Source organism: Sphingosinicella sp. (genome assembly GCF_041916975.1).
Lineage (GTDB): Bacteria > Pseudomonadota > Alphaproteobacteria > Sphingomonadales > Sphingomonadaceae > Sphingosinicella.
Genome location: NZ_JAYRYK010000001.1, coordinates 1 through 110,935 on the forward strand (window position 1 = coordinate 1; position 110,935 = coordinate 110,935).

Sequence of the window (110,935 nt, forward strand, 5' to 3'; positions counted from 1 at the left end):
GGGAAGCCGCGCCGCAGTGATGGGCGGGGTGACGGGCGTGTTCGAAATGCCGAACACCAATCCCAATACAGACAGCGCCGAAGCGCTCGCCCACAAGCTCGCCCGTGCCAAGGGCCGCATGTGGTGCGAACACGCCTTTTACGTGGGCGCGACCGATGCCAACGCGGAAGCGCTCCGCGACCTTGAAATGCTGCCCGGCGCGTGCGGCGTGAAGGTGTTCATGGGCGCCTCCACCGGCAGCCTTCTGGTGGAAGACGACGCGACGCTGCTCCGGGTGCTGCGCTCGGGTCGCCGCCGCGTCGCCATTCATGCCGAGGACGAACCCCGGATGCAGGCGCGCAAGGATCTGCGCGTCGAGGGCGACCCGTCCAGCCATCCCGTGTGGCGCGATGACGAATCGGCGATCCTCGCGACGCGCCGCGTGCTCGGCCTCGCGCGCGAGGCGAAGCGGCGCATTCACGTGCTCCACGTCACCACGCCCGCCGAGCTTGAACTGCTTGCGCAGCACAAGGACATCGCGAGCTGCGAGGTGACGCCGCAGCACCTGACGCTGGCGGGGGAGGAGGCCTATCCGCGCCTCGGCACCTATGCGCAGATGAACCCGCCGATCCGCTCCGGCGCGCACCGCGACGGCCTTTGGCACTGGCTCCGGCAGGGTGTGCCCGACGTGTGGGGGTCGGACCATGCGCCGCACACGAAGGACGAGAAGGCGAAGCCCTATCCGGCGAGTCCGAGCGGCATGCCCGGCGTGCAGACGCTGCTGCCCCTGCTGCTCGATCACATGGCGGCGGGCCGCGTGACTCTCGAGCGCGTCGTCGATCTCACGTCGGCGGGCGCCGTGCGTCTTTTCGGGCTCACTGCCAAGGGCCGCATCGCGCCGGGCTTCGACGCCGATTTCAGCATCGTCGACCTCAAATCGCGCTGGACGATCGAAAACGACTGGCTGCAATCGAAATGCGGCTGGTCGCCGTTCGAGGGGATGACGCTCACCGGGCGTCCCGTGGGCACGATCATCCGCGGCCGCCGCGTGATGTGGGATGCGGGCCTCATCGGCACCGCCATCGGCGAACCCTTCCGCTTCGACGAGACGCTGCGCACTTAAAAAAGCATATTGGGGGGGCAATGACGGACGACCGCGCCGAAGGGGAATTCGACGTCAAACGCGACCGGATGGTGATCCTCGCCTCGTCGCTCGGCACCATCTTCGAATGGTATGATTTCTTCATCTACGGCACGCTCGCCGCGCTGCTCGGGCGCATGTTCTTCCAGGTGGAAAGCGAAACGCTCGCCTTCCTGCTCAGCCTTGCGACCTTTGCCGTGGGCTTCCTCGTCCGCCCGCTCGGCGCAATCCTGTTTGGCTATCTCGGCGACAAGGTGGGCCGCAAATACACGTTTCTCGTTACCATCACCGTCATGGGTCTCGCGACGGCTGCGATCGGCCTGCTGCCGACCTACGCGCAGATCGGCGTCGCCGCGCCGCTGATCCTCATCGGGCTTCGTTTCGCGCAGGGCCTCGCGCTTGGCGGCGAATATGGCGGCGCGGCGGTTTACGTTGCCGAGCACGCGCCCGCGCACCGGCGCGGCTTCTACACGAGCTGGATCCAGATCGCCGTGGTCGGCGGTTTCCTGCTCTCGATCATCGTCGTCGTCTCCACGACCGCGATCATCGGCAAGGAGGCGTTCGAGGCGTGGGGCTGGCGCATTCCGTTCCTCGCCTCACTGATCCTGCTCGCGATTTCGCTCTGGATTCGCATGAAGCTGAACGAAAGTCCCGTGTTCCGCGCCATGAAAGCGGCGGGCAAGACATCGGCGAACCCGTTCATGGAGAGCATTCGCGAGAAGGGCAACCTTGGCCGCATCCTCATCGCGCTCTGCATCGCCGCGGGTTTCACGGTGATCTGGTACAACGCGCAGTTCTACACGCTCTATTTCCTGCAAGGCGCATCGCGTGTTGCAGAGGCCGACGCCCGGCTCCTCGTCGGCGCGGCGGTCATCGTCGGTGCGCCAAGCTTCATCTTCTTCGGCTGGCTCTCCGATCGGATCGGGCGCAAGCCCGTGATCCTCACCGGCTTCGCGCTCACGCTCGTGCTGCTGTTCCCGCTCTACTGGCTGATCTCTGCGGCGGCGAACCCGGCGCTGGAGCGCGCGATGAGCGCGCACCCGGTCACCATCGTCACGCCCGAAGCCTGCCGCTACGATCCTTTCGCGGACGGGCAGCAGGACGCCTGCGCCGAAACGCTCGAATGGTTCGCGGCGAACGGCCTCAACTACACGCGCACGCCTGCGGACGTGGCGGAGGTCGAGGTCCGCGTCGCCGACGCGCGCATCACGGGTTTCCAGCCGGAGGCGTTCCGCGCTGCGCTCGGCGATGCGGGCTATCCCGAAAGCTCGGACGGCGGTGAGCGGCAGGGGTGGCTCGTCGTCCTCGCCGCTTCCGTGCTGACGCTGCTCACCGGCATGACCTACGGTCCCGCCGCCGCCATGCTCGTCGAGCTGTTCCCGGCGCGCATCCGCTACACCTCGATGTCGGTGCCGTACCACATCGGCACCGGCGTCTTCGGCGGGCTGTTGCCGCTCGTCTCGCAATATATCGTCGTGTCCTCGGGCGCCGTGTTCGGCGGCCTCTGGTACACGTTCGTCATCGTCACCGTGGCGATGCTGGTGACGTATTTCTACCTGCCCGAAACGCGCGGGCGCGACATCGGCGCCTGAGCTATTTGAGCTTTGCCTTGAACCAGCCGAGCGCCTCGTCCCACGCCGCCTTCGCCGCCGCCAGGTCGTAGCTCGGGCGATAGTCGGCGAGGAAGCCGTGGTCGGCTTCAGGGTAGAGGATGATCTTCGAGGGTGACTTCGCCTTTTCGAGCGCGGCCTTCATCGCATCCACGTCGACCACCGGAATGCCCTTGTCCTTGCCGCCGTAAAGCCCGAGCACCGGCGCCTTCAGCCGCGCGGCGACCTCGATCGGCTGGCTCGTCGTGATCGGCGGCTTGTTCTCGCCGGTAAGCCGCCCGTACCAAGCGACGCCCGCATCCACGCGCGGGCTGTAGGCGGCGTAGAGCCATGTGATGCGCCCGCCCCAGCAGAAGCCGGTGATGCCGAGCTTCGAAGGATCGCCGCCGTCCGCCGCTGCGAATGCCGCCGCCCTGTCGAGATCGTCCATCACGATCGCGTCGGGCACCTTCGAAACGATCGTCGAAACCAGTTTCTGGATATCGGTTTCATTCGTCGCATCGCCCCAGCGCGCGTAGAGATCGGGCGCGATCGCATAATAGCCCGCGTGGGCAAGGCGGCGGCAGATGTCCTTGATCCATTCGTGGACGCCGAAGATCTCGTGCACCACCAGGATCACCGGCGCACGCGCACTGCCTGCGGGTTTCACGCGGTAGGCGGGCATCTGGCCCTGCTGTACGGAGATCGAGAGCGTACGCTCGTCGAGACCCTTGAGATCGGTCTTGAGCGTGCTGGCGGCAACGGGCTGTACGGCGGCGGCGAAACCCGCGGCGAACGTACCGCCGACGAGCACGCCCCGGCGCGAAAGACTCGTGGGGTCGATCCAGCTCTGGTCTTCGGGCAAACGGTCGGTTGTCATGGCGATGGCTCCCTCTTTTCAAATGCGAACGAAGACGAGGGCGCTCTCGGCGTAAGGGGGATGGGCGCCCGCGGCGACAATGCACCACCGACACTTTTGTTGCCACCCCTACGCTGGAAGCCGAAGGTTATAGGGCGGCCCCGGTATGATACCGAGGCCGCCCGTTTTGGCAGCGTGACCCGTTTTTCAAGCACCGTTCTTTTCGCGGTCGGCACGTCGGCGGGTGATCGCCGGTCGGAGCGGGTGAGATGGTCGTTGTTCTCGTTGTCGTATGCCGCAGTTCCGAATGCCGCCGAGGGTGGCCCCAGGGTCGCCGAAGATAAAGCATGGACCATGCCAGATGATGGAAACGGCGCATTCCGGCGGCGAGGTCTCCCGCCTACTTTCAAGGCTGTAAAGAAGATCGACAGCCGCTATTCCTGATCCTGCAACGCAGCAGCGGAGACGGGCAATGGCGGACTCGCGTTCGGTCACGATTTCAACCGCGAAGGCGGGCATCGGCTTTGGCACGGCGCTCGCGATCACGATTTCGTGGAGCCTCCACAAATCGATTCTGTGGGCGATCGTCCACGGCTTCTTCTCGTGGTTCTATGTCCTCTATTATGTCCTGAAGCGCTGACCCGCGAATTCCGCTATTATCGCTGCGCCCGGTGGGAGGGGGCGTGGGATGGTGCGCAAGATATTCGGAACATTCGCAGGGATCGTCGTCGCCATGCTGGTGGTCGGCGCGATGGATTACGTCAGTCGCATGGTGGTGCCGGGGGTCGCAAGCGCGGGAGATTTCGCCGAGGTGCCGACCAAGGCAAAGATGATCATGGCGCTGGGCTGGTTTCTGGCGACGCTCATCGGCGGGCTTCTTGCCGTGCGCATCACGCGCTGGGCCACGGCGGGCTGGATCGTCGCCGGGCTGATCCTCGCGGCGTGCCTTTACAACGGCTTCACGATTCCGGGCGTGCCGCTTTGGATGCAGATCGCAGGCGTTGCCGCGCCGCTTCTTGCCGGGCTGATCGTGCGGGCCGTTTCGAAACCCGCCTGATCGATCAGGACACGCTCTAAAGCTGGCAGGTGCCTTCGCGCGTCTCGGGCGCGGCGCCCGCGCGATACCAGCGGGTCTTGCCGGGCAACGCGGCGGCATCCTGATAGCAGACCTCGGCGGCCTTTCCGGCGGGGTCGATCAGCACGGTCCACTGGTGGTCGCCGCAATTGTGCTGCTCGCACGCCCACGAAGCGACCTTGCCGTTCTTCACCTCGATCGGCGCCGAAGGGCCGCCGTTCGCACCCATCACCCAGCCGAGCACGGCCTTTTCCGGGATAGCGGCGGCGATCGCAGCCTTGACGACGGGCTGATCGAAGAAGGCGACATCGTTCACCTTGTCGAACGGGTACTTGCCGGCATAGGCGGCGAGGTCGATCCCGGCGGCGCCAATGCCTACGTCGGTCTCCGCCGACGCCGGCGCTGCGGTTTCGACATCGGCTTCCGGCGTCGTGCCGCCTGCCGCCGCATCCACGCTGTTCGGGTCCGTGGAATCCACCTTGGGCTGGTCCGCCGGGGCAGCATTGTCGCACGCGACGGCCATGCATCCGGCGAGCAGAATCACCAGTGTCCGCATTTCTCGCTCCCTCCCGTTCAAATCTCGTGCGCCATTATGGCATCGGGCGCGCCGTCTTGTCATCCGCGCGGTCGAGAAGATCGTCGGTCACGTCCATCAGCAACAGCGGCACGTCCGCGGCGTCCTCGATCGCGTCCACGAACGCCGCGCGCGTTTCGGGCTCGTCGTAGGTCATCTTCGCGTCATAGGCGCGCCGCCAGGTCGCCTCGTCCGGCCACTCCGCCACGCCGATGAAGCGGCCTTCCGCGTCTCGGTGCAGGCGCGAGCCGAGGCTGCCGTAGTGTTCGCGGATCAGTTCGGTGCCGCGCCGCCACGCCGCGCGGAACTGCGCTTCCTTGCCGGGTTTCACCTTCCACCAATAGGCTGCGACGAACATGGTCCCTGCCTCCGTTTTTCAGCCTCGTGCCGAATGAACGCACGATACCCCGAAAAGCGCCTTGGAGCCGGGCCGATTCAGGCATAGCCTGCGCGCAAAAGCCCCCGAGGAGGATTGTTTCATGCGCCTGTTCAGCTTGGCCGCCACCACCGTCATCGCCGCTGCCGTCACCTTCGCCAGCCCCGCGCTCGCCGCGCTCGCCGTGGGTGCGAAGGTGCCTATGTTCGCGACGAAGGCGTCGCTTGCCGGAAAGCCCTTCGATTTCTCGCTCGCCGCGGCCCTGAAAAAGGGCCCGGTCGTGCTATATTTCTTCCCCGCCGCGTTCACGCCCGGCTGCACGGTCGAGGCCAATGCCTTCGCCGATGCGACCGACGATTTCGCCAGGATGGGCGCGACCGTCATCGGCATGTCCAACGACCCGATCGAGAAGCTCAACGAATTCTCGGTGAAGGAATGCCGCAATAAGTTCGCCGTCGGCGTCGCCGACAAGGCGCTCATCGACAAATACGATGTGCCGCTCGCGATGATGCCCAGCCGTTCGAACCGCACGTCCTACGTGATCGCGCCCGACGGCAAGATCCTCTTCGTGCATTCGGAAATGGCGCCCAAGGGCCACATCACCGGCACGATGGCCGCCGTGAAGGCATGGCACGCCGCATACGCGGGCAAGAAGGGCGCAAAGTAGGCCTTAGAAGCTCAGGAACGTCTTGAAGCCGCCATAGATCATGCGCTTGCCGTCGAACGGCGTATTTTCGTGGTCGTGCTTCAAGCGTTCGTCGGCCATCACCTTGCTATTGATCGCATCGCGCGCTTCGCGTGACGGATAGGTGATCCACGAGAAGACCACGACCTCGCCGTCCTTCGCCTGCACCGCACGCGGAAACGACGTCAGTTCGCCGTACGGCACATCGTCGGCGACGCACTCCACATAGGAAAGCGCGCCATGCTCCATCCACACCTCGCCCGCAAGCGTGGCCAGCGCCCGATATTCATCCAGCCGATCCTGCGGCACCGCGAGCACGAAACCATCGACGTAGGTCATGCAAAGTCTCCCTAGCGCGCGTTTTTCTCATGAGTCGCACCAGCCATGGGTGAAGTAAGCAATAAGCAAGAAGTGCGTGCAAGACTTGTGCGATGATTGATGCACTTCTTCAGTTTGCTTCGCTCGATACGCTGGTGTTCGCGCTTGTTCTTGGCGGCGTTGCTGCGGGAATTGGGCTGGAACGCCTGCTTCCCAGAAGCGGTCGCAGGCAAACGCGAAAGAGTGGGCGGAGCCGGCCTTGGCAAGCGCCTGCTGTGCCGCAGATCAGCATCGCTGATCCCGCCGAGCAACTTCGTGTTGTCACGGCGGCTGAGTTTACGAAGCAGACCCTGCTCAACAAGCAGGAGGCGCGCGTCCTTTATGCCGCGGAGCGTGCCGTTGCCGAAAGCGGGCTGAAATGGCGCGTGATGGCGCAGGTTAGTCTTGGCGAAATCCTGCGTTCGGAGAACGCTCGCGCCTTTGCCGCGATCAACTCAAAGCGCGTCGACCTTCTGGTAATCTCGCAATCGGGTGAACCCCTTGCTGCGATCGAGTATCAGGGCAGTGGCCACTATCAGAATACCGCGGCCATTCGGGACGCCGTGAAGAAGGAAGCGCTACGCAAAGCTGGCGTTCGCTACATCGAAGTAATGGGCAGGCATACCGCAGACGATGTCCGCCGCGAGATCGGACGGCTCGCTTTTGCTGAAACGAAGAAGCTCTCGCCGGCCTGAGCTATCAACTTGCACCGTCACCCGCCCGCGCCTTATGGGTCCGGCTTAGCAGCAGGAGCGGGCGATGGCCGACGAAGAGTATGTTTACGACGACGAGACCGGCGAGTGGATCAGCGCCGCAGACGCGGCCGCGCGATCCGTCGTCGAGGTACGCGACGCGGCGGGGAACCTGCTGGCGGATGGCGATAGCGTCACGCTCATCAAGGATCTGAAGGTGAAGGGCGCGGGGCAGACGCTCAAGGTCGGCACCGTCATCAAGTCGATCCGCCTGACCGGCGATCCGCAGGAAATCGATTGCCGCTTCGATGGCATCAAGGGCCTCGTCCTGCGCGCGGAGTTTGTGAAAAAGCGTTAGAGCCGCGTCATCAGCGCCTGCGCCGCCGCTGGCGCGCGGACCTTAGCGCCGTTGATCATGAAGACGAACGTGTCGCGGCCGCCCTTGGCCCAGCCGTGCGCCTTCGCGGCCCAGTCATCGAGCGCGGCGGGTGTGTAGCCCGTCGGTACATCCTCCTCGGCGCGCTGGAGGCGGGCGTAGGTGAAATCGGCGGTGGCCTCGTCGATGGTGGGGTAACCGGGCTTGTCGGCGTAGACGATCGCTGCGCCGGCATCCTTCGCAAGCTTCACGAAGGCGGCGTCCTCGAAGCTGACGTGGCGGACCTCCAGCGCGTGGCGCAAGCGATGCCTGCCAAGCTTTTCGGGAAGGAGTTTCAGGAAGCCACCGAAGTCTTCCGGGTCGAACGCCTTGGTGTGCGGGAACTGCCAGAGGATGGGGCCGAGCTTGTCTTCCAGTGCCTCAAGACCTTGCCCCAGAAACTTCTCGATCGACTCTGCACCGTCCGCGAGTTTCTTGCGGACCGTCGTGAAGCGCGAGGCCTTCACGGTGAACACGAACCCCTCGGGCGCGGCATCCGCCCACTTGGCGAAGCTCGCGGGCTTGAAGCTGCTGTAGAAGGTGCCGTTGATCTCGATCGCGCCGAGCCGCGCTGCGGCATATTCAAGCTCCCGCGCCTGCGCGAGTCCCTTCGGGTAGAAGGTGCCGCGCCAGGGTTCGTAGGTCCAGCCGCCAATCCCGACGCGTATCTTCCCCCCGCTCATGAGCTACGCAGCCATCTTTTCGGGAAGGGCGAGCGGCAGCGGCAACTGCACCTTCTCCGTAACCTCGCCGAGCGCCCACGATCCACGCGCGATGTGGCGGCCTGCACCGACATGGCTCTCGATGAGCACCAGCTCGTCCGCGCGCCAGCTGATCGGATCGATGCTTTCCGTCCCCGTGCGCCACTGGTGGCCGTGCGCAAGTGTCATGTGCGGGGGTGAGGCGGGGACATCCGCCGAGATGCCCGCACTCGAAAGGCGCTCCACGAGTTCATGCCGGAAGCTCTCGATGAAGGTCAGCGGCTCTGACGCCGTGAGGAGCGCGCGGTCGTTCGCGCGCACAAGCTGATCAAACACCGGGCGCTGAGCGGGGAGGGCGATGTCGTGCAGCGCCTCGCCAACGCGCTCCACAAGGCGCGGCTGCGGCGCCTCATACGTGCCGCCGAGCATCGCGAGCGTGATGTGCAGCCGGTCGGCGGGAAGCCGCGACCCGGCGAGATGATAGACCGAGCCCATCATGCCTAGCGTGGTCGCCAGCAGCGACGGTGGGCGCAGCGCGAGGAAGTAGCGATGGAAAACGACGTTCTGCATGTGCACGCCTCTTTCGTTCCCTGTTCGTTCATATAGAACAAACGCGGAACATCTTGCAAGCCCCATCAACGCTCACAAGGTAAACGCACGAAGCCGCATCCAGTTCTCCCGCTTCACATCGGCGGGCACGGCGCAGGCGCCGCTGCTGGAAAGAAGCGTGAGAATGCGCCAGCGCGCCGCGTCCTCGCCGAGCTGCCGCAGCCCGATCCGCTCGGCGGTGCGGCCGTTGAAGGCGATGGCCTCCAGCGCGGGGAGCGCGTCCGCCATCGCGGCGAGGTCGCGCGCGGCGGGCGAGCGAATGGCGCTGTCGAGGCTCCCCGCGCGCTCGGCATGGGCGATCACGTCCCACAGGCCGATGCCGCGTGCGAGCAGCGCCTCCAGCCGCGCCGCATAGGGAAGCGCGGGCAGATCAATGCCCGTCACCGCGCCCATCAACCGCCAGAACCCGTTCCCCGGATTGGCATAATACTCCCGTGCCGCGAGCGACGCCCGCCCCGGCAGGCTGCCGAGCACAAGCACCCGCGTCCGCGCATCCGCCACGGGCGGGAAGGCGTGATCGCGGGTGCGCGCGGGAGCGGCGGGTGTGGTCATCAAATGGGCTTCCGGCAGGCAAAGGTGAGGAAAGTTACACCAAGGCGAGCGATTCCCGGGCGGGTATCAGTCGTCTCGGTTGTTGAAGATCAGGTTTTCCAGATCCTCCGGGTGCATCCGTTTGTGCGGATCGGGCGGGCAGACGGGCATGAGCGTATCGAGCGCGCGGGCGATATCCGGGATGATGGCGGAGGGTGCGGGCAGGGTGGCGGGGATGGCGCCGGATACGGCCACATTTGTGGCCGCCGTTTCGGTGGCCGGGACCGCGCGGCGGCGATGGTCTGGCGCGCGGTATCGCTCCGGATGGTGCGCGCGGAGGAGGAACATGAGCAGGCGATCATTATAGCGGGTGCGGATGTGGATGACGTTGCCGTCCCTGTCGAGCACCGCATCCTCGACGCCGTTCACCGCGCGATCGAAGGCGATATCAACGAGGCGGCGCGAGGCATTGGCAATGGCGGCCTCCCACGCTGCCGCAAACCCCTCCGCGCCCGGCGCGCGGCGGAGGCGGTAGCAGGAGTTCGCCGACATGTTGACGGCACGCGCCGCCTCCACGACCGATCCGGTATCGGCAAGCGCCTCTATGAACTCGCGCTGCCGCTGAGGCGTCCAGCCGTCCGACCGGCGCTGGCGGGCGACGGGAATCCATTCGTAATCATCGGGATTGAAGCCGTGGGCGTCGCGCACGGCGGGCGTCGTGGTCGGGGCGGGGGCGGGGGTCTGATCGGCCATCTGTAAGGATTAACCGATTTGGTACGCTGTAGGACAATAGAATTTTCAGTGGCGCAGGGCGCTGCTCAGTATGACGTTGCCCGCATGTCGAGGGCGGCCATGATCGTTTCGCGTTGGTATGCCAGCGAAGCGGTGGGCGATCTGCGCCTGAACTCTCGGCGCCAGCTTTTCAATTATGGTGAGGGGGGGGCGAGTGAGCATGTGTGGGAGATTAGCATGGTGAGGGAGTGGGGACGACTAGCGGCCAGTCCATGGGGCTGGAATTTGAGGGATAGTAAATTGTTACTGTAATCCATGCAGATGGGCGTCGCCGTTTGTCCTGTTAGACCCAGCCCTACACTTTCCAAATGTGGTTTCTTGCAAGCTCCGATATTCGGGCCGTATTCGCTAGAACAACCTCTTCGGTGAGGCTGTCCGCCTGCAACAATACTTCAGGGAGCTTGTACCCTCTTGAGATTAGAATATCTTTCTTATCTTTAAAATCATTATTTGCGAGCATTTCATTCGTCTTTGAGTCGACAAGGATCAAATTTCCCAACTGCCCTATTATCGAGTCTTTTAAACCAGACTTTCCAGAGGACTGAGATAGAAGATGTTCAATAGTTAAATCGTCTGATTCTCCGACAAAGGGCTGGCTTTCATAAAGGGATACCTTCTTGAGAATGTACTGTACGAGGGATTTTTGAGATGAGTGGACTTTCGTAAAAATCACTTGTTCAAACCCAACATCGAATTCTGATGGAGACACCTCTCGATCATGAAGCTTTTCAATCAAATCAACTACGCATAATCCGATAGCATTACTATCATTGCAAGAAAACACTTGACGTCCAAAAGAAGAGTACATGCCAGAAATGCCGCCAGAGGAGCGAGACGACGTTATTGCGTTAAACGAGAAATGGAATTTTTCAATTTTTTCTATGGCGTCTCTCAAAATCTTCAATTTTATAATATTATCTTTGTACGCCCTAATTAGAGATAGAATGCCCGGAGTGGGTTGAACTACTTTGAATATTCTCAAAGCTGCCAACGATCGGGCGACAGAGCGTTCTGTTTTCGACCATCCATAATCTGTATCAAATATTGATCGCCAATTTTGAGAATCAGTTACGAACCTATCAAGGTGAGATTTGGCATTTTTCTTGGTAACTTTTAACTTAATCCGGGGAAATGCTTTTGCTTTTGTAACAAAATCATATCGACTTTGCCACGAATGGACAATAAAGGTGTCTGGGTCGAGCGGCATGGGGGCGCTGTCAATGGTGTCAAGCACCTTTGCCCATTTCAACGTGGATTGATCGACTCCGCTCTCTGGTTTGATAAATTTCGCGAAGTGATTTCTAAGTAGATCCGAAAGGGCAAGGTCCTTGCCTCGGGTATTTAACGTTTCGAATATTAAATAGGCGTCATCTTCGTTATCGAGGGTGACTAGTATTATATTGAGATCAAATACAGTGTCTCTGAGCTTAGAAAGCCAGTCGCTAGCATCTTTTTCGTTGTCCTCTTTGGACTGCTCCTTGTTGCTCAGGAATTCGGCTAAATGATCTGTGATGTGAGATTTGAAAATCGTAAACGCTTTATCGATTGACTCTTCTTCCCTTCCGATTTCGTAGGGGGCCTCTGCGGGGCCATTCTTTAGAACTTCCTCTTGAAGATAGGGAAAAGACGTCTCTGTCTGGAGAACATACTCTGTCTTATTTTCTCTATTTCTCTGTTCGATATAGGCTTGAAGACCCGAAGCGAGGTCGTCTCGCTTGAGAGCCTTGAAGCCTTCGCGGATGGCGCAGAGGAGGATGGTAATAGTCGTGATTCGCTGTTGTCCATCGACAACGGCTACAGAAGAGCGGCCGATTTTGTATACTACCATCGACCCGATAAAGTAGGACTCTGACATATTGTCCAATATGTCATTCCAAAACTGATTTACTTGATCTGGCTCCCAAGAATACGGGCGCTGAAAGCGTGGAATGACAAATGTGCTCCCCTTAAGAAGCTCATCAACGCGCCTGTCTTGTGATTCAATCTTCATATTCTCGCCCAAACCGAAAATATCGTAGATAATGCAGTTTAGGCGACGACGAGTATTTTCGCAATGTCATCCCGGCCAAGCTCAATCATGCTCCCGATCACCCGCGCCCATATACAACTCGCGCCCTGTATCCTCATAGACTTGGCTCATTTCCGCCATGCCCTTCTCGGCGTCTTCTGCTGCGATGAAGCCTGCGCTGTCCTGATTTTGCAGCTTCGCGAAGTCGCGGACTTCCTGGCTGATCTTCATCGAGCAGAACTTCGGCCCGCACATGCTGCAGAAATGCGCCGTCTTCGCGCCTTCCGCGGGGAGGGTTTGGTCGTGGTACTGCTCGGCGGTGTCGGGATCGAGTGACAGGTTGAACTGGTCGCGCCAGCGGAATTCGAAGCGGGCTTTGCTGAGCGCGTCGTCGCGGACCTGCGCGGCGGGGTGGCCTTTGGCAAGGTCGGCGGCGTGGGCGGCGAGCTTGTAGGTGACGACGCCGACCTTCACGTCGTCGCGGTCGGGGAGGCCGAGGTGCTCCTTCGGCGTCACGTAGCAAAGCATCGCGGTACCGTACCAGCCGATCTGCGCGGCGCCGATGGCGCTCGTGATGTGGTCGTAGCCGGGCGCGATGTCGGTGGTGAGCGGCCCGAGTGTGTAGAAGGGGGCTTCGCCGCAGGCTTCGAGCTGCTTTTCCATATTCTCCTTGATCTTGTGCATGGGCACGTGGCCCGGCCCTTCGATCATCACCTGCACATCCTGCGCCCAGGCGCGCTTGGTGAGCTCGCCGAGCGTGTAGAGCTCGGCGAACTGCGCCTCGTCGTTCGCGTCGTAGATGCTGCCGGGGCGGAGGCCGTCGCCGAGGGAGTAGGCGACGTCATACGCCTTCATGATCTCGGTAATCTCGTCGAAGCGTTCGTAGAGGAAGCTTTCCTTGTGATGCGCGAGGCACCATTTCGCCATGATGCTGCCGCCGCGCGACACGATGCCGGTCATGCGCTTTGCGGCGAGCGGCACATAGGGCAGGCGCACGCCCGCGTGGATGGTGAAATAGTCGACGCCCTGTTCGGCCTGCTCGATCAGCGTGTCGCGGAAGATCTCCCACGTCAGGTCCTCGGCGATGCCGCCGACCTTTTCGAGCGCCTGATAGATCGGCACGGTGCCGATGGGCACGGGGCTGTTGCGGAGGATCCATTCGCGCGTGTCGTGGATGTTGCGGCCCGTCGAAAGGTCCATCACCGTGTCCGCGCCCCAGCGGATGGCCCACACCATCTTGTCGACCTCGCTCGCGACGTTGCTGGCGACGGCCGAGTTGCCGATGTTGGCGTTGATCTTCACCAGGAAGTTGCGGCCAATCACCATCGGCTCTGATTCCGGGTGGTTGATGTTGTTCGGGATGATGGCGCGGCCGCGCGCGACCTCGTCTCGCACGAACTCGGGCGTTACGTAATCGGGGATGGCGGCGCCGAAGTCCTGCCCGTCGCGGACATATTCTTTCAGGCGCGCGCGTCCGAGGTTCTCGCGCTCCGCGACATATTCCATCTCGGGCGTGATGATGCCGCGGCGGGCATAGTGCATCTGGCTGACGTTCATGCCGGGCTTTGCCCGCAAAGGCCGCTTCACGACATTGGGGAAGGGCTGGACGCCGCCGGAGCGGTCCGGGCCGAGCTGGCCGTTGTCCTCCGGGCGGATTTCGCGGGCGTCGTAGGCCTCCACGTCGCCGCGGCCGAGAACCCAGTCGCGGCGGAGCGCGGGGAGGCCGGCCATGATGTCGATGCGGGCGTTCGGGTCCGTGTAGGGGCCGGAGGTGTCGTAGACGCGCACCGGCGGCTCGCCCGATGAGGGCTCGAGGTCGATCTCGCGCATCGCGACCTTGTGCGGGCCGACATAAATCTTTCGGCTGCCGCGGATGGGCCCGGTGGTGACGCCGATTTCGGTGCGGGCGGGGATGTCGGCCATGTGTCGTGCTCCGTCATGGGGCGCACAGGCGAGGGGATATGGCAGTGGCAGCGCGCCCGGTTTCCTGGAGGACGCTGCGGTTCCGATCCCTACGCCGGCACGACCCGGGTCAGGTTCGAAGGGTTCCCCCGCTCGTGCGGCGATCTCAGCCCGGCGTCACACCGGGTACCCCTTGGAACGAATGCTGCGGCGGACTCTGGTGGCTTCCGCGTCGCCTGTCAATTCGCCGTGCGGCGAAAGCGGCGGAGCTTGCCGAGCGCGATGCCGGAAACCTCCAGCATCTTCGTCTCGAACCCGTCGGGACGGCCCGCGAGCCGCCACAGGACGAAGTGGGCGAGGACGTAAACCGCGGCGCCGAGGATAACGCGCGGCATCATCTCAAGGAGCACCACATATTCCGCGTCGCCCGGCGCGAATGGCGCGGCGACGGCAAGCACGGCGCCGGCCATCGCGGCGGCGGCAAGGAGGCTGCGCCAGCTTGCGGTGAACGGCGAGAAGAACGAATCGCCGATCAGTGTCTTGGCGAAATACATGTTCACGGCGGTCTGCAGCAGCAGGCGGAAAACGAGCGCATAGATCACCGTGATGAAGTCGCCCTTCCAGATCGCGAGGCCATAGACGGGCATGGCGATCACCGCGACGAAGACGGCGCGGTTGAACATGGCGCGCGTCGCCTGTTTCGCCATCGCGAGCCCATCCGTGGCGGAGGTGATCATCGTGAAGGCGAGCGTGGGGGCGAGCACGATGACGACCTCGGCAGAAGGCAGCCATTTGGTCCCGACGAGGATGGCGATCATCTCGTTCGCCATCAGCGCGGTGCCGACGCCGATGGGGAGCGCGATGCCCAGGATCACGGACTGCGCCTTGCGGTATGCACCCCGCAGGCGCTTGTTGTTGTGCGCTATGGCCGACAAGCCGGGCGTGATCGCCTGGCTGATCGGTGTCGCCAGCTCGCGCGTCGCTACTTGCGAAACGTCGCGGCCGATCGTGAAATAGCCGAGCTGTGCGGCGCCGAGATACTTGCCGATCAGGAACTGCGGCGCGATCTGCGTGAAGTACGAGATGATGCCCGACATCGTCAGCCAGCCGCCGAAGCCGAGGAAGGTGCGCCATTCGCGGAAGCTGACGCGCGGCTGATAGGGGATGCGCCAGTAGCTGAGCGCCATTTCCGTGAAGCGCCCCGCGATTGTGCCCGCAACGATCGCCCAATAGCTTTCGGTGAGGATCGCCACGACGATGGCGGCGAGCGAGCCCAGAACCGTGGAGGCGACGCGGCGGTTGAACTCCTTCGAAAAATCGATGTTCCGCTGGTACATCATGAACGCGGGGTTGCGCGCGCCGTCGAAGATCAGCACCACGCAGATCACGCGCAGCACGTCCCCCAGCTTGGGTTCGTTCATGTAGTTGGCGATCGGCCCGGCGAAGACGAACAGGACCGCGGCGATCAGTAGGCCGCGCAGGAAGTTCATGGTGAAGCCGGTGTCGATATGGTGCTTGTCGATATCGCGCAGGGCGATGAGCGCGCTGTTGACGCGCATGTCGGAGAGCACCTGCACGAAGCCGATAACGACGATCGCGAGGCTGGCGACGCCGTAGTCGGCGGGCGCGAGCAGGCGGCCGAGCACCACGAGGTTCACCATCGAGAACAGGCGGAGCACGAAACGGGCGCCGGCCAGGAACAATGCGCCCTTGAAGACGCGGTTGCCGACGTTCTCTTCGCTGCGTTCGAACTTCATGCGCGTCCGTTAAAGCGTATGGGTTTCAAAGGAAATAACGCATACGCATCGTCTGCGTCGTCTCGCCGTCTACATGGAAGCGGACCTTCTCGAACTTCGGCGGGCCGAAGGCGATCTTCGCGTTGTTCGAGAACGCGACCCCCTCCGTCGGCATCCCGATGAAGCTCTTGTCGAGTTTTTTGTTGTCGTTCTCGTCGTGGATCGCGGAGACGGCATAGTCGCCCGGCGGAAGCCCGGTGATGTCGAGCACGGGATTCGCGGCGGGCACGCTTTCCTTCGTTGCGCCGGTGCCGCGCGTGCAATCCGGATAGCCTGCGGGATCGCGCCAGAGGCAGAGACGGATGCTGCCCTTCTGCGAGCGCAGACCTTCAAACGTCAGGTGCAGCGAGGCCTGCTGTGGCGCCGCCGCCGCGCCGAGAAGCGGCAGGCACACCGCCGAGATGAGCACGCGTTTCTGCATCGAAATCTCCAAGGCCCTTATCCGTCCGGCAAAGCCTGTCCCAGTGCCGGAAATAAAGCCCGTAGTTGCAGCGATAATCCTGATGGTGCCGGTGATGGTGCGAGGCGGTTATCACCAGCTTCCCGAACGGCCCGTTAACCAGCGCGCGCGGAAACAGCTCCCAGCCCATGTGGTTGGTGACGCCGAAAAAGGTCATCACCGTCAGCACCAGCGCCAGCGCCGCGACATGAATCGGGATGATGAACGTAAGCGCCGGGATCAGCGCCGCGCCGATCAACGATTCCCATGGATGAAAACTCATGGCCGCCCACGCCGTCGGCGGCCGGCTGTCGTGGTGTACCTTGTGGATACGCGCGAACAGGCGGGGCGCGTGCATCCAGCGGTGCGTCCAATAGAAATACGTGTCGTGGACGAGGAGGTAGGCGAGCACGCTCCCCGGCAGCCACCACCAGCCATAAGCGACCGGATCGGTGTAGATGCGCGTCCAACCGCGCGTCTGCCACAGATGAACGGCAAGGCCTGCGGGCACCGCATAGATCGCCGCGGCGGTCAGCGACCAGGCGATTTCGCCGCGGATCTGCCGCGCCATGCGTGCGCCCGCATAGATGCCTGGCCGCACCCGCCCCGAAAGCCAAGCAAACGCGCCCGAAACCGCCAGATAGCGGACGGCGACGATCAGGATCATCGCGGCGATTGTGATCAAGGCTTCGGCCACGCGCGCCTTCTATCAGCCGCACGGGCGGCGGTCATGCAAATCCGGTGGCATTTGTGCGCCGACCCGCTACACCTGTCGGAGCATGGATTTCGACCTGATCCTGGTGGGCGGGGGCCTGGCATCGGGGCTTGCGGGGCTGAGGCTGGCCACGCGGCGGCCGGAGCTTCGCGTCGCGATCGTCGAGGCTGAAAGCCGGATCGGCGGCGACCACGTCTGGTCTTCCTTCGACAGCGACATGACCCCGGCGCAGCGCGAATGGACCGCGCCGCTCTATGCTGCGCGCTGGCCGCGCTACGACGTTCGCTTCCCGGCGTTCAGCCGCACGCTGCACCACGGCTATGCGAGCGCGCGATCGGCGAACCTCGACGCTGCCGTGCGCGCCGCCATGCCCGGAGATTGCCTGCTGCTCAATCGCAAGGTCCGTAGCCTCGATGCGACTGGCGTGACGCTGGAATCGGGGGAGCGGATCGGCGGACACGTCGTCATAGACGGGCGCGGCCATGCGCCGACGACGGCGCTGGAGCTTGCGTGGCAGAAATTCGTCGGCCTCGAGATCGAAACGCTGCGCCCGCACGGCATGGAAGCCCCGCTCATCATGGACGCCACGGTCGATCAGGCGGAAGGCTACCGCTTCGTCTACGTGCTGCCGTGGGACGAGCGCCGCCTGCTGATCGAAGATACGTATTACAGCGACAGCCCCGACCTTGATGTAGAGGCGGTGAAGGCACGCATCGGGGACTGGGCGCTCAGCGCCGGGCTCGGCCCGCACGGTGTAGTGAGGAGCGAGCGCGGCGTGCTGCCGCTGGCGCTCGGCGGAAATATCGAAGCGCTTTGGGACGCGGGGACGCCGGGGGTCGCCCGTCTCGGGATGCGGGCGGGGCTTTTCCATCCGCTGACCGGCTACAGCTTTCCCGATGCCGTGCGCACCGCCGATCTCCTCGCCGATCTGCCCCGCTTCGATCCCGACCTCGTCTACAATGCCGTGCGTTCGCACGCGACACGCACGTGGCACGGGCGCCGCTATTACCGGATGCTTGCGCGCATGTTGTTCCGCGCGGCCGATCCGCCCGCGCGCTATCGGGTGCTTCAGCATTTCTACCGGCTGCCGGACGCGCTCGTCGCGCGTTTCTACGCGGGCAGCTCGACGCGCGCCGACAAGTTGCGCATCCTCGCGGGCCGCCCGCCTGTTCCGATCGGACGGGCGCTTGCGGTGATGCTTGGAGTGGATTAGGCGCGGGCATGGCAAAAATTGCGGTCATTGGTAGCGGCTTCGGCGGCCTCGCGCTTGCGGTGCGTCTGCAATCCGGCGGGCATGACGTCACGCTGTTCGAAGCGCGCGAGAAGCCGGGCGGGCGGGCCTATGTGTACGAGGAGGCGGGCTACACGTTCGATGCCGGGCCGACCGTCGTTACCGATCCCACCTGTCTTGAAGAGCTGTTCGCGCTCTCTGGGCGGCGGCTTGCCGATTATGTTGATCTGATGCCGGTGGAGCCGTTCTACCGCCTGCATTGGCCGGACGGCACGACGTTCGACTACACGGGAGATGAGACACGCCTCTCCGCTGAAATCGCTGCGCTTTCGCCTGAAGATGTCGAGGGCTACCAGCGCTTCTTCGCTTACTCCGAAGGTGTGTTCCGCGAAGGCTACGAGAAGCTCGGCCACGAGGCGTTTCTCGACTTCCGGTCGATGCTCGCCGCCGCGCCGCAGCTGATGCGTTACGGCGCGTGGCGTTCGGTCTATTCGGTCGTCGCGAGCCATATCCGTCATCCCAAGTTGCGGGAGGCGTTCAGCTTCCACACGCTTCTTGTCGGTGGAAATCCCTTCAATACCAGCTCGATATATGCGCTTATTCACGCACTTGAGAAAAAGTGGGGCGTGTGGTTCCCACGCGGCGGCACGCACGCACTGGTGCGCGGCCTCGTCCGTCTGTTCGAGGATCTGGGCGGGACGGTGAAGCTGGGGACGCCGGTGACGGCGATCGAAACCAACGGAAACCAGGCGACGGGCCTTGTGGCGGGCGAAGCGCGCTACGCTTTCGATGCCGTCGCCTCGAACGGTGACATCGTACACACCTATGCCGATCTGCTGGGCGAGACGCCGCGCGGACAGACGGCTGCAAGGGCATTGAAACGCAAGCGGTTTTCGCCGTCTCTGTTCGTTATTTACTTCGGCGCAAAGGGGACGTGGCCGGAGGTTCCGCACCACAACATTCTGTTCGGGCCGCGCTACAAGGCACTGCTCGACGAGATTTACGGCGGGGGCAAACTCGCTGACGATTTCTCGCTCTACCTCCATCACCCGACCGCCTCCGATCCCGGCCTTTCACCGCCCGAAAGCAGCAGCTTCTATGTGCTGTCGCCGGTGCCGCATCTCGGCAAATATGACGGCGATTGGGAGAGCATTGCCCCGCAGTATGCGGAGCGCATCCTGAAAGCGCTCGATGCGCATCTGCTTCCCGGCCTTCTTGAGAATATTGAAGTGAAACGGTGGTTTACACCGCAAGACTTCAAAGCCGAATTGAACGCGCATCTTGGCTCGGCGTTCAGTTTGGAGCCGGTGCTGTGGCAGAGCGCGTGGTTCCGCGTCCACAACCGCGACGATGTCATCTCCAACCTCTATTTCGTGGGCGCGGGCACGCATCCCGGCGCCGGGATTCCAGGCGTTGTCGGCTCCGCGAAGGCGACGGCGCGGCTGGTGCTGGCCGATCTTCCCGATGGATGAGCTGGCCCGCTGGGCCGCGCTTAGTATCGCGCGCGGATCGCGCAGCTTCGCGCTTGCTTCCCGACTGTTCGACCCGGCAACCCGGCGCCGCGCCTGGCTGCTTTACGCGTGGTGCCGCCACTGCGACGATGTGATCGACGGGCAGGAAGGCGGGCAGGGCCGCGTGGCGGAGAATGCACCTGCAGCGCTGTGCCTTGCTGAGCTGACGGAGCGCACGCGCGCGGCAGTCACAGCAGAACAAAGCGATATCAATGCGTTCGCTGCGCTTTCTGCGGCCGTACGCGAAACGGGGATGCCGGTAGCCTACCCGCTCGCACACCTCACGGGCTATGCGATGGACGTCCACGAGCGCCGCTTCCGCCATATCGATGATACGCTCGATTATTGCCACCACGTCGCGGGCGTCGTGGGTGAGATGATGGCTGTCGTGATGAACGTCGCGCCGGAAAACCGCGACCTCCTGCTCCGCGCCGCCGACCTCGGCATCGCTTTCCAGCTCACCAACATCGCGCGCGACGTGTTCGATGATGCGGCGATCGGGCGCTGTTACCTGCCGGAGGATTGGCTCGCCGAAGCGGGTATTCCGCCGGGCGATCATGTGCGACCCGAACATCGCGGCGCGCTCGTCGGCATCGTTCGTCGGCTGCTTGATCTTGCCGATGCCTATTACGCGTCGGCTCGCGCGGGCGCGCAGCGTTTGCCCCGGCGTGCGGGCCGCGCGGTGCTCTCCGCAGCCGACATTTATGCCGCGATCGGTACGAAGGTCAGCGCGGCGGGGCCTGCCGCATGGGATCATCGGCAGGGTACGTCGATCGCCGAAAAGCTGCGTTTCGTTGTCAGGGCCTTTCTGACGCCGCGCCTGACGTCACCGCTGCCGCCGCGTCCGCCGCTGTGGAAGAAGGGCGATACGCCGGACTGGACGCCGCCAGCGCTGACGTCACCGCCTCCCGCGTAAGGCCGAAATCGGCGAGCTTGTAGCGGTGCCCGACGTGGCGGCGTTCGTGCGCCATGTAGCCGTCCATTCGTGCCAGCAGCGCCTCGCCAATGGGCAGGTCGAGCCAGTCGTAAAGGCTGCGGATGCTCCCGCGCCAGTCCTGCTCCATGTCGGCGAAGTCGAGCGAAAAGGCGCACGCATCCGGCAGGGTCAGCCGGAAAGCGTCGGCACGGGTCTGCCGGAGCGCCGTTTTGTGCAGCCATTCACGCCCGATCCATGCCGGATCGACAGTGTCCGACTGTACGACCATCTGGTTCCACACCAGCGAGCAGCCAGAGGCGACAAGCGCTTCCGGCGCGCGCGTCATGAAGATGAAGCGGGCATTCGGAAAAATACCGGAAAGTGCAGGCAGATCTTGGAGATACTGTGGAGATTTCAGAAGCCACGGCAGCTTCGGATCATCACCCCGGAACGACCCGGTAAGGCGCAGCAGGTCAGCGAAGCGACGATAGACGGGGAGGGGATCGGCGGTTTCGCAGTGGCGCGCGAAGGCTGGGATACGGCGCTGTGCTTCGATCTGTGCGCCCCAGAAGCTATGCTCCAGCAGACCCGTTTCCTCATCGGGCTCCATCGGTCCCGTGGGGTGCGCGGCCGCATTGCCGGGGTTCGCCCAATTGAGGAACCGCACACCGAAGCCCGCCCAGCGGATGCGCGGATCGCGCCCTGTGTGCGGATTCGGCACCGGGCTCAGCGCTTCAAAAAGGCGGAGGTGTACGAAGCGGTCGTCGCAGGCGAGAAGGCGCTGCAGCCGCGTGGTGCCGGAGCGCATCTGGCCGCAGATGACAAGCGGCGGCGCGAGCGGCCGTGCGCGGATCTCGGGATGCGCGGCGAACAGCGCCTCGGCGCGCAAGCGGTCCACCAGCACTTTGAGGATGCTGCCGTGCGCGATGGTGCGGCCGATCGCGTTCATCGGCGCATCGCGAAGCGCTCCGAGCAGTACGGAGAGATTGCCCCGCCAGCCGTCGTCCGGTCCGAAATCGTCCAGTTTCGCCGCGCGCCGCGCCTGCCGGAACAGCCGGTCTTCGTCGAGATCGGGCGGGGGCAGAACGCCTGCCGACCAGAGTTTCGGCAACAGGCGCTCGGCGATGCGGAGCGCGGCGGGCCGAGGCGGCGGGGTCACGCGCCCGTCGGCATCCGAATGTCGCCGCCGGCACGCTCCAATTCGGCCTTCAGCACGCGCACGGGCGGCGCCCACAGGAAGCCGAACGATACGGTGCCGTGCTTGCTGTTCACCACGTGGTGCAGCCGGTGCGCCTGCACGATGCGCTTCATGTACGCGCTTTTCGGCACATATCCGTGCGCGATGCGGTGGTGGACGATGACGTCATGGAAGCCGAAATAGATCGCGCCATAGCCCGCGATGCCGATGCCGACCCACATCCATGCCGGATGCCAGCCCGCCTCGACGCCGAGGTAGATGCACGCGATCGAGGGCAGGGCGAACATGAAGGCGAACCAGTCGTTCTTCTCGAAAAGCCCCGTTCGCGGCTCGTGGTGCGATTTGTGCAGCGACCACAGGAAGCCGTGCATCACCCAGCGGTGCGCCACATAGGCGACGCCCTCCATGGCGAGTGTTGCGGCGAGCGCGACGAGAATGCCGGTCCAGATATTCATGGTGCCGAGCTATAGCACCGGGGTCAGCTTGGGTTAAGGCGGATCGGGCGATGAAGACCGCGTACACCGGAGATCGAATTCATGAAGCCAGTGCTGATTGCCGTTACCGCCGCCGCGCTCCTCGCGGGGTGCGCCAGCTATGAAAGCCGCATCGAAAGCAGCCTGACGAGTGTCGGCGTGGCGAGGCCCGTGGCAGGCTGCATGGCGGGCCAGATGGTCGATCGCCTGTCGACGGATCAGCTGAAGCGCCTGGCGCGTTTCGCCAAAGGCATCGACCGGCGCGAGGTCGAACGCATGAGCCTGCGTGATATCCACAAGCGTTTCCAGGCGATCGGCGATCCCGAAATCGTCGAGGTGGTGACGCGCGCGGGGCTCGGGTGCACGTTGATGGGCGCTTGACGATGCACCGCGCCTTTGCCTTGCTTCCGGTGTTCGGACTCCTCGCGGCGTGCAACCCGTCGAACGGCGAGATCGAGAGTGCGCTGCTCTCGCGCGGCTTCGGCAAGCAGGAATCGGCGTGCGTGGCGCGCGAACTCGCCGGCAAGCTTCAGGAGCGGGACTGGCTGCTGATCGCGGAGGTCGCGGGCGACACGATGCGTACGCAGGACGAATGGCGCGACATGACCGTCGGCGAGATCGGCGACAAGCTGGCGAGGCTGGGCGATACGCGCCTCATGTCCACGCTGATGCGCGCCGGCATGGGCTGCGCGCTCCTCGGCAGCGAGCGCTTGGCGGGCGCTACGCTCTAGCGAGTCGGAACGACACCGCATCCGACAGGCGCCGGCGCCAGCTCGTGCGCGGCGGCTTTTGGGCGCGGCAGGCCCAGAACATCAGGATCTTGTAAGCGCAGGGTCCGCGTTCCATCGTCTTCAGTCCCCGGTTTCGATGCGCGACGCTTAACCAGATCGAGGTTACGCGCGTGTGACGGGCATATGACGTGTCGCAGACTCGTTTCGTCGCGCGGGCGCTGGACAGCGGGAAACTCAGCGTGAGATGACTCCGGCAGAGCAAAGGGGCGGGGGACGTATGCGTCTGAGAGGGATGGTGTTTATGCTGGCGCTTGGCGTTGCGGCCTGTACCGCGCCGCCTGCACCTCCGCCACCCGTCAAGGCTCCGCCGCCGCCGCCGCAGGTCTCGCGCCCGCCGCAACCGCCTGCGGGGATCGATCCCGCCTATGAACTGCCCGCGAAGGATAGCGACGGCCGTTTCCTGACGCCGAACATTGGCCTCGGACCGCTGGAGACGCTGTTCAACGTCCGCTCCGCACTCAACGTTGCCGCGCTCAGCTGCGTGACGAGTGCGAACACCGCGCCGCGCGACGGCTACAATCGCTTCCTGAAGCTTCACAAGACCGTACTTGCGAACGCCAACAAGGCGATCGACGCCAAATATCGCCGCGAGCACGGCAGCGCCGGCCTGCGCCTCCGCGACAGCCGGATGACGAAGCTCTACAATCACTACGCCTATCCGCCCGTGAAGGGCGCGTTCTGCATGAAGACAGCACGCTATCTCACGGCCGCGAACGCTATGGCGTCAAAGGATCTCGAAACCTGGTCGCTCGGCGCGCTCGCCGACATCGAGCAGGATTTTCAGGACCATTTCCGCCGCATCGAGGCGTTCCAGATGGAACTGCGGAACTGGCAGCAAAAGCAGCAGGTGGCGGCAGTTTCGCAGTAATCCCGCCGCGTCAGGCGTGGCCGATCCAGCCGCGCCATGTGAAGGCGGCGAAGAAGGGTTCGGCATCGGCAAAGCCGCCCGCGCGCAGGATCGAAAGATCGTCTTCCGGGTTCATCATGTTGACCGCCGTCGCCACCGCATTACGCGCCATCTCGGCCTGTTCCGGGTCCGCGCCGGATGCGACTGCGAAGCTGGCGTAGCGCGAAAGCCAGAGGTCGCGCGAGGCGTCCTGCGGATAGCTGCCGTGCGCCGCGACGAAGGGCGCGCCCGGTTTCAGGCGCTGGTGGATCGCACGAACGGTGCGTTCGCGTTCCGCGGCGCTCAGGAAATGTAGCGTGAGCAGGCACGTGGCGGCGTCGAACGGACCGGCAGGTGCATCGTCGATATAGCCTTCGACGAGTTCAACCCGCGCCATCAGCGGCCCGAGCGTGCGTTCCGCCTGCCGCAGCATCTCGGCCGCAGGGTCGATGCCCACGAATGTCCAGCCGGGGTGCGCGGCGGCGAGCGCTTGCAGTTCAAGCCCGCCGCCCGCGCCGAGCACGAGAACGCGCGCGTCCGCAGGGGCGTGCTCGGCAAGCAGCACCGAGGTCATCCGGTGCAGCGAATCGAATCCCGGCACGAAGCGCGGCGGTCCTTCGGCATAGCGCGCGGCTGCGGCGGGATCGGAAAAGGCTTTGACGAAATCCATTGCGCCGTCGTCTGCTTTAGTCGCCATGGTCGTGATCCTTTGCAAATGAGATGCCGCGCTGTTTCATCCGGGCATGGAAATCGGCGCTGAGCGCGGCGAGCGTGACGGTTTCGAAGCGCGCCAGCAGCAGTGCCTCGGCATCACGGAAGGCATCGCTGAGCGTGGCATTCACGGCCTGCTCGACAAGGCAGCCGGGGGATTCGGTGCGGTTGCCCATTGCCAGCAGGGAAGGGTGGCCGAGCGCCTGGTAGATGTCGCGCAGGGTGACGGCGCCGAGATCGCAGGCGAGCGTCCAGCCGCCGCCGTGGCCCTTTTCTGAGCGGACATAGCCCGCCTCGCGAAGCCCGGCCATCACGCGCCGGATCACCACCGGGTTCGTCTGCATCGCCTTCGCGAGCGTTTCGGATGTCATCGGGCCTTCGTGCTCGGCCATGTGCAGCAGCACATGGAGCACGCCCGAAAGGCGACTGTCGCGTTTCATGTAACTTCAATTAGTGCGTGATAGGACAAAGCACAAGGGTGCTCGCGAACGGCCTGTGCAACGATGCCGTATTTAAGCTAGCGCCTCGGCGATCAGGCGCCGCGTGTTGGCGATGCCGTAGAGCGCGATGAAGCTGCCCATGCGCGGCCCTTGGCTCGATCCGAGCAGCGTCTCGTAAAGCGCCGCGAACCAGTCGCGGAGGTTCTCGAAGCCGCCTTCCTTGCCGACTGCGTACACCTCGTTCTGGATCGCCTCGGCCTCCGCGCCCTCGGGCAGTGCCGCGAGCCGCGCGTCGAGATCACGCAGCGCCGTCGTCTCGCGCGCGTCGGGCTTGCGGCGCTTCAGCGTCGGCGCGACGAAATCGCGGTTGTACGCCAGCGCATGGCCGATCAGCGTGTCGACCTCCGGGTACGCCTCCGCGCTCGCGCCCGGCACGTAATTGCCAAGGTACGCCCACACCTGCGCGCGGTCCGCGTCCGCGCCCATCACGCCCACGAGATTGAGCAGCAGGCCGAACGTCACCGGCATCGGCGCATCGGGCACGTTGCCGCCGTGGATATGATGCACGGGGTTGCCGAGCTTCTTGTCGATCGGCTGATCGGCATAGTTCGCGCGGAACTGGAAATATTCGTCGACCGCGCGCGGGATCACGCCGATGTGGAGCTGCTTGGCGCTCTTCGGTTCGCGGTAGGCATAGAAGGCGACGCTTTCGCCCGGGCCGTAGGTCAGCCAGTCCTCAAGCGCGAGGCCGTTGCCCTTGGACTTCGAGATCTTCTCGCCCTTTTCGTCGAGGAACATCTCGTAGATCAGGCCCTCGGGCTTGCGGCCTCCGAGCACCTTGGCGATGCGGCCGGATTGCACGCCCGAATCCGTCAGGTCCTTGCCGTACATTTCGTAATCGACATCGAGCGCCACCCAGCGCATCGCCCAGTCGACCTTCCATTGCAGCTTCGCGCCGCCCGAAAGGATGCAATGCTCGTGCGTCGCGCCGTCTTCCTCGAAGCGAATGAGGCCCGCGGCGGCATCCACCACCTCGATCGGCACCTGCAACACCTTGCCCGAAACCGGGCTGATCGGGAGCACCGGCGAATAGGTGCGGCGGCGCTCCTCGCGCAGCGTCGGCAGCATGATGTCCATGATCGCCTGATAGTTGGCGAGCACGTTCTTCAGCTGGTCGTCGAAGCGGCCCGAGGTGTAATAATCGGTCGAGCTCGCGAATTCGTATTCGAAGCCGAAACGGTCGAGGAAGGCGCGCAGCATCGCGTTGTTGTGGTGCGCGAAGCTTTCGAACTTCCCGAACGGATCGGGAATGCGCGACAGCGGCTCGCCGAGGTGCTGCGTCAGCATCGCCTGATTGGGAACGTTGTCCGGCACCTTGCGGAGCCCGTCCATGTCGTCCGAGAACGCGAGCAGCCGCGTCGGCACGTCGGACATTTCGGCAAAGGCGCGGCGCACCATCGTCGTGCGCAGCACCTCGTTGAACGTGCCGATGTGCGGCAGGCCCGAAGGTCCGTAGCCGGTTTCGAAGAGGACGTTGCCTTTCGCGGGCACGCCGCCTTTCAGGCGCGCCAGCACCTTCCGGGCTTCCTCATAGGGCCAGGCTTTGGAAACAAGGGCGGCGGCGCGAAGGTCATCTGTCATAGCGGGGACAGGCGCTAGCGGCAGCGGCGGACGCGCGCAACCGTTTACGCCGCGGAAAGCCTCGCCGCGCTATGGCGAAAACCATGAACCCAGCCCCGCCCGCCACGCTTCCGGCTCTTCTGGCGCGCGAAATGCGGCTCGGCGAACGCTTGCTGTGGACCGGCCAGCCAGACCCGCGCCGCGCGATGGTGAAGCCGTTCGCCTTCTATCTCTTCGCCGTGCCGTGGACGGCGTTTTCGCTGGCGTGGGAAACGATCGCGGTGCACCTCGCCTTCACCGATGCGCCGGCGCTTGCCGGGGTGGTGATGACGCTCTTCGGGCTGCCGTTCGTGGTGATCGGCCTCGCCATGATGGCGGCGCCTTTCTGGGCGTATCGCACGGCGACCCGCACCATTTACGGCGTCACGGACAGGCGCGTCGTCGAACTCGTATCGGCGCGCGCGCTGAAGGTGCGCAGCGTGGACGCGGCCTCGATCGGCCCGGTGACGCGGTTGCAGCGACAGGGCGACCACGGCACGCTCACCATCGAGACCGGCAGCAGCCGCGACAGCGAAGGCGACCGGGTGACGGACAAGTTCGTGATGGAAAGCGTGCCCGATGTGGTGCGCGCGGAAACGCTCGTGTCGCGCCTGCGCGAGGTGACCCCGGCCTGAGGTTTTGCTTGCGCCAGATGGGCCCGCTGGCCGAAAACAAGGCGTGACCACAGTTTCGCTTCCTTGGCCCGCGCTTCACATAGGGCTCGATGGTATCTGGCTTGCCGATAACGACGGCGCACGCCGGGTGGACCGGCAGGCGGCGATCCGCCTGCTCGCCGACACGCCGACGCTGCTGATAAACGCGCCGCTCGTCGCCTCGAAGCTCGGCTACCCGGAAGCCTCGGGCCTCGATGTGCTGGAGCTTTTCGCCTTCGTGCATCCCGCGCGCTTTGCAGTGCCGACCGTGCACGGTTTCGCCGCCGTCCTCGGCCTCGATTCGACGCATGAGGGCGCGGCGGAGGCGAAGCTGCTCCGCGCCGTCACGCAGGCGCTGCTTGCGCAGATCGAAGGCGGCAAGTGGGACCGCGCAGGCGGCGCATGGAACACCGCGCGCGCTCTCTCGCGTCTCAAGTGGCCGTGGGCGCCGCCCGTGCTCACCGCGCTTGGCGAGCCGCAGGGCCACGACCGTTCCGTCTTCACCAGCCTGCCCAAGTGGGAGGAGGGTGCGCCGCCCGTGCCCGTGCGCGAGGTCGTCGTCACGGGCGATGAGGCCGCAGGCCGCCTCGCGCAGCTCACCGGCAGCGGCGCCGAGGAGCGCCCCGGCCAGCGTGCCTACGCGATCGCCGCCGCCGCTGCCTTCCGTCCGCGCGAAGTGCGCGATGCCCCGAACGTCGTGCTCGCCGAAGCGGGGACCGGCATCGGCAAGACCTTGGGCTACCTCTCGCCCGCCTCGCTGTGGGCCGAGCAATCCGGCGGCACCGTCTGGCTCTCCACCTACACGAAGGCGCTCCAGCGCCAGCTCGACCATGAAACCGCGCGGCTCTACCCGGACCCGCGCGTGAAGGCGGCGCGCGTCGTCGTGCGCAAGGGCCGCGAGAACTACCTGTGCCTGCTCAATCTCGAAGACGCCGTGCAGGGCGGCTTCGCGGGCCGCGCGGCGATCTTCGCGCAGCTCGTGCAGCGCTGGGCGATGTACAGCCGCGACGGCGACATGGTGGGCGGCGATCTCCCCGGCTGGCTCTCCGGCCTCTTCGGCCGCAACGCGCGCGCCAGCCTCACCGATCGGCGTGGCGAATGCGTTTACGCGGGCTGTCCCCATTACCGCCGCTGCTTCATCGAACACGCCGTTCGCGGCACGGCGGACGCCGACCTCGTCATCGCCAACCACGCGCTTGTCATGGTCAATGCCGTGCGCGGCAAGGCGGAGGGGCGGGGCCTCAAGCGCATCGTGTTCGACGAGGGCCACCACCTGTTCGACGCCGCCGACAGCGCCTTCGCGATGGCGCTCACCGGCGGCGAGGCGATCGAGATGCGCCGCTGGATCATCGGCCCCGAAAAGCGCAGCAAGGGCCGCCGCCGGGGCCTCGCCGCCCGCCTCGGCGATCTCGTCGCCTTCGACGGCGAGGGCGCGATCCTTCTCGAAGACGCCGTCCACACCGCCGCCGCGCTCCCCGCCGACGGTTGGCTCGGCCGCGTCGTCGAAGGCACGCCCGAAGGCCCGCTCGAACGCCTGCTCGCCGCCGTGCGCGCGCAGGTCTACGCCCGCGCCGACGCGGCCGAGACGGGCTACGGCCTCGAAACCGAAGTCGTCGCGCTCCAGCCCGCGCTCGTCGATGCGGCGGAGGTGGCGGCGCGCGCGCTTGAAGCCATCGCGGTGCCGCTCCGGAAGCTCTCCCAGCGCCTCGAAGCGCTCGTCGAGGAATCGCCGGACTGGCTCGACGGCGCCGGCCGCGCCCGTGTCGAGGGCGCGCTTTCCGGGCTCACGTGGCGGCTCGGGCTGATCGGCGCGTGGGTGCAACTCCTCGCGCGCATGGGCGGGCACGCTGATCCGGATTTCGTCGATTGGCTCGCGCTCGAACGCATCGACGGGCGCGAGATCGACGTCGGCATCCGCCGCCACTGGCTCGACCCGACCAAGCCCTTCGCCGAGGCCGTGCTGAAACAGGCGCACGGCGCCGTCATCACCTCGGCAACGCTGCGCTCGCGCATCACCGACGATGCCGCGCCCGATGCCGACTGGCGCGACAGCGAAGCCCGCACCGGCGCCTCGCACCTGCCGCTGCCGCCCGTGCGTTTTTCGGCGGACAGCCCCTTCGACTATGCCCGGCAGGCCCGCGTCCTCATCGTCACGGACGTACAGCGCGGCAATGTCCCCGCGCTCGCCGGGGCCTACAAGGCGCTGATCTCGGCCTCGCGCGGCGGCGCGCTCGGCCTCTTCACCGCGATTTCGCGGCTGAAGGCCGTGCACGCGCGTATCGAGGAAAGCCTTGCCCGCGAAGGCCTGCCGCTCTTCGCGCAGCACATCGATCCCATCGATGCGGGCACGCTCGTCGACATGTTCCGCGCCGATCCCGCCGCGTCGCTGCTCGGCACCGATGCGCTGCGCGACGGCGTCGACGTGCCCGGCGATTCGCTCCGCCTCGTCGTGCTCGAAGGCGTGCCGTGGCCGCGCCCCACCGTGCTCCACGCCGCCCGCCGCGCCGCGTTCGGCGGCAAGACCTACGACGATCTCGTCGCGTCAGGCCGCATGGCGCAGGCGTTCGGGCGGCTCATCCGCCGCGCCAGCGACAAGGGCACGTTCGTGCTGCTCGGCGCCGCCGTGCCGAGCCGCCTCTGCCAGGCCTTCCCGGACGGCGTGGAGGTGGAACGCGTCCCGCTCGATGCGGCCGTGCGCATCGTGCGGGAAATGTCTTCACCGACACGAAATCTTCCGATGACACCGGGCGCGACATCGGGCATCAGCGCGGCCACATGAAGACGATCTTCCTGCTCCGCCACGCCAAATCCAGTTGGGACGACCCTGTCGAGCGCGATTTCGATCGCCCGCTCAACACGCGCGGCGGCCGCGCTGCAGAGACGATCGGGCGCTACCTCCGCGAACAGGGCCTCGCTTTCGACAGCGTGGTCGCCTCGCCTGCCGTGCGCGTCATCGAGACGCTGGACGGCGTGGAGACAGGCGCGGGCCGCCGCCTCGGCGCCACCTTCGACAAGCGCGTCTACATGGCCTCCGCGCCGACGCTGCTCGACATCGTCCACGAAACCGATGCCGATGCCGAAACGCTGCTCCTCGTCGGCCACAATCCCGGCCTTGAAGACCTGATCTTCCTGCTGACGCCCGCGGGCAGCGGCACGCTCCGCAAGGAGGTCGACATCAAGTACCCGACCGCCACGCTCGCCGAGATGCGTTTCGATGTGGAGCGCTGGGAGGATATCGACGAAGCCACGGGCGAACTCGTCCGCTTCATCCGCCCGCGCGATCTCGATCCCACGCTCGGCCCGGACGGCACGTAAGTCAGTCCAGTTCCACCACGATCGCCGACGCGCCGCCGATCCTGCCCGCCGCAAGGTCGCGGTAGACGTCTTCGGCGGCATCGAGGCCGTCCAGCGTCTCGATCGCGAGCTTCTCCCGCACGGCGGGCACGAACTTCGCCCATGCGCGCCCAGTCACGTCCGCGAAACCGGCAGGGCCGAGCTTCGCGAGCGTTGTTTCGGCGACCGCGGGCGCGAAGAACAAGGTCGGCGTGGGGCCGGGGAGGGGCGTGTCGCCGCCGTGGCTCCAGTGCGTCATGCCCACGATGGCGCTGTGTTTCAGCGCGTCGCCCAGTCGCACGTGTACGCTTTGCGTCAGCGCGCGGTCGCCCGCGAAATCCACGTATACCGAGGGCTTCTGCTCCAGCGTGTCGACGTCATCGTAAGTGAGCACCTGGGTATAGGAGCCGAGGCTTTCGGTGAAAGCCCGGTTCGCCGCAGAGGTCAGCCCGATCAGCACCGCGCCGCGCCTCGAAAGGTTGAACGCTGCCGCCATCGCGGTTTTCGATGAAGCACTCGACATGATCACCTGCTCGGCCCCGAAATCACCCGCGCTTTCAAGGAAGCTGTCGATCAGCCACCCGGTCATGAACAGCGGCCGGAACAGCGCATCGAGCCCTTCCTCGCCCGCAAGGCGCGGCTCCACACGGCTGTAGCGGTTGTAGATGTCGGCAAGGCCCTGCCGGTGCGGCGCGGCGTCGGTAAAGCCGCCGGGGGTCGATACGGGCGCCTGCACCAGAAGATGCGTCGCGAGCGGCCAGTATCCGTAGAAGCGGTCGCCCACAGCAAACTCCGGCGCGCGGCTCTCCACCACCTCGCCGAACCCCCACACGGGCAGGACGCCTTTGCCCTCGGGCCCCGGAAAGAAACGCCAGTAGCCGAGCATCTCACCCGCCGCCGCATAGGTGACGTTGTTCGCCGTAAGCGCGATGCGGTGGACGGCGAAGAGCACGTCGCCATCGCCCACCTCCGGCAGCGGCCTGCTGTCGCGCGTGGTCACGGCGATGGCCCCGCGCGTGATGAGCATCCGCTCGCCGAAAACCGTCTCTGTCATGATCCGTCCTCCCCACATGCGATTTTATCGAAACGCACTGCGCTTGGGCAGCTGACGATTTCGTGCAACGAATCGGTTGCGTGATGAGTGCTTACGTGCAACAAAATGATTGCATGAAAAGGAGGCGGGCATGACCGACACCGACAGGATCGAACAGCGCGTCTATCTGGCTGCGACACCCGAACGCGTATGGCGCGCGCTGACGGATGCGACGGAATTCGGCGCATGGTTCGCGAGCGAGCTGGACGCGCCGTTCGCGGCAGGGCGCACGGTCTCGATGACCTGCCTCGGCGAACGCTTCACGGTCGATATCGTCGAGATGACACCGCCCTGCCGCCTCGTGTGGCGCTGGCATCCGGGGTGGGTGGATCACAGCCTCGATTATACGAAGGAACCGAAGACGACGACCGCCTTCGATCTCGTGCCGCACGCGGAAGGCACGATGCTCACCGTCACCGAAACCGGCTTCGACGCGATCAACGCGGCGCGGCGACCCTCGGTATTCCGCGACAACGTCAACGGCTGGCTCGAACAGGCGGCATCGCTGAGGAAATACCTTGAAAGCGCAGGCTGAACGCGTATCCGATCGCGCCACGCAATTTGCCGCCCTCGGCGACGCACAGCGCCTCCGCCTCGTGGAAACGCTGGCAGCGCGCGGCGAAGCCTCGATCAGCGACCTCAGCAGCGGCGCAGGCGTCACGCGTCAGGCCGTGACACGGCACCTCAAGGTGCTGGAAGGCGCCGGGCTGGTTCAGGGCACGATCCGCGGCCGCGAGCATGTGTGGGTACTCGATGCCGATGGACTCGCTTCAGCGGAGGCGGAGTTCGAACGGCTGAAAGCAGCATGGCGCCAGCGTTTGGCGCGTCTCAAGTTGCTGGTGGAGGGGTAGGGTCACGCCGTTGATTTCACCCGAAAAGACTCAGCTACCGATCAAATCCCCATCTTCCGCGGCCGCGTCTTCCCGAACCGTGTCTTCCGCGTGCCCGGCTTGCCTTCCATCGCCCGGCCCTTCGGTCTCGCCACCTGTAAATCCGCCGGTAGCCCAAGCTCCGAGGCTTCGAGCTTCCTGATCTCGTCCCGGATACGCGCGGCGGTTTCGAATTCGAGGTCGGCGGCGGCGGCTTTCATCTTCTCTTCGAGGTCAGCGATGTAGGCCTTGAGGTTGTGGCCGACGAGGTGCGGGGTCTCCTCGTCGATGTCGACCGTCACGCGGTCGGCCTTGTCCGTCACATGCGCGATGATATCGCCGATGTTCTTGCGGATGGTTTGCGGCGTGATGCCGTGCGCTTCGTTGTAGGCAACCTGTCTGGCGCGGCGGCGGTCCGTTTCGGCGAGCGCGCGCTCGATCGAGCCGGTGATGGTGTCGGCGTAGAGGATGACGCGGCCGTCGACGTTGCGCGCGGCGCGGCCGATCGTCTGCACGAGGCTGGTTTCGGAGCGCAGGAAGCCCTCCTTGTCGGCGTCGAGGATGGCCACCAGCCCGCATTCGGGGATATCCAGCCCCTCGCGCAGCAGGTTGATGCCGACGAGCACGTCATAGACGCCCATGCGCAGGTCGCGGATCAGCTCGATGCGCTCCAGCGTCTCCACGTCGGAGTGCATGTAGCGCACCTTGATGCCCGCCTCGTGCAGGAACTCGGTCAGATCCTCGGCCATGCGTTTGGTGAGCGTGGTGACGAGCGTGCGATAACCCCCCGCGGTCGTCTCGCGGATTTCGCCGATCAGGTCGTCGACCTGGCTTTCCACGGGGCGGATTTCCACGGGCGGGTCGACGAGGCCGGTCGGGCGGATCACCTGTTCGGTGAAAACGCCTGCCGTGCGTTCCATCTCCCATGGGCCGGGCGTCGCTGAAACGAAGGTGGACTGCGGGCGCATCGCGTCCCACTCGTCGAACTTCAGCGGGCGGTTGTCGATGCACGAGGGCAGGCGGAAGCCGTATTCGGCGAGCGTCAGCTTGCGCCGGAAGTCGCCGCGCGACATCGCGCCGATCTGCGGCACCGTCTGGTGGCTTTCGTCCACGAACAGCAGCGCGTTTTCGGGCAGGTATTCGAAAAGCGTGGGCGGCGGCTCGCCGGGCAGGCGGCCGCTGAGGAAGCGCGAATAATTCTCGATGCCCGCGCAGCTTCCGGTGGCGGCGATCATTTCGAGGTCGAAATTGGTGCGCTGCTCCAGCCGCTGGGCTTCGAGCAGCTTTCCTTCCGCCTCGAACTCCTTCAGGCGCTCGGCAAGCTCCGCCTTGATCGCGATCGTCGCCTGCTTCAGCGTTGGGCCGGGCGTCACGTGGTGAGAGTTCGCGTAAACCTTCACCGTATCGAGCCGTGCGCCTTTCTCGCCGGTCAGCGGGTCGAATTCGGCGATCTCCTCGATCTCGTCCCCGAAGAAGCTGATCCGCCACGCCATGTCTTCAAGATGGCTCGGGAAGATTTCCAGGCTGTCGCCGCGCACGCGGAAGCTGCCGCGTACGAAGTTCGCGTCGTTGCGCTTGTATTGCAGGGCGACGAGCTTGCGGATGAGTTCGCGGTTATCGACGCTCTCGCCCTTGTTGAGCTTGAAGGTCATCGCCGAATAGGTCTCGACCGAGCCGATACCGTAGAGACACGAGACCGAGGCGACGATCAGCACATCGTCGCGCTCAAGCAGCGCGCGGGTCGCCGAGTGGCGCATCCGGTCGATCGCCTCGTTCACCGAGCTTTCCTTCTCGATGTACGTGTCCGATCGGGGCACGTAGGCCTCCGGCTGGTAATAGTCGTAGTAGCTGACGAAATACTCGACCGCGTTGTTCGGGAAGAACGATTTGAACTCGCCGTAGAGCTGCGCGGCGAGGATCTTGTTGTGGGCGAGGACGAGCGTCGGACGCTGCAGCGCCTCCACGATCTTCGCCATCGTGAAGGTCTTGCCCGATCCCGTGACGCCGAGCAGCACCTGGTCGCGGTCTCCGGCCGTTATGCCCGAAACCAGCTCCTCGATCGCTTGCGGCTGGTCGCCCGAGGGCTGATAATCGCTCGCCAGCTCGAACCGCCGGCCGCCTTCGGACTTCTCCGGGCGCTCGGGACGATGGGGCTGGAACACGGGCTGCTCCGAAGGGTCGGTCAGCGACGTGCGAATCCGGATGTTTGTCATTGCTTAACTATGGGGGGCGTAGGGCCGAAATGCCAGATGGGCGCCGTGTGCCTTGAGTCGGTCGGCCTCTGGTGAACGATAAGGGGTCTTTAGAGATGAAACGTTTGTTTGCCGGTGCCTTTATTGCGCTTGTTGCCGCGTCAGCCGTTGCCGCGCCGAAGGCGACGACCTCCAAAAATGCGCTTTGGGTAACGACCGGGTCGATCGTCAGTGTGTCCGGAGCCGGTCTCACCGCCGATCAGATCGAAACGATCAAGCAGCAGAAGCTTTCAAACACGACCTGCATGGCGCGCAGCCCCACGGCCGCGGATATCCAGACCGCGATCGGCAACACGTTCGGATCATGCACCTTCTCGAAGTTCGGCCTCGCCAAGACCACCATTCGCGCAACGATGAAGTGCGATGGCAGCTATGGCCCGATGGACGCGGACTTCGTCGGCTCGCGCGGGGCGACGAGCTATTCGGGCACCAACAATGCGGTTTTCCCGAACACGGGCGGTGATGTCTACGTGAAGTCGGTGATCAGCGGGAAGATCAGCGGCAACTGCTGAGGTTGTGTAACAAGGGGTCTTGTAAAATGATGCGTACTGTAAAATTCGCTGGCATCCTTGCCGCGGCGCTTGTGCCGGCGGGCGCAGAGGCGGCGGGAAAATCGCTGTGGTCGACGACGGGAACGATCGTCTCCGTAACAGGGCCGGGCGCGGATGCGGAGACGCAGAAGATACTGAAGGCCATGCCGATCAGCCACAGCGTCTGCGCCGCGAAAGCGCCCGGGAACAGCGAGATCAAATCCGTGATCGGCGCGGCGTTCGGCACGTGCAAATATTCGAACTTCGCGGTTCGCGTCGGCCGCGTGGCCGCGACGGCGCAGTGCACGGGCGGGCTCTACGGCGACGCGAGCATCGCGTTCAACGGCACCTACAACGGCACGATCTATTCCGGTTCGAACACGTCCGTGTTCAAGACCAAGACCGGCGACCTGACGGTGCGCTCCAATATCAGCGGAAAGATCAGCGGCACCTGCTGATGCTTTTTGGAAGCGGACCGGCTGGCGGTCCGCTTCGCGCCTTGCTAGCCTTGCCTCTCGTATCCTTTGAAAACGGGAGGGACTCATGCTCGGCTACGCAACCGTCGGCACCAACGATATCGAAAAGGCGCGCGGCTTCTACGACGCGCTGCTCGGGGAATTTGGCGCCAAGCGCCTGATGGCGTTCGACAACGGCTTCACCATGTACGGCACGGGCTATGATGCGCCGATGCTCGCAGTGACCCCGCCCTACGACGGCAAGGCTGCAACCGTTGGCAACGGCACGATGATCGCGCTCGTCGCGGGAAGCCGCCCGCAGGTAGACGCGGTCTATGCGAAAGCCCGCGCGCTCGGCGGCGCCGACGAAGGCGAGCCCGGCATTCGCGGAGAGGAGGGGCCGCAGGCGTTCTACGGCGCCTATTTCCGCGATCCCGACGGCAACAAGCTTTGCGTGTTCCGTATTGGAGGCGCCGCATGAAGCGCCTTCTGCTCGCGGCCGCGGCCGTTACGATCATGGCCGGTCCCGCCGCTGCGGACCCGGCGCTGAAATCGGCGATCAAGGCAGACTACGACGCCTACCTCGGCCCGCTCTTCACGCATTTCCACCAGACCCCGGAGCTGTCCTATCTCGAAACCGAGACGGCGAAGCGCATGGCCGCCGAGCTGAAGAAAGCCGGCGCGACCGTCACGACGGGCGTCGGCGGCACCGGAGTCGTCGGCGTGATGAAGAACGGCGAAGGCCCTGTGCTGCTGCTGCGCGCCGATATGGACGGGCTTCCGGTCGAGGAAAAGTCGGGGCTGCCCTATGCCTCGAAGGTCACGCAGAAAGGCCTCGACGGGCAGGTTTACCCGGTGATGCACGCCTGCGGTCACGATACGCACATCACGTCGATGGTGGGCACGGCGCGCCGCCTTGCCGCGATGAAGGACAGATGGAAGGGCACGGTCCTGTTCGTCGTGCAGCCCGCCGAGGAGCGCGTGGGCGGCGCAAAGGCGATGCTCGCCGACGGGCTCTACACGCGCTTTCCGAAGCCGGACTACGCGGTCGCCTTCCACGTCGCCGCGAACCTGCCGTCGGGCAAGATCAGCGCGTCCGAAGGCCTGCAATATTCGTCGGCCGACAGCGTCGATATCACGGTGCACGGCGTCGGAGCGCACGGCGCCGCGCCGCACGCGGGCAAGGACCCGGTTTACATCGCCTCCGCGATCGTCGTGGCGCTGCAGTCGATCGTCAGCCGAGAGGTTGGGCCATTGTCGCCCGCTGTCATCACCGTCGGCGCGTTCCATGCCGGGCACAAGCACAACATCATCTCCGACCGGGCCGATCTTCAGCTCACCGTGCGCGCCAACGACGAGGCGACGCGCGCGCAGCTGATCGCCGCGATCGAACGCGTGGCGAAGAACGTCGCGCGGGCGAACGGCGTCGCGGAGGACAAGCTGCCGGACGTGAAGGTCAGCGAGGGCACGCCCACGACGATCAACGACACCGCGCTCGCCAGGCGCATGAACGCGGCCCTTGCGCGCGATCTTGGGCCGGATGTGATGATCCCGTTCGTGCAGGAAACGATGGGCGCGGAGGATTTTGCGTTCTTCGTGCAGCCCGATCTCAAGGTGCCCGGCTACTACTTCGGGGTGGGCGGCACGCCGCAGGCGGCGTTCGACGCGGCGAAGGCGGGCGGACCGCCGGTGCCCTCGCACCACTCGCCGCTGTTCAAGGTCGCGCCGGAGCCGGCGGTGACGCTCGGCACCGAGGCGATGGTTTCGGCGACGCTCGAACTGCTGAAACCGCGCTCATGATATTTCACGGTTAACAGCCTGTTATCTTTACCTTGATGACGCCCGCACTATAATTGCGGGCGTCATTTTTCCGCACAAAGGGTTTCCTCATGCGCGCCGGGTTCAGGCTCCTGCTTGCAGCAAGCGCGGCGGTGCCTTTGGCTGCCTTCGCGGGCAACGCTCTCTCGCCCGGCAAATGGGCCTCGAGCGGTACGATCACGTCCATCGACATGCCGGGGATGCCGCCCGAGGCGCTGGCGATGATGAAGAAGCGCCCGATCAATCACAGCTATTGCCTGACGCCCGAACAGGCGGCCAAAGACCCGCGCCAGATGTTCAAGGGCGACAACGGCGAGTGCGAATACACGAAGTTCAGCATGGCGGGCGGCAGGCTGAGCGCTGCGATGCAGTGCAAGGGGCCGCAGGGCAAGATGACCATGACGATGCACGGCACCTACAGCGCAACCACCTATGACTCGACCAACGTGATGGTCGTGGAAGGTCCGCGCGGCAACATGCGGATGACCTCCAAGATCAGCGGCAAGCGCACGGGCGCCTGCTGAGAATACCTCTCAAACCTCCCGGCTTGTGGGAAGGGGTTTGTTTTCATAGCCTTCCTGTTTCCTGGGGAGGAACACCATGAAGACCATGACCGGTATCGCCCTTGTTGCGGCGGTCCTTGCCGCATCTGCGCACGCTGAGCCCGCATTTCCTGACGCCGCCGCCAGTGATCCCGTAAAGCTCGGCTGGATGCAGGGTTCGCCGCCGCCGCCCGAAAAGCGCGTCGCGTTCAGCGATTACAGCTTCTTCACCTTCCCGCAGTGGCGCTGGAGCTTCTCGCACTGGCGCGAACTGATGCCGAGCGTGGGCGTGTCGCGCGGGGCAGGGCCGGTGAGCGCGTTGCCGCGCGCGGAGCGCAGCGACATCGATGGCGTGACGTTCACGCCGATCGGCGGAACGGCGCCGATGACATGGGCCGCATCGCTGGCCGCCAACTACACGGACGGCATCGTCGTGCTTCACAAGGGGCGCATCGTTTACGAACGCTACTTCGGCGCGCTGAAGCCCGAAGGCGAGCACATCGCCTTTTCCGTCACCAAGTCGTTCGTCGGCACGCTCGCCTCCATGCTGGTCGCGGAGGGCAAGATCGATCCGGCGAGGACCGTGGCCTTCTATCTGCCCGAACTGAAAGACAGCGGCTTCGGCGACGCCACCGTCCGGCAGGTGATGGACATGACGACCGGCCTCGACTTCACCGAGAAGTACGGCGACCCGAACTCCTCGTTCGCGGGCTACGTCGCGGCGATCGGGGCGGGGCCGCGCCCGGCGGATTACGCGGGACCGAACGGCGATTACGCCTATCTCGCCACGGTGAAGAAGGCGGGCAATCACGGCGAAGGTTTCACCTATCGCACCGTCAACACCGATGTGCTCGGCTGGATCGTCTCGCGCGTCGGCGGCAAGCCCTTCACCGAGCAGCTTTCCGAGCGGATCTGGGCGCCGATGGGGGCAGAGGCGGACGGTTATTTTCAGGTCGATCCGGTCGGCACGCCGTTCGCGGGCGGCGGCTTCAACATGCGCCTGCGCGATCTCGCGCGCTTCGGCGAGCTGATGCGGCTTGGTGGGCGCATGGGCGGCAAGCAGATCGTGCCCGAAGCCGCGATCGCCGACATTGTGCGCGGCGGGCGCAAGGAAGATTTCGCAAGCGCCGGCTATGCGACGCTGCCGGGCTGGAGCTACCGGAACCAGTGGTGGGTCAGCCACAACGCACACGGCGCCTATACGGCGCGCGGCATCCACGGACAGGCGATCTACATCGATCCGAAGGCTGAAATGGTCATCGGCCGCTTCGCCTCGCATCCGATGGCGGGCAACGTGAACTTTGATCCGACGTCGCTTCCGGCGTATCAGGCGCTGGCGGAGCATCTGATGGCGAAGGATTGAAGCGTGGTGCGATGGGTTCGAATGTTCGCCCTCCTCGGCGCGCTGCCTCTCACAGCCTGTCTGGAGACCTACCCATCCTATGAGATGGTCAAATCAAGCCGCGAGATGCCTGTTCCCGCTGGTAATTATCAGCTTTGCGAAACGCACAAGAACAGCTGTTCTGACGTCACGATCCGGCATGGCGATGCCGAGATGATCATGACTCACAAGGGTGATGATTTTGTGCTGCAGGCCGACGCCCTGCTGCGGCCTGAAAACTGGCTTGTGGTCGTGAAGACGGAAGGCCTGGCGGTTTTTATGTGGGTCGACAGGCACAAGGACGGCGTGTTCCACGCGCAGTTGCCGAAGTGCGACGCTACGCTGCTCAAAAAGGTGCGTGGAGAGGAGGCTGAGACCGAAGATGGTCGGTGCCGCGTCTCCGGCCAGTTTCAGGCTGCGAACTACATGTATGCACTCTTCGGTCAGCCCGCCAAAGAGCGCTTCGTGCCGACCGCGGATATGACCCTGCGGCCGAAACAATCTTAAGCGGGCGTTTCCGTCGGTTCAGCACGCTTCGCAAGCCGGTCCGCCAGCTTGAACATGAACGGGTTGAGCGCGATCGAAAGCAGCGCTGCCGCCAGGATGAGGTTGTTCGTGTCGTGCGAGATCAGTTCAAGGGTCACGCCGAGCCCGGCGAGGATGAACGAGAACTCGCCGATCTGCGCGAGGCTCGCCGCGATCGTAAGGCCTTCGCCCCGTTCGCGTTTGAACAGGCTGGTTACCGCCACGGCCGCAATGGACTTGCCGATCAGGATGATCGCGAGCGTCGCGATCACGCCGATCGGTTCGCGGATCAGTGTCGCAGGATCGAACAGCATCCCCACCGACACGAAAAACAGCACGGCGAAGGCATCGCGTAGCGGCAGCGACCGCTCCGCGGCGTTGTGGCCGAGCGGCGTACTGTTCAGCACGAGGCCCGCGACGAAGGCGCCGAGCGCGAACGAGGCGCCGAACACCGCATAGGCGAGCCAGGCGATTCCGAGCGCGATGGCGAGCACGCCGAGCGTGAACAGCTCGCGCGAGCGCGTGTGCGCGATCCACACGAGGATCGTCGGCATGGCACGCACACCCACCACGAACATCAGCGCGAGGAAGGCTGCGATCTTGGCGAAGGTCCACGCGATTTCGCGGGCCACGGCCGCGCCGCCGCCCATACTCCCCATGTCCGCTAGCAGCGGCAGCAGCACGAGCGCGACGATGATCACCATGTCCTCGACGAGCAGCCAGCCGACCGCGATCTGTCCGATGCTGGTTTTCAGCTGTCCCCTGCCTTCGATCGCGCGCAGCAGCACCACGGTCGATGCGACAGAGAGCGAGAAGCCGAAAATCGCCGCTTCCGGCCCGGACATGCCCATCAGCATTCCCGTGCCCCAGCCGAGCGCCGTGGCGGCGGCGATCTGCGCGATCGCACCCGGCAGCGCGATCGACTGAACGCGCATCAGTTCCTTGGGGGAAAAATGCAGGCCGACGCCGAACATCAGTAGGATGACGCCGATTTCGGCAAGCTGAGGCGCGAGCGATTGGTCGGCGACCCAGCCCGGCGTGAAGGGTCCTACGACCACACCGGCAACAAGATATCCGACGATCGGCGAAAGTTTCAGCCGGTTCGCCAGCATCCCGAACAGAAAGGCAAGCACGAAGCCGCCGACGAGAATGAGGATCAGGTTGTCGTGATGCACGCGCCTCGCATTTCGATTTCGAATTGAGTTTCTATGATCTTATACAGGCGAAGGCTGCGCCGTCACCTGTACAGAGCGAAAAATTGTGGGCCGTTGCGGTATCTTCAAGACGCCGCGCGAATTGCGGCTGCACTCTGTTTTTCACCTTTCAACCGCCCTCCACTCAGAATTTCAGCCGTGCGAGGCGCAAGCAGCATCAGTACCTGGCCGAGGCCGAGCGCAAAGCCGAGCGCGAGCAGTGGATGGACGAGGAGGAGGAGCGGATAGGCGGGCGATCCGAGCGGGCCGGTCAATGCCTCGAACAGCGGCGTCGAAAGCCAGATCAGGATCATGTGCGAGCAGAACAGGAAGAAGGCGTAGGGTTCCAGCCAGCGGAACATCGCGGGCCGCGCGGCAAGGCCCCACGCGATGCGCGCGAAGGCGAGGGCCGCGGCAAGGCGAAGGCCGAGATCGAGAAGCGGCATCAGTGCCGGCGACATCACGGTCCCGCCGGGCACGGGCACGCTGACGATCAGTTTGATGACGGCGATGGCGGTGAACGGCGCGATCGCCGCAGTGAACGGCACCCCGGCGATGCGCGCGCCAAGGTCGTGGCGGCGTGCGGCGATGCCGAGCAGGAAGAACAGCAGGATCTGCGGTCTCAGCATCAGCGGAAAGAACCAGCCCGAGACGCCCCACGCCGCAACGAGCAGGATCGTGCCCGTCAGCCACGGTCCGCGCAGCCGGAGCAGCAGCGGCGCCATCGCCATGCAAACGAAGAGATCGCGCAGAAATGGCGTCTGCACGTTGATGTGATTGGGGGTGAGGATCGAGAACAGCTCGTCGATCAGCCACCAGAGGCTTTCGGGAATCGGTGCCCGCAGGAAACCGAGCCATGCCGTGCCCGAGACCAGCAGGATGGCGAGCGCGTTCCACAGCGCCATGGGCAGCAGGATCGTGCGCGCCTTGCGTTCAAGGAACGTGCGCCACGACCGAATTGCCGCGCCCGCAACGAGATAGCCCGAGATCATGCCGAGCAGCGGCACGGCGCTGCGGCCGAACACCTCCATCAGTACAAGGCGGAACATGCCTTGGCCCGTCCCGGCGGCGGTCGTGAGTTCAGCGCCGCCGAGACCCGTCCACGCGTGGACATAGACGATGCCGAGCACGCACAGTACGCGCGTGACGGCAATCGTATCGGAGAGGCGCGAGGAGAGCGGTTCGCTCCGCATCAGTTTACGCGCACGCTTTCAGTCCCATTCCTGCTTTCTGCACGGATCGGGAACGGTTCCGGGGCGCAGTCGGTTCCGGCGAACGCCCGGCGGCCCGTCCCGGCATACGCGCGGTTCAGCGCACGCTACTCGACGGGCTCCAGCAGGCGCTCTTTCGCGATCTTCTCGCGCCAGACGAGCGGGGCGAGGTGGTGGACGTTCTTGCCCTCGCTGTCGACGGCGACGGTGACAGGGAAGTCCTTCACCTCGAACTCGTAGATTGCTTCCATGCCGAGGTCTTCGAAGCCGACGACCTTGCTGCCCTTGATGGCGCGCGCGACGAGGTAGGCCGCGCCGCCTACCGCCATCAGGTAAGCGCTCTTGTGGTCGCGGATCGCGTCCACCGCCATCGGGCCGCGTTCGGCCTTGCCGACCATGGCGATGAGGCCCTGTTCCAGCATCATGCGCGTGAACTTGTCCATGCGCGTGGCCGTGGTCGGTCCTGCCGGGCCGACGACTTCCTCGCCCACGGGGTCGACCGGCCCAACATAATAGATCACGCGCCCCTTGAACTCGACAGGCAGGGGCTCGCCCTTGGCCAGCATGTCCTGGATGCGCTTGTGCGCGGCATCGCGCCCGGTGAGCATCTTGCCACTCAGCAGCAGCCGGTCGCCCTGCTTCCAGCTCTGCACGACTTCCGGCGTCAGCGCGTCGAGATCGACGCGGATCGCTTCCTTGGAAGGCGTCCACTCCACCTTCGGCCAGTCGGCGAGGTCCGGCGCTTCGAGATAGGCCGGGCCGGCGCCGTCCAGCACGAAGTGCGCGTGGCGCGTCGCGGCGCAGTTCGGGATCATCGCGATCGGCTTCGAGGCCGCGTGCGTCGGGCAATCGTAGATCTTGACGTCAAGCACGGTCGCGAGCCCGCCGAGGCCCTGCGCGCCGATGCCGAGCGCGTTCACCTTGTCGTGAATCTCGATGCGCAATTCTTCGAGTTCGTTCTGCGGTCCGCGCGCCTTCAGTTCCGCCATGTCGATCGCTTCCATCAGCGATTCCTTGGCGAGCAGCATGGCCTTTTCCGCCGTGCCGCCGATGCCGATGCCGAGCATTCCGGGCGGGCACCAGCCGGCGCCCATCTGCGGCACCATCTCCAGCACCCAGTCGACGATGGAATCGCTGGGGTTCAGCATCTTGAACTTGGACTTGTTCTCGCTGCCGCCGCCCTTCGCCGCGACGGTGATCTCCACCGTGTCGCCGGGCACCATTTCGACGTGCACCACGGCGGGTGTGTTGTCCTTCGTGTTCTTGCGCGAAAATGCCGGGTCCGCAACAATCGAGGCGCGCAGGCGGTTCTCCGGGTGGAGGTAGGCGCGGCGCACGCCTTCATCGACCATTTCCTGAACAGTTTTCGTGGCTTGCCACTGAACGTTCATACCGATTTTCACGAAGGCGGTGACGATGCCGGTGTCCTGGCAGATCGGGCGGTGCCCCTCCGCGCACATGCGGCTGTTCGTCAGAATCTGCGCAATTGCGTCCTTTGCGGCCGGTCCCTGCTCGAGTTCATACGCGCGCCCGAGCGCGCGGATGTAGTCCATGGGGTGATAGTAGCTGATGTATTGAAGCGCGTCGGCGACCGACTCAATGACGTCTTCTTCGCGGATCACCGCCATGCAAAAGCCCTCTCGAAAAGACCGATTTGGGGGCGGTGATTAGCCATCGCGGAGGCCTTCGTCCACCAGTGTCTTGCACGGATTCTTCAAGCGATTCAGCTAAGTGCCTGATCTCGTCACAAAAACTTAAATTGTGTAAAAACCCCCTTGCGTTAGGCGCGGGTTCACCACAAAGTCTGGTTCTGGGACCGGGGGGTCACCACAACAGCTTGTGTCACACGGGAAACGAAGCTTTCCCGGGGCAGGGCCGGTTTTGCCCCCTTGGTCCGGCGAGAGATCGCCGGGGCCTGTGGATTACGAGGATATCGGGGACGGCGCGACATCGCCCGTATCCGTTGCGGGAAACACCCGCTACCCCATATTCGCAGTACCCCTTGACGAATTTGGAACGAAGCAGGAACATAGGGGAGTCGGCTCAGATGGATTTCAGTGGCGTGGATACGGCAACTCTTGACGGCGACCTCGACGTTGCGGCGGTGCGCCCGCGCGGCGCCAGTTCGCACGCCGTCGAGATCGACCATGGCCGCGACGCGCTCCTCACCGATTTCGGTCGGGAGACGCTCGAGGATCGCTACCTGCTGCCGGGCGAGAAGCCGCAGGACCTGTTCGCTCGCGTCGCCGCGGCCTATGCGGACGACGATGCCCACGCGCAGCGCCTCTACGACTATATCTCGCGCCTGTGGTTCATGCCCGCGACGCCAGTGCTCTCGAACGGTGGCACCGGGCGCGGCCTTCCCATCTCCTGCTATTTGAACAGCGTGTCGGACAGCCTTGAAGGCATCGTCGGCACGTGGAACGAGAACGTCTGGCTCGCCTCCAAGGGCGGCGGCATCGGCACCTATTGGGGCCATGTGCGCGGCATCGGGGAGCCCGTGGGCCTGAACGGCAAGACGTCGGGCATCGTCCCGTTCGTGCGCGTCATGGATTCACTGACACTGGCGATAAGCCAGGGATCGCTGAGGCGGGGATCCGCAGCTTGCTACCTCGACATCTCGCACCCGGAAATCGAAGAGTTCCTCGAAATCCGCAAGCCTTCCGGTGATTTCAACCGCAAGGCCTTGAACCTCCATCACGGCGTCCTCGTCACCGACGCCTTCATGGAGGCCGTGCGAGATGGTCTTCCCTTCGATCTCGTCAGCCCGAAGGACGGTTCGAAGCGGGGTCAGGTGGATGCGCGCGCGCTGTTCCAGAAGCTGGTCGAGACCCGGCTGGCGACGGGCGAGCCGTACATCATCTTCATCGATCACGTGAACAACACGATGCCGAAGCACCAGCGCGACGTCGGCCTCAAGGTCACCACGTCGAACCTGTGCTCGGAAATCACGCTGCCGACCGGCGTCGACCAGCACGGCAAGGACCGCACGGCGGTGTGCTGCCTCTCCAGCCTCAACCTCGATACGTGGGATGAGTGGTCGAAGGACAAGCAGTTCATCGAGGACGTGATGCGCTTCCTCGACAACGTGCTCAGCGACTATATCGAGCGGGCGCCGAGCGAGATGGAGCGCGCGAAATATGCCGCCGCGCGCGAGCGCTCCGTGGGTCTTGGCGTCATGGGCTTCCACAGCTTCCTGCAGGCGCGCGGCATTCCGTTCGAAGGCGCGATGGCGAAATCGTGGAACCTCAAGATTTTCCGCCACATCCGCGCACATGTGGATGAAGCTTCGATGCTGCTCGCGACCGAACGCGGCGCCTGCCCGGATGCCGAGGACATGGGCGTGATGGAGCGTTTCTCGTGCAAGATGGCGATCGCGCCGACCGCGTCGATCAGCATCATCTGCGGCGGCACGTCGGCCTGCATCGAACCGATCCCGGCGAACATCTACACGCACAAGACGCTGTCGGGCAGCTTCACCGTCCGCAACCCGCACCTGGAAAAGGTGCTGGAGGAGAAGGCGAAGAACAGCGACAAGATCTGGAGCTCGATCCTGGAGCGCGGCGGTTCCGTCCAGCACCTCGATTTCCTCACGCCCGAGGAAAAGGCGACGTTCCGCACGGCGTTCGAGATCGATCAGCGCTGGCTGCTCGAACTCGCCGGCGACCGCACGCCCTATATCGATCAGGCGCAGAGCCTCAATCTGTTCCTGCCGGCGGACATCGAGAAGTGGGATCTTCTGATGATGCACTACCGGGCGTGGGAGCTGGGCATCAAGTCGCTCTACTATTGCCGCTCCAAGTCCATCCAGCGCGCGGGTTTCGCGGGCGGCGTGGAGGCGGACAATACCATCAACCTCAAGCAGATCGAGGTTGATGTGAAGGACTACGACGAGTGTCTGGCCTGCCAGTAAGGGTTTCGGTCAGGGCGATACCCTGATCGCGGGAAACAGTGTAAATTCGGGCGGCCTTGAAGCCTGGCCCGCAGTGGGAAAGTAACGGCGATGCCTCTTCTGCAAGCCTCCAAGCAGTACAAGCCCTTCGAATATCCGTGGGCATACGACTATTGGAAGCTCCAGCAGCAGCTCCATTGGCTGCCCGAGGAAGTGCCTTTGGGCGAGGATTGCCGGGACTGGGCGCAGAAGCTCTCGGATCACGAGCGCAACCTGCTCACGCAGATCTTCCGCTTCTTCACGCAGGCGGACGTCGAGGTGCAGGATTGCTACCACGAGAAATACGGCCGCGTCTTCAAGCCCACCGAGATCAAGATGATGCTGACCGCGTTCAGCAACATGGAGACGGTGCACATCGCCGCCTACAGCCACCTGCTCGACACGATCGGCATGCCCGAAAGCGAGTACGGCATGTTCCTTCAATACAAGGAAATGAAGGACAAGCACGATTACCTCGCGACCTTCGGCGTAGATACGGACGAGGATATCGCGAAGACGCTCGCCATGTTCGGCGGCTTCACCGAAGGGCTTCAGCTCTTCGCCAGCTTTGCGATGCTGATGAACTTCCCGCGCCACAACAAGATGAAGGGTATGGGCCAGATCGTCAGCTGGTCGGTGCGCGACGAGAGCCTCCACTGCGAAGGCATCATCAAGCTGTTCCACACCTTCTGCCAGGAGCGGGACTGCCTGACGCCCGCGATGCGCAAGGAAATCCGCGACACCTGCTATCACACGGTCGATCTGGAGGACGCGTTCGTCGATCTGGCGTTCGAGATGGGCCCGGTGCCCGGCATGACGCCCGACGACATCAAGAACTACATCCGCTTCATCGCCGATTGGCGGCTCAGCCAGCTCGGGCTGAAGCCGATCTACAAGATCAGCGAACACCCGCTGCCGTGGCTCGCGCCGCTGCTGAACGGCGTGGAGCACGCCAACTTCTTCGAAACCCGCGCCACCGAATATTCAAAAGCCGCCACCAAGGGCAGCTGGAACGACGTGTGGGACGCCTTCGACAAGCGCAAATCCGCGAAAATCACCACCGCCGCCAACGAGGCGGGCGACGCGCAGGGACTGCTCGGGGTGGCAGAGTAGTTAGCAGTGAAGCTCATTAATCTTCCTTATTTTATAGAATTGGGAGCAGCTTTTGATCGGGCTGGGCGAGTGGATCCTAACGAACAGCTTTTAGATGCTCTTTTTCTTTTTTATTCATTAGATAAGGCCATCAGGGAAATAGACATAGAAGGCCATATTAAGCTTTCTGCTGCCTCGCATAGTATTGAAGAGCTTCGGCTGCAAATTTCCAACTTTCAGAAGCGAAATTTCCGGGATCAAGATGGAAATTGGACAAATGTCGATAGTGAAAAAAGAGATGAATACGGGGTCAGGTCAATATTAAAGAAAATTGAAGAGGTCCGCGCTATTATTTTGGCTGAACTTCGGGTTTCTTCAGCATTTTGTGTGACAAGTTCCGGAATATTTGACGTTGGCCTGTTGATAAATTCAGCTCACAAGGCGTTGGGTGCTTTTGCAATTTCACGGCTGGATCCTGATATTTTGAATGAAATTGATGATTCAGGGAAATGTTTGGCGTTTAATTTGCCGACTGCGTCTGGATTTCATGCCATGAGAGCGGTCGAACGAGTTATAAAGAAATACCTTCGCATCTTCTTTCAAGAAGGTGAAATTGAAAAAATGAACAATTGGGGCCACTATGTTGGCGCACTCGAAAGAAGATTGAACTCCGGAGAAGGCGTTTCTCCTTCTCTTGAGGCAGTTACGCTTTTGAGACAGATAAAGGATATATATAGAAATTCTATAATTCATCCCGACAGAGTTTTGAACAAGGATGAGGCTTCATCTATATTCCATCATACGATCGCAGCGATAAACAAAATCTCGGATGAAATCCCTCCGGATCGGGATTTTCTTTTAAAATCCGCACGAAAAATATTGGAAATGGAAGCGGCGCGCGAGCCCGAAAAAAATGCTGCAAACGAAGCCGCATAATTCACACAAATAAGATCGTATAAATTATGGGTACTTATTAATGGCCTCGACGATAACGTCGCTTATCGTCTTGTCCGATCGGCCCGATGAGCGGCCAGCATCGACCGCCGCCTGCAATTCCGCAACAGCATCCGCCCGTTCCTGATCCCGCCGGATCAGGTCGCGCACATAGTCGCTGGTGCTGCTGTAGCGGCCTTCGGCCACGCGGTGTTCCGCCCAGCTCTTGAGGGCGTCGGGGATCGAGACGTTCATCTGCGCCATGTCAATATTTATAGGATTTTCTATAAAGGTTGACAATCGCTGACGTCGCTGCACTGACGCACGCACCCTGTCCTAATAGGATTTCCTGTGCCAGCGTTCCTGTATTGCGCGCGCCGCCCAACCCGCTGTGCCGATGAAAACAGGAATTTCGCGCGTGGCCTCCACTTCCTCTACTTGTCCGTCTCGCTCGCGCGGAAAAACGTGCGGCTTTGCCGGAAACAGAAGCGAGCGATCTTCCCGGGGCGTCTCCGAAAGCGCGCCAATCGCCTCCAGTCTCACCCCGGTCTCACTCCGTTCAGCCCGGGCGCCGCATCAGCAGCCACAGGCACGCCAGCACCACCACGATGTCGATGGCGACGAACGCCGTGCCGATCGGCGTCCAGCCGCCTTTGCCGGGCGGGTTCGCGGCGAAGGAGAGCGCTGCGCCGATCGCGGGGAGGATAAGCCCGGCCCAGAGCGCTCCGCGCCCGCCACTGCGCCACAGGAAGATACCGATCAGGAAGTAGCCCACGCCGAATGCGGCGGTGATTGCGAGTTCCGGGCTCATCGGCCGCACGCCAAGCAGCGCGACGTGTCCGATGCCGGTCAGCAGCATCAGTGTGCCCGCGCTCTTGCGTATGAAATCGGCGGTCATGATTGGTCCTTCCCCGTCTGCACCCGTCCCGGTCTGCGGCCGATCGTGGTGGGCTGCGCGCGGCGGCGCAACGTCTTCAAAAGGACAGGAAAGAAATGTGGGGGACAGCAGGAGCGCGCTATCCCCCGAGGAGGAGGTGTTTACTGCGGGGAGGGTTCGCCGGCCCCTTGCGGAGGGTGGTGGGACGGTAGTCGCCGGCGAAACCTCTCCTCTGTAGGTAAGGCAGTGCCGCGTTCGGACTTTGATCTGAGTCAAACTCGCTTTGCGTGGCCGGTCTTTCTTTCAAAAGAAAACGGCCGTTTAGCGTGCGATGCGCAGCAGCTTCTCGCGAGAGGTGTCACCGCGCGCGACGCTGACGGCGGATTTGGGAAGGCCGAGCGCCTTCGCGACGAGTCGGCAGACGGCGGCGTTCGCCTTGCCGTCTTCGGGCGGCGCGGAGACCCATACGCGGGCGCGCGGGCCTTCGGGCGTGTCTTCCACAAGGATGCGTTCGCCCCCGCGCGCTTTCGGCGTCACCCGCACGGCGAGCGTGCCGTCGAGCGAAACGAGCGCCGCGAGCGCGGTTTCCATTCTTTAGCGGCCCACAAACAGGAAGCCGACCGCCGCCATGATACAGCCAAAGGCGGCAAAGTGGCGCCAGTGCAGCGGTTCGCCGAGATAGGTGACCATGAACACGCCGAAGATGGTGAGCGCGATCGCCTCCTGCGCGATCTTGAGCTGCCCCGGCGTCCAGCCGGCGGCGGCGCCGATGCGGTTCGCGGGGACTGCGAGCGCATATTCGAAGAAGGCGATGCCCCAGCTGATGAGGATGATCACGAACATGGGCTTCGCGCCTGCCGCGCCGGCCTTCAGGTGCCAGTACCACGCGAAGGTCATCAGGATGTTCGAGAGGGTGAGGAGGACGATCGTCTGCATGGAGACACGTCTTAGCGCGCCCACGTGCACGCCGCCACGGCTGTTCAGGCACGAGTCAGCGTTCCACGGCAACGTTGGCGGGGAAGCGATTTTCGTGGGAGCCGTTTGCGCAGTCTTGCGTTTGGCGACCGAAGCGAACGCTTCATGTGACTGGTTTTGGAGAGGTTTATGAAAAAGGTCGTATTCGCCGCGGTTGCGGCTTCGCTGATCCCGCTTGCCGGTGTCGCCTCGGCTCCGGCGTTCGCCGATCCGCCGGAGTGGGCGCCCGCGCACGGCAAGCGCGCCAAGGATCGGGATCGCTGGTATGCGGATGATCACTACCGCAAGGGCAATTATCGCGAGCGGCGCCTCGGCCGCGACGAGCAGATCTATCGCGGTCGCGACGGGCGCTATTACTGCAAGCGCAAGGACGGCACGACCGGCCTCATCATCGGCGGCGTGGCGGGCGGTGTGCTCGGTCACGAGATCGCGCCGGGCGGCTCCAAGACCGTTGGCGCCGTGCTCGGCGCGGTTGCCGGCGGTCTTGTCGGCAAGAGCCTCGACGACGGCGTCAAGTGCCGCTGAGCTGACGGAATAACAAGGCTTCCTGTCCGGTATCCGCTTTTGTTAGTGTGATGGCCGGACAGGAGGCCTTTTCATGATGAAACAAGGATTTGTGGCGGGTGTAGCACTGCTGGCGCTCACGGCGTGCGGCGGCAACGATGCCAGCGAGGCCTCGAAGGGCGAGGGCAAGGAGGTCGCGAGCGGCAGTGTCGAGACCGGGGAGGGTGAGGCGCAGTACAGCGTGCGTCAGGACGGCGAGAATTCAACCGTCACCGTCACCGGACCCGATGGTCAGACGGGCAAGTTCATGAGCGGAGAGGGTGCCGCGAACTTCCTCCCCGATTTCGCGCCGCTCTATCCGGGCGCGAAGGTCGTCGGCGGCGCGGGCGGGGATTCCAGCACGGGCAAGGGCGGCATGGTCAACTTCGAAACCGGCGACGCGCCGGAGAAGGTGATCGCCTGGTACAAGGCGGCGGCCGAGAAGTCCGGCCTCAAGGTCGCCGGTGAAATGACGACGCCCGAGATGCGCATGGTCGCCGCGCAGGACGAGGCGAGCGGGCGCAGCCTGCAGGTCCACGCCTCCGCGAAGGAAGGCGGCGGCAGCACCGCAAGCCTGATCGCGGGTACGCAGTAGAGGTGATAACAGGTCCGTAAGGTTAACCATCAAAGTTTTGGCGTTAACCGCCTTCGGCAAGACCTCGTTAGCTATTCGGGTCGCTAATGGGCACCGGGTCAAGAAAATGCTCGGGAGTCTAGGGGCCATGGACAAGGTTGAACTCGCTGACGCGGTCTACGCCCGCGTCTTCCCTATGATCATCATCATCTGCGCCGTTGTCGGCACCGCCAGCTTCGCGCTGCAAAACTATTCGCAGGCGGTATGGGCCTTCATCGCCATCGGCCTTGCGATGAAGCTGAACGGCATCATAGAGCGCCGCCGTTTCGAACGCTCGGAACGTCTCGCGGCACTCGGCTGGAACCGCGCGCGCAATCCGCTCGGTTCATTCTGAACACTCCGTCCGAAGTTCGGTCGCGCCGCCCCCGATCCCGCCCGGGAGCGGCGCCTTCCGTTCGCCGATTGGACAATTGACTAACATCTGAGGCTGCGACATCCTCCGCTCCGGGAAGTTCGTAAAGAACGCCGGAAACCGGCAAAGGGTGGGAGCAGCAGCTATGAAGACGATCACGGGCTTCGCCGTTTTGATGGCGACGGCAGCATGGACGGCACAGGCTTTCGCGCAGCAAGCGGGCGAGCAGGCAGACACCGCCGAAGAGCAGGTCGCCGAAACCATCATCATCACGGGCACGCGCATCAGCCGCCCCGAGCTCGACTTCGCGAACCCCGTCACAACGCTTTCCGCCGACGCCATCGCGCAGTCCGGCAAGACCAACATCGCGGATTTCCTGACGCAGAGCCCCGCGCTCGTCGGTTCTCAGACCGGCAGCCTCACCGGCGGCTCCGAGTCGGAGTTCGGCGAGGCGGGCCTCAACCTCCTCGATCTCAGGAACCTTGGCACTGACCGCACGCTGGTGCTGGTGGACGGGCGCCGTCACGTCTCCGCGCTCGCGGGCTCGGCGGCGGTGGATATCAATGCGATCCCCACGGACCTCATCGAAGCCGTCGACGTGCTGACCGGCGGCGCTTCGGCAATCTACGGTGCGGACGGTGTTTCGGGCGTCGTCAATTTTCGGCTGAAGCATGATTTCGAAGGCATCACCGCGCGCGGCCAGATCGGCATTTCGCAGCGCGGCGACGGCGGCAACCGCTATGGCGCGATCACCGCAGGCACCAACTTTTCCGAAGGCCGGGGCAATATTGCCGCCGCCTATGAGTACAACAAGGAAGACAGGCTGAACGAGTTGCAGCGCTCGCGGCTACGCAATCCGCGCGCCAAGTGGCTGTACCGGAATCAGGGCGATATTCCGGATGACCCCAATATTCCGGACTACATCCCCTATAACGACGTCCGCTATGCGGACAGCGCGCGTATGGGCGCAGTCGATGTCGATTTCGACTATGCATCCGACTTCGAGGGTGATGGCGACATCTACGATCGCGGCCTCGTTCTGGAGGAATCCGGCGGCTACGCGCAGGGCGGATCGAGCACGCCCATCGACGGCTACCAGGGCGATCTCTTCCCGGGCTTGGAACGGCACCTCTTCAACGTCCTCGGCCGCTATGAATTCAGCGACGCCTTCACCCTCTTCGCGGAAGGCAAGTACGTCCGCACCAAGGCATGGACGCAGCAGCAGCCGACTTACGATTTCTATCTGTTCCAGACCGCTGAAAACCCGTTCATGCCGGATTCGATCCGGGACGCGATCGTGCCCGGCGCCGCAGCAGCCGCCTACGAGGATCCGGAAATGCCGGACGGGGTGTGGGTCACGCGCGACAATTTCGATCTGGGTGTCAATTTCGAGGAAAACGTCCGCCAAACACTGCGCGGCGTGATTGGCGCCAGCGGAAATTTCAGCGAGCACCTGAAATACGAGGTGTCGTACGTCTATGGCCAGACGAAGACGCGCACGTTCAGCCAGGGCAACCGGCTGGAAGCCGAATGGCAGGCGGCGATAGACGTTGTCGCCGATCCCGATACTGGCGCGCCGATCTGCCGGACGATGCTTGATCCCGACAATCCGTTCCCAAACTGCGTACCGTACAACATCTTCGGCGAGAATGTGCGCGATCCGGCCGCGATTGGCTTCGTGACGACCGATAGCCTTAGCCGTGCGAAGGTAACCCAGCACGTCGTCTCGGGCTCGATTTCGGGCGACACGGGCGCATTCTTCAATCTTCCCGGCGGTCCGGTCGGCTTCGCCGTCGGCGCCGAATACCGCAAGGAGAAGAGCACGTTCGATCCGGACCCGGTGATCCGCGACGGTTTGACGTGGTACGGCGCGATCCAGCCATCGAGCGGCAGCTTCGACGTGAAGGAAGTGTTCGCCGAGATCAATCTGCCGCTGTTGAAGGACGTGCCTGGCGCACATCTGCTGTCGGTCGGCGGCGCCATCCGGCTATCCGATTACAGCACGATCGGGTCGACGACGACGTGGAAGGTGGACGGCGTCTACGCTCCGATCTCCGACGTTTCGTTCCGCGCAACCTATTCGCAGGCGGTGCGCGCGCCGAACATTGCCGAACTGTTCGCGCCGGAAAGCTCGTCGTTCAACTTTATCGTCGACCCATGCGACACGCAGGAGCTGAACAACGGCACCTCGACACGCGAGGCGAATTGCGCGGACTTGATCGGCGGACTCGGTATCGACCCGACGACGTTCAGCCCGTCGAGCGACCCCAGCTCGTCGCTTTTCACCGAGGGTCTGAGCGGCGGTAATCCGGACCTTCAGGAAGAAACTGCGAAGACGTGGACGGCGGGCGTCGTGCTGCGCCCGCGTTTCCTCCCGGGCTTCACCTTCTCGGCGGACTGGTATGACATCAAGATCAGGAACGCGATCAACACGCCGCAGGCTGAGGAACTCGCGGAGCTGTGTGTCGATCAGCCGACGCTCGACAATCCGTTCTGTTCTGCGATCACGCGCGATCCCGACACGGGCTTCATCACCGGCTTCACTTCTCGGCCGGACAACGTCGCGCAGTTCCGCACCGCCGGGCTCGACGTGACGCTCGCCTACCGGATCCGCACGGATACGGCGGGCACGTTCAACGTCGCGCTCACCGGCAATTATCTGGACCGTCTGGATTTCGTGGCGACGCCGGGCGCCGAGATCGATTCCGACCGCGATGAAGCGCTCGCCTATGCGCCGCGCTACTCGGCGACGCTCGACCTCACGTGGAACAAGGGGCCGATGACGATCGCGTACGGCATCTCGTGGTTCGACAAGACCCGCCGCTTCACGACCGAGGATCTGGCGGGCGATCCCGACTATGCCGATCCCAAATACTTCTGGGCAAAGCAGAAGTGGGAGCACGAGGTTCAGCTGAGCTACGATATCGGCGAGCGATTCAGCATCTACGGTGGCGTCAATAATCTGTTCGACGAGAAGCCGGCGTTCAATTTCAGCTCCTATCCGGTCTCCGCGATGGGCCGCTATTTCTACATGGGGGCGACCGTTTCGTTCTGAGCGCAGGGCAGTACAAGGGGGCAGGGCTTATGTACCGGATTTTGGGCGGTTTCATGCTGCTGGCATCGTCCAGCCTTGCCGCCGCCGCGCCGTCTGCGGTGGTGCCGGAGGATTATTACCGGCTCACGGATGTGGGCGAGCCGGCGTTCTCGCCCGATGGCGGCACGCTCGTCTACACGGTCTCGACCCCCGATCAGACGCGGGATGAGAAAACGAGTGACCTGTGGACCGTGCCGTGGAAGGGCGGCACGCCCGCGCCGCTCACCCGCACGCCCGAGACAAGCGAATACAGCCCCCGATATACGCCGGACGGCAAGACGATCGTGTTCCTCAGCGATGCGGGCGAAAAGGCGGACGGCGAGGACGAGGAAGACGACAGCGCCCAGCTCTGGCGGATGTCCGCGGCAGGCGGCGCAAACAAACGAATCACGAGCCTCCCCGGCGGGATCAGCGACTACGATCTGTCTCCCGATGGCAAATACGCCGTCGTGGTTGCAGAAGTCGGCAAGGCGGTTGGCAGCAAGGCGAAGAACCCGCCTCCCGTCGAAACCGAGCGCTTCTATTTCAAGCAGGACGGTCGCGGCTATCTCGACGACCGCACGCAGCAGCTCTTCATCGTCGACCTCGAAACGGGCATGGCACGGCAGTTCACGAGCGGCGCGCGCGATCACTGGCGCCCTGCGTGGTCGCCCGACGGCAAGCTCATCGCCTACACCGCCAAAGATCACGCCGACGACAAGACGCTGAACACCGAAATCTACGTGCTGGCACCATCCGGCGGCGAACCGCGCAAGCTCAGCCCGACCGCGAATGCGGACGACGATCCGGATTGGGTCGCGGGCGTTTCATGGTCCCCGGATTCGAAGCGGATCGTCTGGCTCGAAGGCATGGAGGACAAGTGGCTCTACTACGGCACGCCGCATCTTGCCGTCGCTGACGTGGCAACGGGCGCGGTGACGCGGCCCGCGAAGCTCGACCTCTGGTTCTACTACCCGCGCTTCGCCCCGGATGGCTCGATCCTGACGCAGATCGAGGGTGATCGCGACACGTGGCTCGCCCGTGTGGACGCGAAGAGCGGCAAGATCAGCTACCTCACGAAAGGCACGCGCTTTGCCTACGACTATGCGGTCGCGAACGACGGGCGCATTGCTATTCTGGAGACGACCAACGAAAAACCCGCCGAGCTTTTCGCGCTCGACAAGGGCGGCACCCGCCTGCTCACCGATCACAATCCCTGGCTGAAGGACCGCGCGCTCGGCGAAACGCGCGACGTCAGTTTCAAGAGCGGCGACGTTGAAATCCACGGCTTCTATGTGCTGCCGCCGGATTATGACCCGGCGAAGCGCTACCCGCTGATTGCAGACCTCCACGGCGGGCCTGTCTACCAGCATAGCCACGAGTTCGATCTCGATGCACGCGCGCTCGCCGCGGCGGGCTATGTCGTGCTGAAGATCAATCCGCGCGGCTCATCGGGGCGCGGCTTCGATTTCTCACGTGCGATCTATGCCGATTGGGGGAATGTCGACGCGCAGGACATCAGCGCGGGCATCACCAATGCGATCGAAACCGGCATTGCGGACCCGAACCGTATCGGCGCGGGCGGCTGGAGCTACGGCGGTATCCTCACCGGCTACATGATCGCCTACGACAAGCGCATCAAGGCGGCGGTGGCGGGCGCAGGCGTCTCCAATATCTTCGCGACGTGGGGCGTCGACATGTATCAGCGCGAATACATGCTCGAACTCGGCACGCCGTGGGAGAACTTCGATACGTGGAAGAAGCTCGCCTATCCGTTCTTCCAGCCCGAACGCATCACCGCAGCGACCTTGTTCCAGTGCGCGGACGCGGACGATAATGTGCCGTGCCCGGGCGCCGAACAGATGTACCTCACGCTGAAGACGCGCGGTATCCCGACGAAGCTCATCGTCTACCCCGGCGAAAACCACGGTCTCACCGTGCCGAGCTACCTCGCGCACCGTATCCGCGCCAACATCGACTGGTACGGTCGCTGGATGAAGGCCGACTGAGCTATTCGCCGAGCAGCGTGCGCGTCAGCGGGTGATCGGGGTCTTCAAGCCCGTCGATGACGTTGAAGTGATGACGCCCCGGTTCCTCGACAAGCGCTGTTGTAGCGCCAAGACCTGTCCAGATGTTGGCGAGAAGTGCCGACTGGCGGCGGAATTCGGGTCGTTCGTCCGCACCCACCCAGCAGGTGACGCGCGCGCCGGAGAGTGGAGCGAGGAGAGCCGGGCTTTCGGCCGCCGCTTCTCCATCGTCGATGCGGAGCGTATCGTTCATCTCCGTGCGTATCAGCGGGCGCAGGTCCGCAAGCGCGGAAATCGGCACGGTATGCGCGACGCGGGCCGCGACCTTCGATGGTAATGGCGAGGATGCGGCGACCATACGCGCTGCGAGGTGCCCGCCCGCCGAGTGTCCGGTGATGAAGATCGGGCCGTCGATACGTGCAGCAGCGGCAGTGATCGCGGCGCCGACTTCGCGCGTGATGCCGCCGATGCGGCTCTCCGGGCAGAGCGTGTAGGACGGCATCGCGACAGCGAAGCCGCGCGCGAGCGGTCCCCGCGACAGGTGCGACCAGTAGCTCTTGTCGAGCGCGAGCCAATAGCCGCCATGGATGAAGACAACGAGGCCGCGGGGCGTGCCTTCGGGCAGGAACAGGTCGTAGCGGTTGCGGGGGGCGTCGCCGTAAGGGATGTCGAGCACCGCGCGCGGGCCGCACGCTTCACGCCAGCGCCGGGCAGGCTCAACCCACGCATCCGGCCAGCGGTCGCCGCCCGCGATGTGCGCAGAATTTGCGTAAGCGTCGTCCCAGTCGGTGATCATGTGCGCTCCTGTTCAGCTTCATCCAAAATGCGCGACCCCGAAATTATTTCAACCCTGAAACTTTAGGCTTGAAATAATTAAATCGACATGCGAGCCTCCGACTCATCGGCAAGGGAGATCATCCGATGGATGTGGCGGTACTCGGCGGCGGGCCTGCGGGGCTTTATTTCGCGATCAGCATGAAGCTGCGCGATCCCGGGCATCGCATCACGGTGATCGAACGCAACCGCCCGGACGATACCTTCGGTTGGGGCGTCGTGCTTTCGGATGAGACGCTCGATAACCTCGCCGCCAACGACCCCGTCAGTGCCGCCGCGATCCGCGAACATTTCGCCTATTGGGACGACATTGCCGTCGTTCACAAGGGCGTGCGCACGCTTTCTACGGGCCACGGCTTCTGCGGGATCGGGCGCAAGCAGCTCCTGTTGCTGCTCCAGGCGCGTGCGCTGGAGCTTGGCGTCGAAATCCGCTTCGAAACCGAGGCCGAGCCGACGCAGGCCTACATGGACAAGTACGACCTCGTCGTTGCTGCCGACGGGCTCAACTCCCGCACGCGCACCGAGTTCGCGGACCATTTCCAGCCGAACATCGATGTGCGCAAATGCAAGTTCGTCTGGCTCGGTACGCACCAGAAGTTCGACGACGCTTTCACCTTCATCTTCGAAAAGACCGAGCACGGCTGGGTCTGGGCGCACGCCTACCAGTTCGATGCGGATACGGCGACGTTCATCGTCGAGTGCACCGAAGACACGTGGGCGGCCTTCGGCTTCGGCGACATGACGAAAGAAGAGTCGATCGCGACGTGCGAGCGCATCTTCGCCAAGCACCTCGGTGGGCATCCGCTGATGTCGAATGCAGCGCATGTGCGCGGATCGGCATGGATCAACTTCCCGCGCGTGCTGTGCGAACGCTGGTCCTACAAGAACGTCGCGCTGCTCGGCGACGCGGCGGCGACGGCGCATTTCTCGATCGGTTCGGGCAGCAAGCTCGCGATGGAAAGCGCCGTGGCCCTTGCCGACTATATCCACAGCGAACCGACGCTGGCAGCGGCGTTCCAGAAGTATGAAGACGCGCGCCGCGTCGAAGTGCTGCGTCTGCAATCGGCGGCGCGCAACTCGATGGAATGGTTCGAGGAGGTGGAGCGCTACCTCGATCTCGATCCCGTGCAGTTCAACTATTCGCTGCTAACGCGCTCACAGCGCATCTCGCACGAAAATCTCCGCCTCCGTGATCGCGCGTGGCTCGATAGCGCGGAAACCTGGTTCCAGCAGCAGGCGGGCGCCGGCAACGTACGCCGTGCGCCGATGTTCGCGCCTTTGAGCCTGCGCGGCATGACGCTGGAGAACCGCATCGTCGTTTCGCCGATGGCGCAGTACAAGGCAGTGGACGGCTGCCCGACCGACTGGCACTTCGTGCACTATGCCGAGCGCGCAAAGGGTGGCGCGGGCCTCGTGTTCGTGGAAATGACCTGCGTGAGCCCGGAAGGGCGCATCACGCCCGGCTGCCCCGGCCTTTATGCGCCGGAACACGAGGTGGCTTGGAAGCGGCTCGTCGATTTCGTTCACGCTGAAACATCCGCGAAGATCTGCGCGCAGCTCGGCCATTCCGGTTCGAAGGGCTCGACGCAAATCGGCTGGGAAGAAATGGACGCGCCGCTGCCTGCGGGCAACTGGCCGTTGCTTGCAGCCTCCGCCGTGCCGTGGTCCGAGAAGAACGCAGTGCCGAAAGCGATGGACCGCGCGGACATGGACCGGGTGCGTGATCAGTTCGTCGCGGCGGCTGAAATGGCGAACCGCGCGGGCTTCGACATGGTCGAGATCCACGCCGCGCACGGCTATCTGCTCTCGTCGTTCATCAGCCCGCTGACCAACACCCGCAATGACGAATATGGCGGCAGTCTTGAAAACCGGATGCGCTATCCGCTCGAAGTCTTCCGCGCGGTGCGCGCCGTGTGGCCGGATGAAAAGCCGATTTCGGTGCGTATCTCAGCGAACGACTGGGTCGGCGACGAGGGCGTGACGCCCGAGGAAGCCGTGCAGATCGCTGAAATCCTGAAGGATGCGGGCGTCGACATCTGCGACGTTTCCGCCGGGCAAACCTCGGTGCGCGCAAAACCTGTCTACGGCCGCATGTTCCAGACACCGTTCTCCGATCGCATCCGGAACGAGACCGGCATGGCGACGATGACCGTCGGCAACATCTACGAGCCCGACCACGCCAACTCGATCCTGATGGCGGGCCGCGCTGATCTCGTCTGCCTTGCGCGACCGCATCTCGCCGATCCCTATTGGACGCTGCACGCCGCCGCGACGCTCGGCGACAAGCAGACGGAATGGCCGAAACCCTATCTTGCCGGGCGCGATCAGGCGTTCCGCCTCGCCGAGCGCGGGCCTGAGCAGATGACGGGCAAGGTATGATCGCAGGGCAGAGCGCACTCGTCACAGGCGGTGGCACCGGCGCGGGCCGGGCCATCGCGCTTGCGCTTGCAGGGGCAGGCGTCCGCGTCACCATCTGCGGCCGTCGTCTCGCACCGCTGGAAGCGGTCGCGGCGGAAAGTGACCGCATTGCTGCCGCGCAGGCGGACGTGACCGACGAAGCCGCGATGCGCGCGCTCCACGAAACGCACGGACCGTTCGATATCGTTGTGGCGAACGCGGGCGCGGCGGAAAGCGCGCCCGCGCACAAGGTGACGCAGGCGGCTTGGCAGGCGGCGCTCGCCGTGAACCTCACCGGCGCCTTCCTCACCGTCCAGCCCGCTATCGGGCCAATGGTGAAGCGCCGCGCCGGGCGCATCATTTTCATCGCCTCGACAGCGGGTCTCAAGGGCTACGCCTATGTCGCCCCCTATGTGGCGGCAAAGCACGGCGTTGTCGGCCTGATGCGCGCGCTCGCCGCGGAGACCGCGAAGTCGGGCGTCACGGTCAATGCCGTGTGCCCCGGCTTCACCGAGACCGACCTCCTAGAAGAGTCGATCGAACGCATCATGGCCACCACAGGCCGCAGCCGCGAGGACGCGCGCGCCAGCCTCGCCGCGACGAACCCGCAGGGCCGTTTCATCACGCCGGACGAGATCGCCGCCACCGTCCTCTGGCTCGCGAGCGACGGTGCGGCGTCGATCACCGGGCAGGCCATCTCCGTGTCAGGCGGCGAGACATGGTGAGCGCGCCGCTCACAGCCGGCGACGGCAAGGAACGCGTCCGCCTGTGGCTGCGCCTGCTCCGCGCGACCCGCCTCATCGAGGCGGAGCTGCGCGAACGGCTGAAGGCCGAGTTCGACACGACGCTGCCCCGCTTTGACGTCATGGCGGCACTCGACCGCGCGCCCGACGGCATGATGATGAGCGAACTGTCGCGTTTCCTATTGGTCTCCAACGGCAACGTCACCGGCATCGTCGACCGCCTGGTATCGGATGGATTGGTCGCCCGAACCGCCCGCGATGGTGACCGCCGCGCCTTCATCGTCCGGCTGACGGAGGCGGGCACCTCGCAGTTCAAAGCGATGGCGGCAGCGCACGGCCGCTGGATCGACGCGATGCTCGCCGACGTCGACCCGCAAGAAGCCGCGCACCTCGCCGGCACACTCAGAACATTCCAGAGCAAGTGGGAGGGCGGACATTGACGCAGATGGCAGGGCTTAAGCCCCAGCATTTCCTGTGGGAGGTTGAGGACCGCATCGCGCGCGTCCGGCTCGACCGCCCCGAACGCAAGAATCCCCTGACATTCGAATCTTACGCCGAGATGCGCGATACGTTCCGCGCGCTTGTTTATGCAGATGATGTGGATGCGGTGGTGTTCTTGCCGAACGGCGGCAACTTCTGTTCGGGCGGCGACGTGCACGACATCATCGGGCCGCTGGTCGCGATGGACATGAAGGGCTTGCTCGCCTTCACGCGCATGACGGGCGATCTCGTGAAAGCCATGCTCCACTGCGGCAAGCCGATCATCTCGGCGGTGGACGGTGTGGCGGTCGGTGCGGGTGCGATCATCACCATGGCGTCGGACATGCGGATCGCGACGCCGGCGGCGAAGACGGCGTTCCTGTTCACGCGCGTCGGACTTGCAGGCTGCGACATGGGGGCGTGCGCGATGTTGCCGCGCATCATCGGGCAGGGCCGGGCGGCGGAGCTGCTTTACACTGGGCGCGCGATGAGTGCTGAGGAAGGCGAGCGCTGGGGCTATTATAACCGGCTGGTTTCCGCTGAGGCGCTGGAAGACGAGGCGATGGCGCTCGCGCGGCGGATCGTGGCGGGGCCGACGTTTGCGCATGGCATCACCAAGACGCAGCTTAATCAGGAATGGTCGATGAGCCTTGATCAGGCGATCGAGGCTGAGGCGCAGGCGCAGGCGATCTGTATGCAGACGCGGGATTTCGAGCGGGCTTACAACGCGTTCGTGGCGAAGCAGACTCCCGTGTTCGAGGGCGACTGATGGCGGACCGTAGCTTTCTGGACTGGCCGTTCTTCGAAGACCGCCATCGTGACTATGCCGAACGGCTGGAGGGGTGGTGCCGGGAGAATCTTCCGGTCGACCACGACGACACAGACGCTGCGTGCCGGCGGCTTGTGGATATGCTGGGTGCGGGGGGGTGGCTGCTGGCGACGGCGGTGGATAGCGATACGCCTGCGCCGCTCGATGTGCGGACGCTGTGCATCACGCGCGAGACGCTGGCGCGGCATGATGGGCTGGCCGACTTCGCCTTTGCGATGCAGGGACTCGGCACCGGGACGATCAGCCTGTTTGGTGACGCCGGGCACCGCGAATGGCTGAGGAAGACGCGTGCGGGCAAGGCGATTTCCGCGTTCGCGCTTTCCGAACCGCGCTCGGGCTCTGACGTTGCCAATATGGATATGGCCGCGCGGCGCGATGGCGACGACTATGTGCTTTCCGGCGAGAAGACGTGGATTTCGAACGGCGGCATCGCCGATGTCTACACGGTGTTCGCGCGGACGGGCGAGGCGCCGGGTGCCAAGGGCATCTCGGCGTTCGTCGTGGCGGCGGATACGCCGGGGCTCGAGATCGCCGAGCGTATCGATGTGATCGCGCCGCACCCGCTTGCACGGCTGCGGTTCAATGACGTGCGCGTGCCCGCTTCGGCAATGGTCGGGAAACCGGGAGACGGTTTCCGTATCGCCATGTCGGTGCTCGACGTGTTCCGCTCGACGGTGGGCGCGGCGGCGCTCGGCTTCGCGCGTCGGGCGCTGGAAGAGAGCATCAAGCGGACGAGCGAACGCACGCTGTTCGGCGCGCCGCTGTTCGACCTGCAGATGGTGCAGGGCCACATCGCGGATATGGCGCTCGACGTGGATGCGGCGGCGCTCCTCGTCTATCGCGCGGCATGGACCAAGGACATGGGCGCGCCGCGCGTGACGCGCGAGGCGGCGATGGCGAAGCTTTACGCCACCGACCGCGCGCAATCCGTGATCGATAAAGCGGTACAGCTTCATGGTGGGGACGGTGTGCGCCACGGCCACATCGTCGAAAGCCTGTACCGGGAGATCCGGGCGCTTCGCATCTACGAGGGCGCATCGGACGTACAGAAGGTGGTGATTGCGCGTCAGGTGATGGGAGCGGGAGCATGATTTTGGGGCCGTCGGCGCATGTCGATACGTTTACGCGGGACAATCTGCCGCCGTTCGAAGAATGGCCGGACCTGCTGCTCGATGGCTTTGAATACCCCGATTATCTGAACGCCGGTGTCGAACTCACCGACGCGATGGTGGAGAAGGGCTTCGGCGATCACACGGCGCTCATCGGTAACGGGCGGCGGCGCACTTACAAGGAACTGACCGACTGGTCGAACCGCATCGCGCACGCGCTTGTCGAAGACTACGGCATCAAGCCGGGCCACCGCGTTCTGATCCGTTCCGCGAACAACCCCGCGATGGTCGCGTGCTGGCTTGCCGCCACCAAAGCCGGCGCGGTCGTCGTCAACACCATGCCGATGCTGCGCGCGGGCGAGCTTTCGAAGATCGTCGACAAGGCCGAGATCAGCCTCGCGCTCTGCGACACGCGGCTGATGGACGAAATGGTGCTGTGCGCAAAGGACAGCCGTTTCCTGAAGGCGGTCGTCGGCTTCGACGGCACCGCCAACCATGACGCGGAACTTGATCGCGTGGCGCTCGGCAAGTCCGTGAAATTCGAGGCGGTGCAGACAGGCCGCGACGATGTGGCGCTGCTCGGCTTCACCTCGGGCACCACGGGCGAGCCCAAGGCGACGATGCACTTCCACCGCGATCTGCTCATCATCGCGGATGCCTATGCGAAGGAAGTGCTCGGCGTGCGCCCGGACGACATTTTCGTGGGTTCGCCGCCACTCGCTTTCACCTTCGGGCTCGGCGGGCTCGCAATCTTCCCGCTGCGCTTCGGCGCTGCGGCGACGCTGCTCGAACATGCCTCTCCGCAAAGCATGATCGAGATCATCGAGACCTACAGGGCGACGATCAGCTTCACCGCGCCGACCGCCTATCGCATGATGCTGGCGGCGTTCGATGAGGGTGCCGATCTCTCCTCGCTGCGCATTGCCGTGTCTGCGGGCGAGACGTTGCCCGCGCCGGTGTTCGAAGACTGGGTGCGCAAGACCGGAAAGCCGATCCTCGACGGCATCGGCGCGACCGAACTGCTCCATATCTTCATCTCGAATCGCCTCGACGACATGCACCCGGCCTGCACGGGGCGGCCGCTCACCGGCTATGAAGCGAAGATCGTCGACGAGGACATGAACGAGCTGCCGCGCGGCGAGGTGGGGCGGCTGGCGGTGCGTGGGCCGGTTGGATGCCGCTATCTCGCCGACACGCGCCAGGAAAAGTACGTGAAGAAGGGCTGGAACCTGACCGGTGATTCCTTCACGCAGGACGCGGAAGGACGCTTCCACTTCGCGGCACGTTCCGACGACATGATCATCTCGGCGGGATACAATATCGCCGGGCCGGAGGTGGAAGCCGCGCTGCTCAAGCATCCGCACGTGCTCGAATGCGCGGTGATCGGCATCGCTGATGAGGCGCGCGGGCAGATCGTTGAGGCGCATGTCGTGCTGGCGGAGGGCATCGCGGCAGACGACGGCATCGTGAAGACCCTGCAGGACCACGTGAAGGCGACGATCGCTCCCTACAAATACCCGCGCTCGGTGCGGTTCACGGCCGCGCTTCCCAAGACCGAGAGCGGCAAGATCCAACGGTTCCGGCTGAAGGCTTAGAGGTTCCAATGACCGATTTCAGCGCAACGCGCGCGAAGTTCCACATTCCCGAAGGCATCCTTTACCTCGATGGCAATTCGCTGGGGCCGCTGCCGATCGCTGCGAAGGCGCGCGCGGCAAAGGTGATCGAGGAGGAATGGGGCGGCGAGCTTATCAAGGGCTGGAACACCGCCGGATGGATGGTGCAGCCGCGCAAAGTGGGCGACCGCATCGCGCGGTTGATCGGCGCGCCCGAAGGCAGCGTCGTGATGGGCGATACGCTTTCGATCAAGGTCTATCAGGCGCTCGCCTCCGCGCTCGAAATGCGCCCCGACCGGCGCGTGATCGTGTCGGATAACGGCAATTTCCCGACCGACCTTTACATGGCGCAGGGTCTCATCGCGTTGCTGGGGCGGGGGCATGAACTGAAGGTTGTGGACCCTGAAGCCGTGGAAGCCGCGATCGACGAAAGCGTCGCCGCGCTGATGATCACCGAGGTCGACTATCGCACGGGCCGGAAACACGACATGGCGAAGCTGATCGCCAAGGCGCACGCCGTTGGCGCTCTGGTAATCTGGGACCTCGCGCACTCGGCGGGCGCGATTCCGGTCGATCTGGAAGGCGCGGGCGCCGACTTCGCTGTGGGCTGCACCTACAAGTATCTGAACGGCGGACCCGGTGCGCCTGCTTTCATCTATGTGGCGGCAGAACACGCGGATGCGGCGCGCCCGGCGCTTTCCGGCTGGATGGGCCACGAGGCGCCGTTCGCGTTCGATCAGGACTATCGCGCCGGCAACGGTATCGAGCGGATGCGGGTCGGTACGCCGCCGATCATCGCGCTGGCCGTGCTCGATGCCGCGCTCGATGCTTGGGAAGGCGTCGACATGGCAGACGTGCGCCGCAAGTCGATCGAACTCTCGGAACTGTTCATTCGCGAGGTCGAGGCGCGCTGTCCTGACCTTGTGCTCGCTTCGCCGCGCGACAGCGCGGTGCGCGGCAGCCAGGTGTCGTTCCGTCACCCGCAGGGCTACGCGGTCATGCAGGCGCTCATCGCACGCGGGCTGATCGGCGATTTCCGCGCGCCCGACGCGCTGCGGTTCGGTTTCACGCCGCTTTATATCGGCGAGGAGGAGGTGCTCGGCGCAGTCTCCATCATGGAGGACGTGCTGAGCAAAAGGAGCTGGGACAAACCCGAATATCACAGAAGAGGACTTGTCACTTGAGCACCCAGCAACCCTATGACCCGGCCCAAGACGGCGCGCAGATGTCGTTCCGGGAACGTATGTCCTACAGCGACTATCTGTCGCTCGATCCGATTCTGAACGCGCAGAAGCCGCTTTCGACCGCGCACGACGAGATGCTGTTCATCATCCAGCACCAGACGTCGGAGCTTTGGATGAAGCTTGCGATCCACGAGGTGCGCGCCGCGATGGAGGCCGTGCGTGAGGGGCGCGTTTCGAACGCCTTCAAGATGCTGACGCGCGTGGCGCGTATCTTCGAGCAGCTGAACAGCGCATGGGATGTGCTGCGGACGATGACCCCGAGCGAATACACCGAGTTTCGGGATTCACTCGGCCAGTCCTCCGGTTTCCAGTCCTACCAGTATCGCGCCATCGAGTTTCTCGCAGGGAACCGCAATGCCGCGATGCTGAAACCGCACGCCCACCGGCCCGAGATCATGGCGCAGCTTGAGGACATTCTCTCCAAGCCGAGCCTTTACGATGAAGCGCTGCTGCTTCTCCAGCGCAGCGGCATCCCGATCGGCAAGGCCGACGCGGAGCGCACGGAATGGGCGACGCCGCGCACGGAAAGCCAGGACGTCGTTGAGGCCTGGAAAACCGTATATCGTTCGCCCGAGAAATACTGGGCACTTTATGAGCTTGCTGAAAAGCTCGTGGATTTCGAGGACTATTTCCGGCGCTGGCGCTTCAACCACGTGACGACCGTGGAACGCGTCATCGGCCTCAAGCGCGGCACTGGCGGCACCTCCGGGGTCGCCTACCTGCGCAAGATGCTGGAGGTGGAATTGTTCCCCGAACTCTGGAAAGTACGCACCGAACTCTAGGAGCACGACCTTGGCAATTTTTGACCCCTTCGACCCGTTCGGCCTTGAGCAGCAGCTCACCGAAGAAGAGCAGATGATCTCCGCAACCGCGCGCCGCTATGCCGAGGACCGGCTGGCGCCGCGCGTCGTCGAGGCCTTCCGGCACGAGAAGACCGACCCCGCGATCTTTCGCGAGATGGGTGAGCTTGGCCTGCTCGGCGCGACGATCTCGCCCGAATACGGCGGCGCGGGCTTCGGTTACGTCGCTTACGGGCTGATCGCGCGCGAGGTCGAGGCGGTGGACAGCGGCTATCGTTCGATGATGAGCGTGCAGTCCTCGCTCGTGATGGTGCCGATCGAGACGTTCGGTTCGGAAGCGCAGAAGCAGAAGTACCTGCCGAAGCTGGCGCGCGGCGAGTGGATCGGCTGCTTCGGGCTCACCGAGCCGGATCACGGCTCCGACCCCGGATCGATGGCGACGCGCGCGAAGAGCGTGCCGGGCGGCTACCGCCTTTCGGGCGCCAAAACGTGGATCACCAACGCGCCGATCGCCGATGTGTTCGTCGTGTGGGCGAAGACCGATGACGGTGCGATCCGCGGTTTCGTGCTCGAAAAGGGCATGGATGGGCTCTCCGCGCCCGCGATCCACGGCAAGGTGGGCCTGCGCGCTTCGATCACCGGCCAGATTCTGATGGACGACGTGTTCGTGCCCGAAGAGGCGATGTTCCCCGAGGTGCGCGGCCTGAAGGGGCCGTTCACGTGCCTCAACTCCGCGCGGTTCGGCATCGCGTGGGGTGCGCTCGGTGCGGCGGAGTCGTGCTACAAGACGGCGCGCCAGTATGTGCTCGATCGCAAGCAGTTCGGGCGTCCGCTTGCCGCGAACCAGCTCATCCAGAAGAAACTCGCCGACATGGTGACCGACATTTCGCTCGGCTACCAGGGCTGCCTGCGGCTTGGTCGCATGAAGGACGAGGGGCATCCGCCTGTCGAGCTGACCTCGATCCTGAAGCGCAACAGCTGCGGCAAGGCGCTCGAAATCGCCCGCACCGCGCGCGACATGCTCGGCGGCAACGGCATTTCCGACGAGTTCGGCGTGGCGCGGCATCTCGTGAACCTCGAGGTGGTGAACACCTACGAGGGCACGCACGATGTCCACGCGCTCATCATCGGCCGCGCGATCACCGGCATCGCGGCCTTCGCGAACTAGGCGGCCCGTCATGGCGTTCACGACGGTTCGGCCCTTGCGGTTCGGGGACTGCGACCCTTCGGGGATCGCTTACTTCCCGTCCTATCTCAACCTGCTCGTCGGGGTGATGGAGGAGTTCTTCGCCTCCATCGGCTCGCCATGGCCGGTGATGATGGGCGAGCGGCGCATCTCCGTACCGACGGTGCGGCTGGACATCACGTTCAGCCATCCGGGCGTGCACGGCGACCTGCTTGAGTTCCGGGTGGACGTGAAGCGCGTGGGCGGCAGCTCGCTCGATTTCCTGCACCGCATTACCTGCGGCGAAACGCTGCTCTGGTCCGCACAGCAGCGCGTCGTTGCGACTGACACCGATACCCACCGCGCGCGTCCGTGGCCGGACGACATGCGCGCGGCCCTTGAACAGCATCTGGAGACCTCGAATGTTTGAAACCCTGCAGCCCGAAGGCTGGGTGAAGCCGATCGGCTATGCGAACGGCATCGCTGCCGAGGGTACCTTGATCTTCGTGGGCGGCCAGATCGGCTGGAACGCGAACGCGCAGTTCGAGACCGACGATTTCGCGGCGCAGGCTCGGCAGACGCTCGAGAACGTCGTCGCCGTGCTGGCGGCAGGCGGGGCGGGGCCGGAGCACGTGACCTCGATGACGTGGTACGTGACCGACAAGGCCGAGTATCTCGCCAACCTGAAGGGCGTGGGCGCGGCCTACCGCGACACCATGGGCAAGAACTTCCCGGCGATGGCGCTGGTGCAGGTCGCGGCGCTCGTCGAGGATCGGGCGAAGATCGAGATTCAGGCATTCGCGGTAAAGCCGCGCTGAAATTTTTTTGGCGTTTTTCGCGAGTTTTCCACAGCTTATTGCAGACGGAATTGAAATAGCAGAGATGCTTCTTGACAGCGCCGGACCCCGTCAATAGGTACGCCGGGCTTTCGAAATACGAAGCAATGCGCGGGTGTAGCTCAGTTGGTTAGAGTGCCGGCCTGTCACGCCGGAGGTCGCGGGTTCGAGCCCCGTCACTCGCGCCATTTCATACAAGCAGAAATGGCGCTTTCCCGCAGGAAACGAGATCAGGCTTCGATGCTGTCGAAGACCCTGAACTCATGCGCGATCGAGCGCTCCACAAGCAGTTCATAGATCGCCGCGACGTGCTCGCGGGAGAGGTCGTGGGCCTCGGCGGCGGCGCAGGCCTTCGCGATTACGTCTGCCTTCCGATCCTCGTCCCGCACGGCTTCCCGCGCGCTTTTCACGCGCGCTGCCGCCTCGATGTAGCGCATCCGCCGTGCCAGCAGCGCCACGATTTCGCGGTCGAGCGCGTCGATGGCGGTGCGGATTTCCGGCATGGTGGTGCAGGCGTCGGGGGCAACGATATCGGTCATTTGCGGAAGCGTCCGGTTTCTATCCAGCGAACAAGGGGACGGGCCGGGAAGACCCAGGCGATGCCCAGTACGATCCAGATCGGGAGTTGAAGAAGCACGTGAAGGCGCGTGACGGGCTCTGCCACCGCGACGGCGATGACGGCATAGATCGCGATCAGGACGATGAGCAGCAGCACGCCGAAGGGCTTTCTGAGGCTCGGCTTGGGGTCGGTCATGCGGTGAGCGTCCTTGTCGGTGTCACCACCGCGTCGAGGCGCTGGTCCCAGCTGTCTGCGGGAAGCGCGTCCAGGATCTGCACGTCCCAGGCGAGGCCGATGGCGATCGTGGGCTGTACGGCGCGGAGCGCGGCGAGGGCGCGGTCGAAGTGGCCTTTGCCTTGGCCGATGCGATTGCCGTGCATGTCGGCCGCGACGAGGGGGACGAGGAGCGTGTCGGGGACGGCTTCGGCTGCGTCGGCGAGCGGTTGCATGGTGCCGAAGGGGCCGGGTTCCAGCGGGCCAACGGCGACGCGAAAGCGCATGACATCATCGCGGCTCGCGAACCATGGCAGCAGCACTGTGCGCTGGGAGAGGCACGCAGCGGGATCGATCTCGTGGCCCATGGGCACGTAGCTGCCGATGGCGCGGGCGTTCGCGAGGAAGGGAAGGGTGCGTTCGGCGAGCGCGGCTTCCAGTGCCTGCCGTTCATCAAGGGACAAGCTGCGCACGAATGCGGCGCGCGCTGCGCGGGCGTCGCGGCGCAGGGTTTCCTTGTCGAAGGGGAAGGCGGTGGGCAAACGGGAATCCGGGCGACAGGTCAAAAATGGGTGGCGGAACCGCCTCGGCCGTTTGCCGGAATATCCTCTGACGCCAGTAACGTCAGGTGGGCACCATATGGTCGGACCAGGATCCGCACAGGGACAGCACCCTTGGATGTCGATATCGCCTCAGGGATGTTCGCATCGCGCGCACCAGGCAGTATCCGCCGTGGAGTAATCTAGGCGTTGGCGCGCCGCTTCTCAAGGGCTGCGACAATGGCTTCCACCCGCTGCGCCGCCTTTTCGAGCGCGCCCGTCGCGATCGTGTCGCCGAGCGAGGGGTCGCGTTCCTTGAGGTCGAAGAACTCGTCGGCGATGAGGATGGCAGACATCAGCAGCAGGCGCGGCTCGCTCATCTGTCCGAGCGCGCCCTGCAGATCGGCCGCCTTGGCGTCGACATGCGCTGCGAGACGGTTCAGCCGTTCCTCCTCACCATCGCGGCAGGCGAGGGGATAGGAACGGCCGCCGATGGTGACGTTGATCTGGCCCACGCGCCTAGCTCCGCGACGCGATCAGCACGTCGAGATCGGCGACGGCGCGTTCGGCAGAGTCTTTGAGACGGCGGTGCTTCTGGCGCAGTGCGTCCAGTTCAGCGAGCGCGCCGCCGGTATCACCTGCACCCGCCGCAGCACGCTCGAGCTTGTCGAGTGCGCTTTCAAGGCGTGTCAGCGCCGACGCGAAACCGGTCATCTGATCCATGCCGAAAAGTCCCGAAATCAGCAGTTTGGGCGAGGAACATAAGAACGAATCCGAATGACGGTCAAGGCAAGCGCGGGTCGGTTCGGCGATTCATCCCGATTCAGCCGGATTCCCGCCTGTTTCATGCGCGCATGGCCGCCATGCCTTGACATGACGTTGACGCGGCATAAGCCCCTCTCCATTGTGCGCGCCGATTCGCCGCCCGGCCGAAATATTGGGGAACCCAGCCGAAGATGACCGTCAATCACGCCGATCTCGCCAACGCTGTCCGTGCGCTGGCGATGGATGCCGTACAGGCCGCGAATTCCGGCCACCCTGGAATGCCGATGGGAATGGCGGATGCCGCGACGGTTCTCTTCACACAACATCTGAAGTACGATCCGCAGTGGCCTGAATGGCCTGATCGCGACCGCTTCGTGCTTTCCGCCGGTCACGGCTCGATGCTGATCTACGCGCTTCTGTATCTCACCGGCTATAAGAAGCCGACGCTCGACCAGATCCGGAACTTCCGCCAGCTCGGCAGCCCGTGCGCCGGCCACCCCGAGAATTTCGAGCTTCCCGGCGTGGAAACGACGACCGGCCCGCTCGGGCAGGGCCTCGCCACCGCCGTCGGCATGGCGCTTGCGGAACGTCACCTCAACGCGCGCTTCGGCGACGCCGTGCAGGACCATCACACGTGGGTGATCGCCGGCGACGGCTGCCTGATGGAAGGCATCAACCACGAGGCGATCGGGCTTGCCGGGCACCTGAAGCTCGGCCGCCTGAACGTGATCTGGGACGACAACCGCATCACCATCGACGGCGCGACCTCGATGTCGACGTCGGAGGATGTGAAGGCACGCTACGAGGCTTCGGGCTGGCACGTCGTTTCCTGTGACGGCCACGACGCAGCGAGCGTTGACGCAGCACTGCGCGCGGCGAAGGCCGATCCGCGCCCGTCGCTGATCGCCTGCCGCACGATCATCGGCTACGGCGCGCCCAACAAGCAGGGCACCGCGGCGACGCACGGCTCGCCGCTCGGCGCGGCGGAAATTGCGGCGGCGCGCGAGACGCTCGGCTGGAATCACGAGCCGTTCGAAATCCCGGCCGATATACTGGATGCGTGGCGCACTTCGGGTGCGCGCGGCACCAAGGTCAGCGCCGATTGGAAGCTGAACGCTGCGAAAGCAGAGGGTTACGCCGAATTCCTGACCTGGCTGGATGGTTCCGCGCTGAAAGCGGCAGGCCCGGCGCTGAAGGCGCACATCGACGCGCTGATCGCAGCGCCGCAGACGGTGGCGACGCGCAAGGCGAGCGAACTTGCGCTTGGCGCGATCAACGCCGCCGTGCCGAACACCATCGGCGGCTCGGCCGATCTCACCGGCTCCAACAATACGCTGACCAAGGGCCTCGGCACGCTCGACGCCGCGAACTACGGCGGCCGCTACGTTTATTACGGCATCCGCGAGTTCGGCATGGCCGCCGCGATGAACGGCATGGCGCTGCACGGCGGTCTCGTGCCCTATGGCGGCACCTTCCTCGTGTTCACGGACTATTGCCGCCCGGCGATCCGTCTCAGCGCGCTGCAGCGCGCGCAGGCCATCTACGTGATGACGCACGATTCGATCGGGCTCGGCGAAGACGGCCCGACGCACCAGCCGATCGAGCACGTGATGAGCCTGCGCGTGATGCCGAACGTGCTCGTGATGCGCCCGGCTGACGTCGTGGAGACAGCCGAGTGCTGGGCGCTTGCGCTTGAAAACGACAGCGGCCCCACGGTGCTTGCTCTCTCCCGCCAGAACCTGCCGCAGGTGCGGACGGAAGCCGGCGAGAACCTCTCCGCGAAGGGCGCCTATCGGCTGCGCGCTGCCTCTGCCGCGCGCAAGGTCGTGTTCCTCGCGACCGGCTCCGAAGTGCAGGCCGCGCTCGACGCTGCCGACCAGCTCGAAGCGGCAGGCATCGGCTGCGACGTCGTCTCGATGCCCTGCTGGGAGCTTTTCGATCTGCAGAGCGACGCCTATCAGGCCGATATCCTGCCGGAAGACGCGCTCATTGTTTCGGTCGAAGCCGGGACAACGATCGGCTGGGAACGCTACACGGGCCGCAAGGGTCTGCGGCTCGGCATCGACCGCTTCGGCGCTTCCGCGCCCGCCGAAGCCTTGTATGAGAAGTTCGGATTGACCGCCGACGCGATCGCGAAGGCGGTTCGGGGGAAGCTCGCTTAAATTAGGAACAGGAGTACGGAAGACATGGCGAAGGTTTCGATCAACGGATTCGGCCGCATCGGGCGCCTCGTGGCGCGGGCCATTCTGGAGCGTCCGGAAAGCGGGCTGGAGCTGGTTTCGATCAACGACCTGTCCGACGCCAAGTCGAACGCCCTGCTGTTCAAGCGCGATTCCGTGCACGGCACGTGGGCGGGCACGGTCGAGGTGGACGGCAACGATCTCATCATCGACGGCAAGCGCATCAAGGTTTCGGCCGAACGCGACCCGGCGAACCTGCCGCACGCCGCGAACGGCGTCGACATCGCGCTCGAATGCACCGGATTCTTCACGGACCGCGCTTCGGCTGAGAAGCACATGGCGGCGGGCGCCAAGCGCGTGCTGATCTCCGCGCCGGGCAAGAACGTCGACCTCACGGTCGTTTTCGGCGTGAACAACGACAAGCTCTCGGCCGATCACAAGATCGTGTCGAACGCGAGCTGCACGACGAACTGCCTCGCGCCGGTCGCCAAGGTGCTGAACGATGCGCTCGGCATCGAACGCGGCCTGATGACGACGGTGCACGCCTACACGAACGACCAGAAGATCCTCGACCAGATCCACGACGATCCGCGCCGTGCCCGCGCTGCCGCTATGTCGATGATCCCGACCACGACCGGCGCCGCGCGCGCCGTCGGCGAGGTGCTTCCCGAACTGAAGGGCAAGCTCGACGGTTCGGCGATCCGCGTGCCGACGCCCGACGTCAGCCTCGTCGATCTGACCTTCACGCCGAAGCGCGACACGACGAAGGACGAAGTGAACGCGATCCTGAAGGCGGCGTCTGAATCCGGCCCGCTGAAGGGCATCCTCTGCTATTCGGACGAGCCGCTGGTTTCGATCGACTATCAGCACACCGCTGCATCTTCGACCATCGACAGCCTTGAAACCGCCGTGCTTGAAGGCAAGCTCGTCCGCGTCGTTTCGTGGTACGACAACGAGTGGGGCTTCTCGAACCGCATGGTCGACACCGCCAAAGCGATGGCGGCGTTCCTCTAACCATGGCGAAGTTCCGGACGCTCGACGATATCGGGGACGTGCGCGGCAAGCGCGTCCTCGTTCGTGCCGATCTCAATGTGCCGATGCAGGACGGCAAGGTCAGCGACGACACGCGCCTTCGTGCGGCGCAGCCGACCATCGCCGAACTCGCCGACAAAGGCGCGATCGTGCTGGTGCTCTCGCACTTCGGGCGTCCGAAGGGCGAAGACCCGATGCTCAGCCTGTCGCCAATCTCGAGCGCGCTTGCGAAGGTGCTCGGTCGCACGGTGGGTTTCGTCACCGAGTGCAAGGGGCCGGCGGCCGAACAGGCTGTGGGTCTGATGGCGGCGGGCGAAATCGCGGTGCTTGAGAACACGCGCTTCGAGGCGGGCGAAGAGAAGAACGATCCGGCGCTCGTCGCCGCCATCGCGAAGCTCGGCGACCTTTACGTCAACGACGCCTTTTCCGCCGCGCACCGTGCGCACGCCTCCACAGAGGGGCTGGCGCACGTGCTTCCCGCCTATGCGGGCCGTTCCATGCAGGCAGAGCTGGAGCACCTGGAAGCCGCACTTGGCGAGCCTGAACGGCCTGTCGCGGCGGTTGTCGGCGGCGCGAAAGTGTCGTCGAAGCTCGATGTGCTCAACAACCTTGTCAGCAAGGTCGATCACCTGATCATCGGCGGCGGCATGGCGAACACCTTCCTTGCCGCGAAGGGTGTCGATGTCGGCAAGTCGCTTTGCGAGCACGATCTCAAGGAGACCGCGCTCGGCATCCTCGCCAAGGCGGACGCGGCGCGCTGCACCGTGCACCTGCCGTACGACGTCGTCGTGGCGAAGGAATTCAAGGCGAACGCCGCGAACCGGACCGTGAACGTGCACGAGGTGGGGGCGGACGAGATGATCCTCGACGTTGGCCCCGCTGCTGTCGAGGCACTTTCGGACGCGCTCAAGACCTGCCGGACGCTGGTGTGGAACGGGCCGCTCGGTGCGTTCGAACTGGAGCCGTTCGATGCGGCCACGGTGGCGCTCGCGCGCACGGCGGCGGCGCTTACCGAAGCCGGAAGCCTCGTTTCGGTGGCAGGCGGCGGCGATACGGTCGCGGCGCTCAACCACGCGGGTGTGGCGGAGAGTTTCAGCTTTGTCTCGACCGCTGGCGGCGCCTTCCTCGAATGGATGGAAGGCAAGGCGCTGCCGGGCGTGGAGGCGCTGCGGGCGTAACGAACCCGGTTTTGTCGCGGCGATGCGTCACTTCAGCTATGGTAAGCGGGAAATTAACCTTTTCTTAAAACCCGACCTTAAGCCTTACGGGCGAAGGTCGGTGCCATGCTTATGCGTCTCGCCACTGCTGCATTCCTGATCGCCACGCCGGCCATGGCCGCCGGCTTTTCGACCGTTGCGGTCGCAAAGCACAGCTGGTGCGCGGCGGGCGACGTGAACCCTGTCGAGGCCGTTGCCGCGCTCAACGACCTGCGCCGTGCGCAGGGCCTTTCGCCGGTGCGTCCCAACATGGCGCTCACCCGTGCGGCACAGCGTCATTCCGATGATCTCGCGGGATGGGGCAAGCTTTCGCACAGCGGCTCCGATGGCAGCAACTTCGTCGACCGCGCCGAGCGCGCGCGCTTTGACGGCGTGCCGCGCGCCGAGAACGTTGCGTGGAACCTGCCGACGTCCGCGGCCGTGGTCGTCGCGTGGGACAGGAGCCCCGGGCACCGCGACAACATGATGCTCGAAGACGTCACCGATGTCGGCATCGGCTATGCCTGCTCGCCCACCAAGGGCCGCTTCTGGACCATGGTGCTCGGCCGTGCCGAAGCCCAGTTCACGCTCGCCGCGCTCAACTAACCCGGCATCCTGAATCCACGCGCGAGGTCGTTGCGATGCGCGGCCCTCTTCTGTATCACGCGCGGCAACCGGAATAATCCAGCCCAGAATACTCAAGCGACGAGGACGACGCATGAAGATCACGAAAGCCGTGAAGGCCATCCTTTCCAACTATGAAAGCGACAACCCCGGCACGAAGGCGAACCTCGCCCGCATCCTGATGCAGGGCCAGCTCGGCGGCACCGGCAAGCTCATCATCCTCCCCGTCGATCAGGGCTTCGAACACGGCCCGGCACGCAGCTTCGCGGTCAACGAACCGGCGTACGACCCGCACTATCACTTCCAGATCGCGATCGACGCAGGGCTTTCGGCCTATGCCGCGCCGCTCGGCATGATCGAGGCGGGCGCCGACACGTTCGCGGGCCAGATCCCGACGATCCTCAAGGTGAACTCATCGAACTCGTGGGCGACCTCGATCAACCAGGCCGTCACCGGCACGGTGGACGACGCGCTGCGCCTCGGCTGTTCGGCGATCGGCTTCACCATCTATCCGGGCGCCGACGAGGTGTTCGACATGATGGAAGAGATCCGCGAAATGTCCGCCGAAGCGAAGTCGGTGGGCATCGCGACCGTGATCTGGTCGTACCCGCGCGGCGGCAACCTTTCGAAGGACGGCGAGCTTGCGCTCGACGTCGGCGCCTACGCGGCGCACATGGCGGCGCTGCTGGGCGCGCACATCATCAAGGTGAAGCTGCCGACCGCGCACATCGAACAGAAGGACGCGCAGAAGGCGTACGAGAAGCTGGACAGCTCGACGCAGGCGAAGCGCGTGTCGCATGTTGTGAAGTCGTGCTTCAACGGCCGCCGCATCGTCGTCTTCTCGGGCGGCGCCGCGAAGGGTGCGGATGCCGTCTATCAGGACGCGCGCGACATCCGCGACGGCGGCGGCAACGGCTCGATCATCGGCCGCAACACATTCCAGCGTCCGCGCGACGAGGCGATGGCGATGCTCGCGAAGCTGGTGAACATCTACAAGGGCAAGGAATAGGGCCTGTGTCAGCGGGCTGGGCCGAGGTCGACGCCTACATCGCCGATCGTTTGATCGGAGACGATACGGCGCTGGACGAGGCCCTTGCCCGCAACGCTGCCCAGCACCTGCCGTCCATCGACGTGTCGGCAGTGCAGGGCAAGCTGCTCCACATTCTGGCGCGTTCCATCGGTGCGTGGCGGATTCTGGAGGTCGGCACGCTCGGCGGTTATTCGACGATCTGGCTTGCCCGCGCGCTTCCCGGCCACGGCGCTCTTGTCACGCTGGAAATCGACCCGCACCACGCCGAGGTTGCCCGCGCGAACCTTGATGCAGCAGGCGTTGGCGACAAGGTCGAAATCCGCGTCGGTGCGGCCGTGGAGACGCTGTCCCACATGGAAGCCGAAGGCGAGGGGCCGTTCGACCTCGTGTTCATCGACGCCGACAAGCCGAACAACGTCGCTTACCTGAAAGCCGCGCTCGCGCTGGCCCGACCCGGCGGGCTTATCGTCGTGGACAATGTGGTACGCGAAGGACGTGTAACGGACGCGTCGAGTGCCGACGAGGCGATCATCGGCACGCGCGCGCTGTTCGATGCCGTCGCCGCCGAGCCGCGCCTCAGCGCGACGGCGATCCAGACCGTGGGCACCAAGGGCTGGGACGGTTTTCTGATTGCCGTTGTGGATGCTGAATGATGAACGATGACGATGTTGCGCTCGATCCCGGTTTCGCCGACCGTTTCGAGCAGGATGCGCGGCCGCCGTGCCAGCTCTATCTGATCTCCCCTGAGCGCTACGATCCGGGTTTTCCCGAAAAGCTGAAGGCCGCGCTCGACGCTGGTCCAGTGGCGGCGTTCCAGCTTCGGCTGAAGGGCGTGGAGGACATGGAAATCCTGCGTGCAGGGGCGGCCTTGAAGCCGATCCTCGCGGCTTATGATGTCGCCTTCATCCTCAACGACCGCGCGGACCTTGCGAAGGAACTGGGCGCCGATGGCGTCCACCTTGGCCAGACGGACGGCAGCGTCTCGGTAGCGCGCAGCCTGCTCGGCCACGATGCGCAGATCGGCGTCACTTGCCACGACAGCCGCCACTTCGCGATGGAAGCGGGCGAGGCAGGCGCGGACTATGTGGCGTTCGGCGCCTTCTATCCCACCGCCACCAAGGTGACGACGCACCGCCCCGATCCGTCGATCCTCTCGTGGTGGACGACGATCAGCGAAATCCCCTGTGTGGCCATCGGCGGTATCACTCCGGAGAACGCAGCGCCGCTGGTCGCGGCGGGTGCGGACTTTCTGGCGGTTTCCAGTGCTGTATGGGCACATCCGGAAGGCGTAGGGGCGGGCGTAAAGGCGTTTCAGAGCATCCTTAAGTAGACTTCTTGAGCAGATGCCCGCGCGCTGATAGAAGCCGCGCGACCTTTCTTTCTCAGGAACGCACCCATGAAGATCAGCGGCGTGGACATTCGTCCCGGCAATATCATCGAATATGAAGGCGGGCTGTGGCGCGCCGTCAAGATCCAGCATACGCAGCCCGGCAAGGGCGGCGCCTATATGCAGGTGGAACTGAAGAACCTCGTCGACGGTCGCAAGACCAACGTCCGCTTCCGTTCGTCGGAGACGGTGGAGCGCGTTCGCCTTGATACGAAGGACTTCCAGTTCCTCTATGCCGAAGGCGACATGCTGACCTTCATGGACAAGGAGACCTACGAGCAGGTCTCGCTGCCGCAGGACCTGCTCGGCGATGCCGCCGCGTTCCTGCAGGACGGCATGGACGTCGTGATGGAACTCTATGAAGAGAAGCCGCTTTCCGTGCAGCTGCCCGATCAGGTCGAGGCCACGATCGTGGAAGCCGACGCCGTGGTGAAGGGCCAGACGGCCTCTTCCAGCTACAAGCCCGCCGTGCTCGATAACGGCGTGCGCATCATGGTGCCGCCGCACATCGCATCGGGCACGCGCATCGTCGTCGACGTCTACGAACAGACCTACGTTCGCCGCGCGGACTGATCGGAAACACCATGCCAGCCCATTCCGCCCTCATCACCATCATGGACAAGGCCGCGCGCAAGGCTGCGCCGCGGCTGCGCCGTGATTTCAATGAGGTGGCCCAGCTTCAGGTCTCCCGCAAAGGTCCGTCGGACTTCGTGTCCAACGCCGACCGCGCGGCCGAGCGCACCATTGTCGAGATCCTGCGGCAGGCACGCCCGGACTGGGGGCTGGTGCTGGAAGAGGGCGGCGAGATCGAAGGCGATCCCTCGCGTCCGCGCTGGATCGTCGATCCGCTCGACGGCACGTCGAACTTCCTGCACGGCATCCCGCACTTCGCGATCACCATCGCGGCGGAGCAGGACGGCCAGATCATTTCGGGCCTCGTCTATCAGCCGATGACAGACGAGAGCTTCTGGGCGGAAGCGGGCAGGGGGGCCTGGCTTCAGAACCAGCGCCTGCGCGTTTCGGCGCGCAAGGACCTCGGCGATTGCCTTATCGCGACGGGCATTCCGTTCCGAGGGCACGGCGATTTCGAACAGTTCGATTCGATCCTGCAGGCCGTGGCGCCAAATGTCGCAGGTATCCGGCGCTTCGGATCGGCGGCGCTCGACCTCGCATGGGTCGCGGCGGGTCGTTACGACGGCTACTGGGAAGCGGGCCTCAACAGCTGGGATGTGGGTGCGGGCATCCTCCTTGTGCGCGAAGCCGGGGGGTTCGTCAGCGACTATCGCGGCGGCGACAAGGCCATCGAAAGACGCGAAGTCATCGCCTCCAATGGTGCTATTCAGAGTCGTTTGCATAAACTCATCGGCGGGGCACTTCGCAGCGCAGCAAAGTGATTGCGAAAGGCAGGCTTACAGCCTTGCAAGCCCGCAGACACGCGCCTAAAAGCGCCGCGAATATCAGGGAATCGCGTATGCAATCGGTCGCGGCGGAATATCTGCCGATCCTCTTGTTTCTGGGCGTCGCGGTGGTGCTTTCGGGCGTCTTCGTCGGCCTTCCGGTGCTCGTTTCGAACCTTACCGGGACCAACAAGCCGGACCCCAACAAGCTTGCCGAGTACGAATGCGGCTTCCCCGCCTTCGAAGACGCGCGCCGCCAGTTCGACGTGCGCTTCTATCTGGTGTCGATCCTGTTCATCATCTTCGACCTTGAGGTCGCGTTTCTGTTCCCGTGGGCGGTCAGCCTCGGTGCGACGGGCGTGTTCGGTTGGGCGTCGATGATGGTGTTCCTCGGCATCCTTACGATCGGCTTCATCTACGAATGGAAGAAGGGCGCGCTGGAATGGGAGTAGAGACCCAAATGGCGCCTGCCGGCACCGGTTCGGCTTCTGGCATCATCATGCCGGAACAGGGCTTCGTCGACGACATCAACAACGAGGTCTCGAACAAGGGCTTCCTCGTGACCTCGACCGAGGAGCTGTTCCACTGGGCGCGCACCGGCTCGCTGTGGTGGATGACCTTCGGCCTTGCCTGCTGCGCGGTCGAGATGATGCATTCGAGTATGCCGCGCTACGACCTTGAGCGTTTCGGCGCCGCGCCGCGCGCATCTCCGCGCCAGTCGGACGTGATGATCGTCGCGGGCACGCTCTGCAACAAGATGGCCCCGGCGCTGCGGCGCGTTTACGACCAGATGTCGGAGCCGCGCTACGTCATCTCGATGGGCAGCTGCGCCAACGGCGGCGGCTACTACCACTACAGCTATTCGGTGGTACGCGGCTGCGATCGCATCGTGCCCGTGGACATCTATGTGCCGGGCTGCCCGCCGACCGCAGAAGCGCTGCTTTACGGCATCCTGCAGCTGCAGCGGAAGATCCGCCGGGTGGGAACATTCGAACGATGAAAAGCCCCGCGCCCCGCACGTCCTCCGACGACGGTGTCATCGACGCCGCGCGCGCCGCGCTTGGCGACCTCGTTGTTGATGCGACCGAGCACGCCTTCGAGGTGACGCTGACCGTTCATCGCCGCGATCTCTACAAGGCGCTCGAAGCGCTGCGCGACACGCCCGGTCTTGAATACCAGCAGCTGATGGAGATCGCTGGCGTCGACTACCCGGAGCGCCCGGAGCGCTTCGAGGTCAATTACTGCCTGCTGTCTCTGACGAAGAACCGCCGCATCCGCGTGAAGACGCTGACCGACGAGAAGCACGCGGTGCCGTCCGTCGTCGATCTGTGGCCGGTCGCGGGCTGGCTGGAGCGCGAAGTGTGGGACATGTACGGCGTCCGTTTCGACGGCAACCCGGACCATCGCCGCATCCTCACCGATTACGGCTTCACCGGGCACCCGTTCCGCAAGGACTTCCCGCTCACCGGCTATGTCGAGCTGCGCTACTCCGAAGAGCACAAGCGTGTCGTCTACGAGCCCGTGAAGCTCGCGCAGGATTTCCGCAGCTTCGACTTCATGAGCCCTTGGGAAGGAGCCGAATACGTGCTGCCGGGCGATGAGAAGGCGGAAGGGAAGGCTGTCTGATGGCCGACGTCGCAACCACGACGCCTGACGTCGAAATCCAGAACTACACGATCAACTTCGGCCCGCAGCACCCGGCGGCGCACGGCGTGCTCCGTCTCGTGATGGAGCTGGACGGCGAGATCATCGAGCGCTGCGACCCGCACGTGGGCCTGCTCCACCGCGGCACCGAGAAGCTGATCGAATACAAGACCTATCTGCAGGCGCTGCCCTACATGGACCGGCTCGACTACGTGTCGCCGATGTCCATGGAGCACAGCTATGTGCTCGCGATCGAGAAGCTGCTCGATATCGAGGTGCCGCTGCGCGCCCAGTATATCCGCGTGCTGTTCGCGGAGCTGACGCGCATCGCCAACCACATCCTCAACACCACCGCGCACGCGATGGATGTCGGCGCGCTGACGCCGATCCTGTGGCTGTTCGAGGAGCGCGAGGAGCTGCTCGGCTTCTATGAGCGGGCATCGGGCGCGCGCTTCCATGCGGCATACTTCCGTCCGGGCGGCGTCCATCAGGACCTGCCACCGAAGCTGATCGCGGACATCGCCGACTGGGCCGATGCCTTCCCGAAGGCGCTCGCCGACTTCGAGGCGCTGATCTGCGACAACCGCATCTTCAAGCAGCGCAATGTCGATATCGGCATCATCAGCGAGCAGGACGCGGTGGCATGGGGCTTCTCTGGCCCCTGCATTCGCGGCTCCGGCCTGCCGTGGGACCTCCGCAAGTCGCAACCCTACGACGTTTACGACCGCATGGAATTCGATGTGCCGGTCGGCAAGAACGGCGATTGCTACGACCGTTTCATGGTCCGCATCGAAGAGATGAAGCAGTCGCTGCGCATCATCAAGCAGTGCCTCCAGGAAATGCCGGAAGGCCCGGTCGCCAGCCTCGACCGCAAGGTGGTGCCGCCGAAGCGCGGCGAGATGAAGCGCTCGATGGAGGCGCTCATTCACCACTTCAAGCTCTACACGGAAGGCTTCCACGTTCCGGCGGGCGAGGTGTACGTCGCAACGGAAAGCCCCAAGGGCGAGTTCGGCATCTACATGGTGGCCGACGGCACCAACAAGCCGTACCGCTGCAAGATCCGCCCAACAGGCTTTTCGCACCTGCAGGCGATGGATTTCCTCTGCAAGGGCCACATGCTCGCCGACGCGCCCGCCGTGCTCGGCAGTCTCGATATCGTTTTCGGTGAGGTCGACCGGTGAGTCACGCCGCTTCAGCAACGCCCGAACAGCATCATGCGTTCGACGGCTTCGATTGGACTCCTGAGAACGCCAAGCGCGTGAAGGTGATCCTTGCGCGCTATCCGGAGGTGCGGAAGCAATCCGCCGTGATGCCGCTCCTCGATCTCGCGCAGCGCCAGGTCGGCGCGCAGACGAAGACGCAGGGCTGGCTGCCGATCCCGGTGATCGAGTTCATCGCGGGGATGCTCGGGATGCCGTACATTCGCGTGCTCGAAGTCGCGACCTTCTACACGATGTACAACCTCGCGCCCGTCGGTCGCCATCACGTGCAGGTCTGCGGGACGACGCCCTGTATGCTGCGCGGCTCCGACGACGTGATGCAGGCGTGCAAGGACAAGGGGCTCGCCAAGGGCCACACGACCGAAGACGGCCTTTTCACGCTCACCGAGGTCGAATGCATGGGCACCTGCGCGAACGCGCCGATGGTGCAGATCAACGACGACAATTTCGAAGACCTCGACTACGCGAGCATGACGCGCATTCTCGAAGACCTTGCTGCCGGCAAGACGCCGAAGCCGGGCCCACAGATCGAGCGCCAGAACAGCGCCCCCGTCGGCGGACCCCGTGTTCTCAAGGAGTTCATGGCATGACCATTGCGCCGCTTGAGGACAAGGACCGGATTTTCACGAACCTCTACGGGTTCCAGGATTGGGGCGTCAAAGGCGCGCTGAAGCGCGGCGACTGGGACGGCACCAAGGATTTCCTCGCCAAGGGGCAGGACTGGATCATCGAGCAGGTGAAGGCGTCGGGCCTTCGCGGGCGCGGCGGCGCGGGCTTCCCCACCGGCCTCAAATGGTCCTTCATGCCGAAGGAACCGCGCGAGGATCGCCCGTCCTACCTCGTCATCAACGCCGACGAGTCCGAGCCCGGGTCGTGCAAGGACCGCGAGATCATCCGCCACGATCCGCACAAGCTGATCGAAGGCGCGCTCATCGCCGGGTTCGCGATGCGCGCGAAGGCTGCGTACATCTACATTCGCGGCGAGTTCATTCGCGAGGCGGAGACGCTGTTTGCCGCCGTGGAACAGGCCTACGACAAGGGGCTGATCGGCAAGAACGCCTGCGGTTCGGGCTATGATTTCGACGTTTACGTGCATCGCGGCGCGGGCGCGTACATCTGCGGTGAGGAAACGGCACTGCTTGAAAGCCTCGAAGGCAAGAAGGGCCAGCCGCGCCTGAAACCGCCGTTCCCGGCGGGCGCAGGCCTCTACGGTTGCCCGACGACGGTGAACAATGTCGAGAGCATCGCCGTGGTCCCGACGATCCTGCGGCGCGGCGCGGAGTGGTTCGCGGGCTTCGGCCGCCCGAACAACCTCGGCACCAAGCTCTTCCAGATCTCCGGCCACGTGAACACGCCGTGCGTCGTTGAAGAAACGATGGGCATCAGCTTCCGCGAGCTGATCGATAAACACGGCGGCGGCATTCGCGGCGGCTGGGACAATCTGCTCGCGGTGATCCCCGGCGGCTCTTCCGTTCCGCTCGTGCCCGCCGAACAGATCATGGACGCCCCGATGGACTTCGACGGCCTCCGTGAACTGAAGTCCGGCCTCGGCACGGCGGCGGTGATCGTGATGGACAAGTCCACGGACATCGTCCGCGCCATCAGCCGCATCTCGTATTTCTACAAGCACGAAAGCTGCGGGCAATGCACGCCCTGCCGCGAAGGCACCGGCTGGATGTGGCGCGTGATGGAGCGTCTGCGCACCGGCGACGCGGACCTTTCGGAAATCGATACGCTGCTCGACGTCACCACCGAGGTCGAGGGACACACGATCTGTGCGCTCGGCGACGCGGCGGCCTGGCCGATCCAGGGCCTCATCCGCCATTTCCGCCCGGAACTTGAGCGCCGCATCAACGAACGCCGGGGCGCAGCCCTTGCCGTGGCGGCAGAGTAGGAAAGTCTGATGCCCAAACTCACCGTCGACGGCATCGAGGTCGAAGTCCCCGCCGGAGCCACCGTGCTTCAGGCGTGCGAGGCTGCGGGTAAGGAAATCCCGCGCTTCTGCTATCACGAACGGCTTTCGATCGCCGGCAACTGCCGCATGTGCCTCGTCGAGGTGAAGCCGGGACCGCCGAAGCCGCAGGCCTCATGCGCGCTTCCCGCCGCCGAGGGGCAGGAGGTCCGCACCGACAGCGCCCTGGTGAAGAAGGCGCGCGAAGGCGTGATGGAGTTCCTGCTCATCAACCACCCGCTCGATTGCCCGATCTGCGATCAGGGCGGCGAGTGCGACCTGCAGGACCAGTCGGTCGCCTACGGTCGCGGCCGCACGCGCTACACGGAAAACAAGCGCGCAGTCACCGAGAAGTACATGGGGCCGATCATCAAGACGGCCATGACACGCTGCATCCATTGCACGCGCTGCGTGCGCTTCGCCGAGGAAGTGGCGGGTACCGACGAGATCGGCGCGCTCTATCGCGGCGAGAACATGCAGATCACCTCGTACCTCGAAGCGGCGGTGAAGTCGGAGCTTTCGGGCAACGTCATCGATCTCTGCCCCGTCGGCGCGCTCACCTCGAAGCCCTATGCGTTCGAGGCGCGGCCGTGGGAACTGACGAAAACGAGCGGCATCTGCGTGATGGACGCCGTCGGCACCAACATCCGCATCGATGCGCGCGGCCCCGCCGTGCTGCGCGTGCTGCCGCGCGTGAACGACGACGTGAACGAGGAATGGGCGTCGGACAAGACGCGCTACGCGCCGCTCGGTCTTTCCAAGCGCCGCCTCGACAGGCCCTATGTGCGGCGCGGCGGCAAGCTTGAGGCTGCGTCGTGGGCGGAAGCCTTCAACGCCGTGAAAGTCGGCCTTTCCGACCTCAGCGGCAACCAGATCGGCGCGGTGGCGGGCGAACTGCTCGACGTGGAATCGATGGTCGCGCTCAAGGACCTGATGAAGTCGCTCGGCTCGGACCGGTTCGAGTGCCGCACGGACGGCATGGCGCTGCCCGCCGGCGGCGCGGGTGCATACCGCTTCAACTCCGGCATCGCGGGGATTGAGGACGCGGACGTTGTGCTCCTCGTCGGCGCGAACCCGCGCTGGGATGCGCCGCTCGTCAACACGCGCCTCCGCAAGGCGGTCGTGAAGAAGGGCGCCAAGGTCTTCAACGTGGGGCCGGAGGTCGATCTCACCTATCCGGTCACGCAGCTCGGCGATGGCGCGTCCGTGCTCGGCAAGCTGCCGAAGGCGGCGGCTGACGCGCTGAAGAGCGCGACCAAGCCTGCGATCATCGTCGGCGCCGCAGCGCTCACGCGCGGCGACGCGCCCGCGATCCTCGCCGCGCTCGGCAAGATTGCGAAAACGGCGAAGATGGGTGCGGAAGGCTTCAACGTCCTCCACACGGCGGCCTCGCGCGTCGGCGGCCTCGACATCGGCTTCACGCATGACGGCGGCATCGCCGAAGTGCTCGGCGGCGGACTCAAGGCGCTCATCGTGCACGGCGCGGACGAAATCGACACGGATCTCGAAGGCGTCTTCAAGGTCTACATCGGCCATCACGGCGATCTCGGCGCACGCGGTGCCGATGTCATCCTGCCCTCGGCGAGCTTCGCCGAGAAGGATGGCACCTACGTCAACATGGAAGGCCGCGTGCAGCGCGCCTACCGCGCGGTGTTCGCGCCGGGCGATGCCCGCGAGGACTGGGCGATCCTGCGCGCGCTTTCCGAAGTGCTGGGGAGCAAGCTGCCCTACGACAGCTTTGCCGCGCTCCGCGCCCGCATCGCCGCCGAATGGCCGCATCTTGCCGAGGAAGGCATTGCACCCGCCTCCGGCGAGATCGACTTCGGCAGCGGCGGTGAGCTTGATACCGCGCCGATCGGCCGCGTCATTCACGATTTCTACCTGACGAATGCGGTCGCCCGCGCGTCCGAAGTGATGCACGCCTGCTCCTCGACGCTGATCCAAGGTGCCCCCGCGCTGGAGGCGGCTGAATAATGACGGCGTTCTTTCAGGATCTGATCGGGCCGAACCTCGGCTATCTGGTCGCGACGCTCATCCTCATTCTGCTCATCGCGCTGCCGGTGATGATTGCGGTCGCCTTCGCGGTCTATGCGGACCGCAAGATCTGGGCGGCGATGCAGCTTCGCCGCGGCCCGAACGTGGTCGGCCCGTGGGGCCTGCTGCAGAGCTTCGCGGACGGCCTCAAGGTGTTCCTCAAGGAAACCATCATCCCCGCGGGTGCCAACAAGGGCGTGTTCCTGCTCGCGCCGATGATCACCTTCACGCTCGCGCTCATCGGCTGGGCGGTGATCCCGTTCGATGCGGGCGCGGTGCTTGCCGACATCAACGTCGGCATCCTCTACCTGTTCGCGGTGTCCTCGCTCGGCGTCTACGGCATCATCATGTCGGGCTGGGCGTCGAACTCGAAATACCCGTTCCTCGGCGGCCTCCGCTCGGCGGCGCAGATGGTCTCCTACGAAGTCTCGCTCGGGCTCGTGATCATCAACGTCGTGCTCTACGCCTCGTCGTTCAATCTCAGCGACATCGTGATGAGCCAGCAGGCCAACATCCTGTTCCTGAACGGCAATATCTTCAATCCGCTGCTGTTCCCGATGGGCATCGTGTTCTTTATCTCGGCGCTCGCCGAAACGAACCGCCCGCCGTTCGATCTTCCCGAAGCGGAAGCCGAGCTCGTCGCGGGTTATCAGGTCGAATATTCCTCGATGAGCTTTGCGCTGTTCTGGCTCGGTGAGTATGCGAACATCCTCCTGATGTGCGCGATGACCGCGGTGCTGTTCCTCGGCGGCTGGCTGCCGCCGGTCGATTGGGCGCCGCTCTACCTCATCCCCGGCTTCATCTGGTTCCTCGCGAAGATGGCGTTCATGTTCTTCGTCTTCGCCTGGGTGAAGGCGACCGTACCGAGGTATCGCTATGACCAGCTCATGCGCCTTGGCTGGAAGGTGTTCCTGCCGCTGTCGCTCTTCTGGGTGTTCCTCGTTTCCGGGTGGCTGATGTTCTTCACAGACAGGTTTGCGTCATGACCGCCATATTCCGCGCTGCCAAATCGATGCTGCTGCTGGAGTTCGTCCAGGGCATGGCGCTCACGCTCAAGTACATGTTCAAGCCGAAGGCGACGCTGAACTACCCGTTCGAGAAGGGGCCGATCAGCCCGCGCTTCCGTGGTGAGCATGCGCTGCGCCGCTATCCGAACGGCGAGGAGCGCTGCATCGCGTGCAAGCTTTGCGAAGCAGTGTGCCCGGCGCAGGCGATCACGATCGAGGCCGAACCGCGCGAAGACGGCTCGCGCCGCACCACGCGCTACGACATCGACATGACGAAGTGCATCTACTGCGGCTTCTGTCAGGAAGCCTGCCCGGTGGACGCGATCGTCGAAGGGCCGAACTTCGAGTTCGCGACCGAAACGCGCGAGGAACTGATCTACGACAAGGCGAAGCTGCTGGCGAACGGTGAGCAGTGGGAAACGGCGATCGCCGCCAACCTTGCGGCGGACGCGCAGTGGCGATAACCGGCCGCAGGCAACAGAGGGTCGACATGAAAAGGGGCGGGGCGAAACCGTGATCGAGGCCATCATCTTCTACATGCTCGCAGGCATTATTGTCCTGTCGGCAACGGCGGTGATCTTCGCCCGCAACCCGGTGCACAGCGTGCTCTGGCTGATCCTGGCGTTCTTCAACGCTGCCGGCCTGTTCCTGCTTTTGGGCGCCGAGTTCATCGCGATGATCCTCGTGATCGTTTACGTGGGCGCGGTCGCGGTGCTGTTCCTGTTCGTCGTCATGATGCTCGACATCGACTTTTCGGAGCTGCGATCGGGCTTCGCGCGCTACATGCCGTTCGGGCTAATGCTCGCGGGCGTGCTGCTCGCCGAGCTGGTGATCGCGGGCACGGCGTGGACGCTCGGCGCGGGCGCCCAGGCGGTTGCCGCGGCGCCGGTCGCGGCGGCTGACGTCACCAACACCGAGGCACTCGGCGCGCTCATCTACACGAAATACGTCTACATCTTCCAGGCGGCGGGCATGGTGCTGCTGACCGCGATGATCGGCGCGATCGTGCTGACGCACCGCCAGCGCACCGGCGTGAAGAAGCAGAGCATCGCACGCCAGAATGCCGTGCGGCCCGAAGAGGCTGTCGATGTCGTCAGCGTGCCCGTGGGCGAGGGGGTGAAACTCAAATGATCGGTATCACCCATTATCTCACCGTCGCGGCGATCCTGTTCGTCCTCGGCGTGCTCGGCATCTTTCTCAATCGCAAGAACGTCATCATCATCCTGATGTCGATCGAGCTCATCCTGCTCGCGGTGAACATCAATCTCGTGGCGTTCTCGGCGTTCCTCGGCGATCTCGTCGGGCAGATCTTCGCGATGTTCGTGCTCACCGTGGCGGCGGGCGAAGCCGCGATCGGACTTGCCATCCTCGTCATCTATTTCCGCAACCGCGGCACCATCGCCGTCGACGACATCAACATGATGAAGGGCTGAGGGGCGGGCCGTGCTTCACACTATCGTTTTCCTGCCGCTGCTGGCTGCGATCATCGCAGGCCTAGGCAACCGCGCCATCAGCAACACTGCCGCCAAGGCGATCACGACGGGCGGTCTTTTCATCGCCTGCGCGCTGTCGTGGGCGATCTTCATCCCCGTCCTCGCGGGCCAGCCCGTAGAGGGCCAGCCGGTGATGGAATGGTTCCGCTCCGGCGGGCTCGTCGTCGAATGGTCGCTCCGGCTCGATACGCTCACCGCCGTGATGCTCGTCGTCGTCACCACCGTGTCGGCGCTCGTGCACCTCTATTCGTGGGGGTACATGGCGGAAGATCCCGATCAGCCGCGCTTCTTCGCGTATCTGTCGCTGTTCACCTTCGCGATGCTCATGCTCGTGACGGCGGACAACCTCGTGCAGATGTTCTTCGGCTGGGAAGGCGTCGGCCTCGCGTCGTACCTCTTGATCGGTTTCTGGTATCACAAGCCCTCGGCAAACGCGGCCGCCGTGAAGGCGTTCGTCGTGAACCGCGTGGGCGACTTCGGCTTTTCTCTCGGCATCTTCGGCGTGTTCATGGTGTTCGGCACCACGGATATCGCGAACATCCTCGCGGCTGCACCGGGCTATCAGGGCTCGACGTTCGAATTCCTCGGCGCGCAGGTCGATACGATGACCGCGCTCTGCCTGCTGCTGTTCATCGGCGCGATGGGCAAGTCGGCGCAGCTCGGCCTCCACACCTGGCTGCCGGACGCGATGGAAGGCCCGACTCCCGTCTCCGCGCTGATCCACGCCGCCACCATGGTGACGGCGGGCGTGTTCATGGTCTGCCGCTTGTCGCCGCTCTTTGAAACGAGCGAAGTGGCGCTCACCGTGGTCACGTACGTGGGCGCGGCGACGGCGCTGTTCGCTGCGACCGTGGGTACCACGCAGCACGATATCAAGCGCGTGATCGCCTATTCGACCTGTTCGCAGCTCGGCTACATGTTCTTCGCGGCGGGCGTCGGCGCTTATGGCGCGGCGATGTTCCACCTGTTCACGCACGCTTTTTTCAAGGCGCTGCTGTTCCTCGGCGCGGGCTCGGTGATCCACGCGATGCACCACGAGCAGGACATGCGCTATTACGGCGGGCTGCGGAAACACATCCCGCTCACCTTCTGGGCGATGACGCTTGGCACGCTCGCCATCACGGGCGTCGGCATCATCGGCGTGTTCGGCTTCGCGGGCTTCTATTCGAAGGACGCGATCATCGAGAGCGCCTTCGCGGCGGGCACGCAGTCCGGCTACGTCGCCTTCGCGGTCGGCATCTTCGCGGCGCTGCTCACCAGCTTCTATTCGTGGCGCCTCGTGTTCCTCACCTTCTTCGGCAAGCCGCGCTGGTCGCAGAGCGAGCATATCCAGCATGCCGCGCACGGCAATCATGGGCATGACCATGCGCATGGTCACGATGACCATCATGCACCCGCGCACGATGATGGCACGCTCGGCTATCATCCGCACGAAAGCCCGGCGAGCATGTTGATCCCGCTCGGCGTCCTGTCCCTCGGCGCGGTGTTCGCGGGCTTCATCTTCCACCATGCGTTCATCGACCCGGAAGGCGGCGTGGCGTTCTGGAAGGGCGCGCTGGCGTTCGACGCGCACCTGGCTGAAGCCTCGCATCACGTGCCAATGTGGGTGAAGCTGTCGCCTGCCGCCGTCATGTTGCTTGGCCTCTTCATCGCTTGGAACAATTACCTTCGCGATCCGGCTGCGCCCGCGCGCTTCGTGGCGATGTTCCGCGGTCTTCACGCCTTCCTCTTCAACAAGTGGTACTTCGACGAGCTGTACGACACGATCTTCGTGCGTCCGGCAAAGTGGCTCGGCCGCTTCCTGTGGAAGAAGGGTGACGAGGGCACCATCGACCGCTTCGGGCCGAATGGCCTTGCGGGGCTGGTGATGAGCGGTGCAGGCGTCGCGCGGCGGCTGCAGACCGGCTACCTCTACACTTATGCGTTCGTGATGCTGATCGGCCTCGCCGCCGCGGCAGCGTGGTTCCTCCCGAAGATGCTGGGCGGCGAATAATGGGCTTTCCGATCCTTTCCCTGATGATCCTGCTGCCGCTTGTGGCAGCCACTCTGCTGCTGTTCGTTCCCGGCGACGAGAACGCGCGGGCGAATGCGGCGCGCTGGGGTGCGCTCGGCGTCACGCTTGTCGAGCTGGTGCTCGGTGTCGTCCTTTGGGCGCAGTTCGATGTCGGCTCGGCGAGTTTCCAGTATGCCGAAAGCCTGCCGCTGTTCGAGCCGTACTTCTCCTGGTCGCTCGGCATCGACGGTATCAGCCTGGTTCTGATCGCGCTCAGCGTGTTCCTGATGCCGATCTGCATCCTCGCGTCGTGGACCTCGATCGAAAAGCGCGTGCCGGAATACATGGCGGCGTTCCTGCTCATGGAAGCGCTGATGATCGGCGTCTTCGCGGCGACCGACCTGTTCCTGTTCTACGTCTTCTTCGAAGGCGGGCTCATTCCGATGTATCTCATCATCGGCATCTGGGGCGGCAAGGACCGGATTTACGCCAGCTACAAGTTCTTCCTCTACACGCTGCTCGGCTCGGTGCTGATGCTACTCGCCATGCTCTATATGGCGAGCGTCGCGGGCACGACCTCGATCCCGCAGCTGCTCGTCTACGACTTCGATCCGAAGGTGCAGACCTGGCTGTGGCTTGCGTTCTTCGCGAGCTTCGCGGTTAAGATGCCGATGTGGCCGGTGCACACCTGGCTTCCCGACGCGCACGTGCAGGCGCCGACGGCGGGTTCGGTTATCCTGGCGGGCGTGCTCCTGAAGATGGGCGGCTACGGTTTCATCCGCTTCTCGCTGCCGATGTTCCCGGCGGCCTCGGCAGAGCTGATGTGGATCGTCTTCGCGCTCTCCATGATCGCGGTCGTCGTCACGTCGCTCATCGCGCTCGCGCAGTCCGACATGAAGAAGCTCATCGCGTACTCGTCGGTGGCGCACATGGCGTTCGTCACCGTCGGCCTGTTCGGCTTCAACCAGCAGGCGATCGAAGGTTCGATCGTCGTGATGCTCAGCCACGGCCTCGTCTCGGGCGCGCTCTTCCTGTGCGTCGGCGTCGTCTACGATCGGCTGCACACGCGCGATATCGATGCCTATGGCGGCGTCGCCACGATCATGCCGCGCTATGCGATCCTGTTCATGCTGTTCACCATGGCCTCGGTCGGCCTTCCCGGCACCAGCGGGTTCATCGGCGAATTCCTCGTGATGATGGGCGCGTTCCGCACGTCCACCTTCGCGACCGCCGTGATCTGCACCGGCATCATCCTCGGCGCCGCGTACATGCTCTACCTCTACCGCAAGGTGATGTTCGGCGAGGCGACCAAGGATGAAGTGCGCGCGATGACCGATCTCAACGTACGCGAGATCCTGTGCCTCGCGCCCATCGCGGTCTTCGTGCTGTGGATGGGTATCGCGCCGAACGTGTTCATCGATCCGGTGCGCGCACCGGTCGCCGCGATCGTTGCCCGGCTCGAGCCGACCGCACCGCACCAGCAGACGGTTTCCGTCGTGAAGGCGGCTGCAGCCAAACCCCAGTCTGAGACACATACCCCGGCGGAGACCCACTGATGCAGCCGCTCGCGCAATCGCTCGGCATCGCCGCACCGGAAATCATTCTCGCGCTCGGCGCGATGGCGCTGCTGATGATCGGCACCTTCCGGGGTGATCGCAGCCTCGGTCTGCTGTCGTGGCTCGCTGTCGGCATCTATGCCGTCGCCGGTCTCTGCATGATCGACGATGCCCCGCGCGCGTTCGCCTTTGACGGCCTCTACGTCGCGGACCTGTTCTCGGACTATCTGAAAACTGTCGTTTACGGCGCTGCCGCCGTCTGCACCGTGATCGCGATCCCGTATCTGCGTCGCGCCCATTCCGACAAGTTCGAATACCCTGTGCTGCTGATGCTCGGGGCGCTCGGCATGGGCATGATGGTGTCGGCGAACGATCTTCTCTCGCTCTACGTCGGCCTCGAACTGCAGAGCCTTGCCGCCTACGTGCTCGCCGCGTTCCACCGCAGCGAGGCGAAGTCTTCGGAAGCGGGTCTCAAGTATTTCGTGCTCGGCGCGCTCGCGAGCGGCATCCTGCTCTACGGCATCAGCCTCATCTACGGCTTCGTCGGCAGCACGAACTTCGTCGCGCTCGGAACGCAGCTTGAAGGTTCGGCCTCGATCGGCGTCGTCTTCGGCCTCGTCTTCATCTTCGCCGGTCTCGCCTTCAAGATCAGCGCCGTGCCGTTCCACATGTGGACGCCGGACGTTTACGAAGGCGCGCCGACGCCAGTCGCTGCGTTCTTCGCCTCCGCCCCGAAAGTGGCCGCGATGGGCCTCCTTGTGCGCGTCGCGATTGAAGGCTTCGGCGGGCTGGCGGATGAATGGCGCCAGATCATCGCCTTCGCGGCGGTCGCTTCGATGATCCTCGGCGCTGTCGGCGCCATCGGGCAGACGAGCATCAAGCGCCTACTTGCCTATTCGTCGATCAACAACGTCGGTTTCGCTCTCATCGGCCTTGCCGCTGGGACGGAGCAGGGCATTGCGGGCGTGCTGTTCTACATGGGCATTTACGCAGCGATGACGGTGGGTTCGTTCCTCGTCGTCCTCGCGCTCCGCGACCCGGATGGTACGCCGGTGGACGACATGGCGCGCCTCGCAGGCCTCTCGAAGACGCGTCCCGGCCTTGCCGCGGCACTTGCCGTGTTCATGTTCAGCCTTGCCGGTATCCCGCCGATGCTCGGCTTCTGGCCGAAGTTCAGCGTGTTCAACGCCGCCATTGCAGCCGATATGTACGTGCTTGCGGTGATCGGCGTCGTCACGTCGGTGGTCGGCGCTTACTATTACCTGCGCGTCGTGAAGCTCGCCTACTTCGATGAGCCCGTAGGCACTCTCGCACCCGGCGAAAGCCGCGTGAACGGCATCGTGCTGACGGCGGCGGCCGTGTTCTGCTCGCCGGTCGGGATGCTTGCCATCGCACCGCTGGTGGCGTGGGCGACGGCGGCGGCGCGCATCATCGTCACCGGATGAATTTTCGCATCGTCGATCTCGCCGAAACCGGCAGCACGAACGACTGGATCGCCGAGCACCCGGAAAACGGGCTCTGGGTCCGCGCCGACCGCCAGACGGCAGGGCGCGGACGCCGCGCGCGAACGTGGACATCCGAAATCGGCAACCTCTTCACCAGCACCCTCGCCGCGCCTCAGCCGGGTGAGGGGCCTTCCCAGCAGCTTTCGTTCGTGGCGGCGAACGCGCTGCTCGAAACCGTCGCCCGCTGGGTCCCGCGTGACCGGCTGTCGCTCAAATGGCCGAACGATCTTCTGCTGGATGGCGTGAAGGTCGCGGGCATCCTGCTTGAAGGCCACACCCAGGGCGTCATCATCGGCATCGGCGTCAACCTCGCGCACTTCCCGGAAGGCACCGAGCGCCCCGCCACGAGCCTCGCCGCAGTGGGGATCGCACCGCCATCTGCGCGCGAAGCCTGCCGAACGCTGGCGGAGGCTTTCGCCGCGCACCGCCGCCGCTGGCGCGAGGAGGGCTTCGTCGCCACACGTGCGGACTGGCTCGCAGCCGCTGCCGGGCTCGGCAAACCCATCGTCGCCCGCCTGGGGAACGCAGACCTCACCGGCACGTTTGAAGGTCTGGCGGAAGACGGCGCGCTCCTTCTGCGCTTGCCGGACGGGGTGTTACGGCCCATTCACGCGGGCGAAGTTTTCACATTGGGGGATCGGCGCTGATGCTGCTCGCGATCGATGTCGGCAATACGAATACGATGTTCGCGGTCGTCGATAACGGCGAGATCGTCCACCGCTGGCGTATCTCCACGCAGGCGTCGCGCACGTCCGACGAATACATGGTCTGGCTCACCCAGCTCATGGAGATCGACGGCGTCGATCGGCAAAAGGTCCAGCGCGTGGTGATTTCCACCGTGGTCCCGACCACATTGTTCAACCTCGAACGCATGGCGCGGCGTGGCTTCGGTATTGATCCGCTTGTGGTCACCAAAGATCTGAACCTCGGTGTCGGCATCGAGGTCGCGCATCCCGAGCAGGTGGGCATGGACCGCCTCGTCAATTGCGTCGCCGTGGGCGATCGGCATGAAGGCGACTTCATCATCATCGACTTCGGCACGGCCACGACATTCGACATCTTCGTCGGCAATGCCTATACGGGCGGCATCATCGCGCCCGGTATAAACCTGTCGGCGGAGGCGCTTTACGTCGCCGCCGCGCAATTGCCGCGCGTTGCCGTCGCGCCGCCCAAGGGTGGCAAGGCGAAGGGCTACGACACGGTATCCGCCATGCAGTCGGGCATTTTCTTCGGTTATCTCGCGATGATCGAAGGGCTGGTCGCCCGCCTGAAGGCAGAGGCTGCCGGGCCGATGAAGGTTCTGGCAACGGGCGGGCTCGCCGTTCTGTTCGAGCCCTACACCAGCGTGATCGATGTCGTGGACGTCGATCTCACGGTGCGGGGCCTTACGATTATCGATGAAAGGAACAGGCGTTGAAGCCTGGAAAAGAACTGATCTTCCTGCCGCTCGGCGGCTCCGGGGAGATCGGCATGAACGTCAATCTCTATGGCTGCAACGGCAAGTGGATCATGGTCGATCTCGGCATGACCTTCGCCGATCCGAACCTGCCCGGCATCGAACTCGTGCTGCCCGACCTGTCCTTCATAGAGGATCGGCAGAAGGATCTGCTCGGCATCGTCCTCACGCACGGCCACGAGGATCATATCGGCGCGATCCCTTACCTGATCGGCGAGTTCGACGTGCCGCTCTACGCGACGCCGTTCACCGCGGGCCTCATCCGCAAGAAGCTGATCGAGGAAGGCATCGAGCGCGATGTCGAGCTGAATGTCGTGGAACTTGAAGGCGAGGTCGATCTCGGCCCGTTCAAGTGCCGTTACGTGCCGCTCGCGCATTCGATCCCCGAGGGCAATGCGCTCCTTATCGAAACGCCGTACGGCAAGATCTTCCACACCGGCGACTGGAAGCTCGACGAGGCACCGGTGCTGGGCGTGCCGTCCACCGCCGAGGAACTGACCGCGCTTGGCGACGAAGGCATCCTCGCGCTCGTCGGCGATTCCACGAACGTCTTCAACCCCGAAGCTTCGGGCAGCGAAACGGGTGTGCGTGAAGGGCTGGACAAGGTGATCGCCGGGCACAAGGGCAGGGTGCTCGTCACCACCTTCGCCTCGAACGCCGCGCGCCTGCATACGCTCGGCGAAGTCGCGAAGGACACGGGCCGCAAGCTCTGCGTCGTCGGACGTTCGCTCGATCGCATCCTCGAAGTCTCGAAGAGCGTCGGCTACCTCACCGATTTCCCGCCCACCGTGTCGCATGAAGAGGCGATGAAGGTGCCGCGCGACAAACTGCTCATCGTCTCCACGGGCGCGCAGGGCGAGGCGCGCGCAGCGCTCTCCCGCATCGCGGAGGGCGAGCATTCGCACATCAAGCTCGAACGCGGCGACCTCGTCGTCTATTCCTCGAAGCAGATCCCGGGCAACGAGATTTCCATAGGCCGCGTGCAGAACGCGCTTGCCGCGAAGGGCGTCGAGATCATCACCGATCGGCAGGCGCACGTTCACGTTTCCGGCCACCCCGGCGTGCCCGAGCTCGAAGCGATGTACGGCTGGATTCGCCCGCAGATTTCCATCCCCGTTCACGGCGAGCGCCGCCACATGGAAGAGCACGCGCGCCTCGCGCGCCGCTTCGGGGTGCAGGAAGCGGTCGTGCCGGTGAACGGCAGCGCCATCCGCCTCGCGCCCGGCAAGCCGCAGATCATCAGCCACGAACCCGTGGGCCGCCTCGTCCTCGACGGTGACGTCATTCTCCCCGCCGACGGCGCCACGATGCTCGCGCGCCGCCGCATGATGCACAACGGCCTCATCGCCGTGTTCGTCGTGATCGACGGCAAGAACCGCCTTGTCGCGCCGCCGCAGGTGCAGTCGCACGGCGTTCCGGTCGAAGATGATCGCGATGAGTTCATCAACGATTGCGTCTCGGCCGCGAGCGAAGCCGCCGCTAAGGCGCGCACCAACGGTGAGGACGCGCTTGCAGAGGCGATCCGCGTCGCCGTCCGCCGCACCGCACGGGACTGGACGGGCAAGAAGCCGATTACCGAAGTCACCGTCACAAGGATCAAGGGCTAAGTTGATGGGTTGGGGATCGATACTCGCGATCTATCTTCTGATCTGGACGGTCACGCTGTTCGCCGTGCTGCCGTTCGGCGTCCGCACCTCCGAGGAGGCGGGCGAGGACAAGGTGAAGGGCCAGGCCGACAGCGCGCCTGTGCGGCCGATGCTTGCGAAGAAGATGCTCTGGACGACGCTGATCTCCGCTGTCCTGATGGCAGGCGTCTGGTGGCTGAGTGAGGCGGGCTACCTCAACTTCATGCCGAACTGAGCCGCCCGGTAGCCGGCCGCGCCCGGTTGTTTTGACTTCGTAATGATGCAACACTCCGCGCGGGAAGCAGCGGAGGGCATGGCGACATGGCAAATCTCGTTCACGGAACTGCGAGTGCGATCAACCTGGGTTCGGACTATTCCTATGCCGCGACCGCTAACCACGGCCCGGTCGCGATCAAGAACCAACTCGTAAGCCTGCGTATCGACAACAAGCCTGTGCTGTTCAAGACGCGCACGCTGCCTTCGATCAGCGAAGGCGATCGTATCGCCGTCGTCGGCACGGACAAGAACGGAACGCTCGAAGCCGTGGCTCTACGCAACCTGACGACCGGGGCGGGCTATTACATGCCGACCGTGATGCCGATGGTGCTCGCGGCCGTACTCGTCGTCATCGGTCTGCCGCTCATCCCGTTTCTGGGCATCGGCCTGCTGTTCGTGGGTTTTGGGGGCTGGATTCTCTACAAGGGCTATTCGGCGCACACCGCGATCAACCAGCTCAAAGCCTTCCAGCCTTGATCTGAGCGCTCAGCGGAGGCGTTCGGTCGCCTGCGCCAGCGCCACGTAGAGCTTGCCGAGGTCGGACGACAGGAGCGTCATCGAGAGCGCATTGCCGTCCCGGTCCGCGTTGAAGCGGCGGAGCATCGCCTCGAAATCGTGGATGTAGCGGCGCACGCCGTCGCGGAACTCGGCGTCCTCGCTGTAGCGGCGGGTGACTTCCTTGGCATCGCGGCTGGTAAGGATCTGCACGGCGCGGCGCGAGAAGACGCCGCGCTCGCCCGCCAGATACTGCTTCCAGGCCGTCTCGGTGACCTCCGCCGAAAGCCCCTTGGCGATGTCGATAGAGGCGCTGTTGAGCGCTTCGACGAGCAGTTCGGATTGGCGGCCGATGTCCTTCCGGAGTGCAGCGTCGAGGTGTGCGTCCGCTTCGTTGACGCGGGTTTCGATCGCGGCGGCGGTCTCGGCGACCGACACCAGCTGGCGCGACAGGCGCTCGGCGGCCAGCTGCGCGGCGTCGGCACTGCGCGTACCGGCGGCTTCCAGCGCCTTGATCTGCGTTTCCACGGGCTCGATCGCGCTCTGACGCACAGCTTCGCGCGACGCCTTCGAAAGCGCCTCGCGCGCTTCCTCAACCACCGCTTCGAGCGCGGTCTTCACCGTGCCCGCCGTCTGCGCTGCAACCTCGCGCACGCGCCCAAGCGCGTCGATCAGCTGCGTCGTCGCGCTGAGCGCCGTGCTTTCCGCCGAGCGCTCGACGCCCGAGAGGATGCCCTGCGCGGCCTCGATCTCGCCGCGCACCTTGGCCACCACGGCTTCGAGGCTTTCGCGCTGGTCTTCGAGGCCATCGAGCAGTTCGTCGATCGCCTTCCGCCCAGCGGCGATCGGCGAATTGATCGCTGCGGCGCGCTCGGAGACGCGGTCGATGTCCTGCGACAGGTTCGTCACCGAACCGCGCAGCGCGTCGATGGCGCCGAGGCCCTTTTCGGCGCCTGCCGGCACGCCCTCGGCAAGTGAGGCGAGCGCCTGGTCTGTCGCCGCGCGTACCGAGGCGAGCGCGTCGCCGATCTCTTTCGCTGCGCCGCGCGTGGTGCCGAGCGGCGTCGAGAGCGAATCGATTTCACCGCGCACCTGCGCGATGCGCGCGGAAAGGCTGGCGAGGACACTTTCGCTCGAATTGGCGGCGTTGCCGAGCTTGGCGTCGAGCACGCTGAACCCGCGCTCGACGGTGTCGAGGAAGCCACGGCTGCCCGCGTCCTGCTCGCTGATGCGTTTGCTGAGTTCGGCGACATGTTCGGCAATGGCGGTGATCCGGCCCGCGATCGTCTCGATCGCGCGTCCGCCGATATCCTCAAGGTCGAGCGAGGTGCGCGAGATGGCAGCCGCGAGCGCCGCGGTCTGCGCTTCGACACCGGCGCGCGTCGCTTCCAGCGCCTCGCCAGTTTTGGCGAGTGCGGCGTCGCCGCTCGCTTCAAGCGCGGTCGCATAGGTGCCGAGACGGCTTTCTGCGTCGCCGGCGGAGGTGGCGATGGCGGAAATTACGCTGGTAAGGCTTGCGGTCGCGGCCTTGGCCTGCGCGCCCGCTTCCTCGCTGCGCGTCCACACCGCGGCGAGCAGGTCTTCGGTTTCCTGAAGCTGCGTGCGGGCATCCGTTGCGCTCGTGGCGAGCAGCCCGGCGATGCGGTTTACCTGGGCTTCTGCTTCAGGGAGGGCACTTGCAAGCGAATCGAAGCTGGCACGCGCCTTGTCGCTGCTCTCGGCGAGCGCGGCGGAGCTGGCGTCGATCGCGGCGCGGTCCTCGGCGAGTGTTCCGGCGAGCGTGCGTGTACGGTGCACGGCGGCATCGGTGGCGGTGACGAAACCCTCGACCTCTTCTGCGAACACCTTGCGCAGCCCTTCGACGCGCATGGTCACCGCCGCCAACACGGAATCGATGCTTTCAAGCTGCGTGCGCGTTTCGCGTGCGGTGAGCGCGAAGCGCTCCTCAGCAGCTTCGATTCGCGCCAGCATCTCGCGCTGCTGCCCCGGCCACACGCGCGCGGCGACAAGGGCGATCAGCCAGATCGCCGAAAGCGGCGCGGCGACACCACCAGCAACGCCCGCCCATTCGGTCAGCGTCAACGCACCGACGCCTGCCGAACCGGCGATTAGCCAAACGACGGCGGCGGCAAGCGCCAGCCACGCGAGCGAGGCGAGGGCGGCGAACAGCAGTACGCGGCTGGAAAATGTCGGCACGGCATCGTCCACGGCCTCGTCATCCATCTGGCGCAGACGCCTCATCGGTGCCGACGTATCCGGCTCTGCATCGGACATCGTGTTCTGCTGCCACGTGTAGTCCGGCGGAAGCTTTTCCGGAAACGACCGCCGACCGACTGGACTCATGGTGCACGACCCCCGTGAAACCTGTTGTGTGAAAACCCTCGCACCCCTGTCTATCACCGCCCGTGCGGACAGGACAGCCCGGCAATCTGCATTTGTCGACAGTTTGTTAACACTCGTCGCCGAACATGGCCGCATGAACCCCGAATCCGCCCCCGCTTTCCTGCCGCACCGCCTGCTCGAAATCACGGGTGGGGATACAGCATTGTTCGACGACCTGATGTCGGAATTCCGCGAGAATTTACCCGCCTATGCCGCCGAACTGCGTGCCGCGAAGGATCGCACGGGGTGGAAAGCTGCCGCACACCGCCTGAAAGGTGCGGCGCAGGCTATCGGCGCGGAGGCCATCGGCGCGATCGCACTGCTCGCCGAGCTGTCGGCGCCGGGCGACAGCGCACTCCTCGCGCGTCTCGACGCCGAGATCATGCGCTTCTCAAGCTTCTAGCAGCGCGGCCTCGCGTGCGCGGCGCGTACGCTCGATCAGAATCGCCGAGAGGCTGAGGCCAAGGATTTCCCAAAGCCAGTACCAGAGCGCGCTTCCCGCGAGGCACGCGATGAAGATCGCAAGCGTTCGCCCGCTCGCGCCGAGGATCGTGGCAGCCAGGAGAATAGGGCGTAATCTCTCCACGTAGCGCACACGCAGCGCCGGGTTCGCGCCAAGCGCAGTATCAAGCGCCTGCGCACCGGGCATCAATTTCGCCTGAAGCGCGTTGTAGCCGATCTCGAGAAAACCGCCGACGGCCGCACGTGGCACAAAGCCGGGCTGGCCTGCGCTTCGCCGGATGAATACCTCGCGCTGCAGTTCGTACCATGCCGCCTGCACGACGTGCGCGGCGCCCGCCGCAACCGCAAACGGCAGGCTGATGCCTATGCCAACTTCGTGTGCCGCCGCGAAAGCGAGGCTGAGATAAACGAGGATGAAGACGCTGTAGTCGCAGAAGCCGTCTAGGAAACGCCCGAACTCGCTGGTCCGCCCCGTGGCACGCGCGGTCATGCCGTCGAGCCCGTCGAAGACGTGCCACGCCAGCATCGCAGCGAATCCGGCAAGCGCCATCGCTGGGTTCTCGTAGTGGAAATAGGCCCATGCGGCGGCGAGGCCGAAGCCGATCCCGGCGATCGAAATGGCGTTCGGCGGAACATGGAGCCTCACCGCAACGGGCAGCAATGCACGCGACACCGGGTGAATGACCGCGATGTTCAGCGGCTCTTCTATGGCTCGCGGGCGTCCGCCGTCTGCTGTGTCGACTGTGGAATGCATCGTATGCGATGTGCGCCGGTCCGGGGAGAGTTGGCAAGTCCGCTTGCTTGCCCTTATGGTCCGCCATCCATTCAGACCCGGAGACGTCGATGGCGCTTGTGGCGCTGCTCTATGCCCATCATTTCAGCGCCGGGGCGGACGAACCGCTGGCCGCGCTCGGCATCACGGGAATCGCCTCGGTCGACCGGCAGATTCGCCAATGCCGTCGCGCGGGTGCGGAGCGCATCGTCGTGATGGTGGAACGCGTGACGCCTCGCCTCGCGGCTGCGCTCGATCGCGCGCGCCGGGCAACGCCCGGTATCGAGGTCGTCCACGGCGGAGACGGTGTTCGTGCCGCGATCCGCGAGGAAGACAACGTGCTTTCGCTCGACGAGGGGCTCGTCGCGGATGAACGCGCCATCGCCGCCGTCGCAGGCGCGACCGGCGAGGTCGTGCTCGGTGTCTGGATGGAGGCGGATGAGCGCCCGATCACGGCGGAGCGGATCGCCTCCGACCGGTTCTTCGCTGGGCTCGCGCGCTTTCCGGGGCGCCTTGTCCGCAGCGTCGCGGGTCGCCTTGGCGACTGGGATATGCAGGCGACGCTGGTGCGCTCGGCGCTGGGGGAGGGACCGCATACGCCTGTCGAGGTTGGGCGCGTCCCCGCGTACTGCCCGTCGCGGCGACGCGAAGTTCCGCTGCAATGGCGCCGCGCCATCGATACGGCTTCTGCCGACGCGGCCACTACCGAGGCTCTGGCCTCCGCGCAGAAAGGCATCCTCGATTGGCCGGCGCGCTTCATCCACCCGCCGGTCGAAAACCTGCTCACGCGTCTGCTGCTGCCGACGCCGCTCACGCCCAACATGATTTCCGTCGGCGTGTTCCTGCTTGGGCTCGCCGCGATGGCGGCGTTCGCACTCGGCCATCTGTGGGTAGGCCTCATACTTGCGCTCGTCATCGGGCCGCTTGACGGCGTGGACGGCAAGCTGGCCCGCACCCGCGTCGAGTTTTCGAAGTGGGGTGATCTTGAACATGTGGCGGACAAGGTCGTTGAGTACGGCTGGTTCGCGGCGCTCGCTTATTATTTCAATTCGGTCGGACACGGCGGCGCTTGGCCGCTTGCCGCGATCTGCGTGGGTTTCGCGCTCGCCGAAGCGGTGCAGGGCGAGTTCTTCCGCCGCTTCAGCGGCAAGCAGATCGACGACGCCGGCGAGTTCGAACGCCGCTTCCGGCTGGTCGCAGGCCGCCGCAACACGTTCTTCTGGAGCCTTTTGCCGTTTGCGGCGTTCGGCGCGTGGTATGCGGGCTTTGCGATGATCGCGGCGTACAGCGCGCTCACCTTCTTCGTCATGCAGGCGCGCTTCTTCGTTCGGCTTCAGGAATATGGCAGCGAAAACAGCGATCGGATCGCCGCGAACTTTGCAAAGACAGCCTACACATTCTTGCCCGATTCAGCTGGCAACGCTAAGTGATCGTCGTCAACCGCGCAGTAGACGCGTCTCAGGATCTTTCCCATGCATGAAGTAAGAGTAGCGGTCGTTGGTATCGGCAATTGTGCAAGTTCGCTTGTTCAGGGCGTCGCGCACTATCAGAACGGCGGTGCCAACGAGCAGATCGGCCTGCTGCACTGGGATCTGGGCGGTTACCGCCCGAAGGATATTCGTTTCGTTGCCGGTTGGGATATTGATCGCCGCAAGGTCGGCCTCGATATTGCCGAGGCGATCTTTGCGAAGCCGAACTGCACGGCAGTGTTCTGCGATCATGTACCGGAAACCAGCGTACGCGTCCGCATGGGCCGCGTTCTCGACGGCGTTGGCGAGCACATGGCCGACTATCCCGACGACCGCACCTTCCTCGTGGCGGACGAGGCGGAACCCGACAAGGCTGAGGTCGTGCGCGTGCTTCGCGAGACGCGCGCCGACGTGCTGATGAACTACCTCCCGGTCGGCAGCCAGAAGGCCACCGAATTCTATGCCGAGTGCGCGCTCGAGGCGGGCGTTGCGTTCGTCAACAACATCCCGGTGTTCATCGCCAGCGATCCCGTTTGGGCGAAGCGCTTCAAGGATGCAGGGCTCCCGATCATCGGGGACGACATCAAGGCGCAGCTCGGCGCCACCATCGTGCACCGCGTGCTCACCGATCTCTTCAAGAAGCGCGGCGTGAAGCTCGATCGCACGTATCAGCTCAACACCGGCGGCAACACCGACTTTCTCAACATGCTCAACCGCTCGCGCCTCGCCTCCAAGAAGGAGTCGAAGACCGAGGCCGTGCAGTCGGTCGCCGAGCGCCGCATGGACGACGAGAACATCCACGTCGGCCCATCGGACTACGTCGCATGGCAGAACGACAACAAGGTCTGCTTCCTGCGCATGGAAGGCCAGCTCTTCGGCGGCGTCCCGATGAACCTCGAACTCCGCCTGTCGGTGGAGGACAGCCCCAATTCGGCGGGTGTCGCGATCGACATGATCCGCTGCGCGAAGCTCGCGCTCGATCGCGGCCTCGCCGGACCGATCGATGCCGCCGCCAGCTATTTCTGCAAGCACCCGCCGCGCCAGACGAGCGACGACCTTGCCTTCGCCGCGCTGGAGGCGTTCATCGCCGGCGGCGGCAAGCTGCACTAGGACGAGCGGCTCATGCAGGCCATTGTGCTTGCCGCCGGTTTCGGCAGCCGGCTCCGCAGTCACGCGCCATCGAAACCGCTCGCGCGCGTCGCGGGGCGGCCACTGCTGCTCCACACGGCCTTGCGCCTCGCCGAAGCTGGTGTCGATGACGTCACGGTCGTGCTCGGGCACCGGGCCGAAGAGGTCGCGTCCGCGCTCGCCGAATGGAGCCTGCCGCTCGCCGTCCGCACCGTCACCGTCGCAGATCCCGCGCTGCCGAACGGCGTCTCCGCGCTCGCGGCCGCGCCCTTCATCGCGGCGCGCGCCCTGCTTGTCATGGCCGACCATCTCGTCGACCCCGCACTGTATCGCATCGTGGCGGAGACGCCCACTGAAGACGGCGCGCTGTTGCTCGGCGTCGATCGCCGCATCGGTCACGCCTGGATCGATGAGGATGACGTCACCCGTGTCCGCACCGAAGACGATGCCATCGTCGCCATCGGCAAGCATCTCGACCCCTTCAACGGTTACGACACGGGCGTCTTTTCCGTGGGGGCATCATTGTTTGAAGCGCTCGCGGCGCAGTCCGCGCCCAGCCTGTCGCAAGGCGTTGCCGCGCTTGCCGCGTCGGGGCTTGCGCGCGCGGTCGAAACCGGGGATGGCGCTTGGCTCGACGTGGACGACGCGCGGGCGCTGGAGATCGCGGAGCGATGGCTTGGCGCAAAAGGGGAGAGTGCTGCATGAAGTCTCTTGTTGCGGCCGCTGCCGTGCTGCTGTCGGCGATGCCTGCTACGGCGGGGCCATGGCTCGAAGCGGGCGACCGTCAGGTCCGCGCCGACGTCGAGCTTCTGAAGGCCGCCGGGCTGATCCGCGGCCCCATCAATGCATGGCCACTGCCGTGGGCGCAGGTCGCCGAGGGGCTTGAACGCGCGAACAGCCAGGCGCTGCCGCCGCATCTCGGTGCTGCCGTGCGCCGCCTGACGATCCTCTCCGAGCGCGACGGCCAGAAGAGCCGCTACGAGGTCCGCGCCCGCGCCACCAATCGGCCTTCGGTGGTACGCGATTTTGGCGACACGGCGCGCGAGGATGGTGACGTCACCGTCCGCGCCGAGCACGAGATCGGCAAGCTCTACGTCTCCTACGGCGTCGGCTGGCGCGACGGTCAGCAGGGCCGCGACTTCCACTTCGAGCCCGCAACGCTCGCGCTCCCCATCGGCAACTGGGCGCTTTACGGCGGCTATGTCGACACATGGTGGGGCCCGGGCCACGACAGCGCACTGCTCTTCTCCACCAACGCGCGTCCCATCCCGCGCGTCGGCATCAAGCGGCTGGTACCCGAGCCGATCGATTTTCCCGTGCTCCGCTGGTTCGGCCCGTGGCGGCTCGACATTTTCGCGGGCATCGCGACCGAAAAGCGCGAGGACTACAACAACCCGGCGATCGCGGGAATGCGCCTGTCCTTCGAGCCCGTCCCCGGCCTCGAAGTCGGCCTCAATCGCGGCCTCCAGCTTTGCGGCAGCGGGCGCCCCTGCGGCCTCGGCACCATTTTCGACGCCGTCGTCGGCATCGGCGACGCTGACAACACGGGCACGCTCAACGAACCCGGCAACCAGATCGCCGGCTTCGACATCAGCTACACGCGCATGATCGGCAACGTGGCCGTGCAGGCGTACACCGAGTGGGAAGCCGAGGACGAGGATAACGTCCTTATAGACAAGTTCTCGCGCATGGCCGGGCTGACGCTTTCGGGGCCTATCGGTGACAATGGCGCGAGTTGGACCGTTCTTGGCGAGTGGTCCGATACGCTTGCGGTGAAGCTCGGCGGCGGCCGCACATATCCCGGAACGATGTATAGCAATTTCATATACTTCGACGGCTTTACTTACCGCGATCGCGTGCTGGGTCACAGTCTCGATGGTGACAGCGAACTCTGGACTGCAGGGCTCTCCGTCACCGACGCGAAGAACCGTCGTTTCTACGGTACTTATCGCCGCGTCGATATCAACAAGACCAACAATCTCCAGAACAACAACGTTTCGCTCAATCGCGAGACGTACAACGCCTTCGAAGTCGGCACCGAACTCCCCACCGCCTTCGGCGATATCAGCCTCGAGGCCCGCTACGACACCGATGCACCGAACACGCCCGGCGTCAGCGATGCGAAGACGGCGATCGAAATCGGCTGGCGCACGCGTTTCTAGAAACCTGCAAGGTTAATCCAATTTTAGGTGCATCCCTCTAGGTTCGGCCTTCGATAAAAGACACGGGTTCGCACCAAAGAGGGGTTGCCTTGCCGCTGGATCGGCCAATCGATGTTCAGGCGCTGCTGGGTCTCGCCGCCGGCCGTTCCGGCGCGGCGCGGGCGCAGATTGCGAACGCCGTCACCGATCTGTTCCTGCCCGCGGCACAGCGGCTTACCGATCAGCAGCGCGCGTTGATGACGGATGTGCTCGGGCGCCTGCTTGGCACGGTCGAAATGGAGGTGCGCAGGCACCTCGTCGAAGCGCTCAGCCGCTCGCCCGCATCGCAGCCCGACCTTGAAGCCCGGCTGTCGAGCGACAGCATCGAAGTGGCGCGGCCGATCCTCGAACGCAGCAGCGTGGTCCGCAATCCCGCGCTCATGGACATCGTCATCCAGTGCGCCGAAGAGCATCGCATGGCGATCGCTCTGCGCGAAACCGTCTCGCCGTCGCTTACCGAGGCGCTGGCGGAGCGCGGCTTCAAGGGCAGCGAAGACGACGTCCTCGAAGGCCTGATCCGCACTGAAGACCCGGTGCTCTCGCGCCGCGCGATGGAGCTTCTGGTCGCCGAGAGCAAGCGCAACGGCCAGTTCCAGCAGCCGCTCCTGACGCAGAACGATCTCCCCGCCGATCTCGCGCACGAGGTTTACTGGTGGGTCGCGGCCGCGCTCCGCCGCCATATCCTCAAGAATTTCGTCATCGATCAGGCCGTGCTCGATCCGATGCTCGAACGCGCGGCAAAGCGCGCGATGGTGGAATACGACGACACGCAGTCCGTGCAGTCCCGCGCGCTCCAACTCGCACGGCGCCTCAATGAACTTGGCGAACTGACGGACGGATTCCTGCTTCGCACGCTGCGCCAGGGGCGGCTCAGCCTGTTTACCGCGGCGTTTGCCGCGCGCGCGAAGATCGCGTTCAACACCGTGTGGCGGATCGTTACCGATCCGGCGAGCGAGAGCTTCATCGTGCTGGCGAAGGCGGTTGACGTCAGCCGCGACGCCACGGCGTCACTCGTGATCGTGCTTGGCGAACTGGGCAATGCCGCCAGTGCGCGTCCGCCCTCGGCGGTTGCGGAAATTCTCAGGCTCCACGACGACCTCGATGTCGCCGCCGCGCGCCGTGTGCTGCAGTATTGGCAGCTCGATGCCGGGCTTCGGCAGGCGATCGATGATCTGAACGGGGACGCCGCGTAGCGGCCATGTTCGAGCCGCGCGACATCCGTCCCGGTCATGCGAGCGCGCTCGATGCGCTCGCGGCGGCAGACCCTGCGCTTGCTGGCGCGACCGTGTTCGAATGCTCGTCCACCGGTGCGCTCCTTGAAGCCAACGCGGCCTATGCCGAGCTTGAGCGCGCTGCGATGCTTGCACCCGGCGAACTGGCGGCGCGATTGGTCGCTGCATTGGCTCCTGCAGGAGAATCGGTTTCCGCAAGCTTCACTCTTGAGCTTTTGGGCGATCCACGTCATTTTCACGTTCGTTTCGTGCCCGTGTCGACACTGGCCCGCAACGAGTTGAAATTCGTGGGAATCATGCGGGAATCGTCCACTACGGTTGAACAGCGCGAGCGCGATGCCCTTGCCGGCTGGCAGGGCGATGAGCTCGTGCGCGTCAATTCGGACTGGTATTGGGAGACGGACAGCCGCGGTGCGCTGACCTCGATTTCGCGCGCGTTGGAGCTTTTGGTCGGGCAGCCGGCGGGTGCGCTCCTCGGCAGGCCTCTCATAGCCATCGGCACACTTCTGCGCGGCGAGAACGGTGAAGTGCCGTATGAAGCGGCGCAGGCGCGCGGGTCCAGCTTCCGCGATCAGCTGATGTCGGTCACCACGCAGGGTGGCGCCACGCGACTCTATCGTCTCGCCGGGGTCGCCGTGCCCACGAAGGACGGCGGCTGCGGCTATCGCGGGGTTGCGGCAGTGGTGCCGGACAGCGCACGGCTGATCGAGCGGATGCGCTCGGAACTTGGCCGCACTGCCAAGGCCAATTTCCTCTCGTCGATGAGTCACGAGCTGCGCACACCGCTCAATGCCATCATCGGTTTTGCCGAAGCGATGAACCACGAAGTCCATGGCCCGCTGAAGGCGCAGTACGTCGAATATGCGGGGGATATTGCCAACGCCGGGCGCCACCTGCTCGGGCTCATTCAGGATCTGCTCGACATCTCCAGCCTCGATTCGGGCGAGATTGACCTCGAAACCGAGGATTTCGACCTTGCGGCGCTCGTCGAGCAGGCGCGCGCGATGGTCCAGATGAAGGCGTCGGCGCGGAACATCGACATCAAGGCCGTCGCGCTCGACGCGCCGCTGCGCGCGCGGGGTGATCGCCGCCGCACGCTGCAGATTCTCGTCAATCTGCTCACCAATGCCGTGAAGTTCACGCCTGAGGGTGGTTTCGTCGGTGCGGAGCCGGCGACGACGCTCGCGGGCTACGTCGCCGTCACGGTCTGGGACTCCGGCCCCGGTATCGATCCCGAAGATCACGCCCGCGTGTTCGAAAAGTTCGAGCAGTTGCCGAAGCCTCCCTATGTGGCGAGCGGCGAGGGAACCGGGCTTGGCCTTCACATCTCGCGCCGCCTTGCCGAACTGATGAATGGCGGCCTCACGCTTGAAAGCCACAAGGGCATGGGCGCGCGCTTCACGCTCACGCTGCCCGTGGCGGGCTGACGCGAAGCACGCATGGGCCTCATCGATACGGCGTTCGTTTCGGCAAATCTCTGGCTGCTTGGCCTTGTTCTCTTCGCTGCCATGTCCGCGTTCGCGTGGCTCGGCGTCTCGCTTCGCAAGCGTGCCCGTGGCGAACGCGACGGGGAAGGGGACCGCGAGGGCTACCTGCTCTCCGCGGCGCTCGCGCTGCTCGGGCTCCTTATCGCCTTCACCTTCTCGCTGGCGCTCAATCGCTACGATACGCGCCGCGTGATGGTGGTGACCGAAGCCAATGCGATCGGCACCGCGTGGCTACGCGCCGGGTTTGCCGGGGATGAGGCCGGGCCGGGCCTTCAGGCGGCGATCGCGCGCTACACCGACGTGCGCCTGAAGCTGCCGAACGAGAGCGGAGATGCAGCGGCCATCGAGGCCGAAACGGGCAGGGCGCAGACCCGGCTCTGGGCCGAAATGCGTGCCGCGATCCGTGATACACCGCCGCCGATCGCGGGCACGATCATCACCGCCACCAATGAAATGTTCGACGCGGCGAGTGCCCGCAAAGCGGAGCGCGTGGCACGGATTCCGGGCCGCGTGATCGAAGTGCTGATCCTCTATGCGCTCATGTCGGCGGGCATTGTCGGTTATGTCCTCGGCGGCTCCGGGAGGCGCCACCGCGTCGTCACCACGATCCTGTTCGCACTCCTCACGTTCGCCCTACTGTTGATCCTCGATCTTGACAGGCCGTGGAGCGGCGGCATCACCATTTCTCAGCAACCGATGCTGGACGCCCGCGCCGCGATGCGGTGAGGGCTCAAACAAAAACGGGCGCCCGAAGGCGCCCGTTCGTTTGCGTCGTGGAACCCACCGCTCAGCGGTTGATGATCTCCACATAATCGCGCTGCGTAGCGCCCGTGTAGAGCTGGCGCGGGCGGCCGATCTTCTGCGCGGGGTCTTCGATCATCTCGTTCCACTGTGCGACCCAGCCGACGGTGCGGGCGAGCGCGAACAGCACGGTGAACATCGAGGTCGGGAAGCCGATCGCCGAGAGGATGACGCCCGAGTAGAAATCGACGTTCGGGTAGAGCTTCTTCTCGATGAAATACTCGTCGTTGAGCGCGATGTGCTCCAGCTCGCGGGCGACGTCGAACACCGGATCGGTAACGCCCAGCTTCGCAAGTACCTCGTTCGCGGTCTTCTGCATCACCGTCGCGCGCGGATCGTAGTTCTTGTAGACGCGGTGGCCGAAGCCCATCAGGCGGAAGGGGTCGTCCTTATCCTTGGCGCGCTTGATGTATTCCGGAATCTTGTCGGGC

Annotated in this window: 116 protein-coding genes, 1 tRNA gene and 1 riboswitch (1 of these 118 cut by a window edge); of the genes, 81 read left to right on the forward strand and 36 right to left on the reverse strand. The window is 64.6% G+C overall.

Annotated features, from left to right (window positions below):
- The coding region (locus ACE3TJ_RS00005) for a dihydroorotase (protein ID WP_374592602.1) at positions 1–1,102 on the forward strand (1,102 nt) is incomplete at its 5' end.
- 20 nt (positions 1,103–1,122) lie between these two features.
- On the forward strand, positions 1,123–2,712 hold the full coding sequence (locus ACE3TJ_RS00010) for an MFS transporter (protein WP_374592604.1): 1,590 nt from the start codon (positions 1,123–1,125) through the stop codon (positions 2,710–2,712).
- A gap of 1 nt (position 2,713) precedes the next feature.
- Here the strand turns inward: ACE3TJ_RS00010 and ACE3TJ_RS00015 are convergent, their stop codons facing one another.
- Positions 2,714–3,589 carry a dienelactone hydrolase family protein gene (locus ACE3TJ_RS00015; RefSeq protein WP_374592606.1) on the reverse strand — a complete coding sequence of 292 codons (876 nt, stop codon included), beginning with the start codon at positions 3,587–3,589 and terminating at the stop codon, positions 2,714–2,716.
- Between the two features lie 451 nt (positions 3,590–4,040).
- Here ACE3TJ_RS00015 and ACE3TJ_RS00020 point away from each other — a divergent pair, with 451 nt between their 5' ends.
- Together ACE3TJ_RS00020 and ACE3TJ_RS00025 are read left to right on the forward strand one after the other, a co-directional pair.
- Entirely contained in the window at positions 4,041–4,208 is a 168-nt protein-coding gene (locus ACE3TJ_RS00020) for a hypothetical protein (protein ID WP_374592608.1), read from the forward strand.
- A gap of 48 nt (positions 4,209–4,256) precedes the next feature.
- Positions 4,257–4,625 (forward strand): hypothetical protein, encoded by a 369-nt coding sequence (locus tag ACE3TJ_RS00025; RefSeq protein ID WP_374592610.1) that lies wholly within the window; start codon positions 4,257–4,259, stop codon positions 4,623–4,625.
- Between the two features lie 16 nt (positions 4,626–4,641).
- On the opposite strand, the gene ACE3TJ_RS00030 is transcribed toward ACE3TJ_RS00025, so the two are convergent.
- Positions 4,642–5,199: a hypothetical protein gene (locus ACE3TJ_RS00030; protein ID WP_374592612.1), complete on the reverse strand. Its 558-nt coding sequence runs from the start codon at positions 5,197–5,199 to the stop codon at positions 4,642–4,644.
- A 34-nt stretch (positions 5,200–5,233) separates the two neighbouring features.
- Positions 5,234–5,575 (reverse strand): antibiotic biosynthesis monooxygenase, encoded by a 342-nt coding sequence (locus tag ACE3TJ_RS00035; protein ID WP_374592614.1) that lies wholly within the window; start codon positions 5,573–5,575, stop codon positions 5,234–5,236.
- A 121-nt stretch (positions 5,576–5,696) separates the two neighbouring features.
- Between ACE3TJ_RS00035 and ACE3TJ_RS00040 the strand changes: the two genes are divergently transcribed.
- The gene (locus ACE3TJ_RS00040; RefSeq protein WP_374592616.1) at positions 5,697–6,260 is read left to right on the forward strand and encodes a peroxiredoxin; all 564 of its coding nucleotides are present in this window, start codon (positions 5,697–5,699) and stop codon (positions 6,258–6,260) included.
- Between the two features lie 3 nt (positions 6,261–6,263).
- On the opposite strand, the gene ACE3TJ_RS00045 is transcribed toward ACE3TJ_RS00040, so the two are convergent.
- Positions 6,264–6,617 carry a DUF1428 domain-containing protein gene (locus tag ACE3TJ_RS00045; RefSeq protein WP_374592618.1) on the reverse strand — a complete coding sequence of 118 codons (354 nt, stop codon included), beginning with the start codon at positions 6,615–6,617 and terminating at the stop codon, positions 6,264–6,266.
- 92 nt (positions 6,618–6,709) lie between these two features.
- On the opposite strand from ACE3TJ_RS00045, the gene ACE3TJ_RS00050 reads away from it, so the two are divergent.
- The gene (locus ACE3TJ_RS00050) at positions 6,710–7,330 is read left to right on the forward strand and encodes a DUF2726 domain-containing protein (RefSeq protein ID WP_374592620.1); all 621 of its coding nucleotides are present in this window, start codon (positions 6,710–6,712) and stop codon (positions 7,328–7,330) included.
- A 64-nt stretch (positions 7,331–7,394) separates the two neighbouring features.
- Complete coding sequence (locus ACE3TJ_RS00055) at positions 7,395–7,685, forward strand: alkylphosphonate utilization protein (protein ID WP_374592622.1); 291 nt, start codon at positions 7,395–7,397, stop codon at positions 7,683–7,685.
- On the opposite strand, the gene ACE3TJ_RS00060 is transcribed toward ACE3TJ_RS00055, so the two are convergent.
- The 9 genes from ACE3TJ_RS00060 to ACE3TJ_RS00100 form a co-directional block, all read right to left on the reverse strand.
- On the reverse strand, positions 7,682–8,425 hold the full coding sequence (locus ACE3TJ_RS00060) for a DUF72 domain-containing protein (RefSeq protein WP_374592624.1): 744 nt from the start codon (positions 8,423–8,425) through the stop codon (positions 7,682–7,684). The two genes, ACE3TJ_RS00055 and ACE3TJ_RS00060, sit on opposite strands and share 4 nt — an antisense overlap.
- Positions 8,426–8,428: 3 nt before the next feature.
- Positions 8,429–9,013 carry a 2'-5' RNA ligase family protein gene (locus ACE3TJ_RS00065; RefSeq protein ID WP_374592626.1) on the reverse strand — a complete coding sequence of 195 codons (585 nt, stop codon included), beginning with the start codon at positions 9,011–9,013 and terminating at the stop codon, positions 8,429–8,431.
- 72 nt (positions 9,014–9,085) lie between these two features.
- Positions 9,086–9,604, reverse strand: coding sequence for a DNA-deoxyinosine glycosylase (locus ACE3TJ_RS00070; RefSeq protein WP_374592628.1), 519 nt, complete (start codon positions 9,602–9,604; stop codon positions 9,086–9,088).
- A 66-nt stretch (positions 9,605–9,670) separates the two neighbouring features.
- Positions 9,671–10,336, reverse strand: a complete 666-nt coding sequence (locus ACE3TJ_RS00075) for a hypothetical protein (protein WP_374592630.1) — start codon at positions 10,334–10,336, stop codon at positions 9,671–9,673.
- 334 nt (positions 10,337–10,670) lie between these two features.
- Positions 10,671–12,365 carry a DUF262 domain-containing protein gene (locus tag ACE3TJ_RS00080; protein ID WP_374592632.1) on the reverse strand — a complete coding sequence of 565 codons (1,695 nt, stop codon included), beginning with the start codon at positions 12,363–12,365 and terminating at the stop codon, positions 10,671–10,673.
- Between the two features lie 81 nt (positions 12,366–12,446).
- Complete coding sequence (gene thiC, locus ACE3TJ_RS00085) at positions 12,447–14,306, reverse strand: phosphomethylpyrimidine synthase ThiC (RefSeq protein WP_374592634.1); 1,860 nt, start codon at positions 14,304–14,306, stop codon at positions 12,447–12,449.
- Positions 14,307–14,374: 68 nt separating this feature from the next.
- Positions 14,375–14,489, reverse strand: a riboswitch (TPP riboswitch).
- 35 nt (positions 14,490–14,524) lie between these two features.
- On the reverse strand, positions 14,525–16,042 hold the full coding sequence (locus ACE3TJ_RS00090; RefSeq protein WP_374592636.1) for a lipopolysaccharide biosynthesis protein: 1,518 nt from the start codon (positions 16,040–16,042) through the stop codon (positions 14,525–14,527).
- A 25-nt stretch (positions 16,043–16,067) separates the two neighbouring features.
- Positions 16,068–16,502, reverse strand: a complete 435-nt coding sequence (locus tag ACE3TJ_RS00095; protein WP_374592638.1) for a DUF2141 domain-containing protein — start codon at positions 16,500–16,502, stop codon at positions 16,068–16,070.
- On the reverse strand, positions 16,411–17,187 hold the full coding sequence (locus ACE3TJ_RS00100) for a sterol desaturase family protein (protein ID WP_374599242.1): 777 nt from the start codon (positions 17,185–17,187) through the stop codon (positions 16,411–16,413). The genes ACE3TJ_RS00095 and ACE3TJ_RS00100 overlap by 92 nt, the downstream gene beginning before the upstream one ends.
- Positions 17,188–17,299: 112 nt before the next feature.
- Between ACE3TJ_RS00100 and crtY the strand changes: the two genes are divergently transcribed.
- From crtY to ACE3TJ_RS00115, 3 genes are read left to right on the forward strand one after another with little or no spacing between them, the layout of a single operon-like run.
- The gene (crtY, locus tag ACE3TJ_RS00105) at positions 17,300–18,448 is read left to right on the forward strand and encodes a lycopene beta-cyclase CrtY (protein WP_374592640.1); all 1,149 of its coding nucleotides are present in this window, start codon (positions 17,300–17,302) and stop codon (positions 18,446–18,448) included.
- Positions 18,449–18,456: 8 nt separating this feature from the next.
- Positions 18,457–19,938 carry a phytoene desaturase gene (locus tag ACE3TJ_RS00110; RefSeq protein ID WP_374592642.1) on the forward strand — a complete coding sequence of 494 codons (1,482 nt, stop codon included), beginning with the start codon at positions 18,457–18,459 and terminating at the stop codon, positions 19,936–19,938.
- On the forward strand, positions 19,931–20,893 hold the full coding sequence (locus tag ACE3TJ_RS00115; RefSeq protein ID WP_374592644.1) for a phytoene/squalene synthase family protein: 963 nt from the start codon (positions 19,931–19,933) through the stop codon (positions 20,891–20,893). Before ACE3TJ_RS00110 ends, ACE3TJ_RS00115 begins: the two co-directional genes overlap by 8 nt.
- Here the strand turns inward: ACE3TJ_RS00115 and ACE3TJ_RS00120 are convergent.
- Positions 20,775–22,052 carry a sulfotransferase gene (locus ACE3TJ_RS00120; protein ID WP_374592646.1) on the reverse strand — a complete coding sequence of 426 codons (1,278 nt, stop codon included), beginning with the start codon at positions 22,050–22,052 and terminating at the stop codon, positions 20,775–20,777. The genes ACE3TJ_RS00115 and ACE3TJ_RS00120 overlap by 119 nt on opposite strands.
- A complete protein-coding gene (locus tag ACE3TJ_RS00125; RefSeq protein ID WP_374592648.1) occupies positions 22,049–22,546 on the reverse strand; it encodes a sterol desaturase family protein in 498 nt (165 codons plus the stop codon). The genes ACE3TJ_RS00120 and ACE3TJ_RS00125 overlap by 4 nt, the downstream gene beginning before the upstream one ends.
- An 81-nt stretch (positions 22,547–22,627) precedes the next feature.
- Here ACE3TJ_RS00125 and ACE3TJ_RS00130 point away from each other — a divergent pair, with 81 nt between their 5' ends.
- The 3 genes from ACE3TJ_RS00130 (at position 22,628) to ACE3TJ_RS00140 (ending at position 24,223) form a co-directional block, all read left to right on the forward strand.
- The gene (locus ACE3TJ_RS00130; protein WP_374592650.1) at positions 22,628–22,945 is read left to right on the forward strand and encodes a hypothetical protein; all 318 of its coding nucleotides are present in this window, start codon (positions 22,628–22,630) and stop codon (positions 22,943–22,945) included.
- 2 nt (positions 22,946–22,947) lie between these two features.
- On the forward strand, positions 22,948–23,295 hold the full coding sequence (locus ACE3TJ_RS00135; RefSeq protein ID WP_374592652.1) for a hypothetical protein: 348 nt from the start codon (positions 22,948–22,950) through the stop codon (positions 23,293–23,295).
- Between the two features lie 301 nt (positions 23,296–23,596).
- Entirely contained in the window at positions 23,597–24,223 is a 627-nt protein-coding gene (locus ACE3TJ_RS00140) for a hypothetical protein (protein WP_374592654.1), read from the forward strand.
- 10 nt (positions 24,224–24,233) lie between these two features.
- On the opposite strand, the gene ACE3TJ_RS00145 is transcribed toward ACE3TJ_RS00140, so the two are convergent.
- The 3 genes from ACE3TJ_RS00145 to ACE3TJ_RS00155 form a co-directional block, all read right to left on the reverse strand.
- Positions 24,234–24,938, reverse strand: a complete 705-nt coding sequence (locus ACE3TJ_RS00145) for a class I SAM-dependent methyltransferase (protein ID WP_374592656.1) — start codon at positions 24,936–24,938, stop codon at positions 24,234–24,236.
- Positions 24,928–25,392 (reverse strand): Rrf2 family transcriptional regulator, encoded by a 465-nt coding sequence (locus ACE3TJ_RS00150; RefSeq protein ID WP_374592658.1) that lies wholly within the window; start codon positions 25,390–25,392, stop codon positions 24,928–24,930. Before ACE3TJ_RS00150 ends, ACE3TJ_RS00145 begins: the two co-directional genes overlap by 11 nt.
- A gap of 72 nt (positions 25,393–25,464) precedes the next feature.
- Positions 25,465–27,033: a lysine--tRNA ligase gene (locus ACE3TJ_RS00155; RefSeq protein ID WP_374592660.1), complete on the reverse strand. Its 1,569-nt coding sequence runs from the start codon at positions 27,031–27,033 to the stop codon at positions 25,465–25,467.
- A gap of 83 nt (positions 27,034–27,116) precedes the next feature.
- Here ACE3TJ_RS00155 and ACE3TJ_RS00160 point away from each other — a divergent pair, with 83 nt between their 5' ends.
- From ACE3TJ_RS00160 to ACE3TJ_RS00170, 3 genes are read left to right on the forward strand one after another with little or no spacing between them, the layout of a single operon-like run.
- Entirely contained in the window at positions 27,117–27,686 is a 570-nt protein-coding gene (locus ACE3TJ_RS00160) for a hypothetical protein (protein WP_374592662.1), read from the forward strand.
- A 43-nt stretch (positions 27,687–27,729) separates the two neighbouring features.
- Positions 27,730–30,483 (forward strand): ATP-dependent DNA helicase, encoded by a 2,754-nt coding sequence (locus ACE3TJ_RS00165; protein WP_374592664.1) that lies wholly within the window; start codon positions 27,730–27,732, stop codon positions 30,481–30,483.
- Positions 30,480–31,019 (forward strand): histidine phosphatase family protein, encoded by a 540-nt coding sequence (locus tag ACE3TJ_RS00170; protein ID WP_374592666.1) that lies wholly within the window; start codon positions 30,480–30,482, stop codon positions 31,017–31,019. The genes ACE3TJ_RS00165 and ACE3TJ_RS00170 overlap by 4 nt, the downstream gene beginning before the upstream one ends.
- Before the next feature lies 1 nt (position 31,020).
- Here the strand turns inward: ACE3TJ_RS00170 and ACE3TJ_RS00175 are convergent, their stop codons facing one another.
- Entirely contained in the window at positions 31,021–32,091 is a 1,071-nt protein-coding gene (locus ACE3TJ_RS00175; protein WP_374592668.1) for a DUF2855 family protein, read from the reverse strand.
- 130 nt (positions 32,092–32,221) lie between these two features.
- On the opposite strand from ACE3TJ_RS00175, the gene ACE3TJ_RS00180 reads away from it, so the two are divergent.
- Positions 32,222–32,665 carry an SRPBCC family protein gene (locus ACE3TJ_RS00180; protein ID WP_374592670.1) on the forward strand — a complete coding sequence of 148 codons (444 nt, stop codon included), beginning with the start codon at positions 32,222–32,224 and terminating at the stop codon, positions 32,663–32,665.
- Positions 32,649–32,981: an ArsR/SmtB family transcription factor gene (locus ACE3TJ_RS00185; protein ID WP_374592672.1), complete on the forward strand. Its 333-nt coding sequence runs from the start codon at positions 32,649–32,651 to the stop codon at positions 32,979–32,981. The genes ACE3TJ_RS00180 and ACE3TJ_RS00185 overlap by 17 nt, the downstream gene beginning before the upstream one ends.
- 41 nt (positions 32,982–33,022) lie before the next feature.
- On the opposite strand, the gene uvrB is transcribed toward ACE3TJ_RS00185, so the two are convergent.
- The gene (gene uvrB, locus ACE3TJ_RS00190; RefSeq protein ID WP_374592674.1) at positions 33,023–35,212 is read right to left on the reverse strand and encodes an excinuclease ABC subunit UvrB; all 2,190 of its coding nucleotides are present in this window, start codon (positions 35,210–35,212) and stop codon (positions 33,023–33,025) included.
- Between the two features lie 95 nt (positions 35,213–35,307).
- Between uvrB and ACE3TJ_RS00195 the strand changes: the two genes are divergently transcribed.
- The 7 genes from ACE3TJ_RS00195 (at position 35,308) to ACE3TJ_RS00225 (ending at position 40,484) form a co-directional block, all read left to right on the forward strand.
- Complete coding sequence (locus tag ACE3TJ_RS00195) at positions 35,308–35,763, forward strand: DUF3617 domain-containing protein (protein ID WP_374592676.1); 456 nt, start codon at positions 35,308–35,310, stop codon at positions 35,761–35,763.
- A 26-nt stretch (positions 35,764–35,789) separates the two neighbouring features.
- Positions 35,790–36,239, forward strand: a complete 450-nt coding sequence (locus tag ACE3TJ_RS00200) for a DUF3617 domain-containing protein (RefSeq protein ID WP_374592678.1) — start codon at positions 35,790–35,792, stop codon at positions 36,237–36,239.
- 85 nt (positions 36,240–36,324) lie between these two features.
- Complete coding sequence (locus tag ACE3TJ_RS00205) at positions 36,325–36,717, forward strand: VOC family protein (protein ID WP_374592680.1); 393 nt, start codon at positions 36,325–36,327, stop codon at positions 36,715–36,717.
- Complete coding sequence (locus ACE3TJ_RS00210) at positions 36,714–38,036, forward strand: amidohydrolase (RefSeq protein ID WP_374592682.1); 1,323 nt, start codon at positions 36,714–36,716, stop codon at positions 38,034–38,036. The genes ACE3TJ_RS00205 and ACE3TJ_RS00210 overlap by 4 nt, the downstream gene beginning before the upstream one ends.
- Before the next feature lie 89 nt (positions 38,037–38,125).
- Entirely contained in the window at positions 38,126–38,578 is a 453-nt protein-coding gene (locus tag ACE3TJ_RS00215; protein ID WP_374592684.1) for a DUF3617 domain-containing protein, read from the forward strand.
- Between the two features lie 76 nt (positions 38,579–38,654).
- A complete protein-coding gene (locus ACE3TJ_RS00220) occupies positions 38,655–39,959 on the forward strand; it encodes a serine hydrolase domain-containing protein (RefSeq protein WP_374592686.1) in 1,305 nt (434 codons plus the stop codon).
- A gap of 21 nt (positions 39,960–39,980) precedes the next feature.
- Complete coding sequence (locus tag ACE3TJ_RS00225) at positions 39,981–40,484, forward strand: hypothetical protein (RefSeq protein ID WP_374592688.1); 504 nt, start codon at positions 39,981–39,983, stop codon at positions 40,482–40,484.
- Here ACE3TJ_RS00225 and ACE3TJ_RS00230 read toward each other — a convergent pair.
- The 3 genes from ACE3TJ_RS00230 to ACE3TJ_RS00240 form a co-directional block, all read right to left on the reverse strand.
- A complete protein-coding gene (locus ACE3TJ_RS00230) occupies positions 40,481–41,677 on the reverse strand; it encodes a cation:proton antiporter (RefSeq protein WP_374592690.1) in 1,197 nt (398 codons plus the stop codon). The genes ACE3TJ_RS00225 and ACE3TJ_RS00230 overlap by 4 nt on opposite strands.
- 104 nt (positions 41,678–41,781) lie before the next feature.
- The gene (locus ACE3TJ_RS00235) at positions 41,782–42,888 is read right to left on the reverse strand and encodes an acyltransferase (protein ID WP_374592692.1); all 1,107 of its coding nucleotides are present in this window, start codon (positions 42,886–42,888) and stop codon (positions 41,782–41,784) included.
- A gap of 125 nt (positions 42,889–43,013) precedes the next feature.
- Positions 43,014–44,534 (reverse strand): fumarate hydratase, encoded by a 1,521-nt coding sequence (locus tag ACE3TJ_RS00240; protein ID WP_374592694.1) that lies wholly within the window; start codon positions 44,532–44,534, stop codon positions 43,014–43,016.
- 419 nt (positions 44,535–44,953) lie between these two features.
- Here ACE3TJ_RS00240 and ACE3TJ_RS00245 point away from each other — a divergent pair, with 419 nt between their 5' ends.
- The 3 genes from ACE3TJ_RS00245 to ACE3TJ_RS00255 all read left to right on the forward strand — a co-directional run bounded on the left by ACE3TJ_RS00245 (position 44,954) and on the right by ACE3TJ_RS00255 (position 48,865).
- Positions 44,954–46,819, forward strand: coding sequence for a ribonucleoside-diphosphate reductase subunit alpha (locus ACE3TJ_RS00245; RefSeq protein WP_374592696.1), 1,866 nt, complete (start codon positions 44,954–44,956; stop codon positions 46,817–46,819).
- Positions 46,820–46,909: 90 nt separating this feature from the next.
- A complete protein-coding gene (locus ACE3TJ_RS00250; protein WP_374592698.1) occupies positions 46,910–47,950 on the forward strand; it encodes a ribonucleotide-diphosphate reductase subunit beta in 1,041 nt (346 codons plus the stop codon).
- 6 nt (positions 47,951–47,956) lie between these two features.
- The gene (locus ACE3TJ_RS00255) at positions 47,957–48,865 is read left to right on the forward strand and encodes a hypothetical protein (RefSeq protein ID WP_374592700.1); all 909 of its coding nucleotides are present in this window, start codon (positions 47,957–47,959) and stop codon (positions 48,863–48,865) included.
- Positions 48,866–48,889: 24 nt separating this feature from the next.
- Here the strand turns inward: ACE3TJ_RS00255 and ACE3TJ_RS00260 are convergent, their stop codons facing one another.
- The 4 genes from ACE3TJ_RS00260 to ACE3TJ_RS00275 form a co-directional block, all read right to left on the reverse strand.
- Complete coding sequence (locus tag ACE3TJ_RS00260; RefSeq protein ID WP_374592702.1) at positions 48,890–49,126, reverse strand: type II toxin-antitoxin system ParD family antitoxin; 237 nt, start codon at positions 49,124–49,126, stop codon at positions 48,890–48,892.
- 295 nt (positions 49,127–49,421) lie between these two features.
- Entirely contained in the window at positions 49,422–49,760 is a 339-nt protein-coding gene (locus tag ACE3TJ_RS00265) for a hypothetical protein (protein WP_374592705.1), read from the reverse strand.
- A 300-nt stretch (positions 49,761–50,060) separates the two neighbouring features.
- Positions 50,061–50,330, reverse strand: a complete 270-nt coding sequence (locus ACE3TJ_RS00270; protein WP_374592707.1) for a DUF167 domain-containing protein — start codon at positions 50,328–50,330, stop codon at positions 50,061–50,063.
- A gap of 3 nt (positions 50,331–50,333) precedes the next feature.
- Positions 50,334–50,675, reverse strand: coding sequence for a DMT family protein (locus ACE3TJ_RS00275; protein WP_339704028.1), 342 nt, complete (start codon positions 50,673–50,675; stop codon positions 50,334–50,336).
- Between the two features lie 168 nt (positions 50,676–50,843).
- On the opposite strand from ACE3TJ_RS00275, the gene ACE3TJ_RS00280 reads away from it, so the two are divergent.
- The 5 genes from ACE3TJ_RS00280 (at position 50,844) to ACE3TJ_RS00300 (ending at position 57,325) form a co-directional block, all read left to right on the forward strand.
- On the forward strand, positions 50,844–51,239 hold the full coding sequence (locus ACE3TJ_RS00280) for a glycine zipper 2TM domain-containing protein (RefSeq protein WP_374592709.1): 396 nt from the start codon (positions 50,844–50,846) through the stop codon (positions 51,237–51,239).
- Positions 51,240–51,312: 73 nt separating this feature from the next.
- Positions 51,313–51,852, forward strand: a complete 540-nt coding sequence (locus ACE3TJ_RS00285) for a hypothetical protein (RefSeq protein ID WP_374592711.1) — start codon at positions 51,313–51,315, stop codon at positions 51,850–51,852.
- A gap of 127 nt (positions 51,853–51,979) precedes the next feature.
- The gene (locus ACE3TJ_RS00290) at positions 51,980–52,225 is read left to right on the forward strand and encodes a hypothetical protein (RefSeq protein WP_374592713.1); all 246 of its coding nucleotides are present in this window, start codon (positions 51,980–51,982) and stop codon (positions 52,223–52,225) included.
- Between the two features lie 163 nt (positions 52,226–52,388).
- Positions 52,389–55,298, forward strand: coding sequence for a TonB-dependent receptor plug domain-containing protein (locus ACE3TJ_RS00295; protein ID WP_374592715.1), 2,910 nt, complete (start codon positions 52,389–52,391; stop codon positions 55,296–55,298).
- Between the two features lie 29 nt (positions 55,299–55,327).
- On the forward strand, positions 55,328–57,325 hold the full coding sequence (locus tag ACE3TJ_RS00300; RefSeq protein ID WP_374592717.1) for a prolyl oligopeptidase family serine peptidase: 1,998 nt from the start codon (positions 55,328–55,330) through the stop codon (positions 57,323–57,325).
- Between the two features lies 1 nt (position 57,326).
- Here ACE3TJ_RS00300 and ACE3TJ_RS00305 read toward each other — a convergent pair whose 3' ends face one another.
- Complete coding sequence (locus ACE3TJ_RS00305) at positions 57,327–58,139, reverse strand: alpha/beta hydrolase (RefSeq protein ID WP_374592719.1); 813 nt, start codon at positions 58,137–58,139, stop codon at positions 57,327–57,329.
- Positions 58,140–58,264: 125 nt separating this feature from the next.
- On the opposite strand from ACE3TJ_RS00305, the gene ACE3TJ_RS00310 reads away from it, so the two are divergent.
- The 12 genes from ACE3TJ_RS00310 (at position 58,265) to ACE3TJ_RS00365 (ending at position 69,581) form a co-directional block, all read left to right on the forward strand.
- Entirely contained in the window at positions 58,265–60,556 is a 2,292-nt protein-coding gene (locus tag ACE3TJ_RS00310; RefSeq protein WP_374592721.1) for a bifunctional salicylyl-CoA 5-hydroxylase/oxidoreductase, read from the forward strand.
- Positions 60,553–61,299, forward strand: coding sequence for an SDR family oxidoreductase (locus ACE3TJ_RS00315; protein ID WP_374592723.1), 747 nt, complete (start codon positions 60,553–60,555; stop codon positions 61,297–61,299). The genes ACE3TJ_RS00310 and ACE3TJ_RS00315 overlap by 4 nt, the downstream gene beginning before the upstream one ends.
- Positions 61,293–61,757: a MarR family winged helix-turn-helix transcriptional regulator gene (locus ACE3TJ_RS00320; RefSeq protein ID WP_374592725.1), complete on the forward strand. Its 465-nt coding sequence runs from the start codon at positions 61,293–61,295 to the stop codon at positions 61,755–61,757. Before ACE3TJ_RS00315 ends, ACE3TJ_RS00320 begins: the two co-directional genes overlap by 7 nt.
- Before the next feature lie 5 nt (positions 61,758–61,762).
- Positions 61,763–62,566, forward strand: coding sequence for an enoyl-CoA hydratase family protein (locus ACE3TJ_RS00325; RefSeq protein WP_374599244.1), 804 nt, complete (start codon positions 61,763–61,765; stop codon positions 62,564–62,566).
- Entirely contained in the window at positions 62,566–63,717 is a 1,152-nt protein-coding gene (locus tag ACE3TJ_RS00330; RefSeq protein ID WP_374592727.1) for an acyl-CoA dehydrogenase family protein, read from the forward strand. The genes ACE3TJ_RS00325 and ACE3TJ_RS00330 overlap by 1 nt, the downstream gene beginning before the upstream one ends.
- Positions 63,714–65,330 carry an AMP-binding protein gene (locus tag ACE3TJ_RS00335; protein ID WP_374592729.1) on the forward strand — a complete coding sequence of 539 codons (1,617 nt, stop codon included), beginning with the start codon at positions 63,714–63,716 and terminating at the stop codon, positions 65,328–65,330. The genes ACE3TJ_RS00330 and ACE3TJ_RS00335 overlap by 4 nt, the downstream gene beginning before the upstream one ends.
- An 8-nt stretch (positions 65,331–65,338) precedes the next feature.
- Entirely contained in the window at positions 65,339–66,532 is a 1,194-nt protein-coding gene (gene kynU, locus ACE3TJ_RS00340; protein WP_374592731.1) for a kynureninase, read from the forward strand.
- On the forward strand, positions 66,529–67,374 hold the full coding sequence (gene kynA, locus ACE3TJ_RS00345; protein ID WP_243445408.1) for a tryptophan 2,3-dioxygenase: 846 nt from the start codon (positions 66,529–66,531) through the stop codon (positions 67,372–67,374). The genes kynU and kynA overlap by 4 nt, the downstream gene beginning before the upstream one ends.
- Positions 67,375–67,384: 10 nt before the next feature.
- Positions 67,385–68,560: an acyl-CoA dehydrogenase gene (locus ACE3TJ_RS00350; RefSeq protein WP_374592734.1), complete on the forward strand. Its 1,176-nt coding sequence runs from the start codon at positions 67,385–67,387 to the stop codon at positions 68,558–68,560.
- 10 nt (positions 68,561–68,570) lie between these two features.
- Complete coding sequence (locus ACE3TJ_RS00355; protein WP_374592736.1) at positions 68,571–68,987, forward strand: acyl-CoA thioesterase; 417 nt, start codon at positions 68,571–68,573, stop codon at positions 68,985–68,987.
- Complete coding sequence (locus tag ACE3TJ_RS00360) at positions 68,980–69,375, forward strand: RidA family protein (protein ID WP_374592738.1); 396 nt, start codon at positions 68,980–68,982, stop codon at positions 69,373–69,375. The genes ACE3TJ_RS00355 and ACE3TJ_RS00360 overlap by 8 nt, the downstream gene beginning before the upstream one ends.
- A gap of 129 nt (positions 69,376–69,504) precedes the next feature.
- Positions 69,505–69,581 (forward strand) — tRNA-Asp (locus ACE3TJ_RS00365).
- 42 nt (positions 69,582–69,623) lie between these two features.
- On the opposite strand, the gene ACE3TJ_RS00370 is transcribed toward ACE3TJ_RS00365, so the two are convergent.
- From ACE3TJ_RS00370 to ACE3TJ_RS00390, 5 genes are all read right to left on the reverse strand, one after another.
- Entirely contained in the window at positions 69,624–69,932 is a 309-nt protein-coding gene (locus tag ACE3TJ_RS00370; protein WP_374592740.1) for a chorismate mutase, read from the reverse strand.
- Positions 69,929–70,147 (reverse strand): DUF2842 domain-containing protein, encoded by a 219-nt coding sequence (locus ACE3TJ_RS00375; protein ID WP_374592742.1) that lies wholly within the window; start codon positions 70,145–70,147, stop codon positions 69,929–69,931. The genes ACE3TJ_RS00370 and ACE3TJ_RS00375 overlap by 4 nt, the downstream gene beginning before the upstream one ends.
- A complete protein-coding gene (locus tag ACE3TJ_RS00380) occupies positions 70,144–70,707 on the reverse strand; it encodes a 5-formyltetrahydrofolate cyclo-ligase (protein WP_374592744.1) in 564 nt (187 codons plus the stop codon). The genes ACE3TJ_RS00375 and ACE3TJ_RS00380 overlap by 4 nt, the downstream gene beginning before the upstream one ends.
- A gap of 200 nt (positions 70,708–70,907) precedes the next feature.
- On the reverse strand, positions 70,908–71,219 hold the full coding sequence (locus ACE3TJ_RS00385) for a cell division protein ZapA (protein ID WP_374592746.1): 312 nt from the start codon (positions 71,217–71,219) through the stop codon (positions 70,908–70,910).
- 4 nt (positions 71,220–71,223) lie between these two features.
- On the reverse strand, positions 71,224–71,427 hold the full coding sequence (locus ACE3TJ_RS00390; protein ID WP_374592748.1) for a hypothetical protein: 204 nt from the start codon (positions 71,425–71,427) through the stop codon (positions 71,224–71,226).
- A gap of 233 nt (positions 71,428–71,660) precedes the next feature.
- Between ACE3TJ_RS00390 and tkt the strand changes: the two genes are divergently transcribed.
- The 28 genes from tkt (at position 71,661) to ACE3TJ_RS00530 (ending at position 98,552) form a co-directional block, all read left to right on the forward strand.
- Positions 71,661–73,631 (forward strand): transketolase, encoded by a 1,971-nt coding sequence (gene tkt / locus ACE3TJ_RS00395; RefSeq protein ID WP_374592750.1) that lies wholly within the window; start codon positions 71,661–71,663, stop codon positions 73,629–73,631.
- Between the two features lie 24 nt (positions 73,632–73,655).
- On the forward strand, positions 73,656–74,663 hold the full coding sequence (gene gap / locus ACE3TJ_RS00400) for a type I glyceraldehyde-3-phosphate dehydrogenase (RefSeq protein WP_374592752.1): 1,008 nt from the start codon (positions 73,656–73,658) through the stop codon (positions 74,661–74,663).
- Positions 74,664–74,665: 2 nt separating this feature from the next.
- The gene (pgk, locus tag ACE3TJ_RS00405; RefSeq protein ID WP_374592754.1) at positions 74,666–75,859 is read left to right on the forward strand and encodes a phosphoglycerate kinase; all 1,194 of its coding nucleotides are present in this window, start codon (positions 74,666–74,668) and stop codon (positions 75,857–75,859) included.
- Positions 75,860–75,964: 105 nt separating this feature from the next.
- Positions 75,965–76,483, forward strand: a complete 519-nt coding sequence (locus tag ACE3TJ_RS00410) for a CAP domain-containing protein (protein WP_374592756.1) — start codon at positions 75,965–75,967, stop codon at positions 76,481–76,483.
- A gap of 112 nt (positions 76,484–76,595) precedes the next feature.
- Entirely contained in the window at positions 76,596–77,510 is a 915-nt protein-coding gene (locus ACE3TJ_RS00415) for a class I fructose-bisphosphate aldolase (protein WP_374592758.1), read from the forward strand.
- A 5-nt stretch (positions 77,511–77,515) separates the two neighbouring features.
- Complete coding sequence (locus ACE3TJ_RS00420; protein WP_374592760.1) at positions 77,516–78,184, forward strand: O-methyltransferase; 669 nt, start codon at positions 77,516–77,518, stop codon at positions 78,182–78,184.
- Entirely contained in the window at positions 78,181–78,861 is a 681-nt protein-coding gene (thiE, locus tag ACE3TJ_RS00425; RefSeq protein ID WP_374592762.1) for a thiamine phosphate synthase, read from the forward strand. Before ACE3TJ_RS00420 ends, thiE begins: the two co-directional genes overlap by 4 nt.
- A gap of 66 nt (positions 78,862–78,927) precedes the next feature.
- Entirely contained in the window at positions 78,928–79,491 is a 564-nt protein-coding gene (gene efp / locus ACE3TJ_RS00430) for an elongation factor P (RefSeq protein ID WP_339708747.1), read from the forward strand.
- Between the two features lie 11 nt (positions 79,492–79,502).
- Complete coding sequence (locus tag ACE3TJ_RS00435; protein ID WP_374592765.1) at positions 79,503–80,312, forward strand: inositol monophosphatase family protein; 810 nt, start codon at positions 79,503–79,505, stop codon at positions 80,310–80,312.
- Positions 80,313–80,389: 77 nt separating this feature from the next.
- Entirely contained in the window at positions 80,390–80,767 is a 378-nt protein-coding gene (locus ACE3TJ_RS00440; RefSeq protein WP_121048569.1) for an NADH-quinone oxidoreductase subunit A, read from the forward strand.
- Positions 80,758–81,315: an NADH-quinone oxidoreductase subunit B family protein gene (locus ACE3TJ_RS00445; protein WP_374592768.1), complete on the forward strand. Its 558-nt coding sequence runs from the start codon at positions 80,758–80,760 to the stop codon at positions 81,313–81,315. Before ACE3TJ_RS00440 ends, ACE3TJ_RS00445 begins: the two co-directional genes overlap by 10 nt.
- A complete protein-coding gene (locus ACE3TJ_RS00450) occupies positions 81,312–81,941 on the forward strand; it encodes an NADH-quinone oxidoreductase subunit C (RefSeq protein ID WP_374592770.1) in 630 nt (209 codons plus the stop codon). Before ACE3TJ_RS00445 ends, ACE3TJ_RS00450 begins: the two co-directional genes overlap by 4 nt.
- Complete coding sequence (locus tag ACE3TJ_RS00455) at positions 81,941–83,140, forward strand: NADH-quinone oxidoreductase subunit D (protein ID WP_374592772.1); 1,200 nt, start codon at positions 81,941–81,943, stop codon at positions 83,138–83,140. Before ACE3TJ_RS00450 ends, ACE3TJ_RS00455 begins: the two co-directional genes overlap by 1 nt.
- The gene (gene nuoE, locus ACE3TJ_RS00460) at positions 83,137–83,769 is read left to right on the forward strand and encodes an NADH-quinone oxidoreductase subunit NuoE (RefSeq protein ID WP_374592774.1); all 633 of its coding nucleotides are present in this window, start codon (positions 83,137–83,139) and stop codon (positions 83,767–83,769) included. Before ACE3TJ_RS00455 ends, nuoE begins: the two co-directional genes overlap by 4 nt.
- Positions 83,766–85,073: an NADH-quinone oxidoreductase subunit NuoF gene (gene nuoF, locus ACE3TJ_RS00465; RefSeq protein ID WP_374592776.1), complete on the forward strand. Its 1,308-nt coding sequence runs from the start codon at positions 83,766–83,768 to the stop codon at positions 85,071–85,073. The genes nuoE and nuoF overlap by 4 nt, the downstream gene beginning before the upstream one ends.
- Positions 85,074–85,082: 9 nt before the next feature.
- A complete protein-coding gene (gene nuoG / locus ACE3TJ_RS00470) occupies positions 85,083–87,104 on the forward strand; it encodes an NADH-quinone oxidoreductase subunit NuoG (protein ID WP_374592778.1) in 2,022 nt (673 codons plus the stop codon).
- Positions 87,104–88,150 (forward strand): NADH-quinone oxidoreductase subunit NuoH, encoded by a 1,047-nt coding sequence (nuoH, locus tag ACE3TJ_RS00475; RefSeq protein WP_374592780.1) that lies wholly within the window; start codon positions 87,104–87,106, stop codon positions 88,148–88,150. The genes nuoG and nuoH overlap by 1 nt, the downstream gene beginning before the upstream one ends.
- Positions 88,147–88,635 carry an NADH-quinone oxidoreductase subunit NuoI gene (gene nuoI / locus ACE3TJ_RS00480; protein ID WP_121048592.1) on the forward strand — a complete coding sequence of 163 codons (489 nt, stop codon included), beginning with the start codon at positions 88,147–88,149 and terminating at the stop codon, positions 88,633–88,635. The genes nuoH and nuoI overlap by 4 nt, the downstream gene beginning before the upstream one ends.
- A gap of 49 nt (positions 88,636–88,684) precedes the next feature.
- Complete coding sequence (locus ACE3TJ_RS00485; protein ID WP_374592782.1) at positions 88,685–89,302, forward strand: NADH-quinone oxidoreductase subunit J; 618 nt, start codon at positions 88,685–88,687, stop codon at positions 89,300–89,302.
- A complete protein-coding gene (gene nuoK, locus ACE3TJ_RS00490) occupies positions 89,299–89,604 on the forward strand; it encodes an NADH-quinone oxidoreductase subunit NuoK (RefSeq protein ID WP_374592784.1) in 306 nt (101 codons plus the stop codon). The genes ACE3TJ_RS00485 and nuoK overlap by 4 nt, the downstream gene beginning before the upstream one ends.
- Before the next feature lie 10 nt (positions 89,605–89,614).
- Complete coding sequence (gene nuoL, locus ACE3TJ_RS00495; RefSeq protein WP_374592786.1) at positions 89,615–91,657, forward strand: NADH-quinone oxidoreductase subunit L; 2,043 nt, start codon at positions 89,615–89,617, stop codon at positions 91,655–91,657.
- Positions 91,654–93,213 (forward strand): NADH-quinone oxidoreductase subunit M, encoded by a 1,560-nt coding sequence (locus ACE3TJ_RS00500; RefSeq protein ID WP_374599246.1) that lies wholly within the window; start codon positions 91,654–91,656, stop codon positions 93,211–93,213. Before nuoL ends, ACE3TJ_RS00500 begins: the two co-directional genes overlap by 4 nt.
- Positions 93,213–94,658, forward strand: a complete 1,446-nt coding sequence (nuoN, locus tag ACE3TJ_RS00505; RefSeq protein WP_374592788.1) for an NADH-quinone oxidoreductase subunit NuoN — start codon at positions 93,213–93,215, stop codon at positions 94,656–94,658. The genes ACE3TJ_RS00500 and nuoN overlap by 1 nt, the downstream gene beginning before the upstream one ends.
- Positions 94,655–95,365: a biotin--[acetyl-CoA-carboxylase] ligase gene (locus ACE3TJ_RS00510; RefSeq protein WP_374592790.1), complete on the forward strand. Its 711-nt coding sequence runs from the start codon at positions 94,655–94,657 to the stop codon at positions 95,363–95,365. The genes nuoN and ACE3TJ_RS00510 overlap by 4 nt, the downstream gene beginning before the upstream one ends.
- Complete coding sequence (locus ACE3TJ_RS00515; RefSeq protein ID WP_374592792.1) at positions 95,365–96,135, forward strand: type III pantothenate kinase; 771 nt, start codon at positions 95,365–95,367, stop codon at positions 96,133–96,135. Before ACE3TJ_RS00510 ends, ACE3TJ_RS00515 begins: the two co-directional genes overlap by 1 nt.
- Positions 96,132–97,781 carry a ribonuclease J gene (locus ACE3TJ_RS00520; RefSeq protein ID WP_374592794.1) on the forward strand — a complete coding sequence of 550 codons (1,650 nt, stop codon included), beginning with the start codon at positions 96,132–96,134 and terminating at the stop codon, positions 97,779–97,781. Before ACE3TJ_RS00515 ends, ACE3TJ_RS00520 begins: the two co-directional genes overlap by 4 nt.
- A 4-nt stretch (positions 97,782–97,785) precedes the next feature.
- The gene (locus ACE3TJ_RS00525) at positions 97,786–98,034 is read left to right on the forward strand and encodes a DUF1467 family protein (RefSeq protein ID WP_374592796.1); all 249 of its coding nucleotides are present in this window, start codon (positions 97,786–97,788) and stop codon (positions 98,032–98,034) included.
- Positions 98,035–98,120: 86 nt separating this feature from the next.
- Positions 98,121–98,552, forward strand: coding sequence for a hypothetical protein (locus ACE3TJ_RS00530; RefSeq protein ID WP_374592798.1), 432 nt, complete (start codon positions 98,121–98,123; stop codon positions 98,550–98,552).
- Positions 98,553–98,561: 9 nt separating this feature from the next.
- Here the strand turns inward: ACE3TJ_RS00530 and ACE3TJ_RS00535 are convergent, their stop codons facing one another.
- A complete protein-coding gene (locus ACE3TJ_RS00535; protein WP_374592800.1) occupies positions 98,562–100,913 on the reverse strand; it encodes a hypothetical protein in 2,352 nt (783 codons plus the stop codon).
- A 133-nt stretch (positions 100,914–101,046) separates the two neighbouring features.
- On the opposite strand from ACE3TJ_RS00535, the gene ACE3TJ_RS00540 reads away from it, so the two are divergent.
- On the forward strand, positions 101,047–101,355 hold the full coding sequence (locus tag ACE3TJ_RS00540) for an Hpt domain-containing protein (protein WP_374592802.1): 309 nt from the start codon (positions 101,047–101,049) through the stop codon (positions 101,353–101,355).
- On the opposite strand, the gene ACE3TJ_RS00545 is transcribed toward ACE3TJ_RS00540, so the two are convergent.
- Complete coding sequence (locus ACE3TJ_RS00545) at positions 101,344–102,168, reverse strand: CDP-alcohol phosphatidyltransferase family protein (RefSeq protein WP_374592804.1); 825 nt, start codon at positions 102,166–102,168, stop codon at positions 101,344–101,346. The genes ACE3TJ_RS00540 and ACE3TJ_RS00545 overlap by 12 nt on opposite strands.
- An 89-nt stretch (positions 102,169–102,257) precedes the next feature.
- Between ACE3TJ_RS00545 and ACE3TJ_RS00550 the strand changes: the two genes are divergently transcribed.
- From ACE3TJ_RS00550 to ACE3TJ_RS00580, 7 genes are all read left to right on the forward strand, one after another.
- Entirely contained in the window at positions 102,258–103,616 is a 1,359-nt protein-coding gene (locus ACE3TJ_RS00550) for a CDP-alcohol phosphatidyltransferase family protein (RefSeq protein WP_374592806.1), read from the forward strand.
- A 42-nt stretch (positions 103,617–103,658) separates the two neighbouring features.
- Positions 103,659–104,765 carry an inositol-3-phosphate synthase gene (locus tag ACE3TJ_RS00555; protein ID WP_374592808.1) on the forward strand — a complete coding sequence of 369 codons (1,107 nt, stop codon included), beginning with the start codon at positions 103,659–103,661 and terminating at the stop codon, positions 104,763–104,765.
- 12 nt (positions 104,766–104,777) lie between these two features.
- Positions 104,778–105,488 carry an NTP transferase domain-containing protein gene (locus tag ACE3TJ_RS00560; protein WP_374592810.1) on the forward strand — a complete coding sequence of 237 codons (711 nt, stop codon included), beginning with the start codon at positions 104,778–104,780 and terminating at the stop codon, positions 105,486–105,488.
- The gene (locus ACE3TJ_RS00565) at positions 105,485–106,945 is read left to right on the forward strand and encodes a capsule assembly Wzi family protein (RefSeq protein ID WP_374592812.1); all 1,461 of its coding nucleotides are present in this window, start codon (positions 105,485–105,487) and stop codon (positions 106,943–106,945) included. The genes ACE3TJ_RS00560 and ACE3TJ_RS00565 overlap by 4 nt, the downstream gene beginning before the upstream one ends.
- An 89-nt stretch (positions 106,946–107,034) precedes the next feature.
- On the forward strand, positions 107,035–108,177 hold the full coding sequence (locus ACE3TJ_RS00570) for a DUF2336 domain-containing protein (RefSeq protein ID WP_374592814.1): 1,143 nt from the start codon (positions 107,035–107,037) through the stop codon (positions 108,175–108,177).
- Positions 108,178–108,182: 5 nt separating this feature from the next.
- A complete protein-coding gene (locus tag ACE3TJ_RS00575) occupies positions 108,183–109,643 on the forward strand; it encodes a sensor histidine kinase (protein WP_374592816.1) in 1,461 nt (486 codons plus the stop codon).
- A gap of 12 nt (positions 109,644–109,655) precedes the next feature.
- Positions 109,656–110,429 (forward strand): hypothetical protein, encoded by a 774-nt coding sequence (locus ACE3TJ_RS00580; RefSeq protein ID WP_374592818.1) that lies wholly within the window; start codon positions 109,656–109,658, stop codon positions 110,427–110,429.
- Positions 110,430–110,490: 61 nt separating this feature from the next.
- On the opposite strand, the gene ACE3TJ_RS00585 is transcribed toward ACE3TJ_RS00580, so the two are convergent.
- Positions 110,491–110,935: the end of a citrate synthase gene (locus ACE3TJ_RS00585; RefSeq protein ID WP_374592820.1), read on the reverse strand. The gene runs 842 nt beyond the window's last position; only the last 445 of its 1,287 coding nucleotides appear in the window; the start codon falls outside the window, past its right edge; it ends in the stop codon at positions 110,491–110,493.

Coding starts and splice junctions, on each gene's coding strand:
- ACE3TJ_RS00065 (WP_374592626.1), bottom strand. CDS start 9,013: ATGCAGAACGTCGTTTTCCATCGCTACTTCCTCGCGCTGCGCCCACCG.
- ACE3TJ_RS00095 (WP_374592638.1), bottom strand. CDS start 16,502: ATGCAGAAACGCGTGCTCATCTCGGCGGTGTGCCTGCCGCTTCTCGGC.
- ACE3TJ_RS00415 (WP_374592758.1), top strand. CDS start 76,596: ATGAAGATCACGAAAGCCGTGAAGGCCATCCTTTCCAACTATGAAAGC.
- ACE3TJ_RS00265 (WP_374592705.1), bottom strand. CDS start 49,760: ATGACCGCCGATTTCATACGCAAGAGCGCGGGCACACTGATGCTGCTG.
- ACE3TJ_RS00260 (WP_374592702.1), bottom strand. CDS start 49,126: ATGGCGCAGATGAACGTCTCGATCCCCGACGCCCTCAAGAGCTGGGCG.
- ACE3TJ_RS00370 (WP_374592740.1), bottom strand. CDS start 69,932: ATGACCGATATCGTTGCCCCCGACGCCTGCACCACCATGCCGGAAATC.
- ACE3TJ_RS00130 (WP_374592650.1), top strand. CDS start 22,628: ATGAAGCCAGTGCTGATTGCCGTTACCGCCGCCGCGCTCCTCGCGGGG.
- ACE3TJ_RS00200 (WP_374592678.1), top strand. CDS start 35,790: ATGATGCGTACTGTAAAATTCGCTGGCATCCTTGCCGCGGCGCTTGTG.
- ACE3TJ_RS00440 (WP_121048569.1), top strand. CDS start 80,390: ATGCAATCGGTCGCGGCGGAATATCTGCCGATCCTCTTGTTTCTGGGC.
- ACE3TJ_RS00455 (WP_374592772.1), top strand. CDS start 81,941: ATGGCCGACGTCGCAACCACGACGCCTGACGTCGAAATCCAGAACTAC.
- nuoH (WP_374592780.1), top strand. CDS start 87,104: ATGACGGCGTTCTTTCAGGATCTGATCGGGCCGAACCTCGGCTATCTG.
- ACE3TJ_RS00220 (WP_374592686.1), top strand. CDS start 38,655: ATGAAGACCATGACCGGTATCGCCCTTGTTGCGGCGGTCCTTGCCGCA.
- ACE3TJ_RS00320 (WP_374592725.1), top strand. CDS start 61,293: ATGGTGAGCGCGCCGCTCACAGCCGGCGACGGCAAGGAACGCGTCCGC.
- ACE3TJ_RS00285 (WP_374592711.1), top strand. CDS start 51,313: ATGATGAAACAAGGATTTGTGGCGGGTGTAGCACTGCTGGCGCTCACG.
- nuoN (WP_374592788.1), top strand. CDS start 93,213: ATGCAGCCGCTCGCGCAATCGCTCGGCATCGCCGCACCGGAAATCATT.
- ACE3TJ_RS00450 (WP_374592770.1), top strand. CDS start 81,312: ATGAAAAGCCCCGCGCCCCGCACGTCCTCCGACGACGGTGTCATCGAC.
- uvrB (WP_374592674.1), bottom strand. CDS start 35,212: ATGACAAACATCCGGATTCGCACGTCGCTGACCGACCCTTCGGAGCAG.
- ACE3TJ_RS00445 (WP_374592768.1), top strand. CDS start 80,758: ATGGGAGTAGAGACCCAAATGGCGCCTGCCGGCACCGGTTCGGCTTCT.
- ACE3TJ_RS00050 (WP_374592620.1), top strand. CDS start 6,710: ATGATTGATGCACTTCTTCAGTTTGCTTCGCTCGATACGCTGGTGTTC.
- ACE3TJ_RS00015 (WP_374592606.1), bottom strand. CDS start 3,589: ATGACAACCGACCGTTTGCCCGAAGACCAGAGCTGGATCGACCCCACG.
- ACE3TJ_RS00110 (WP_374592642.1), top strand. CDS start 18,457: ATGGCAAAAATTGCGGTCATTGGTAGCGGCTTCGGCGGCCTCGCGCTT.
- ACE3TJ_RS00355 (WP_374592736.1), top strand. CDS start 68,571: ATGGCGTTCACGACGGTTCGGCCCTTGCGGTTCGGGGACTGCGACCCT.
- ACE3TJ_RS00210 (WP_374592682.1), top strand. CDS start 36,714: ATGAAGCGCCTTCTGCTCGCGGCCGCGGCCGTTACGATCATGGCCGGT.
- nuoI (WP_121048592.1), top strand. CDS start 88,147: ATGACCGCCATATTCCGCGCTGCCAAATCGATGCTGCTGCTGGAGTTC.
- ACE3TJ_RS00335 (WP_374592729.1), top strand. CDS start 63,714: ATGATTTTGGGGCCGTCGGCGCATGTCGATACGTTTACGCGGGACAAT.
- ACE3TJ_RS00555 (WP_374592808.1), top strand. CDS start 103,659: ATGCATGAAGTAAGAGTAGCGGTCGTTGGTATCGGCAATTGTGCAAGT.
- thiC (WP_374592634.1), bottom strand. CDS start 14,306: ATGGCCGACATCCCCGCCCGCACCGAAATCGGCGTCACCACCGGGCCC.
- ACE3TJ_RS00055 (WP_374592622.1), top strand. CDS start 7,395: ATGGCCGACGAAGAGTATGTTTACGACGACGAGACCGGCGAGTGGATC.
- ACE3TJ_RS00170 (WP_374592666.1), top strand. CDS start 30,480: ATGAAGACGATCTTCCTGCTCCGCCACGCCAAATCCAGTTGGGACGAC.
- nuoF (WP_374592776.1), top strand. CDS start 83,766: ATGACCATTGCGCCGCTTGAGGACAAGGACCGGATTTTCACGAACCTC.
- efp (WP_339708747.1), top strand. CDS start 78,928: ATGAAGATCAGCGGCGTGGACATTCGTCCCGGCAATATCATCGAATAT.
- ACE3TJ_RS00325 (WP_374599244.1), top strand. CDS start 61,763: ATGGCAGGGCTTAAGCCCCAGCATTTCCTGTGGGAGGTTGAGGACCGC.
- ACE3TJ_RS00300 (WP_374592717.1), top strand. CDS start 55,328: ATGTACCGGATTTTGGGCGGTTTCATGCTGCTGGCATCGTCCAGCCTT.
- nuoK (WP_374592784.1), top strand. CDS start 89,299: ATGATCGGTATCACCCATTATCTCACCGTCGCGGCGATCCTGTTCGTC.
- kynU (WP_374592731.1), top strand. CDS start 65,339: ATGACCGATTTCAGCGCAACGCGCGCGAAGTTCCACATTCCCGAAGGC.
- ACE3TJ_RS00535 (WP_374592800.1), bottom strand. CDS start 100,913: ATGAGTCCAGTCGGTCGGCGGTCGTTTCCGGAAAAGCTTCCGCCGGAC.
- ACE3TJ_RS00315 (WP_374592723.1), top strand. CDS start 60,553: ATGATCGCAGGGCAGAGCGCACTCGTCACAGGCGGTGGCACCGGCGCG.
- ACE3TJ_RS00010 (WP_374592604.1), top strand. CDS start 1,123: ATGACGGACGACCGCGCCGAAGGGGAATTCGACGTCAAACGCGACCGG.
- ACE3TJ_RS00145 (WP_374592656.1), bottom strand. CDS start 24,938: ATGGCGACTAAAGCAGACGACGGCGCAATGGATTTCGTCAAAGCCTTT.
- ACE3TJ_RS00515 (WP_374592792.1), top strand. CDS start 95,365: ATGCTGCTCGCGATCGATGTCGGCAATACGAATACGATGTTCGCGGTC.
- ACE3TJ_RS00540 (WP_374592802.1), top strand. CDS start 101,047: ATGAACCCCGAATCCGCCCCCGCTTTCCTGCCGCACCGCCTGCTCGAA.
- thiE (WP_374592762.1), top strand. CDS start 78,181: ATGATGAACGATGACGATGTTGCGCTCGATCCCGGTTTCGCCGACCGT.
- ACE3TJ_RS00545 (WP_374592804.1), bottom strand. CDS start 102,168: ATGCATTCCACAGTCGACACAGCAGACGGCGGACGCCCGCGAGCCATA.
- ACE3TJ_RS00205 (WP_374592680.1), top strand. CDS start 36,325: ATGCTCGGCTACGCAACCGTCGGCACCAACGATATCGAAAAGGCGCGC.
- gap (WP_374592752.1), top strand. CDS start 73,656: ATGGCGAAGGTTTCGATCAACGGATTCGGCCGCATCGGGCGCCTCGTG.
- ACE3TJ_RS00135 (WP_374592652.1), top strand. CDS start 22,948: ATGCACCGCGCCTTTGCCTTGCTTCCGGTGTTCGGACTCCTCGCGGCG.
- ACE3TJ_RS00390 (WP_374592748.1), bottom strand. CDS start 71,427: ATGGATCAGATGACCGGTTTCGCGTCGGCGCTGACACGCCTTGAAAGC.
- ACE3TJ_RS00040 (WP_374592616.1), top strand. CDS start 5,697: ATGCGCCTGTTCAGCTTGGCCGCCACCACCGTCATCGCCGCTGCCGTC.
- ACE3TJ_RS00280 (WP_374592709.1), top strand. CDS start 50,844: ATGAAAAAGGTCGTATTCGCCGCGGTTGCGGCTTCGCTGATCCCGCTT.
- ACE3TJ_RS00435 (WP_374592765.1), top strand. CDS start 79,503: ATGCCAGCCCATTCCGCCCTCATCACCATCATGGACAAGGCCGCGCGC.
- ACE3TJ_RS00180 (WP_374592670.1), top strand. CDS start 32,222: ATGACCGACACCGACAGGATCGAACAGCGCGTCTATCTGGCTGCGACA.
- ACE3TJ_RS00115 (WP_374592644.1), top strand. CDS start 19,931: ATGGATGAGCTGGCCCGCTGGGCCGCGCTTAGTATCGCGCGCGGATCG.
- ACE3TJ_RS00035 (WP_374592614.1), bottom strand. CDS start 5,575: ATGTTCGTCGCAGCCTATTGGTGGAAGGTGAAACCCGGCAAGGAAGCG.
- ACE3TJ_RS00140 (WP_374592654.1), top strand. CDS start 23,597: ATGCTGGCGCTTGGCGTTGCGGCCTGTACCGCGCCGCCTGCACCTCCG.
- ACE3TJ_RS00045 (WP_374592618.1), bottom strand. CDS start 6,617: ATGACCTACGTCGATGGTTTCGTGCTCGCGGTGCCGCAGGATCGGCTG.
- ACE3TJ_RS00195 (WP_374592676.1), top strand. CDS start 35,308: ATGAAACGTTTGTTTGCCGGTGCCTTTATTGCGCTTGTTGCCGCGTCA.
- ACE3TJ_RS00275 (WP_339704028.1), bottom strand. CDS start 50,675: ATGCAGACGATCGTCCTCCTCACCCTCTCGAACATCCTGATGACCTTC.
- ACE3TJ_RS00090 (WP_374592636.1), bottom strand. CDS start 16,042: ATGAAGTTCGAACGCAGCGAAGAGAACGTCGGCAACCGCGTCTTCAAG.
- ACE3TJ_RS00360 (WP_374592738.1), top strand. CDS start 68,980: ATGTTTGAAACCCTGCAGCCCGAAGGCTGGGTGAAGCCGATCGGCTAT.
- ACE3TJ_RS00375 (WP_374592742.1), bottom strand. CDS start 70,147: ATGACCGACCCCAAGCCGAGCCTCAGAAAGCCCTTCGGCGTGCTGCTG.
- ACE3TJ_RS00560 (WP_374592810.1), top strand. CDS start 104,778: ATGCAGGCCATTGTGCTTGCCGCCGGTTTCGGCAGCCGGCTCCGCAGT.
- ACE3TJ_RS00020 (WP_374592608.1), top strand. CDS start 4,041: ATGGCGGACTCGCGTTCGGTCACGATTTCAACCGCGAAGGCGGGCATC.
- ACE3TJ_RS00030 (WP_374592612.1), bottom strand. CDS start 5,199: ATGCGGACACTGGTGATTCTGCTCGCCGGATGCATGGCCGTCGCGTGC.
- ACE3TJ_RS00295 (WP_374592715.1), top strand. CDS start 52,389: ATGAAGACGATCACGGGCTTCGCCGTTTTGATGGCGACGGCAGCATGG.
- ACE3TJ_RS00525 (WP_374592796.1), top strand. CDS start 97,786: ATGGGTTGGGGATCGATACTCGCGATCTATCTTCTGATCTGGACGGTC.
- ACE3TJ_RS00510 (WP_374592790.1), top strand. CDS start 94,655: ATGAATTTTCGCATCGTCGATCTCGCCGAAACCGGCAGCACGAACGAC.
- ACE3TJ_RS00080 (WP_374592632.1), bottom strand. CDS start 12,365: ATGAAGATTGAATCACAAGACAGGCGCGTTGATGAGCTTCTTAAGGGG.
- ACE3TJ_RS00100 (WP_374599242.1), bottom strand. CDS start 17,187: ATGATCCTGATCGTCGCCGTCCGCTATCTGGCGGTTTCGGGCGCGTTT.
- pgk (WP_374592754.1), top strand. CDS start 74,666: ATGGCGAAGTTCCGGACGCTCGACGATATCGGGGACGTGCGCGGCAAG.
- ACE3TJ_RS00240 (WP_374592694.1), bottom strand. CDS start 44,534: ATGGCGGTGATCCGCGAAGAAGACGTCATTGAGTCGGTCGCCGACGCG.
- ACE3TJ_RS00310 (WP_374592721.1), top strand. CDS start 58,265: ATGGATGTGGCGGTACTCGGCGGCGGGCCTGCGGGGCTTTATTTCGCG.
- ACE3TJ_RS00565 (WP_374592812.1), top strand. CDS start 105,485: ATGAAGTCTCTTGTTGCGGCCGCTGCCGTGCTGCTGTCGGCGATGCCT.
- nuoG (WP_374592778.1), top strand. CDS start 85,083: ATGCCCAAACTCACCGTCGACGGCATCGAGGTCGAAGTCCCCGCCGGA.
- ACE3TJ_RS00575 (WP_374592816.1), top strand. CDS start 108,183: ATGTTCGAGCCGCGCGACATCCGTCCCGGTCATGCGAGCGCGCTCGAT.
- ACE3TJ_RS00155 (WP_374592660.1), bottom strand. CDS start 27,033: ATGACAGATGACCTTCGCGCCGCCGCCCTTGTTTCCAAAGCCTGGCCC.
- ACE3TJ_RS00235 (WP_374592692.1), bottom strand. CDS start 42,888: ATGCGGAGCGAACCGCTCTCCTCGCGCCTCTCCGATACGATTGCCGTC.
- ACE3TJ_RS00125 (WP_374592648.1), bottom strand. CDS start 22,546: ATGAATATCTGGACCGGCATTCTCGTCGCGCTCGCCGCAACACTCGCC.
- ACE3TJ_RS00410 (WP_374592756.1), top strand. CDS start 75,965: ATGCTTATGCGTCTCGCCACTGCTGCATTCCTGATCGCCACGCCGGCC.
- crtY (WP_374592640.1), top strand. CDS start 17,300: ATGGATTTCGACCTGATCCTGGTGGGCGGGGGCCTGGCATCGGGGCTT.
- ACE3TJ_RS00270 (WP_374592707.1), bottom strand. CDS start 50,330: ATGGAAACCGCGCTCGCGGCGCTCGTTTCGCTCGACGGCACGCTCGCC.
- ACE3TJ_RS00290 (WP_374592713.1), top strand. CDS start 51,980: ATGGACAAGGTTGAACTCGCTGACGCGGTCTACGCCCGCGTCTTCCCT.
- ACE3TJ_RS00175 (WP_374592668.1), bottom strand. CDS start 32,091: ATGACAGAGACGGTTTTCGGCGAGCGGATGCTCATCACGCGCGGGGCC.
- ACE3TJ_RS00330 (WP_374592727.1), top strand. CDS start 62,566: ATGGCGGACCGTAGCTTTCTGGACTGGCCGTTCTTCGAAGACCGCCAT.
- ACE3TJ_RS00550 (WP_374592806.1), top strand. CDS start 102,258: ATGGCGCTTGTGGCGCTGCTCTATGCCCATCATTTCAGCGCCGGGGCG.
- ACE3TJ_RS00160 (WP_374592662.1), top strand. CDS start 27,117: ATGAACCCAGCCCCGCCCGCCACGCTTCCGGCTCTTCTGGCGCGCGAA.
- ACE3TJ_RS00250 (WP_374592698.1), top strand. CDS start 46,910: ATGCCTCTTCTGCAAGCCTCCAAGCAGTACAAGCCCTTCGAATATCCG.
- ACE3TJ_RS00530 (WP_374592798.1), top strand. CDS start 98,121: ATGGCAAATCTCGTTCACGGAACTGCGAGTGCGATCAACCTGGGTTCG.
- ACE3TJ_RS00075 (WP_374592630.1), bottom strand. CDS start 10,336: ATGGCCGATCAGACCCCCGCCCCCGCCCCGACCACGACGCCCGCCGTG.
- ACE3TJ_RS00025 (WP_374592610.1), top strand. CDS start 4,257: ATGGTGCGCAAGATATTCGGAACATTCGCAGGGATCGTCGTCGCCATG.
- ACE3TJ_RS00580 (WP_374592818.1), top strand. CDS start 109,656: ATGGGCCTCATCGATACGGCGTTCGTTTCGGCAAATCTCTGGCTGCTT.
- tkt (WP_374592750.1), top strand. CDS start 71,661: ATGACCGTCAATCACGCCGATCTCGCCAACGCTGTCCGTGCGCTGGCG.
- ACE3TJ_RS00225 (WP_374592688.1), top strand. CDS start 39,981: ATGTTCGCCCTCCTCGGCGCGCTGCCTCTCACAGCCTGTCTGGAGACC.
- ACE3TJ_RS00060 (WP_374592624.1), bottom strand. CDS start 8,425: ATGAGCGGGGGGAAGATACGCGTCGGGATTGGCGGCTGGACCTACGAA.
- ACE3TJ_RS00070 (WP_374592628.1), bottom strand. CDS start 9,604: ATGACCACACCCGCCGCTCCCGCGCGCACCCGCGATCACGCCTTCCCG.
- ACE3TJ_RS00245 (WP_374592696.1), top strand. CDS start 44,954: ATGGATTTCAGTGGCGTGGATACGGCAACTCTTGACGGCGACCTCGAC.
- ACE3TJ_RS00150 (WP_374592658.1), bottom strand. CDS start 25,392: ATGAAACGCGACAGTCGCCTTTCGGGCGTGCTCCATGTGCTGCTGCAC.
- ACE3TJ_RS00305 (WP_374592719.1), bottom strand. CDS start 58,139: ATGATCACCGACTGGGACGACGCTTACGCAAATTCTGCGCACATCGCG.
- ACE3TJ_RS00215 (WP_374592684.1), top strand. CDS start 38,126: ATGCGCGCCGGGTTCAGGCTCCTGCTTGCAGCAAGCGCGGCGGTGCCT.